Annotated in this window: 94 protein-coding genes and 1 pseudogene (2 of these 95 cut by a window edge); 32 read left to right on the top strand and 63 right to left on the bottom strand. The window is 64.5% G+C overall.

Annotation, left to right across the window (positions count from 1 at the left end):
- The 10 genes from F7R11_RS24175 to F7R11_RS24130 form a co-directional block, all read right to left on the bottom strand.
- Nucleotides 1-1,008, bottom strand: partial view of an acyl-CoA dehydrogenase family protein gene (locus F7R11_RS24175; RefSeq protein ID WP_064807162.1) — the 5' portion only. 183 nt of this gene lie to the left of the window's left edge; 1,008 of the gene's 1,191 nt are visible here — the first part of the coding sequence; it begins with the start codon at nt 1,006-1,008; its stop codon lies off the left edge, out of view.
- A gap of 12 nt (nt 1,009-1,020) precedes the next feature.
- Entirely contained in the window at nt 1,021-1,896 is an 876-nt protein-coding gene (locus F7R11_RS24170; RefSeq protein ID WP_021197688.1) for an SDR family oxidoreductase, read from the bottom strand.
- A 28-nt stretch (nt 1,897-1,924) separates the two neighbouring features.
- Nucleotides 1,925-3,076 (bottom strand): acetyl-CoA C-acetyltransferase, encoded by a 1,152-nt coding sequence (locus tag F7R11_RS24165; protein ID WP_064809036.1) that lies wholly within the window; start codon nt 3,074-3,076, stop codon nt 1,925-1,927.
- A gap of 23 nt (nt 3,077-3,099) precedes the next feature.
- Nucleotides 3,100-3,912 (bottom strand): enoyl-CoA hydratase family protein, encoded by an 813-nt coding sequence (locus F7R11_RS24160; RefSeq protein WP_021197690.1) that lies wholly within the window; start codon nt 3,910-3,912, stop codon nt 3,100-3,102.
- Nucleotides 3,913-3,935: 23 nt separating this feature from the next.
- Nucleotides 3,936-5,060, bottom strand: coding sequence for an NAD(P)H-dependent flavin oxidoreductase (locus F7R11_RS24155; protein WP_064807164.1), 1,125 nt, complete (start codon nt 5,058-5,060; stop codon nt 3,936-3,938).
- Complete coding sequence (locus F7R11_RS24150; RefSeq protein WP_064807166.1) at nt 5,057-5,965, bottom strand: enoyl-CoA hydratase; 909 nt, start codon at nt 5,963-5,965, stop codon at nt 5,057-5,059. Before F7R11_RS24150 ends, F7R11_RS24155 begins: the two co-directional genes overlap by 4 nt.
- A gap of 55 nt (nt 5,966-6,020) precedes the next feature.
- The gene (locus tag F7R11_RS24145) at nt 6,021-6,851 is read right to left on the bottom strand and encodes a CoA-transferase subunit beta (RefSeq protein WP_021197693.1); all 831 of its coding nucleotides are present in this window, start codon (nt 6,849-6,851) and stop codon (nt 6,021-6,023) included.
- A 32-nt stretch (nt 6,852-6,883) separates the two neighbouring features.
- Nucleotides 6,884-7,774: a CoA transferase subunit A gene (locus tag F7R11_RS24140; RefSeq protein WP_064807169.1), complete on the bottom strand. Its 891-nt coding sequence runs from the start codon at nt 7,772-7,774 to the stop codon at nt 6,884-6,886.
- Nucleotides 7,775-7,778: 4 nt separating this feature from the next.
- Nucleotides 7,779-8,672, bottom strand: a complete 894-nt coding sequence (locus F7R11_RS24135; RefSeq protein WP_021197695.1) for a VOC family protein — start codon at nt 8,670-8,672, stop codon at nt 7,779-7,781.
- A 244-nt stretch (nt 8,673-8,916) separates the two neighbouring features.
- Complete coding sequence (locus F7R11_RS24130) at nt 8,917-9,807, bottom strand: LysR family transcriptional regulator (protein ID WP_021197696.1); 891 nt, start codon at nt 9,805-9,807, stop codon at nt 8,917-8,919.
- 159 nt (nt 9,808-9,966) lie between these two features.
- Here F7R11_RS24130 and F7R11_RS24125 point away from each other — a divergent pair, with 159 nt between their 5' ends.
- Complete coding sequence (locus tag F7R11_RS24125) at nt 9,967-10,923, top strand: 3-ketosteroid-9-alpha-monooxygenase, oxygenase component (RefSeq protein ID WP_021197697.1); 957 nt, start codon at nt 9,967-9,969, stop codon at nt 10,921-10,923.
- Between the two features lie 76 nt (nt 10,924-10,999).
- Here the strand turns inward: F7R11_RS24125 and F7R11_RS24120 are convergent, their stop codons facing one another.
- The 8 genes from F7R11_RS24120 to F7R11_RS24085 form a co-directional block, all read right to left on the bottom strand.
- Nucleotides 11,000-11,581 carry an acyltransferase gene (locus tag F7R11_RS24120; RefSeq protein WP_021197698.1) on the bottom strand — a complete coding sequence of 194 codons (582 nt, stop codon included), beginning with the start codon at nt 11,579-11,581 and terminating at the stop codon, nt 11,000-11,002.
- Between the two features lie 26 nt (nt 11,582-11,607).
- Nucleotides 11,608-13,236, bottom strand: a complete 1,629-nt coding sequence (locus F7R11_RS24115; protein WP_064807172.1) for a FadD3 family acyl-CoA ligase — start codon at nt 13,234-13,236, stop codon at nt 11,608-11,610.
- A gap of 1 nt (nt 13,237) precedes the next feature.
- Nucleotides 13,238-14,293 (bottom strand): ferredoxin--NADP reductase, encoded by a 1,056-nt coding sequence (locus F7R11_RS24110; RefSeq protein WP_021197700.1) that lies wholly within the window; start codon nt 14,291-14,293, stop codon nt 13,238-13,240.
- 11 nt (nt 14,294-14,304) lie between these two features.
- The gene (locus F7R11_RS24105) at nt 14,305-15,072 is read right to left on the bottom strand and encodes a glucose 1-dehydrogenase (protein ID WP_021197701.1); all 768 of its coding nucleotides are present in this window, start codon (nt 15,070-15,072) and stop codon (nt 14,305-14,307) included.
- 38 nt (nt 15,073-15,110) lie between these two features.
- Nucleotides 15,111-15,629 (bottom strand): flavin reductase family protein, encoded by a 519-nt coding sequence (locus F7R11_RS24100; protein WP_021197702.1) that lies wholly within the window; start codon nt 15,627-15,629, stop codon nt 15,111-15,113.
- A gap of 68 nt (nt 15,630-15,697) precedes the next feature.
- A complete protein-coding gene (locus tag F7R11_RS24095) occupies nt 15,698-17,497 on the bottom strand; it encodes an FAD-dependent oxidoreductase (protein WP_021197703.1) in 1,800 nt (599 codons plus the stop codon).
- Between the two features lie 17 nt (nt 17,498-17,514).
- Complete coding sequence (locus F7R11_RS24090) at nt 17,515-18,708, bottom strand: flavin-dependent monooxygenase (protein WP_021197704.1); 1,194 nt, start codon at nt 18,706-18,708, stop codon at nt 17,515-17,517.
- Nucleotides 18,709-18,827: 119 nt separating this feature from the next.
- Nucleotides 18,828-19,976, bottom strand: coding sequence for an LLM class flavin-dependent oxidoreductase (locus F7R11_RS24085; protein WP_021197705.1), 1,149 nt, complete (start codon nt 19,974-19,976; stop codon nt 18,828-18,830).
- Nucleotides 19,977-20,348: 372 nt separating this feature from the next.
- Between F7R11_RS24085 and F7R11_RS24080 the strand changes: the two genes are divergently transcribed.
- Nucleotides 20,349-20,702: a VOC family protein gene (locus F7R11_RS24080; RefSeq protein WP_064807174.1), complete on the top strand. Its 354-nt coding sequence runs from the start codon at nt 20,349-20,351 to the stop codon at nt 20,700-20,702.
- 67 nt (nt 20,703-20,769) lie between these two features.
- On the opposite strand, the gene F7R11_RS24075 is transcribed toward F7R11_RS24080, so the two are convergent.
- On the bottom strand, nt 20,770-21,957 hold the full coding sequence (locus F7R11_RS24075; RefSeq protein ID WP_021197707.1) for a helix-turn-helix transcriptional regulator: 1,188 nt from the start codon (nt 21,955-21,957) through the stop codon (nt 20,770-20,772).
- Nucleotides 21,958-22,296: 339 nt separating this feature from the next.
- Between F7R11_RS24075 and F7R11_RS24070 the strand changes: the two genes are divergently transcribed.
- The 5 genes from F7R11_RS24070 to F7R11_RS24050 all read left to right on the top strand — a co-directional run bounded on the left by F7R11_RS24070 (nt 22,297) and on the right by F7R11_RS24050 (nt 27,766).
- Complete coding sequence (locus tag F7R11_RS24070; RefSeq protein WP_021197708.1) at nt 22,297-23,115, top strand: SDR family NAD(P)-dependent oxidoreductase; 819 nt, start codon at nt 22,297-22,299, stop codon at nt 23,113-23,115.
- A gap of 78 nt (nt 23,116-23,193) precedes the next feature.
- Nucleotides 23,194-24,141 carry an alpha/beta hydrolase gene (locus tag F7R11_RS24065; RefSeq protein ID WP_064807176.1) on the top strand — a complete coding sequence of 316 codons (948 nt, stop codon included), beginning with the start codon at nt 23,194-23,196 and terminating at the stop codon, nt 24,139-24,141.
- Entirely contained in the window at nt 24,138-25,295 is a 1,158-nt protein-coding gene (locus F7R11_RS24060) for a 3,4-dihydroxy-2-butanone-4-phosphate synthase (RefSeq protein ID WP_021197710.1), read from the top strand. Before F7R11_RS24065 ends, F7R11_RS24060 begins: the two co-directional genes overlap by 4 nt.
- Nucleotides 25,296-25,370: 75 nt before the next feature.
- A complete protein-coding gene (locus F7R11_RS24055; RefSeq protein ID WP_021197711.1) occupies nt 25,371-26,561 on the top strand; it encodes an acyl-CoA dehydrogenase family protein in 1,191 nt (396 codons plus the stop codon).
- A gap of 8 nt (nt 26,562-26,569) precedes the next feature.
- Complete coding sequence (locus F7R11_RS24050) at nt 26,570-27,766, top strand: acyl-CoA dehydrogenase family protein (RefSeq protein ID WP_021197712.1); 1,197 nt, start codon at nt 26,570-26,572, stop codon at nt 27,764-27,766.
- Between the two features lie 442 nt (nt 27,767-28,208).
- Here the strand turns inward: F7R11_RS24050 and F7R11_RS24045 are convergent, their stop codons facing one another.
- The 6 genes and pseudogenes from F7R11_RS24045 to F7R11_RS24025 form a co-directional block, all read right to left on the bottom strand.
- On the bottom strand, nt 28,209-28,742 hold the full coding sequence (locus F7R11_RS24045) for a winged helix-turn-helix transcriptional regulator (RefSeq protein WP_064807178.1): 534 nt from the start codon (nt 28,740-28,742) through the stop codon (nt 28,209-28,211).
- 60 nt (nt 28,743-28,802) lie between these two features.
- Nucleotides 28,803-29,828: a thiolase family protein gene (locus F7R11_RS24040; protein WP_231973393.1), complete on the bottom strand. Its 1,026-nt coding sequence runs from the start codon at nt 29,826-29,828 to the stop codon at nt 28,803-28,805.
- A gap of 3 nt (nt 29,829-29,831) precedes the next feature.
- Nucleotides 29,832-29,987 carry a thiolase family protein gene (locus F7R11_RS27365; protein ID WP_231973367.1) on the bottom strand — a complete coding sequence of 52 codons (156 nt, stop codon included), beginning with the start codon at nt 29,985-29,987 and terminating at the stop codon, nt 29,832-29,834.
- Between the two features lie 81 nt (nt 29,988-30,068).
- On the bottom strand, nt 30,069-30,347 hold the full coding sequence (locus tag F7R11_RS24035; RefSeq protein ID WP_064807180.1) for a hypothetical protein: 279 nt from the start codon (nt 30,345-30,347) through the stop codon (nt 30,069-30,071).
- A 238-nt stretch (nt 30,348-30,585) separates the two neighbouring features.
- The gene (locus tag F7R11_RS24030; protein WP_104577714.1) at nt 30,586-31,350 is read right to left on the bottom strand and encodes an LEM-3-like GIY-YIG domain-containing protein; all 765 of its coding nucleotides are present in this window, start codon (nt 31,348-31,350) and stop codon (nt 30,586-30,588) included.
- Nucleotides 31,351-31,830: 480 nt separating this feature from the next.
- Nucleotides 31,831-32,148, bottom strand: a pseudogene (locus tag F7R11_RS24025) (integrase core domain-containing protein); the annotation flags it as partial.
- 480 nt (nt 32,149-32,628) lie between these two features.
- On the opposite strand from F7R11_RS24025, the gene F7R11_RS24020 reads away from it, so the two are divergent.
- The 8 genes from F7R11_RS24020 to uvrA all read left to right on the top strand — a co-directional run bounded on the left by F7R11_RS24020 (nt 32,629) and on the right by uvrA (nt 47,332).
- A complete protein-coding gene (locus F7R11_RS24020; protein WP_082932919.1) occupies nt 32,629-33,162 on the top strand; it encodes a hypothetical protein in 534 nt (177 codons plus the stop codon).
- A gap of 419 nt (nt 33,163-33,581) precedes the next feature.
- Nucleotides 33,582-34,820, top strand: a complete 1,239-nt coding sequence (locus tag F7R11_RS24015; RefSeq protein ID WP_064807187.1) for a tyrosine-type recombinase/integrase — start codon at nt 33,582-33,584, stop codon at nt 34,818-34,820.
- Complete coding sequence (locus F7R11_RS24010) at nt 34,801-36,333, top strand: site-specific integrase (protein WP_231973369.1); 1,533 nt, start codon at nt 34,801-34,803, stop codon at nt 36,331-36,333. The genes F7R11_RS24015 and F7R11_RS24010 overlap by 20 nt, the downstream gene beginning before the upstream one ends.
- On the top strand, nt 36,330-38,645 hold the full coding sequence (locus F7R11_RS24005) for a hypothetical protein (RefSeq protein WP_064807188.1): 2,316 nt from the start codon (nt 36,330-36,332) through the stop codon (nt 38,643-38,645). Before F7R11_RS24010 ends, F7R11_RS24005 begins: the two co-directional genes overlap by 4 nt.
- The gene (locus F7R11_RS24000) at nt 38,638-39,126 is read left to right on the top strand and encodes a hypothetical protein (protein ID WP_021197734.1); all 489 of its coding nucleotides are present in this window, start codon (nt 38,638-38,640) and stop codon (nt 39,124-39,126) included. The genes F7R11_RS24005 and F7R11_RS24000 overlap by 8 nt, the downstream gene beginning before the upstream one ends.
- Before the next feature lie 238 nt (nt 39,127-39,364).
- Complete coding sequence (locus F7R11_RS23995; RefSeq protein WP_064807190.1) at nt 39,365-40,252, top strand: mechanosensitive ion channel family protein; 888 nt, start codon at nt 39,365-39,367, stop codon at nt 40,250-40,252.
- Between the two features lie 115 nt (nt 40,253-40,367).
- Nucleotides 40,368-41,252, top strand: coding sequence for a class II glutamine amidotransferase (locus F7R11_RS23990; protein WP_049286061.1), 885 nt, complete (start codon nt 40,368-40,370; stop codon nt 41,250-41,252).
- Nucleotides 41,253-41,473: 221 nt separating this feature from the next.
- Nucleotides 41,474-47,332: an excinuclease ABC subunit UvrA gene (uvrA, locus tag F7R11_RS23985; RefSeq protein ID WP_064807193.1), complete on the top strand. Its 5,859-nt coding sequence runs from the start codon at nt 41,474-41,476 to the stop codon at nt 47,330-47,332.
- A 35-nt stretch (nt 47,333-47,367) separates the two neighbouring features.
- Here the strand turns inward: uvrA and F7R11_RS23980 are convergent, their stop codons facing one another.
- From F7R11_RS23980 to F7R11_RS23955, 6 genes are all read right to left on the bottom strand, one after another.
- Entirely contained in the window at nt 47,368-48,924 is a 1,557-nt protein-coding gene (locus F7R11_RS23980; RefSeq protein WP_064807196.1) for a TolC family protein, read from the bottom strand.
- Nucleotides 48,911-50,899 (bottom strand): FUSC family protein, encoded by a 1,989-nt coding sequence (locus tag F7R11_RS23975; protein WP_064807200.1) that lies wholly within the window; start codon nt 50,897-50,899, stop codon nt 48,911-48,913. The genes F7R11_RS23980 and F7R11_RS23975 overlap by 14 nt, the downstream gene beginning before the upstream one ends.
- Complete coding sequence (gene mdtN, locus F7R11_RS23970) at nt 50,880-51,929, bottom strand: multidrug transporter subunit MdtN (RefSeq protein ID WP_064807203.1); 1,050 nt, start codon at nt 51,927-51,929, stop codon at nt 50,880-50,882. The genes F7R11_RS23975 and mdtN overlap by 20 nt, the downstream gene beginning before the upstream one ends.
- Nucleotides 51,926-52,228, bottom strand: coding sequence for a YtcA family lipoprotein (locus tag F7R11_RS23965; protein ID WP_064807206.1), 303 nt, complete (start codon nt 52,226-52,228; stop codon nt 51,926-51,928). The genes mdtN and F7R11_RS23965 overlap by 4 nt, the downstream gene beginning before the upstream one ends.
- Before the next feature lie 141 nt (nt 52,229-52,369).
- The gene (gene eutC, locus F7R11_RS23960) at nt 52,370-53,161 is read right to left on the bottom strand and encodes an ethanolamine ammonia-lyase subunit EutC (RefSeq protein WP_064807208.1); all 792 of its coding nucleotides are present in this window, start codon (nt 53,159-53,161) and stop codon (nt 52,370-52,372) included.
- Nucleotides 53,162-53,169: 8 nt separating this feature from the next.
- Nucleotides 53,170-54,552, bottom strand: a complete 1,383-nt coding sequence (locus F7R11_RS23955; RefSeq protein WP_064809037.1) for an ethanolamine ammonia-lyase subunit EutB — start codon at nt 54,550-54,552, stop codon at nt 53,170-53,172.
- Between the two features lie 276 nt (nt 54,553-54,828).
- Here F7R11_RS23955 and fliD point away from each other — a divergent pair, with 276 nt between their 5' ends.
- Complete coding sequence (fliD, locus tag F7R11_RS23950) at nt 54,829-56,859, top strand: flagellar filament capping protein FliD (RefSeq protein WP_064807209.1); 2,031 nt, start codon at nt 54,829-54,831, stop codon at nt 56,857-56,859.
- Nucleotides 56,860-56,867: 8 nt separating this feature from the next.
- Here the strand turns inward: fliD and F7R11_RS23945 are convergent, their stop codons facing one another.
- Complete coding sequence (locus F7R11_RS23945; protein ID WP_064807210.1) at nt 56,868-57,482, bottom strand: TetR/AcrR family transcriptional regulator; 615 nt, start codon at nt 57,480-57,482, stop codon at nt 56,868-56,870.
- Between the two features lie 162 nt (nt 57,483-57,644).
- On the opposite strand from F7R11_RS23945, the gene F7R11_RS23940 reads away from it, so the two are divergent.
- The 4 genes from F7R11_RS23940 (at nt 57,645) to sigJ (ending at nt 62,436) form a co-directional block, all read left to right on the top strand.
- The gene (locus tag F7R11_RS23940) at nt 57,645-58,946 is read left to right on the top strand and encodes an alkaline phosphatase family protein (RefSeq protein WP_064807214.1); all 1,302 of its coding nucleotides are present in this window, start codon (nt 57,645-57,647) and stop codon (nt 58,944-58,946) included.
- Between the two features lie 75 nt (nt 58,947-59,021).
- Nucleotides 59,022-60,272 (top strand): cytochrome-c peroxidase, encoded by a 1,251-nt coding sequence (locus F7R11_RS23935; RefSeq protein WP_082932920.1) that lies wholly within the window; start codon nt 59,022-59,024, stop codon nt 60,270-60,272.
- 185 nt (nt 60,273-60,457) lie between these two features.
- On the top strand, nt 60,458-61,495 hold the full coding sequence (locus F7R11_RS23930; protein ID WP_064807215.1) for an alpha/beta fold hydrolase: 1,038 nt from the start codon (nt 60,458-60,460) through the stop codon (nt 61,493-61,495).
- The gene (gene sigJ / locus F7R11_RS23925; protein ID WP_064807217.1) at nt 61,492-62,436 is read left to right on the top strand and encodes an RNA polymerase sigma factor SigJ; all 945 of its coding nucleotides are present in this window, start codon (nt 61,492-61,494) and stop codon (nt 62,434-62,436) included. Before F7R11_RS23930 ends, sigJ begins: the two co-directional genes overlap by 4 nt.
- A 28-nt stretch (nt 62,437-62,464) precedes the next feature.
- Here the strand turns inward: sigJ and F7R11_RS23920 are convergent, their stop codons facing one another.
- The 9 genes from F7R11_RS23920 to kdgD all read right to left on the bottom strand — a co-directional run bounded on the left by F7R11_RS23920 (nt 62,465) and on the right by kdgD (nt 74,651).
- Nucleotides 62,465-62,800 carry a cupin domain-containing protein gene (locus F7R11_RS23920; RefSeq protein WP_064807220.1) on the bottom strand — a complete coding sequence of 112 codons (336 nt, stop codon included), beginning with the start codon at nt 62,798-62,800 and terminating at the stop codon, nt 62,465-62,467.
- A 26-nt stretch (nt 62,801-62,826) separates the two neighbouring features.
- Entirely contained in the window at nt 62,827-65,607 is a 2,781-nt protein-coding gene (locus F7R11_RS23915; protein ID WP_064807222.1) for an FtsK/SpoIIIE family DNA translocase, read from the bottom strand.
- Between the two features lie 211 nt (nt 65,608-65,818).
- Nucleotides 65,819-66,700 (bottom strand): SMP-30/gluconolactonase/LRE family protein, encoded by an 882-nt coding sequence (locus F7R11_RS23910; protein ID WP_064807223.1) that lies wholly within the window; start codon nt 66,698-66,700, stop codon nt 65,819-65,821.
- A gap of 4 nt (nt 66,701-66,704) precedes the next feature.
- On the bottom strand, nt 66,705-67,559 hold the full coding sequence (locus F7R11_RS23905; protein ID WP_064807224.1) for an NAD-dependent epimerase/dehydratase family protein: 855 nt from the start codon (nt 67,557-67,559) through the stop codon (nt 66,705-66,707).
- A gap of 3 nt (nt 67,560-67,562) precedes the next feature.
- Nucleotides 67,563-69,164 (bottom strand): galactarate dehydratase, encoded by a 1,602-nt coding sequence (garD, locus tag F7R11_RS23900; RefSeq protein ID WP_064807226.1) that lies wholly within the window; start codon nt 69,162-69,164, stop codon nt 67,563-67,565.
- Nucleotides 69,165-69,209: 45 nt separating this feature from the next.
- On the bottom strand, nt 69,210-70,628 hold the full coding sequence (locus tag F7R11_RS23895; protein WP_064807232.1) for an enolase C-terminal domain-like protein: 1,419 nt from the start codon (nt 70,626-70,628) through the stop codon (nt 69,210-69,212).
- A 19-nt stretch (nt 70,629-70,647) separates the two neighbouring features.
- A complete protein-coding gene (locus F7R11_RS23890) occupies nt 70,648-72,000 on the bottom strand; it encodes an MFS transporter (RefSeq protein WP_064809039.1) in 1,353 nt (450 codons plus the stop codon).
- A 92-nt stretch (nt 72,001-72,092) separates the two neighbouring features.
- Nucleotides 72,093-73,664 carry an aldehyde dehydrogenase (NADP(+)) gene (locus F7R11_RS23885; RefSeq protein WP_064807235.1) on the bottom strand — a complete coding sequence of 524 codons (1,572 nt, stop codon included), beginning with the start codon at nt 73,662-73,664 and terminating at the stop codon, nt 72,093-72,095.
- Nucleotides 73,665-73,712: 48 nt separating this feature from the next.
- The gene (kdgD, locus tag F7R11_RS23880) at nt 73,713-74,651 is read right to left on the bottom strand and encodes a 5-dehydro-4-deoxyglucarate dehydratase (RefSeq protein ID WP_064807237.1); all 939 of its coding nucleotides are present in this window, start codon (nt 74,649-74,651) and stop codon (nt 73,713-73,715) included.
- A 339-nt stretch (nt 74,652-74,990) separates the two neighbouring features.
- Here kdgD and F7R11_RS23875 point away from each other — a divergent pair, with 339 nt between their 5' ends.
- Entirely contained in the window at nt 74,991-75,887 is an 897-nt protein-coding gene (locus F7R11_RS23875; protein ID WP_064807240.1) for a LysR family transcriptional regulator, read from the top strand.
- Between the two features lie 5 nt (nt 75,888-75,892).
- Here F7R11_RS23875 and F7R11_RS23870 read toward each other — a convergent pair whose 3' ends face one another.
- Both F7R11_RS23870 and F7R11_RS23865 read right to left on the bottom strand, forming a co-directional pair.
- On the bottom strand, nt 75,893-76,261 hold the full coding sequence (locus F7R11_RS23870; RefSeq protein ID WP_064807243.1) for a hypothetical protein: 369 nt from the start codon (nt 76,259-76,261) through the stop codon (nt 75,893-75,895).
- Nucleotides 76,262-76,267: 6 nt separating this feature from the next.
- Nucleotides 76,268-77,479: a M24 family metallopeptidase gene (locus F7R11_RS23865; protein WP_064807245.1), complete on the bottom strand. Its 1,212-nt coding sequence runs from the start codon at nt 77,477-77,479 to the stop codon at nt 76,268-76,270.
- Between the two features lie 212 nt (nt 77,480-77,691).
- Here F7R11_RS23865 and F7R11_RS23860 point away from each other — a divergent pair, with 212 nt between their 5' ends.
- The 3 genes from F7R11_RS23860 to F7R11_RS23850 are packed head-to-tail and all read left to right on the top strand — an operon-like array spanning nt 77,692 to nt 80,805.
- Nucleotides 77,692-78,885, top strand: coding sequence for a porin (locus F7R11_RS23860; RefSeq protein ID WP_064807247.1), 1,194 nt, complete (start codon nt 77,692-77,694; stop codon nt 78,883-78,885).
- 17 nt (nt 78,886-78,902) lie between these two features.
- Entirely contained in the window at nt 78,903-80,165 is a 1,263-nt protein-coding gene (locus F7R11_RS23855; protein ID WP_064807249.1) for an MFS transporter, read from the top strand.
- A gap of 34 nt (nt 80,166-80,199) precedes the next feature.
- Complete coding sequence (locus F7R11_RS23850; RefSeq protein ID WP_021197765.1) at nt 80,200-80,805, top strand: TetR family transcriptional regulator; 606 nt, start codon at nt 80,200-80,202, stop codon at nt 80,803-80,805.
- A gap of 4 nt (nt 80,806-80,809) precedes the next feature.
- On the opposite strand, the gene F7R11_RS23845 is transcribed toward F7R11_RS23850, so the two are convergent.
- The 7 genes from F7R11_RS23845 to F7R11_RS23815 form a co-directional block, all read right to left on the bottom strand.
- The gene (locus F7R11_RS23845) at nt 80,810-81,751 is read right to left on the bottom strand and encodes an ABC transporter substrate-binding protein (protein ID WP_064809040.1); all 942 of its coding nucleotides are present in this window, start codon (nt 81,749-81,751) and stop codon (nt 80,810-80,812) included.
- A gap of 5 nt (nt 81,752-81,756) precedes the next feature.
- A complete protein-coding gene (locus tag F7R11_RS23840) occupies nt 81,757-82,926 on the bottom strand; it encodes a c-type cytochrome (protein WP_104577715.1) in 1,170 nt (389 codons plus the stop codon).
- Between the two features lie 36 nt (nt 82,927-82,962).
- On the bottom strand, nt 82,963-83,781 hold the full coding sequence (locus F7R11_RS23835; RefSeq protein WP_064807253.1) for an ABC transporter ATP-binding protein: 819 nt from the start codon (nt 83,779-83,781) through the stop codon (nt 82,963-82,965).
- Nucleotides 83,775-84,818, bottom strand: coding sequence for an ABC transporter permease (locus F7R11_RS23830; RefSeq protein ID WP_064807255.1), 1,044 nt, complete (start codon nt 84,816-84,818; stop codon nt 83,775-83,777). Before F7R11_RS23830 ends, F7R11_RS23835 begins: the two co-directional genes overlap by 7 nt.
- Before the next feature lie 27 nt (nt 84,819-84,845).
- Complete coding sequence (locus F7R11_RS23825) at nt 84,846-85,853, bottom strand: ABC transporter substrate-binding protein (protein ID WP_064807257.1); 1,008 nt, start codon at nt 85,851-85,853, stop codon at nt 84,846-84,848.
- Between the two features lie 69 nt (nt 85,854-85,922).
- Nucleotides 85,923-86,762 (bottom strand): class II aldolase/adducin family protein, encoded by an 840-nt coding sequence (locus F7R11_RS23820; RefSeq protein WP_064807260.1) that lies wholly within the window; start codon nt 86,760-86,762, stop codon nt 85,923-85,925.
- Between the two features lie 9 nt (nt 86,763-86,771).
- Nucleotides 86,772-87,863 carry an LLM class flavin-dependent oxidoreductase gene (locus F7R11_RS23815; protein WP_064807262.1) on the bottom strand — a complete coding sequence of 364 codons (1,092 nt, stop codon included), beginning with the start codon at nt 87,861-87,863 and terminating at the stop codon, nt 86,772-86,774.
- Nucleotides 87,864-88,071: 208 nt separating this feature from the next.
- Here F7R11_RS23815 and F7R11_RS23810 point away from each other — a divergent pair, with 208 nt between their 5' ends.
- From F7R11_RS23810 to F7R11_RS23790, 5 genes are all read left to right on the top strand, one after another.
- The gene (locus tag F7R11_RS23810) at nt 88,072-89,259 is read left to right on the top strand and encodes an acyl-CoA dehydrogenase family protein (protein ID WP_064809041.1); all 1,188 of its coding nucleotides are present in this window, start codon (nt 88,072-88,074) and stop codon (nt 89,257-89,259) included.
- 61 nt (nt 89,260-89,320) lie between these two features.
- A complete protein-coding gene (locus tag F7R11_RS23805) occupies nt 89,321-89,965 on the top strand; it encodes a cysteine dioxygenase family protein (RefSeq protein ID WP_064807265.1) in 645 nt (214 codons plus the stop codon).
- A complete protein-coding gene (locus F7R11_RS23800; protein ID WP_064807267.1) occupies nt 89,962-91,611 on the top strand; it encodes a rhodanese-related sulfurtransferase in 1,650 nt (549 codons plus the stop codon). Before F7R11_RS23805 ends, F7R11_RS23800 begins: the two co-directional genes overlap by 4 nt.
- 289 nt (nt 91,612-91,900) lie before the next feature.
- Nucleotides 91,901-92,782, top strand: a complete 882-nt coding sequence (locus F7R11_RS23795; RefSeq protein WP_064807270.1) for an EamA family transporter — start codon at nt 91,901-91,903, stop codon at nt 92,780-92,782.
- A 101-nt stretch (nt 92,783-92,883) separates the two neighbouring features.
- A complete protein-coding gene (locus tag F7R11_RS23790) occupies nt 92,884-93,759 on the top strand; it encodes an EamA family transporter (RefSeq protein WP_064807273.1) in 876 nt (291 codons plus the stop codon).
- Nucleotides 93,760-93,762: 3 nt separating this feature from the next.
- Here the strand turns inward: F7R11_RS23790 and F7R11_RS23785 are convergent, their stop codons facing one another.
- The 4 genes from F7R11_RS23785 to F7R11_RS23770 form a co-directional block, all read right to left on the bottom strand.
- Nucleotides 93,763-95,775: a putative bifunctional diguanylate cyclase/phosphodiesterase gene (locus tag F7R11_RS23785; protein ID WP_064807275.1), complete on the bottom strand. Its 2,013-nt coding sequence runs from the start codon at nt 95,773-95,775 to the stop codon at nt 93,763-93,765.
- Nucleotides 95,772-96,335 (bottom strand): YfiR family protein, encoded by a 564-nt coding sequence (locus tag F7R11_RS23780; protein ID WP_064807278.1) that lies wholly within the window; start codon nt 96,333-96,335, stop codon nt 95,772-95,774. The genes F7R11_RS23785 and F7R11_RS23780 overlap by 4 nt, the downstream gene beginning before the upstream one ends.
- On the bottom strand, nt 96,332-98,302 hold the full coding sequence (locus tag F7R11_RS23775) for a TonB-dependent receptor plug domain-containing protein (protein ID WP_064809042.1): 1,971 nt from the start codon (nt 98,300-98,302) through the stop codon (nt 96,332-96,334). The genes F7R11_RS23780 and F7R11_RS23775 overlap by 4 nt, the downstream gene beginning before the upstream one ends.
- A gap of 326 nt (nt 98,303-98,628) precedes the next feature.
- Nucleotides 98,629-99,048 (bottom strand): F0F1 ATP synthase subunit epsilon, encoded by a 420-nt coding sequence (locus F7R11_RS23770; protein ID WP_021194052.1) that lies wholly within the window; start codon nt 99,046-99,048, stop codon nt 98,629-98,631.
- 211 nt (nt 99,049-99,259) lie between these two features.
- On the opposite strand from F7R11_RS23770, the gene F7R11_RS23765 reads away from it, so the two are divergent.
- Together F7R11_RS23765 and F7R11_RS23760 are read left to right on the top strand one after the other, a co-directional pair.
- Nucleotides 99,260-100,186, top strand: a complete 927-nt coding sequence (locus tag F7R11_RS23765) for a LysR substrate-binding domain-containing protein (protein ID WP_064807280.1) — start codon at nt 99,260-99,262, stop codon at nt 100,184-100,186.
- A 45-nt stretch (nt 100,187-100,231) separates the two neighbouring features.
- Nucleotides 100,232-100,915, top strand: a complete 684-nt coding sequence (locus tag F7R11_RS23760) for an HAD family hydrolase (RefSeq protein ID WP_064807282.1) — start codon at nt 100,232-100,234, stop codon at nt 100,913-100,915.
- Nucleotides 100,916-100,950: 35 nt separating this feature from the next.
- Here the strand turns inward: F7R11_RS23760 and F7R11_RS23755 are convergent, their stop codons facing one another.
- From F7R11_RS23755 to F7R11_RS23715, 9 genes are all read right to left on the bottom strand, one after another.
- Nucleotides 100,951-101,928 carry a protein kinase family protein gene (locus F7R11_RS23755; protein ID WP_151180569.1) on the bottom strand — a complete coding sequence of 326 codons (978 nt, stop codon included), beginning with the start codon at nt 101,926-101,928 and terminating at the stop codon, nt 100,951-100,953.
- On the bottom strand, nt 101,883-103,952 hold the full coding sequence (locus tag F7R11_RS23750; protein ID WP_064807287.1) for a zinc metalloprotease: 2,070 nt from the start codon (nt 103,950-103,952) through the stop codon (nt 101,883-101,885). Before F7R11_RS23750 ends, F7R11_RS23755 begins: the two co-directional genes overlap by 46 nt.
- 5 nt (nt 103,953-103,957) lie before the next feature.
- On the bottom strand, nt 103,958-106,546 hold the full coding sequence (locus tag F7R11_RS23745) for a type VI secretion system Vgr family protein (protein ID WP_064807290.1): 2,589 nt from the start codon (nt 106,544-106,546) through the stop codon (nt 103,958-103,960).
- Nucleotides 106,547-106,804: 258 nt separating this feature from the next.
- Nucleotides 106,805-108,037 (bottom strand): TIGR03364 family FAD-dependent oxidoreductase, encoded by a 1,233-nt coding sequence (locus F7R11_RS23740; protein WP_064807293.1) that lies wholly within the window; start codon nt 108,035-108,037, stop codon nt 106,805-106,807.
- The gene (locus F7R11_RS23735; RefSeq protein ID WP_021194048.1) at nt 108,038-109,054 is read right to left on the bottom strand and encodes a putative 2-aminoethylphosphonate ABC transporter substrate-binding protein; all 1,017 of its coding nucleotides are present in this window, start codon (nt 109,052-109,054) and stop codon (nt 108,038-108,040) included.
- A 64-nt stretch (nt 109,055-109,118) separates the two neighbouring features.
- Entirely contained in the window at nt 109,119-109,997 is an 879-nt protein-coding gene (gene phnX, locus F7R11_RS23730) for a phosphonoacetaldehyde hydrolase (protein ID WP_064809043.1), read from the bottom strand.
- 28 nt (nt 109,998-110,025) lie between these two features.
- Nucleotides 110,026-111,780 (bottom strand): putative 2-aminoethylphosphonate ABC transporter permease subunit, encoded by a 1,755-nt coding sequence (locus F7R11_RS23725; protein WP_064809044.1) that lies wholly within the window; start codon nt 111,778-111,780, stop codon nt 110,026-110,028.
- A 7-nt stretch (nt 111,781-111,787) separates the two neighbouring features.
- Nucleotides 111,788-112,891, bottom strand: a complete 1,104-nt coding sequence (locus tag F7R11_RS23720) for a putative 2-aminoethylphosphonate ABC transporter ATP-binding protein (protein WP_064807295.1) — start codon at nt 112,889-112,891, stop codon at nt 111,788-111,790.
- A gap of 129 nt (nt 112,892-113,020) precedes the next feature.
- Nucleotides 113,021-113,893, bottom strand: a complete 873-nt coding sequence (locus tag F7R11_RS23715) for a LysR family transcriptional regulator (RefSeq protein ID WP_021194044.1) — start codon at nt 113,891-113,893, stop codon at nt 113,021-113,023.
- A gap of 309 nt (nt 113,894-114,202) precedes the next feature.
- Here F7R11_RS23715 and F7R11_RS23710 point away from each other — a divergent pair, with 309 nt between their 5' ends.
- Nucleotides 114,203-115,343, top strand: the 5' portion of a protein-coding gene (locus F7R11_RS23710) for a M30 family zinc metallopeptidase (protein ID WP_064807298.1). It continues 599 nt past the right edge of the window; only the first 1,141 of its 1,740 coding nucleotides appear in the window; its start codon is at nt 114,203-114,205; the stop codon falls past the right edge of the window.

The following is a 115,343-nucleotide window of genomic DNA, read 5'->3' as shown; positions in this document are numbered from 1 at the left end:
TGCTGCGGCAATGTCCAGACGCGCCCCGTGCACGGCAGCCTCGTCGTCTGCAGCGATGGCGGCTTGCCATGCGTGCGCGGCGCCGTGAATGGCGGAGCGCGCAGCTTCGGTCATCACCATCATCTGTGCGCAGCGATGCTTGACCGCCTGGAAGGAGGCAATGGCCCGGCCGAACTGGATGCGCTCCGCCGCGTACGCCACTGTGAGATCCAGGCACTGCTGCGCGCCGCCAAGCTGCTCGGCCGCCAGCATCAGGGTGCCGTGCCACAGGGCCGCGCCAATACCACGCGCCACCTCGGGGCCGCGGGCCAGGCAGCCGCCTGCATCGACCGGCAGTGCGTCGAACACGACCGACGCCAGCGCACGGGTGCGATCCAGCGTCTGCAGCGGCTGTACGGAGACGTGCGGGTTGTTCGCCAGCGCTGTGGCGTCCAGCCAGAACAGCGCCAGACCGCCTGCGCCGTCGTCGATGCGTGCGGGCACCAGCAGCCAGTCGGCACCCACTGCATCAAAGACCTGATCGACACGGCCGTGCAGCACGAAACCACCCTCACCGGCTTCGGCCCACACAGACAGCGCCCGCTGCGCGAGTTGCCCTGCCGCATCCGGTGCTGTCCACGCAGGCAGCACCAGAGCGGCACGCGCGGTGCCCGGCGCCAGCGGCTCCAGCCAGGCTTGTGCCGCCGCCGGTGCCAGGCCGCCCTGCAGCGCAGGGGCGGCCAGACAGACGCTCGACCAGTACGGCACGCACGCCAGGCGCCGGCCCATCTGCTCCATCAGCAGCACCAGTTCGGGCGCGCCCAGCCCTGCGCCGCCGGCGTCTTCCGGCAAGGCGATACCGCACCAACCCAGTTCGGCAACCTCGCGCCAGAGTTCGGGGTCGTGTCCCGGAGCCAGCGCTTCGGCATCCACCACCCTGCGCACCGCGGCGGAATCGCTGCGCGCGTCGAGAAACTCACGCGCGGTGTCGCGAATCATTTCCTGCTCGAGCGAAAGCGAAAGTTCCATCGTCGTGCTCGCTCAGGTGCCGTAAACCTTCTGCGCCGGCTGGGCCTGAGCCAGCAACTTGCCGATCGCCGCGCCCAGTTCAGCCGGTTCCCAGCGCGCGCCCTTGTCTTGCTCGGGGCCCGTGCGCCAGCCGTCTGCGATCGAGATCTTGCCGCCAGCGGCCTCGAACATCTGGCCGGTCACGTGGCGCGACTCTGCGCTGCCCAGCCACACCACCAGCGGTGCGACGTTGGCCGGGTCGAAGGCGTCAAAGCCATCTTTGGGCGCCTTCATCATTTCGCCGAACACGCCTTCGGTCATGCCGGTGCGCGCGGCCGGTGCCAGCGCGTTGGCGGTGACGCCGTAGCGTGCCAGTTCGGCCGCCTGCACCAGCGTGAGGCTGGCAATGCCGCCCTTGGCGGCGGCGTAGTTGGACTGGCCCACCGAACCCTGCAGCCCGGCGCCGGAACTGGTGTTGATGATGCGTGCGTCCACCGCGGCACCCGCCTTGGAGGCATCGCGCCAGCGCTTGCCCAGCAGGTTGGCCAGGCAGAAGTGGCCGCGCAGGTGCACGCGCATCACCTCGTCCCAGTCCTCTTCCGACAGGCTGACGAACATGCGGTCGCGGCAGATGCCGGCGTTGTTCACCAGCACATGCACTTCACCAAACGCTTCCACGGCGGCATCGATGATGCGCTGTGCCGTGGCCAGCTTCGTGATGTCGTCGTCGTTGGCGATCGCCTTGCCGCCGGCCGCGCGAATCGCTTCGCTCACCGCCTCGGCAGCCTCGCGGCGAATATCGTTGACCACCACATTGGCACCCTCGGCACCGAAGGCCAGCGCATACGCGCGCCCCAGGCCGCCGCCTGCACCGGTGATGATGACGGTACGTCCGTCGCAGATTCCCATTGCTTGCTCCTGTTCTTGCGCGAGTGCCTTAGAGGCGCTCGATAATCGTCACGTTGGCGACACCGCCGCCTTCGCACATGGTCTGCAGCCCGTAGCGGCCGCCAGTACGCTCCAGTTCGTGCAGCAGTGTGGTCATCAGCCGCGCGCCGGTGGCGCCCAGCGGATGGCCCAGCGCGATGGCGCCGCCGTTCGGATTGGTCTTCTCTGCGGAGTAGCCCGTCTCAGCCAGCCAGGCCATGACGACCGAGGCGAAGGCTTCATTGATTTCCACCGCGTCGATTTGGTCCATACGCAAGCCGCTGCGCTCCAGCGCGCGCTTGGTGGCAGGAATCGGGGCCGTCAACATCCAGACCGGGTCGTCACCCATCACGCTCATGTGCACGATGCGGGCACGCGGCTTGAGGTTGTAGCGCTTGAGCGCGTCTTCCGAGACCACCAGCAGCGCGGCAGCGGCGTCGGCCGTCTGGCTCGACACGGCGGCGGTCAGCTTGCCGGCGGGCATCAGCGGCTCCAGCGTGGCCATCTTGGCCAGGGTGGTGTCCGGACGCGGCGTCTCGTCGCGCGAAACGCCCTGGAACGGCACGATCTCGCGCGTGAAGCGGCCTTCTTCGATGGCCACCACGGCGCGGCGGTGGCTCTCCAGCGCAAAGGCTTCCATTGCCTCGCGCGAGAGGTTCCAGTGGTCGGCAATCATCTGCGCGGCGTGGAACTGCGACACCGGTGCATTGCCAAAGCGCGCGCGCCAGCCTTCGCTGCCCGAGAACGGATCGGTGAAGCCCAGTGCCTGGCCGGCCAGCATGGCCGACGAGATGGGGATCTGCGTCATGGTCTGCACACCGCCGGCAATCACCACGTCCTGGTTGCCGCTCATTACGGCTTGCGCGGCAAAGTGCACGGCCTGCTGCGACGAACCGCACTGGCGATCCACCGTCACGCCGGGCACCTGCAGCGGCAGCCCTGCCGCCAGCCACGCGCTGCGGCCGATATTACCGGCCAGCGGGCCAATGGTGTCGCAGCAGCCGAACACCACGTCGTCGTAGTCTTCAGCGGGAATGGCATTGCGGCCAACCAGTTCCTTCAGCACGAAGGCACCCAGGTCGGCACCGTGCACGTGCGACAGTCCGCCCTTGCGGCGCCCGACTGGCGTGCGCAGCGCGTCGACGATATAGGCTTGTTTCATGTCGATGTCCTTGTTCTGAATGCTCAAGCGGCGGCTTTGGAATCGCCATCGAAGCGCGCCTCACGCCCTTGCACGAACGCGTCGCGCGCCTCGGTGGAATCGGCGGTCATGTAGGCCTGCAGGGTGAAGCCCTGCTCCCAGCGGTACTTGTCTTCGAGGTTGCCGTCTTCCACACCGTTGAGCGCTTCCTTGGCCAGACGCACCATGGCTGGGCTCTTCGCAGCGATCTTGCGGGCCATCTCCAGCGCGGCGTCACGCAGCTCGGCGCGCGTCACGACCTTTTCGACCGCGCCCAGGCGATAGGCTTCGGCCGCGTCGATCGGGTCACCCGTGAAGTACATGGTCCGCACCTTCTGCACACCGAACATGCGCTGCAGGTGTGCACCGCCGCCCATGGCGCCGCGGTCGATTTCGGGCACGCCGAAGGTGGCGCACTCCGAGGCAACGATGATGTCGGCCGCACCGCAGATGCCGATGCCACCACCCAGCACGAAGCCGTGCACAGCAGCGATGACCGGCACCGGGTTGCGGTGCACTGCACGGAACGTTTCGTAGTTGCCGGCGTTGACGTCCACGATGCGCTGCGGATAGGCGGCCAGTTCCTTGATGTCGACGCCCGCGCAAAAGCCGCGGCCTTCGCCGCGCAGCACGATCACGCGAACGTCTGGGTTTTGGCCAAGCTGCTCGATGGCCTTGGCCAGCGCATGCCAGCCGGCGCTGTTCAGCGCGTTGACGGGCGGGTGGTCGATCACCAGTTCGGCAATGCCGTCCTGCACGTCGATCTTGAAAGGCGCAGCAGCGGATGCGCGTGCGCTGTTGGTTTGAGGTGTCGTCATGGAAGCGGAAAAAGCGGGGCTCGTTAGAGAGTGGCGTCAGCGGCGGCCTGCGGCGCACGCGCCGCTGCTGGTGCCGTTGCATGCAATGCGTCGAGGCGCGCCTGTGCCTGGGCGGCGATGCGCGTGATGATCTGTTCGCAGGAGTCGAGCGCGCCGATGGCCGCAGCGGCCTGCCCGCTGGGCAGCACGCCTTCGTCCGGGTGGCCTTCCACCATTGCGCGCTGGATCAGCACGGGCGCATTGGCGGCCATCATGGCCTGCGCAGCGCTGTAGTCGTGCTGGCGCATCGCGCGCCAGCCGGTGGCGAGCATCTGGGAGGCCCGCATGCCGGTGCGCTGACGCCATTTGTGGGCTGCTGCCAGCGCCAGCCACGTGCGGCGCAGCGGGCCGGCCGCTTCCAGCTCCAACAGCAGCGGGTTGTCGATCATGCGTTGCGGCAGGCCGTCGATGGCGAGCGAGACGCGGATCTTGCCGGCGTCCTTGACAGCCACGTAGCGCTGCAGCGTGGCAGCCGGCACGGGCGAATCGCTCGACATCAGGAAACGCGTGCCCATGGCGATGCCGGCCGCGCCGTAAGCGAGCGCGGCCGCCAAGCCACGCCCATCGAAGAAGCCGCCCGCCGCCACCACGGGCACGCGCACGGAATCCAGCACTTGCGGCAACAGCAGCGTGGTCGGGGTGCCGCCGGTGTGGCCGCCGCCTTCCCCACCCTGCACGGTCACCACGTCGGCGCCCAGCTCGACCGCCTTGGCGGCATGCTTGGCCGCGCCCACGGTGGGCATGCAGACGATGCCGGCTTCCTTGAGCTTGCCGATCATGCGGGCGTCCGGGCCACGGCCGTAGCTGACGGCACGCAGGCGGTGGCGGATCGCCATCTCGACCACTTCGCCCGCGTTCGGCTGGAACATGTGGAAGTTGATCCCGAACGGTTGCCCGCTCAGCGCTTTGACGGCCAGAATCTCGCGTTCGACCTCACCAGGCAGCAGCGTGGCGCCGGCCAGGAAGCCGAAACCGCCGGCATTGCCCGTGGCCGCCACCAGGCGCGCATCGGCCACCCAGCCCATCGCCGTCTGGACGATCGGGTAACGGCAGCCTAGCAGATCGCACAGCACCGTGTGCAGAGCCGAGGTGTTCATTGCGGTGCTCATGCTGCACGCTCCTTGCCCTCACCGCCGTCACGACCATCGCGCTGCGATGCCGCCATGGCACGGGCGTCGTAGCCGCCCAGGCGGTCGCCGCTCGTCAGCTCGTTATGCGCATGGGCGAAGTGGTGCCACGCAAAGGCGGCGTCCATCGCGGCACGCTTGCCTTGCAGCTCTTCAACGTGGTTGATCGCCTGCTTGGTCAGCGTCAGGCCTAGGCGCGGCATGGTGGCCACCTTCTGCGCCAACGCCAGCGTGGTGCTCTCCAGCGCATCGCGCGTGGTCACGCGGTTCACCATGCCCATCTGGTAGGCGCGCGAGGCATCCATGCGGTCGCCCGTGAAGAGGAATTCCTTGGCGATGCGCGGGTTCAGCTCGTAGGCGTGCGCGAAATACTCCACGCCCGGAATGCCCATGCGCACTACCGGATCGGAGAAGAACGCATCGTCCGACGCCACGATCAGGTCGCACACCCACGCCAGCATCAGCCCGCCGGCAATGCATGCGCCGTGCACCATGGCGATGGTCGGTTTGGGCAGATCGCGCCAGCGGCGGCACATGCCCAGGTAGACCTCCTGTTCACGCGCATAGAGCAGTTCGCCGCCCGGCTTGTTGACGTGGTCGTACCAGAGCGATGCGCGCTCGAACGTCTCGTCGATGTCGCGGCCCGGCGTGCCGATGTCATGGCCGGCAGAGAAATGCTTGCCGGCGCCGCGCAGGATGATGACCTTCACGGCATCGTCAGACGACGCGCGGCGGAAGGCTTCATCCAGCGCATACGTCATCTTGGAGTTCTGCGCGTTGTGGTACTGCGGCCGGTTCATCGTAACCGTGGCGACACCGTCAGCGACTTGATACAGCACCTCGGCGTTCGGGCCGAGTTCTTCGGGGGTGATGGCTTCTGTTGACATGGTGTGTTCTCGTCGTTGCTGCCGGTGCGGCGTTGCTCGGTACCCGAATGTGGCGTTATGCGGCGGCGGTGGCCTCTTGCGCAGCAGCGCGGCGGCCCGGCGGGTTGTCACGCACGATGGTGGCGCGCTGGTTGTGCGGATCGAGCTTGGCAATCACGGCCAGTTCTTCCGCGCTCGGTGCGGGCGTCTCGGGCAGTGCCTCGTCAGCGGCGTTGGCCAGTGCGAAACCGGTGGCGGCGCGCACCTGCTCCAGGCTCACGCCCGGGTGCAGCGAACGCACGCGGATGGCGTGGTCCGGGCCGGTGAAATCCATCACGCACAGGTCGGTCACGATGATGCGCAGGTCAGCAAAGCTGCGCATGCCTTCGATATGGCGCGCGGGGTTGTAGCCCACGCTGCAGACCATGTCGACCTCGTCCTTCACAAACGTGCGCGTGCTGTGCGCAGACACGAAGAACGAGTTGGCGTGGTTAATGCTGTTGCCGGGGAAGCCGCGCGCGCCCAGCAGCTGCTTTTTCGGCTGCGCATGCGTGCCGCCCAGGCGAGAGATGTTGGCTTGGCCGAAGCGGTCGATCTGCGTGGGCATGACCATCGCGTGCCGGCGCCCGCCCCAAAGGCAGTCGAACACGCGCGAGTAGCCCATCCAGCCGCTGGCGCGCACCTTGAAGCCCGGCTCGCGCCGGCCCAGCGGCACGGGTTGTTCCACCAGATAGGCTTCGCCGTCGGTCATCATCAGACCCGGGTTGTGCAGCAGACGGGACACGCCCGCAGCAATGCGCGGGCCGGCGCCGATGCCGGTGGCCAGGACCTCGCCGTCGTCATTCCAGACGCGGGACGCAGCCGCGATCATCAGTTCGGCAAGAGTGAATTCGTGGTTGACGCTCACAGTGGCTCCTGAATGCGGGTCAAAGGTCGGTGTCAAAGGACGGGCAGCGGCAGGCCCAGCACGTGGCCGGTGCCGCCGATCTTGGCGAGGTAATCGACTTCGCTGTTCCCGATCACGTCCTGGCGATAGGCTGCGAAGCCTGCGTCCTGGTCTGCACTGGCGCAGTACGTTTTCAGGTGCGGCACATCAAAGCCGTATTGCGGCCCGCACGACGTCGGGTGCGCGCCGGCAGGTGCATGCACCACACCGGTCACCAGCGAGCGTTCGAACGGGTTGTTGCGGGCGCGGACGAGGTCTTCTTCCTCCAGCGATGGGGTCAGCGTTTCGCAGCTGACGTAGCACTGCTTGGCGGCCCGCGCGAACCATTCGTCGAAGAACGGGTCCGGGCCGTCGATGCGCGTGTTGCCCTTCACGTCGCTTTCGTTGACGTGCAGCAGCGCGACATCTAGCGGAATGGCCGGCATGGCCAGAAGCACCTCGCCATCGTCATACGGCGAGCGCACAGTCTTGAGGTGCGGGCTGTGCGTGAGCAGGTCGGTGCCCAAGCCGACGCGCGTCGGCAGGAACGGCAGGCGTGCGGCTGCGGCACGCAGGCCCAGTTGCAGCATGCCTTCATCGACTTCCCACACGTTAATCGCGCCGCTCTCGCGGGCATTGCGGAAATGCGGCTCCAGCGGAATCACGTCGAGCGACACGAAACCGTAGATCACCTTGCGCACCTTTCCGGCAGCACACAGCATGCCGACGTCCGGGCCACCGTAGGCCACGATGGTCAGGTCCTTCAGCGGCGAGCGCAGGATTTCGCGCACCAGTGCCATCGGCTTGCGGCGCGGGCCCCAGCCACCAATGCCGATCGTCATGCCATCGGTCAGCCGCGCCACAACGTCGGCGGGGCTCATGCTTTTGTCGAGTGTCTTGATCATGGAATTAGCGACGTCCAATGCTGAAATCGTGGCCCCACAGGCTGACCCGTGTGGCTTCGTAGGCGTTGTGTTGGTGCCAGTCGACCTCCAGGCCGCCAAAGCCGTATTCGAGGTCGAAGCCGCCCGGCGTGCGCATGTAGAACGAGATCATGCGGTCGTTGCAGTGCTGGCCGAGCGTGGCCGACATGGGTGTGCCGTGCTGCTGCGCACGATCGAGTGCGCGGCCCACTTCGGTCATGTCCGGCACTTCGGCCATGACGTGCACGCAGCCCGACGGAATTGCCATCTCGAAGATCGCGAGGCTGTGGTGGCGTGCGTTGCCGCAATGCAGGAAGTGGATGCGCTTCTCGGGTTCCGCCGGGTCCGGCGTGAAGCGCACCCGGTAGATATCGGACAGGCCGAAGCCCATCACATCGCGCAGGAAGGCGTTGGTCTCGTCAAAGGCCGCTGCAGGCAGCACGGCGTGGCCCAGGCCCATCGGGTCGGTAATGAAGCGCGGTACGCCCACCGGTGAGACAAAGCGCGCGAAATCTGCGCGCGGCCCCCAGTAGATTTCATGCCGGTTGCCGGACGGATCGCGAAACCATGCGGCCGCCTGCACGCGGCGCTGCGCCAGCTCTTCGGCGTTGGCCTGTACCACTTCGACCTTGGCTTCGCGCAGCGCTTGCAGCGCCTGCTGGAACGCGGCCTCGTCGGCCAGCTCCCAGCCCGATGCGCCGTAGCGGTCTTCCTTTCCGGGGACGATCAGATAGCGAAAATCGCGCTCGTCCATCTTGATGTAGAGCGCTTCGCCTGGCGCCTGGGTGCAGGCCATGCCGAGCACCTGCTCGGCATAACGGCGCCATTGTTCAATGTCAGTGGACTCGACGACGATATAGCCGAGCGCGCGAATATCCATCTTGCTGTCTCCTGGCAAAACTGGTTCTTCACCTGCCGCTTGCTGTACGTCACGCAATGCGGCTTCGATGGAGCCATTGTTCGGCTGGAGACGGCTTCCTACATCGTCTATTGGGACTACGCGAGCGCTCCGGGAAACGCCAGGAAAGCCGGTGCGCGCCGCCCCGGCCGGTTCACGCGTGACTGCGCTTGGCGCCGCCGCAGTCTCAAGACGATGCTCTGGCCGGCGTCACGCAGCACCTGAATCATTCCCCCAGGCAATCCGCGCCCGCCAGCTTGCTTCGAATCCGCTGCGCGAGAAACATCCACGCCGCCTGTTGCGCGGCATTGCGCTCGGTGCTTCGGTGGGAGGTCAGCCAGAGGGCGAGATAGTGCTTCTCGGCATGCGGAAACACACGCACCAGCTCCGGTTCGCGGTCCGCCAACATGCACCATAGCGGCGCGACACCGCCGCCTGATAGAACCGCGCGCTTGAGCGCATCCCAAGAATTGACCTTGGTGCTCACGTGCGCATCCAGGGGGGCGTATTCGATCATCCAGTCAGCAAACGCCTTGGGAATGTCCTCGCTCCACCCCACCCAGATGTCGGACGCACGCGGCTCGTTGTTGCTGGCGGAGTACACCGCGATCTCTGCGGTACCAAGCAGCATGCTGTTGAGGCGGTGCGGCGCCTCGTGCGATACACCAATGCCGAAGTCTGCTCGATGCTCGCTAACGGCGATCATTGGATCGCTGACCTGGTTCACCTCCATGATCACCAACGGGTGACGTTGGCGGAATGCCACGATGTCTTCGATGAACGCGTCTCCGAGCGAAGCCGATACCGCCAGCCGCACCGTCCCCGCGATACCGCCGTGAGTGGGTTGCCGTATTGCGGCGAGTACGCCGGTCACTTCCTCCATGCGGGCCGCGACGGCAAGCACGGAGCGGCCGGTTGCCGTGAGGTGGAAGCCGTGGTCGTTGGGAACCAAGAGTGCACACCCCATGGTGCGTTCCAGAACGCCCACCCGGCGGCTCACGGTTGTCCTGTCGACACCGAGCGCTCTACCGGCCGCCAGATACGAGCCCGTCTTCGCCACGGCGAGAAAGTAGCGAAGATCGTCCCATTTGATCGCGGCGCGTGTGCGTTTTTGCATGACCGATGTGCAAACAAACTCATTTTCTCCAGAGGAAGCGATTCCTACACTAGCCCCCGCTGCAGGTGAATCCGTCCTTGCCCCATGAGCGAGCACAGCATGGGCTTGGCTTCTTATGCATAGACGCGCACGGCTGTCCGAAGCGCACAGGAGGAACGTATGTCAGACGATGTTTTTGCAGGTCAATATCCGAGGGGATGGTTTGCAGTGCTCTTTTCCGACGAAATCAAGCAAGGCGAGGTCAAATCGCTCAGCTATTTCGGTCGCGAATTCGTCGCGTTCCGTGGCGAAAACGGCGAGGTTGCGATCCTGGATGCGTTCTGCCCGCATCTCGGCGCGCACCTGGGCGACGGTCGATGTCAGGGCAACACCATCGTCTGCCCCTTCCACGCGTGGGCGTTCTCTCAAACCGGCCAGTGTGTCGACGTTCCTTATGCCAGCCGCATTCCGATCAAGGCACGCGAAGGGGCACTGGCCACCCACATCGTTCGCGAGGTGAATGAGATCGTTCATATGTGGTTCGATCCGGCCGGCGGCCCGCCCAACTGGGAACTTCCCGTCGACGCGAGCATGAACGGCGCGCCTGGCTGGACGCGCTGGTATTTCAAACGCTGGCGTGTGCGCACGCAGGGCAAGGAAATCATCGAGAACCTTGTGGATACACCGCATTTCACCTATGTGCATGGAGCCCCCATCGAAGACATTACAGTGCATTTCGATGGCCATATCGCATCACAGCGCTCCACCATCGGCGGCCACCCGACGCTGGGCCACAAGCTCACCACCGAGGCCACCTACTATGGTCCGGCCGTGCAGCACGTCACGATGGAAGGCACCTATGCCAGCAAGCAAGTGAACATCCACACCCCGGTCGACACGGAGCATGTCGATGTTTGCTACGGCATCAAGATCAAGCGAGACCCAGCGCTGCCTGATACCGATGCCATTGCACAGGAATACGCCCACTCGGCGCACGAGGCCTTCGATCAGGACGTCGTCATCTGGCAACGCAAGATCTATCGGCCATCGCCGCTGCTCTGCGATGGCGATGGGCCGCTGTTCCAATTGCGCGACTGGTACCGTCAATTCTTTGAGGGCGGCAGACAATGCGCCTGACAACGCAACCCTAAGGCCCTCTGCCACCGCAGAGGGCTCGTGTAGCGGCCGCACCCGTGAACACGACGTCCGCCAATCAATCCTGCGCTTCGTCGTCGGCACCACGCTGGCGGGCCGACTCGCTGCGCAGCGGTTCGACAAGGCGCATGCCAGCCAGCGACCGGCGCGCAAGCTCCTGATACATGCGCGTGCCGGCCGACTTTCTTGCGATGTCTTCCGGGCTCAGTGTGCGGACCACGCGCGCAGGCATGCCTGCCACCAGCGTTCCTGGCGGAACGGCCATGCCGGCCTTGACGAACGCGCCGGCAGCGACCATGGCATCGGCACCCACCACGGCGCCGTCCATGATGATCGAGTTCATGCCGATCAGGGCATTGCGCCCCACGCGGCAACCGTGCAGGACAGCGCCGTGGCCGACGTGCCCGTCCTCTTCGACCAGGACTTCGACGCCCGGATACGAATGCGCGACACAGGTGTCCTGAATGTTCGCGCCACGCTCCAGCCGGATGCGGCCGAAATCGCCGCGCAAACACGCGCAGGGGCCGACATAGCAGTCCGGCCCCACGATCACATCACCGATCAGAACGGCATCCGGATGCACGAAAGCATCCGGATGCACGACGGGCGTGATCCCGTCGAGTGTATAGACTTTCACCATGGGCGGTCACGCCTCTCCGCGCGGGTTCAGGACTCGCGCAAGCGGTACTTGAGGATCTTGCCCGACGCGCTGATCGGCAGCGTCTGCACGAAGGCGATCTCGCGGGGCACCTTGTAGTTGGACATGCAGCGCCGCGCCCAGCCGATCAGGTCGTCCGCAGTGAGGCGGGCGCCATGGCGCAGGACGACATAGGCCTTGCCCACCTCGCCCAGCCGATCGTGCGGCATCCCGACCACGGCGCACTGCGCGATGGCCGGGTGCGAGGCCAGCAGCTTCTCGATCTCCGCCGGATAGCAGTTGAAGCCCCCGACGATGAACATGTCCTTGATGCGATCCGTAATGCGCAGATAGCCGCGGCTATCCAGCACGCCAATGTCGCCCGTATGCAGCCAGCCATCGGCATCGATGGTCGCGGCCGTGGCATCGGCCTGGTTGAAGTAGCTGCGCATGACGTTGTAGCCGCGCACCAGCACTTCGCCCGGCTCATCGGGCGGCACGGGTTGGCCTTGGGCATCTACGCAGCGCAGTTCGACGCCGGGCATGGCGCAGCCGGAGGTCAGCGCCACGGTTTCGGCGCTGTCGCCGGTGCGGGTGAGCGTGGCAAAGCCGCACGATTCCGTCAGGCCGTAGCCGGTGTGAATGTCACGCAAGCCCAGCTCGGTGCGCATGCGCTCGATCAGCACAGGCGGGATCGCCGATGCCCCGGTCACGGCCATGCGCAGTGACGACAGATCGAACTCGCGCAGGCGCGGGCTGTTCAGCAGCGATTGATACAGCGTCGGTGGCCCGGGCAGCACGGTCACGCGTTCGTTCTCGATGCGCGTCATCACCGCATCGGCGTCGAACACCAGGTGGGGCAGGATGGTAGCGCCGCGCGTGAGCGCCGCGAGCCAGCCGGCCTTGTAGCCGAATGTGTGGAAGAAGGGGTTGACGATCAGGTAGCGGTCGCCGGTCTCCAGGCCCGTGATATACGCCCAGCCATCAACCGCGCGCAGGTTCTGCGATTGCGATGTCATCACGCCCTTCGGGCGGCCGGTCGTGCCTGAGGTGAACATGATGTCCATCACGGTTTCACCGGTCACGCGCTGCTCGCAGGCGCGGAATTGTGCATCGTCCACCTTGCCGGCCAGCGCAAGGAAATCCGCCCACAGCAGTTCTCCGTCGACCGTGGGCCGCTCCGCACGCGGGCGCAGCACCACCACGTGCTCAAGGCTGGCCGGCTTGTGCGGCGCCAGGAGTTCCGGATAGGTCTCGCCGAGGAAGTGGTCGATGCAGAAAAGCACGCGGGCGCCGCTATCGGCCAGCGTGGCCGCCACCTCCAACCCCTTCATGCGGGTGTTGATCGGCACCAGCACCGCACCAATGCTTTGCGTGGCCAGCGTGGTCAGAATCCATTCGGACAGGTTCGGCGCCCACACGGCCACGCGGTCGCCGGGTTCGACCCCCAGCCCGAGCAACGCCTTTGCGACTTCGACACGCTGCACATTGAGCGCGGCGTAGGTGAGTCGCAAGCCATCCTCCTGGATGGCCACGCGTTGGTCGTACTGCTTGGCGGCACGGCAGAGCAGCTCGGGAATGGTGACCGCGGGCTGCGCGCGCTCCAGCTCGGAATCGCGCGTCGTGGCGGCGCTTTCGATGGTGTCGGAAGTGATCATGTCAGTCCGGGAATTTCAGGTGAACTTCATCGCCGACAGGCACGGCCTGGCAGGCCAGCGTCCAGCCGGCCTCCAGGTCGGCCGCATCCAGTACATGGTTTTCGCCCAGCCTGACGCTGCCGCCTTCGACGCGGCACATGCACGCCCCGCACAAACCGGTGCGGCACGAATTGGGGGCCGCAATATCGGCGCGCAGCAGGGCATCGAGCACGGTTTCACCGGCCTGGGCGGTGACGCGATGCGCGGTGCCGTCCAGCTCCACCGTCATCGGCACCGGCCCACACGGGGCCAAGGCTTCGGCCTCCGGCGCCGCCGTCGACGCACGTGGCGCTTCGGCTGGAGGCTGTGCGGGCGCGGCGCCAAACCGCTCCAGATGGATGTTGCCCGGCGGCACGCCAAGCGCCTGCAGCGCCGCCTGTGCGCAGTCCATGAACGGCGCGGGCCCGCAGATGAAGCAATCGGCCAGGCTCCACGGACGCACCAGCTCTTCCAGCTGACGCGACGAAGGCGGCCCCAGCACGCTGTCGAGCCAGTGGATCACGCGCAACCGCCCCGGGTGCTGCGCTGCCAATTCGCGCAGCGCATCGCGGAAGATGATGGCGTTCTCGTCGCGATTGGCGTACACGAGCGTGATGTTGCCGCGGCCATGGCGCAGCGCGGCTTTGGCGATGGACAGCACCGGCGTGATGCCGCTGCCGCCAGCCAGGAGCAGGAAGTCGCCATGCAGCGCGCGCGGCGTGAATACACCCGCCGGCGGCATGACCTCGATCGTGTCACCCGCGCCAAGGTGATCGCAGATCCAGTTCGAGACTTGTCCGCTACGCACGCGCTTGATGGTCACGCGCAGCGCATCGTCCACCTCGGGTGTGCTGGAAAGCGAATAGCAGCGCTGCTGCGCGGCACCGTTGACGGGCACCCTGAGCGTCAGAAACTGGCCCGGCCGGTAGGCGAATACGTCGCGCAGCGATTCGGGCAGATCGAACACCAGCGACCGTGCATCGTCGGTTTCGGCCACGACCTCGGCAATCTGCAGCCGATGAAATTGCGGTAGCACCATGATGACTCGCTTCAGGCCAAGCCCATGATGGTTTGCGCATTGTCGATGCGCAGTTCGGCGCCATTGATGAAGCGCGACTCGTCGGACGCCAGGAACAGCACGAGATTGGCAATGTCGCGCGGGTCCGCCATCCGTTGCAGGGCGGCTTGCCTGCGTGCGGAATCTTCCGCGCTTGCGCTGGCCGCCGGCGGCAGCAGTGCCTCCGTCATCGGCGTCAGGATGCCGTCCGGATGCACCGAGTTACAGCGGATCCTGTAGCCCTGCTGCTTGCAGTGGGCCGCCACGCTGCGCGTGAGTGCCGCCACCGCACCCTTGCTGGCGCTGTAGGCACAGAAATGCGCCATGCCACCCAGCGCTGCCACCGACGACATATTGATGATCGTGCCGCCGCCCGCCCTCATGGCCGCCACGCCGTATTTGCAGCCGAGGAAATAGCCATCGGCATTCACGCGCATGATGCGTTGCCACAGGTCGAGCGTGGTGTCTTCCACCGTGCCCAGGGCGAGGATGCCGGCGTTGTTGACCAGCACGTCCGGCGCACCGAAACGCGCTTGCGTCGTGGCCATCACGCGTTCCCAATCCGCCTCGCTGCTGATGTCGTGCTTCACGAAGACGGCGGCATCGCCAATCTCGCGTGCCACGGCATTTCCGCTGTCTTCATCGCGGTCGGTCAACACCACGCGTGCGCCGTGGCGCGCCAGCAGCAGCGCGTCTTCCTTGCCCACGCCGCTGGCGGCGCCAGTCACGATGGCAATCTTGCCTTCAACACGATGGCTCATAGTTTTACCCCTTCCTTCCTGCCAATTTCCTGCGGGCTTCAGACCGCGCACATGCCCATCAGCGGTGCCGACTTGGAATACTGGCCGTCCACATACACCAGCGGTGCCACTTCGCCCGACAGGCGCACTTCACGCAGCCGGCCGATGAAGACGGCATGCGTGCCGTAGTCGAAGCGCCCGTCCTGCTCGCAGATCAGGGCCGCCTGCGCATCGCGCAGATAAGGCACGTTCTGCGGATCGGCATCCCACTCGGCGGTCGTGAAGCGGTCTTCGCCCTTGAGGCGGCCGCTGCAATCCACCGCGATCTCGCGGTGGTCAACCGCCAGCAGGTTCACGCAGAAATCCACGCCCGCATCCAGCGGCGGATAGATCGACGAATTGCGGTTGATGCAGATCAGCAGCGAAGGCGGATCAGCCGACAGGGAATCGACTGCCGTCACCGACATCGAATAGCGCCGCTCGCTGTCGCGGCAACTCACAACCGCGACCGAACGGGCCATGCGCCGCATGGCCGACAACATGTCTTCGCGCAGCTTGGTGGAAATGTCTTGGCTCATGATGCGTCTCCATGTACAAGGGCGCCGCCACTGCGTGCCCCAAAAAAACGTGTCCTGCGTTCGTCTTCCTACGCCGCTGCCGTCGCTCGCTCAGGCTCTTGGCTGCGGACAGCAACTTCGCTGGCCAGCGTGTCCGCCGCGATGAAACCGAACGTCATGGCCGGCCCGATCGTCGAACCCGCGCCCGGATAGCTCGTCCCCATCACCGAAGCGCTGGTATTGCCGATGGCAAACAAGCCCTCGATGCACGAGCCGTCCTCGCGCAGCACGCGGGCACGCTCGTCCGTCAGCAAACCGCCCTTGGTGCCGATGTCGCCGGCGTCGATCCGCACGGCGTAGAACGGCGCGCGGTCGATCGGCGCGAGGCAGGGGTTGGGTTTCGTGCTCGGGTCGCCGTAGTAGGTGTCGAACACGTTGTCGCCCTTGCCAAACTCGGTATCCACGCCGGTTGCCGCATACTCGTTCATGCGGGCCGCGGTGGTAGCCAGGCCGGCACCGTCGATGCCCGTCTTGGCGGCGAGCGCTTCCAGGGTGTCGGCGCGCACCAGCAGGCTGCGGAACGCTGCGGGAATGCGGTGATCCGGCATGACCGAGCCCGGCAAGATCGGCCCGCACGCAAACTTGTGCCGAAAGGTCGCGTCGAACACCATCCAGGCCGGCACGCTGCAGCCGGTCCGTTCGTGATCCCGGTACATGGCCGGCACGAATTCGGAATACGGCGCGGCTTCGTTGACGAAGCGCCGCCCCTTGCCATTGACCACCATGCAGCCAGGTGCGGCACGCTCGATGAAGATCGCGCGCTGTTTCTCTTCGCCCACCACGTGCACGGTCGGCGCGCCCCACACGTGCGACATCAGATCGAGCGCAGCGCCAAGACGCTGTGCGGCGCGAATCGCGTCACCGGTGTTGTTGGGCGGCGTGGCACTCCATTCGGCCTGGGTCGGGCGCGGCAGATACTGCTCGCGCATGGCCTGATTGCGCTCGAAACCGCCTGCGGCAAGAATCACGCCGCGCCGGGCACGCACGCTCAGGGGACGCCCTTCGCGCGTGGCTTCCACGCCGGCAACACGCTGGCCCTTCGGGCCGTCTTCCACTATCAGATCGTTCAGCGCCGTGTCGAGCCAGAGCGGAATCTTGCGTTCGAGCATGGCGTGGCGCAGCCCGCCCGCGAGCGCGTTGCCCAGCGTCAGCCGCTTGTCGCGCGGCGTCTTGTGCCGCCAGCCCAGGTCGAGCCAGTAGCGCGCAAACTGCCGCACCGTCACGCCAAGCCAGCCGCGCGAACGCGTCCACATGGTATGGGCCTCGGCTGACGTCACCGCCACGCGGCCGCCAACCAGCGTGCCGGGCGATGGCGGCCGCAGGCGTTTGAACTCGTCACCCAGCGCGGCGCCGTCGAACGGCATCGGGTCCAGCGCGCGATAGCCCGGCATGGCGCCCGGCAGACGCTGGAAGTAGTCGGCATAGCGCGGCAGCGAGTAGTAACGCACGCGCGTGCGCTCTTCCAGATAGCGCAACATGCGCGGCGCCTGCTCAAGATAGGCGCGCAAACGTTGCGGTGACGACAGCCCCTGCGTGCAGGCCTCAAGGTAGGTGAGCGCCGCATCGTAGCTATCCTTACCGCCCGCCTCTTCAATGTGGTGGTTGAGCGGGATCCAGATGCCGCCGCCTGACACCGCAGTGGTGCCGCCGTATTGGCCGCTCTTCTCCAGCACCACCACCGACAGCCCTTGATCTGCCGCGCGGCACGCAGCCAGCATGCCACCCCCACCCGAGCCAACCACCACCACGTCGAACTCCACAATCTGGGCCGCCTGCGCCTGCCCAGAAGTCTGCCCGAATGCCTGTGCCCCGCTCTTGCTCTCGCTCATGCTCCGCTCCTTCCGCCTCAGATGAAGAAGTCGGTGTTGGTGCGACCCATCATCACGCCGCCAAAGTTCTGGCCGAAGCGATCGACATTGTTCGCGTAGTGCCCGCGTGCGGCGTGCAGGTCCAGGAAGCGGCGGACCAGCGGATTCGTGTTGTAGATACCGTTGCCGCCGGAATAGCGCAGCAGGCCGTTGGCCAGCCGGGCGCAGCGCTCCGCCACCTGCGAAGACTGGTAGCGGAAATGCAGCCGGCGCTCGAGCTCGATCTGCTTGCCGCTCTTGGCAGCTTCCATCAGTTCGTTGAAATTGCGCTGCAGGATGATGCGCATCTCGTCGATGCCCACGGCGGCTTCGGCACAGGCCAGTTGCGCGCCGCCATCATCGGCCGTCTTGCCGCCACTGTTGGCACTGACGCGCCCGTTCGCAAAGCCGAGGAAGTCTTCCAGCCCCCCCTCCAGCGCGCCGATGCAGGCCGTGCACACTGCGCGCACGAAAATCTGCGCGAACGGCAGGCGATACAGCGGCGAATCGTTCAACGCCAGCCCGGGGCTGGTACCCATGGCGCCATCGGTGGCGCGGTGCGTGCGGTAGTCGGGCACGAACACATCATCGACGATGATGTCGTGGCTGCCGGTGCCGCGCAGGCCCATCACGTCCCAGTTGCGGGCGATGGTGTAGTCCGCGCGCGGCAGCAGGAAGGTGCGGTACTCCGGCGGGTTACCCGGCGCAGACGGCGGCACCAGACCGCCGAGGAAGATCCAGTCGCACAGCTCGCTGCCGCTGGAGAACTTCCAATGCCCCGACACGCGGAAACCACCTTCGACCGTGGTGACCTTGGCCACCGGCATATAGGACGAGGCAATCAGCGTGGCGGGATCCTCGCCCCAGACTTCCTGCTGGGCACGCGCGTCAAACAGCGCCAGCTGCCAGTTGTGTACCCCGATCACGCCATACACCCAGGCGGTGGACATGCAGCCCTTGGCCAGGGCCATCTGGATGTCGAAGAAGGTCTGCGGGTCCAGCTCATAGCCGCCATAGCGGCGCGGCTGCAGGACCTTGAAGAAACCCGCGGCCTGCATGTCGGCCACGGTTTGCTCGGGAACGCGCGCGCCCTGCTCGGCTTGCTCCGCGCGTTGCGCCAGGGTAGGCGCCAGGGCGTGAGCGCGCGCGATCAGTTCTGCAGCCAGGGTCTGGGAATCGAAGTCTCGGTGCACCGCTTGTCTCCTCTTGCCGATGCCTGCGTCGGCATTTCGTATCGTGGCTTGATGCTCGCACTGCAACCGCCGGCTGCCATCGTCTGAGGGGACTAGGCAGCCGGCGGCCGGCAGGCATGTCAGGCAATGCGCAGCGCCTGGCCTTGCTTGCGGAAGTGCGGAATGACGTGCTCGCCGATGTTGCGGATCGTTTCGAGGATCACGTCGTGCGGGATGCCGCCCATCTGGAAAAGGAAGAGGATCTCGTCTGCGCCGGCGTCTAGCAGTCGCTGGACATAGCGGATGCAGTCTTCCGGCGTGCCGTAGGCATCCTGAGCGACGGTGTAGTTGCTGAGGTGCTCGTCGCCGATGGGGATGTGCTCTTCCGACAGGTAGGCCACGACCTTTTCCTTGTCCTTGGCCAGCAGCGCTTCCTGGTCTTCGGCCGAGAGATGCTCGTCGACCGTCGGTGCTGGGCCGCCCTGATACCAATAGGCGATCGACTCCGCGAAGAATCGCTGGCCGCGCAGACCGATCTTGCGTGCCTTCCCGCGATCGTCGAGCACCGTTGCCGCGCACAGGGCTGCAAGATGCTCGGTCGGACGGAAACCGACCTGATTCTCCGCTTTCCGGTTGCGGAAAGCCTCGCGGTAGATGGCGTTCTTCTTGGCGATCTCGTCCGGGCCCGAGAAGCCCAGCACCAGCGCGCCAATGCCGCTCTCGCCAGCCGTCACCAGCGTATGTTCGCGGGTGCAAGCCATGTAGAGCGGGGGATGCGGTTGCTGCAGCGGGCTCGGATGGATCGGGCGGCTCGGGATCTTGATGTACTTGCCGTCATGCTCGACGTGCCCGTCCTTCAGGATCTTCGGGATCAGGTGCATGCTTTCTTCGATCATCGGCTGCAGCTCGGCGAGGTCGTAGCCGAAGGTGCCTGCCTCCTGTTGCGTACCGCCCTTGCCCATGCCGAAATGCACGCGGCCGCCCGACAAGATGTCCAGCGTCGCAATCCGTTCCGCCACCTTGACCGGATGGTTCATTGCCGGCGGCAGGCACACCACGCCATGACCGATCCCGAGGCGGGTGGTCTTGCCGGCGAGGAAAGCGAGGAACGTCTCGGGCGCCGACATATGCGCATACTGCGTCAGCGCGGTGTGCTCCACCGCCCAGACATTGTCGAAGCCCACCTGCTCAGCAAGTAGCGACTGCTCGATGATCTCGTTGAAAACGCGCGCTTCGTTCTTGCGCGACGTGTCGACCATCTGAGCTTCGTAGATGATGGAGAATTTCATGTGGAATCATTCCAATTGGGCTGAATTGAACGGAATATCGCGGAATCAACCGCACGGGATACGCCGGTCGTCGTCTGTGGCGTCGCACCATGTGGCGCCAGCGGCGGCGTGGTGACTTTGGCCCGCGTGTATGCAGTGTCATCGGGCGACAGGCTCGCAACATCGTCTGATTGGATTATGCGAAGCGGCGTGCGGTCCCTAAGATGTGCCGTGGTGCGCCGACGCACGGGCCGCTCAGCGGTATAAGCCGTGCACGGCGCACCGCCTTCGCATACGCGTCATCACCCGGCCGCCACGCGCGCGGCATCGCGGGCAGGCGCGCGTGCCTCGTCATTGCGGCGCTCGTGCGCCTTATCCGTGGGGAAGACTCAAATGCAGTGCAAGCTTCTGCTGTATCCGGTTGACGGCGTCTCGGCCGCGTTGCCGTTCTTTGAGCAGGGCCTGGGGCTCGCCGTGAAGTTCAGGGACGGCGAACGCTATTGCGCGCTGGATGCCGGTCCGCTGACGATCGCGCTCGTGGCCGGCGGCGAGCGGCTGCATGCTCAGCCCGCGCCGGCCTTTGCGGTGGTGCCTGGTGAGGACATTCGCGAGGCGCTAGATCGCTTGCTCGCGCAAGGCGCGCAATTGGCCGAGCCGTTGACGCAGGGGCCGCACGAGTGGCGTGCTGTGGTGACCACACCGCAAGGTTTCCCGCTGGTGGTCAGCGCCAAGCTGGACAACAAGTAACGGCGCAAAGAAACAGGCCCTAGGCACGTCATGCCTGGGGCCCGTCGGGAAGGGTGAAGAAGGAACGCTAGCCCAGCGACACCACGCTGCTCAGCAGCATGCGCACCAGCGTCGCTTGCCGGGTCACGCCGGTCTTGGCGAAGATCGCCCGCAGATGAGCACGCGCCGTATTCTTGGCAATGCAAAGTTCATCGGCGGCCTCTTCGAGCGTGAGACCATCTGCCAGCTGCAGCGCGAGCTGCGTTTCGGCCGGCGTGAAATCGAACAGCTTGCGCACGACCTCTTGCGAGGCCTGCGACTTGCGCTCCGGATCGCGAATGAAGATCACGCAGGCCGGCCGGTGCTTGCTGTCCTCCGACCACTCGCCCAACGGAATCGAGCGGATCAGCACGCCAAAGCGCGCCTTGCCCGAAGGCCGCGTGATTGACATCGCCTCCACCACCGGCAGCGCGGTGCTGCAGTAGCCGGAGACGGCCTCGCGCAAAACGCGCTGGAAGCGCCGGTTCTCCTGAGCGTAGTTCACCTCAAGCGCACCCTTGACCAGGCTGATACCGTCCTTTTCGGCGAGGATTTCATCGGCCGCCGAGTTGGTGCGCATGATGGCACCGTTCTGGTCGAGGATCGCCATACCCACCAGCATGCGGTCGATGGCCGAGGCATAGAGCGTGCGCTCCGTCTCCACCACATCCATGCGCGAATGCAGATCCACGGCGCGCCGCAGATGCGGCACGATCATGCTGCAGAAGGCCTTGTCTTCGGCGCTGAAGTCGGGGCCGTCATGTCCGCGGCAGACGCGGAAGCGGCATTCTGCACCGTCGTCGGTCGTGATGTCGGCACCGAGGATGTAGCGCACGTCAGACGCCTTGAGGAACTGCTGGTAGAACTCGCTGTTGCACCAATGGCTTCCGCCAAGGTGCTCATCAATCGTGACTAGGCGATCCGTCGGCAATCCGATGAAGGGGTCGAGCGCGTAGTAGTAGCTGTTGTAAATCGCGTCGCCCTCCATCGTGGAAAAACCCTGGGGAGAAGCATGAACCGCCAGCGAGAGCCGATCGGCTCCCGGCGCACGCAGGATCAGCGATACAAAATTCGCGCACAGATGCGTGCGGATCAGCTCAAGGGCACGGCTCCATGGCACCGGGTCCATGGCCCCCTGATAGACCGAACCCAGCAATGCACCAAACTCCGTCAGGGATAACGGTACAGACTGGGCACGTACGTTCCCCCCTTCGGTCTGGGTGGCCTCCATCAACATACTTGTCGTCTCCAATGCTCGCGCCCTGCTGCGTGGCGAGGCGTCGTTTTTTCCGGGGCACACTCCCCATTTTTGGTCGGGCAATTATAGGAGTCGTACGGGTCTGAGCTAGTACCGGAAAGCTAGTGGTTTGCCCGAATCTTCACCACTCCAATACCCGAACTTTTCACCCTTGGAACGTATGCATGCTCGGGGTATGACCCGACCTTAATGTGGTCCAGCCCAGAGGCCCTCACCTCGTTCAAATGGACGATGTCCGGCATGTAGTCACCCGATAGAAAGAAGCCATGCGCGCCAGATGCGCAACTTCATGATCGGTACATCACAAAGGAGACCCACATGCCATCCAGCCAAGTCAACGCAGCCTATCGGACGGCGGTCATCACCGGCGCGGCAGGCGGGATTGGGCGTGCATTGGCGCATGCGCTCGCGAAACAAGGCCATGCACTGGTACTGGCCGACATTGACGCCGCAGCGCTCGCGCACGTGCAGACAGAGATCGAAGCCTATGGTCAGCCCGTGGCGAGCCTGCGCATCGATGTAGCGGATGCATCGCAGATCGAGCAGCTCTGCGCGTTCAGCTTCGGGCGGCTGGGGCACGTCGATCTGCTGGTAAACAACGCCGGCGTGCTGGCGACCGGCCCATGCTGGGAGCTGGAGACGCGCGTGTATGAACGGGTGCTCAACGTCAATTTGTGGAGCGTCATCCATGCGCTGCGTGCCTTTGTTCCACGCATGAGGCAACAAGGTCAGGGGCACATCGTCAATGTCGCGTCGATGGCGGGGCTCGCTGTCGGGCCCTGGCTGGCGCCTTACACGCTTTCCAAGCAGGGCGTCGTTGCCCTGAGCGAAGGGCTGGCGCTGGAACTGCAGGCGGCGGGCCTGCCGATCAAGGTCTCGGTGGTCTGCCCCGGCCCGGTGGCGACCGGCATTGCGCAGAACCTGTCGACCGAGGCGCCAGGCGGCGTAAGCCACATGAACCATGCCCTGCGCACGGGCATCGCCCAGGGCATGACGGCCGACGAGATGGCACAGCACATCGTCGCGGGCATTGCCGCCGGCGACTTCTGGATCATGCCGCACGACGAAGCGCGCGCCGCCGCCAAGGCACGCGCCGACCGCATCGTGCAAGGCGAAGCGCCGAGCTTCGCGATCTGACCTCCATCGACGACAGGCAAACCGGCCGTCTCGCCGGTGAAGGCCTGTTGCCGTCCTCACCTTCATCAGGAACCGAAGATGTCGCACGATCCGCAAGTCCGCGCGCTGCTCGACAACATGGCGCAGATGCCTCAACTCGACTTTGACATGCTGTCGCCCGAGGTCTACCGGGCCATGCTGGCACAGATGCCGCCGTTCGCACCCGGTGATGCCATGGCGCAAGAGCGCGCGCTGACCATACCCGGAGCCGCCGGCCCGCTGCCTGCGCATCTCTATGTTCCCCATGGCGATGGACCGTGGCCGCTGACGGTGTTCTTCCACGGCGGCGGCTTTGTCACCTGCGGCATCGAAACGCACCACAACCTCTGCCGCTCGCTCGCTCAGCGCGCCGGCACGATCGTGCTTTCGGTGGCGTACCGTCTGGCGCCCGAAGCGCCGTTTCCCGCGGCTGCCGACGATGCCTGCGCAGCGGTGCGCTGGGCTGCCAGCCATGCAGAAGAACTTGGGGCGCGCAGCGGCGCCCTGGCCGTTGCCGGCGACAGCGCAGGTGCCAACCTGGCGGCGGTGGCTGCCCAGCAATTGCGCGGCAAGGTCGCGTTGTGCCATCAGTTGCTGCTCTATCCGTACCTGGACTGCGCGGACGAATCCGGCAGCATGCAGACGTTTGCCCAAGGCAACTTCCTCACCATCGACATGCTGCGCTGGTACAGCCGGCACTACCTCAGCGACGCGCAACACGCCGGTGACGTCCGCGCGAGCCCGTTGCGCAGCGCAGACCTGGCCGGTATTGCATCGGCCACCATCATCACCGCGGAATACGACCCGCTGCGCGACCAGGGCGAGCTCTACGGCCAACGCCTACAGCAGGCCGGCGGGGCAGCGACGGTGCACCGCTGGCCGGGCCAGATCCACGGTTTCATGAGCATGCTGGGGCTGCTCGACGGTGCGGAAGCCGCCATCGATACCGCCGCGGCCGCCCTGCGCGATGCATTCGCCAGCCCCGTGCGTGCGCAGGTGTGCGCATGAAATCGGCACCGGCCGCACCCATCGAGGCGGTGCTGCACGCGCTGGGCACCGGCCAGCGCGTGGTCGTGATCGAAGACGACAGCGATGAGGCGACCGGCTGCGTCCTCGTGGCGGCAGACCACGTGTCGGAAGCCGATATCAACTTCATGGCCGCTCAGGCACGCGGGCTGGTGTGCCTGGCCATCACCGAAGAGCGCCGCAAGCAACTCAAGCTGCCATGGATGGCGAACGGCAGCCGCAAGCGCGAAGCCTATACCGTCTCCATTGAAGCAGTCGAGGGCGTCAGCACGGGCATCTCTGCCGCCGATCGCGCCCTGACCACGCGCGTGGCCAGTGCTCGACATTGCCGCCCGGAAGACCTGGTGCAGCCGGGCCACGTCTTCCCGGTGGTAGCACAGCCGGACGGCGTACTCAGGCGCGCAGGCTTTGCCGAAGCCTGCTCGGATTTGCCCAGGCTGGCCGGCCGCGAAGCCGCAGGCGCCTACGCCATGTTGCTCGACGATGCCGGCGAACTGCTGCGCGGCGAGCACCTGCTGGCGTTCGCGCACCAGCACGGGCTGCGTGTTGCCGCCATCAGCGACCTGATCCATCACCGCCTGCTGGCCGAAAGCACCTTGCAGCGCGCGCACAGCAGCGAGCTGCTCACGCCCCACGGGCGCTTCGCGCTCCACGCCTACTACGACGCGCCGCTGGATGCGATGCACCTGGCCCTCGTCATGGGCGACATCGATCCGGCCGAGCCCGTGCTGACGCGCGTGCAAGCGGTGGAGGTGCTGCGCGACGTGATCCTGGCCGGCAGCCACACAACAGACGCCACTGCCATGGGCCAGACGCCCAGTTGGAACCTGAGCCGCTCTCTGGCCCGCATTGGCGCGGAAGGCCGCGGCGTGGTCGTGCTGCTGGCAGAGCGCGAAACGCCCGCGCATGTGCTGAGCCAGCTCACGCGGCTGGAGACCGCGGCCCCGCCCGCCCCGCCGTCGTTTGCGCAGCGGGCGCTGGGCGTGGGCGCGCAGATCCTGCGCGATATCGGCGCACGCAAGCTGCGCCTGCTGAGCCAGCCGGTGGCCTATCGCAACATCGCCGGCTTCGATCTGGAGGTGGCCGAATTCCTACCGCCCGACGGAACGACAGCGCCTGCGGCCCCCACGGAATGATCCCGCCTGCTACCGACAACATGCCGGCAACGCGCCCGCACTCGCGTAGGTGGGCAGGCAGACAAGGACGAGACCATGCATTTTTCCCTGACTGAAGAACAGCAACTGCTGGAGAGCAGTGCCCTCGCCTTCCTGGCGAAGGAATACAACCCGCAAGCCCCGATGGCGGCGCCGGAACTCTGGCAACACTTTGCCGACATGGGCTGGCTCGCACTCCCGCTACCCGAAGCCGATGATGGCTTTGCTGGCGGCGCGGTGGACACGGGCGTGTTGATGCGCGCCTTCGGCCGCCATCAGGTCACGGCGCCCTACTACGGCTGCGTGCTGCTGGCCGCGCGCCTGCTGGCCGAGCTGGGCAGTGCAGACCAACGTGAAACATGGTTGGCCGCCGTGATGGCGGGCGAGAAGCGCATCGCACTTGCTCACGATGAACCGCATCGTCACGCACCGTGGGCACCGCGACAGACATGCGCCGTGCGCGACGGTGATGGCTGGCGCCTGACCGGCGTGAAGGTGCTGGCGGCAGGCGCCGATGGTGCCGATGGGCTGCTGGTCTCCGCCAGGCTGCCAGATACGCCGGCACACGCGGTGTTCCTGGTCTCGCCGCAAAGCCTTGGCCTCAGCCTGCACAACTGCCGCATCGCAGATGGCGGCACCGCTGCCGACCTCTACCTCGAAGGCGTGCACGTCAGCGACGATGCGCGGCTCGGCACCACCGACGACGCCACGCCCATCCTGCACCGGGTGCTGGCCGAAGGCCTGATTGCCCTGTGCTGGGAAGCCTGCGGCGCCATGCAGGCGGCGCTGGAGCAAACCGTGTCCTATACGAGCCAGCGCGAACAGTTCGGGCAATCCATCGCCAAGTTCCAGGTCGTGCAGCACCGCCTGGCGGAAATGGCGGTGTGCTGCGAAGAAGCGCTGGCCGCCAGCGAACTGGCCGCGCTGCGTGTAGACGGCGGCGCCGCGGACGTACTGGCGGCAGCCTCCATGGCGAAGTCCAAGGTGGGCCGTGCGGCACGCTATGTCGCGCAGGAAGCCGTGCAGCTGCATGGCGCCATGGGCGTTTCCGAAGAGATGCCGGTGGCTGGCCTGTTCCGCAAGCTGACTGCGTTCCAGCAGCAAGGCGGCGCCACCGCGTGGCACAGCGCGCAGCTCGGTCGCCGTCTGCTGGCAAGCGACGCGTGGCGCGAGAGCCAGACGCTCCTGTCTGGCTCTCGCCCAACGCCCGCCGCTTCCGATGCTTCTGCCTCCCTTGTCACTGCGTAAGGCTTGCCATGAATCTCGAACTCACGCCCGATCTGGTCGCCTTCCGCGACGAAGTCCGCGCCTTTCTGAACCAGCACCTGACGCCGGAATTGCGGCTTGGCCAGCGCCTGACCAGCTCCATGTATCCCGAGCCGGAAATCTCCGGCCCCTGGCAGCAGGCCCTGCAACAGCGCGGCTGGCTCGTCCCGCTCTGGTCGAAGGAATGGGGCGGCACGGGCTGGAGCCCGGTGCAGCGCTTCATCTTCGAAACGGAATGCGCACTGGCGGGCGCGCCGCTCGTGCACCCGATGGGCGTTCGCCTGGTCGGCCCCGTCATCCTGAAGTTCGGCACCGAAGCGCAGAAGCAGCAGCATCTGCCCCGCATCCTCTCGGGCGAGGACTACTGGTGCCAGGGCTTCTCGGAACCCGGCGCCGGCTCCGACCTCGCCTCGCTCAAGATGCGCGCCGTGGCCGATGGCGACGACTACGTGCTCAACGGCTCCAAGCTCTGGACCACGCACGCGCACCACGCCAACCGCATGTTCGCGCTGGTGCGCACCAGCACCGAGGGCAAGAAGCAGGACGGCATCAGCTTCCTGCTGATCGACATGAACAGCCCCGGCATCACGGTGCGGCCGATCGACACCATCGGCGGCGATCACGACGTCAATGAAGTCTTCTTCGATAACGTGCGGGTGCCCCAAGCCAACCGCATCGGCGCCGAAAACGCGGGCTGGAACTGCGCCAAATACCTGCTCGAATTCGAGCGCGGTGCGGGCATCTTCAGCCCCCGCCTGCGCGGGCAGTTGAAGCGCGTGGGGGATGCGATGGCCGCAGTGCGTGCGGATGGCGACACGCCGCTCGATCCGCATCTGGAAGCGCGCTTCGGCGAGGTCTGTGCCGACCTGGACGCCTTCGAGATGCTGGAGCTGAAGACCTTCGGCAGGCTGGAGCCCGGCCAGAGCCCCGGCCCCGTCTCGTCCATCCTCAAACTGCGCGCCAGCCGGCTCAAGCAGGCGGTGGCTGAACTCGGCGTGGATCTGTTGGGCCTGGAAGGCGTGCGCTGGCGCGACGAGGCCAGCGTCACGCCGTATGCCGACCATGCTGACGGCGCACTGGTCGGCATCCTGCTGCCCGAGTTCCTCAACAGCCGCGCCTATACGATTTTTGGCGGTGCGGCCGAAGTGCAACTGGGCATCATCGCCAAGACCGCTCTGGCGCTTTGACGACCCCGCCAGCCACGTGCGGCGATTGCCGAACTCCATGCGAGTGACGGCGCCCCGCACGATGGCCTGCGACGATAGCGACGTCTGCGAGATATCTATCGAAGCTCGTTGTTCAAATAACGCGGACGGCTGTGAAGCGATCAATTAGTTGCGGATACAGCGCTTGAGTAGTTCCGAATACAAGCTGCGACGGCGACCCGCAAAGCCTTATGGGGCAAGGCGTATCCGGAACTAATCGGCGGAGGGGAAAAAATGCGGGACCAAGCCCTTGCTGCAACACAGCATTTGAATGCCAACCTCCTTGCTGATCCCCCTCTCGAGACCAACTCAATCGGTTGCGGCTGAATCAATTGCTGGTACGGGAACCGGGGACGCACCCGCTCCGCTGCTTCACGTGGGCGGCGGACGATGGTTTTGGCGGCGACGGCGACGTGGGCTCACCTCAATGCTTTGCCGTTGCCGGCTCGCCATGCCCGCTCTGCGCCGCGATATGGTCTGCGGCGTCTTTCAAGCGCCGGCGCATGCCTTCAGGCGCCGCCGGGCCAGGCGCGATGACATAGCGCGCGAAGTCCAGCGGCTTGCCGCTCTTTGCATCCACCAGCAGGGGCTCGGCGCGTTTGCGCGTTTCACGATCCACGACCTGGGCACTGATGCCTTCGGGTGCAAAGTGCTTATTCCCCCAGGCCAGCAAGGACAGCAAAACGGGTAGGAAATCGCGTCCGCATTCGGTCAGCATGTATTCGAAACGCGGCGGTTTCTCCAAATACTGACGACGCTCCAGCAGGCCCTCTTCTACCAGCCCATTGAGGCGACGCGTCAGCATGTTGGGTGCAATATCCAGATTCTTCTGGAACGTATCGAAGCGCGTCGCCCCATAGAACGCTTCGCGCAGGATCAGGATGCTCCACCACTCTCCGACCCGCTCAAGGCCGCGCGCAATCGGGCATGGCATATCGCGAAAGGTCTTTCTTTGCATGGCATATCCTTGGTCGATGTCACTATCATTGTGCTAGCGGCACACGCACAATTCAAGTGATCAAAGGGTTTCAATCGCTAGCGCGATGCCTTGTCCGCCACCAATGCACAAGGTCACGATGCCGCGTTTGATGCCGTCTGCCCGCATCGAGTACAGAAGCCGAGTCGTCAGAACAGCGCCGGTCGCACCGATGGGGTGACCGTGTGCGATGGCCCCGCCGTCCACATTGATGATGTCGTGCGGCAACCCGAGTTCGGCAGCCACCGCCAATGGGACGGCCGCAAATGCCTCGTTGATTTCGATACGCTCGATATCGCCCAGCGCCCACTGCGCACGCTGCAGCGCTTGGCGTACGGCAGGCACGGGACCGATGCCAAACAAGCCCGGCTCAACCGCTCCGACACCATAGGCCACCAGCCTCGCCATTGGCACCAAACCATGGCGCTCGGCAAACGCGCGCTCTGCCACCAGCATGGCCGCTGCCCCGCTGTTGATACCCGGTGCATTGCCAGCCGTGATGGTGCCGTCCTGGCGGAATGCCGGCTTCAGGCGGCTGAGCGCTTCCAGCGTTGTATCGGGCCGGTTGGCCTCGTCAACGTTGAACGCGGCCGAGCCACTCTTGACTTTCACCGGCACGTCGACGATCTGCTCGACAAACCGGCCCTGTTGCTGCGCGCGGGCAAAACGGCTTTGCGAGCGCTCTGCCCAACGATCCTGGTCCTCCCGACTCAGCGTGTAACGGGTGACGAGGTCCTCCGTGTGCCAGCCGGAATGCGCCCCGGAGAAGGCATCCACCAGCCCGTCCAGCAGCATGCTGTCGTGGAGTGCAGCATCACCCATACGGTTGCCCCAACGGCCAGACGGCAGCAGATAGGGCGCGCGGTCCATGTTTTCCATGCCGCCGGCGATGGCCACGTCAGCGTAGCCGAGGCGGATTTCGTCAGCGGCTCTCGCGATGGCCTGGGCGCCGGACCCACACACCCGATTGACGGTCATGGCCGGCACCGATACCGGCAGCCCTGCCCCAATTGCCGCCTGACGCGCCGGGTTCATCTTGTTGCCGGCTTGAACGACGTTGCCAAAAATGACTCAGCCGATCAGACCGGCATCCACGCCTGAGCGGCACAACGATTCGGCAATCACCGCCGCCCCCAGATCGACCGCAGGCGTGGCTTTGAGCGAGCCGTTAAACGCGCCGATGGCGGTGCGGACCGGATGACACAACACTACGTCTCTCGTGCTCATGATTTCTGCCCTCCTAACGGGCGTCGTAACAACTGCGTTGAAATAGGCCCAGGGGCCATCCATCGCCAATGCATGAACGATTCATGAAGAAAGACCCTCCGCCTTCGAGGGGGCAGACGCTTCCTCCAGCAGATCAATCGCCCGTTCCATCAACCCGGCGAGGACCTTGATCCGCCGATCTCCCAAAGCCGTGGCGACCACTAGGCTAGGCCGCCAACGCCGCACATTCACTGTGGAAAGTCCAACAGGAACGACAACGCCGCCCTCTCCCAGCGCCTCGCTGATCAGCTTGCGATCCAGGACCTGATGGCACGTTAGATAACCCTCCAGCAGGCTGCGATGAAAAGAGACTGCTGCCATCAGGATTCAGGATCGCCAGGTTGTAGCTCCCCAGGGCGTTCTGGCTCGTTGTCAAATTGATCTTCTGGCCAGCCGTCCCACTGAAGGTCAGGCTGCCGTTCTGCCCCGGAGCTGTCGTAGTCAGTGTTACCGTAGGGCCGTCAATCGCGATTGCCCCCGTCACGTCTGGTAGTACGTTATATAGCGTGAAGATGAGGCTCGTTCGTAAGCGACCAGCGAGTCGAACCCTGCGTAGCAGTCAGTTGACGTAGCGATAGCCTTGCTGGGTCGCCGTTACCGCAGAGTCACCGTCGACAAGACGACGACCGACGAGCGGATGGTCTGGTAGTAACTGGCCGACAAACTCCCATCTGCCTTCCCCTCCAGCAAAGCCACGCGTCGACATGGTAGTCCCAGCTGGAAACCACTCCGCGATCGAATACGCGCGCACAACCACACCATCAGCGATTCCCAGGGCTGTTGAATATGGAGGAGTGCCAGACTCGTCGGGTGTGCGACGGCGGGCGCCCACGTTGGACCAGAACTGGCGCACACAGTCATAGATTTCGATTTCAGGCATCGTCGGCGAGTAAGTCCGGTTGATGAAGAAGAGCATCAACCGCTCACTAATATCTGCGACGTCGATCGGTTTAGAGCCATAAAGCCGCTCAACTTCCGCAGCAGTTTGGCGGCCGCGCTCGATGCCGTGACCTCGAACACTGTTCGTAAGGTTTTCGAGGCCAAGCGTATCAATAATGGCGGCTTCGACTTCGAAGCACGCCTCTTTTGTGTCGAGCCCGTACCGAAGGATATCAACCAGCGGTTCCGCGCCGGCTTCCCGGATCTCTTTGATGCGTCGGTTTTTTGAAGTCTCGCTCGTTTCCGATTTGAGGTGGTCATAAGCCCGATTGTTGCCGCTTGCTTTGCCCACGTAAAAAATCGCATCGTCGCGTGGATCGACAAGGGCATAGACGTAGTGACCAAGATGCCTTTTTGTCTGAGAAGAAAAGCGGATGCGAGTCATTTCCCAAAGAACGGAAGTTATGGAATTAGGATAGTACTCGCGTGAGTGCGGAGCGCCAGGTGGCTTTGTGTGATCGATCAATCCGACCATCACCCACCCACGTACCCGCTCATAGATCTCGAGCTCAGATCCATGGCGCGGCTTCCCACTCAAGAACCCACACGAACGCGGCACCTTTCTGCATGGCACGATCGGGTAAGGAGAGGACGAGCGATGGCCACTTTGAACACCGAAAGGGCCGCGCATCGATGCATACTGACCTGAAGGCCCGTGGCAGCAGCGACCGGTCAGATTGGCTTGGGCGGACTCAATATCAACAAGCGCATTCAGCGCTGAAATGGGAGGGGTATGGCAGAAAGAAGCTTCCAGGCGGAGCATTGGTTTCACCCAGTTGGCCAGGGACTGTTCAGTTCAGGGAACTTGGCTGAACTTGGTGAATGGTATCTCCCCGGCTTTCGCTGGGTTGACCTGCCCCTGGTTTTAGTACGAGTCGCACGTAGAGTCCGGGGTTAAAAACTCATTCTGCTCGTGCCCCTGCGCAAACCGCGCCGGGGTCAGATAGCCGAGCGAACTGTGAGGCCGCTCGGTGTTGTACTCGATACGCCATTCCTCAATCAGCTGCCTGGCGTGGCGCATTGAGACGAACCAGTGCTCGTTCAGGCATTCATCGCGGAAACGCCCGTTGAAGCTCTCGATGTAGGCGTTCTCCACTGGCTTGCCCGGCCGGATGAACGACAGCGTGACGCCCGCTTCGTAGGCCCATGCATCGAGCACCTTACCAGCGAACTCCGGACCGTTGTGGGATAGGTACCAATTGACAAGAAATGCGCCGTCTTGTAAGCATCGCCCACTACGTAGCGGGTGCCGCGGACAGTCCACGTTTTCTCTGTGGCATATAACCCATTTGCGCGCTGCGATTTTCGTCCGGCAATAGCCAAGTTGGTCCGTGGAGCGGCGGCCAAGATGACCTGGCATGGATAGCGTGTTGCGTTCAGGCTCAAACAGGCAACACATTCGACAAGGATATGCATTTATTCGCATTCTTCATGGAATGAAGTCAATAATCCATAAGATCGAGATGCGAAAAATCCTCCCTCGGCTGGGTGCAGCACCCTTCAGGGGTGATCAATCTTAATCGGCGAAGTCATTATCGGCCTCGTATGACTCAGCCTTGTTGCCGACCACTCAAATTCACCTAAGGTCACAGCCCCCCCTTTCCACAGAGGGATTGACAGTCCTTTGTTTTCGTCTATTTTCGCAACCTGGGGAGGAGTGGACATGAGAGCTGAATATCAAAAGCTGCGCCGGCGCCTCAATTTTTCTCGGTGCCTCCGCGCTCTATGTGTCACCGCAACCTTCTGGGTATTCGGCTATCAAGTCTGCTTCGCGCAAGTCTATGGTTGGAGCATTCAGTTGCCCACAGGTATCTCCAAGCAGGATGCTGCCATTGCTCTGAAGCTGACTGAACGCTTCGCCACTGCGACCACATACCCGCTGACAATAAATCGCGTTGATGGAGCGGCACCGCCAGCTGATCTCATCAGGCGTGTACAGCACGGAGATATTCAACTTGCGGTTGTTCCACTGGATGAGCTATCTGAGTCAAAGGCAGACTTTGGGGTCTTCAATTCGCTCTTTCTATTTAGAGATTTGGACGCTGTGGAGCGCTACCAGCGCAGCAGAGATGGTGCACATCTACTGAAGGAGTTGGAGCGAGGAGGCCTCGTTGGGCTGGCTACACAGTGCTGTTCTGGGGAAATCATCTGCGCACAGAATTGCTTCCGCGCACCGCCCATCTCGCGACAAAAGTGATTTGCCGGCAACTTTTATCGCGCCGGCTCAGTTTTTTTTGTAACTAAGCGAGCCTAGTTAATATACCGACTTGCAATTCTCTTTTGCCGTGTTATTACGTCAAGATATCGCGTGATCGAACGCGAAACATTCCGCATTCAATTTGATAGCGGAGTGCAGTCTTATTCCAATTTGCGGCGCCACTATTTAGTGAAAGGCGTAAATATTTATTTTTATTCAAATTCTGGAAATGCGAAATATTCGGCGTCTATATTTAAATAATATCGATAATATTCCCATGTAAAAAGCCAAGTCGATTGGGAATCCTGTAAGAAATTTGACTTAATAAATAGAAGGCATTTCAACGGCGGTAATTTTTTCTCGAGCAATAAAAAAGCGAAGCACTAAATCACATCCGTCTGTTCGCGTGGTAGGTCATCATGCCCCTTCAAGTGCAGCAACCGGAAATTCCGCAGCGTCTGCATGGTGCGATGCTGGTGGACCGCTGTGGGATGCCGCGGTACTGGGCCAGCGTCTGGGCTCAATTCGAGCTGGCGAATCTGGCCGAATTGACGTGCCTGGGCAAGCTGTACGCGGTTGAGCGCCTGTACTCGTATGCCGACAAGTTGTTTGGGGTTGGTGCCTTGGACGACGCGTTGTTCAGCTTGGACGAAGCGCGTTTGGGCTCCATCCTTGAGGGCTGGTTCGTGTCGATCCGTAATCAGCCTCAGATCACGGGTTCAGATCAGAAGCGCTGGCGTGCCGGGCTGGACTTCGTCGTGATGGTGTCGACCTGGCTGGGACATGCCACGCAGCATGAAAACCAGTTAGCGCGGCTCGATGCGCGTTGGCAGCGCCTGAACCTGCGGTACGGCCAACTGCAGGTTCAGCGCCAATTCCGTACCAACATTCTGCGTGCACTTCCGGCCGTGGTCGTCGAGGCGATGTATGCGCTTCTGGATCCTGAATCCGGCACGAACCCCTTTAAGGGCGTGCGCACGCGCTGGCGCGTCTTTACCGCGTTTGTGTTGATGTTGCACCAGGGGTTGCGCCGCGGCGAATTGCTGCTGTTGAACGCGAATGCCATCAAGTCCGGGTTGGATGCGCGACAGCAGCGCCGCCGCTACTGGATCAATGTCAGCGAACAAGGGCGTGTCGACACCGATACCCGCTACTCCCGGCCGGGTATCAAGACCGCCGATTCGATCCGGCAGGTCCCCGTCAGCGAACTGACCTCCAGCCTGGTGCAATGCTATGTCGACAATTACCGCGGACGGCCTGATCATCCCTATCTGCTGAACGCGCAGACCAATACCCCGCTGTCGACGGAATCCCTGACCACGCTCTTTGCGCGCATCTCCAGGGCCTTGCCTGCCGCTGCGCTGGCGGAGTTGGAGGACCGAACCGGAAAGACGAGCATTACGCCGCATGATCTGCGCCATACCTGTGCGGTGGTGCGGCTCAATCAATTGCTGAGCCAGGGCGACTCGATGGATGAGGCGCTGCAAAAAATGCGCACCTTTTTCGGTTGGTCTCGCACGTCCGACCAGCCCGCAAACTATGCGCGGGCCGTGTTCGAGGACCGCCTTGCGGCGGTCTGGAACAACGTCTTCGATGATCAGGTCGCGGTGCTGCGCGCCCTACCTGCCGGGGGGCGCGATGCCGGTTCAACCCGATGACCGACAACAATGGACAGTGAAGGACGCCGATGACTGGTTGGACCAGATCGTGCGGCAACTGCCTGATCTACCGCCCCTTCTGCGCTATTACGACGACTTCGATGACACGACGCGCGTAATCGAAGCACCGGCCAGCGCGACAGTCTTCCCCATTCATGCCAATGGCCGCATCGAGTATCTCGACTTCTCTGCCTATGGTAGTGGCTACGGGATGCTGCTGCGCCATCTGTTTGCGCATCTGTTGACCGAAAGCCTGCACGTATCGACGGTAGCCGATTACATCGGAGGGGCCCGGTACTTTAGCCACGCGGAGGTTATGGGCTTACTGGTGGTAGGGCCAGAAGGAAGCATCCCCAGATGGATGGCGTTACGGGCATTGGATAGGCCAGTCAGGGCCTACGGATTCGCCAAGGGGCTGCTGCGCATGCTCTGCCACTATCGTTTGTGCGGCTGGGCCCCGGGGTATCTCGAGTTCGTCAGCGTTGCCCTGCCCTGGCCGGCTAACGATAAATATGCTGGCGTGCGCACGGGCGAAGTCTTCCTGTCCGTCGAGGAGGAGGCGGTGATTATTCGTTACCTGGACGAGACCTCGCAGACTGTGCAAGCCGGCTCAGAAATAGACCTTGCGGATCTGTGCGACGCCGTGATGCTGCTGAGTGCCTATCAGTTTGGCATGCGACCGATCCAGATTGCGATGCTGACCTTGCGTGACGTGCGCGTCTGGCAGGATGCCAGCGATGTGTCTCCTTCTGTGCACTTGACGTTCCGCATGGCGAAGCAGCGGCGCAGTAGGGTGATCAAGCCCTTACCACGGCGTGTCAAGCGGGAGTGGGCGGCACTTCCTGCACAACTCGAGCAGGCGCATCGAGCCCAGCAGCATACTGGTGCCCAGCGTTTCTGCTGCGTGGGCTCAGCCTCGGACGCATCGACGCGGATTGCAGAACTGACGGAGCGCTTGCTCGGCGCGCGGGCCACGGCCACGGATCTGCGGCACACGGCAGCGCAACGGCTGGTGGACGCGGGGGCTAACCAGGAAGAGCTGGCCGCATTCCTGGGGCATGCCGACTTGGCGACGGGGCTGGTGTACTTCGACGGCTCACCCAACCAGGCCGAGCGTGTTAATCGCGCGATGGGGCTGTCGCCGGTCTATCAGCGGGTGGCCCGCATTGCGCATGCGCGCTTTGTCAGCTCGGAAGAATTGAGTTCGCTCAAGGGCGAACAGCAGATCGCCGGCGTGCCGCACGGGCTGCCGATTGCGGGCATTGGTGGCTGCACCAGCGGACAACCTGCGTGTCCGTTTAACCCGATTACATCGTGTTATGGCTGCCATCGGTTCATGCCGGTGCGTGACGCTAGCCTGCATCGCGAAGTGCTGGCAGGCCTGCGTGGCGTGGTGCGCCTCTTCCATGATGCCTCGCGAGGCGAGGCATCCTCTCCCGCCTACCTGCAATTACAGCATGCCATTGCTGGTGTGCAAGCAATCCTCGCTGAACTGGAGGGCGAGGCCAAATGAACGCGGGTTACCGTGCCTACGTGGACTTGGGCCACACGCTGGCGGAACAGCGGGGTCTGTGTTGGTTGCTGCCGCTTGAGCCGGACGGGCGCGTGACCGAGGGGCATGCCTGGAACCTCAACGAACTCGCCGGCGATGTACTACCACCCAAGTACTACCTGAGCCATCTCGGCCGCGACCCCCAGATGTTGCAAACGATGGCTTTGCAGTCGCCGGCGCTCTCGGCGGCCCCTCTGTCGGTGGCTTGGCAGGATCTGATCAAGGCGGCAACCTTGGAGCATTTGCTGGTCAAGCGCAACACCACGGGGTATATCGCTGGAAGCATCGTGCGCCCCTTGCGGGTGCTGGCTACATGCGTGTCGGACAAGGAGCCCTGGCAATTGACGGTCGAGGACGGCAGTCGTGCTATCCAGCTGGCAAGCGGCTTGCAGGCGAGCGGTAAGCTGGGCGCGTTGGTGGAAAGCGTTTTACGTAACCTGTTCGATGTGCACCAGCTCGCGGATGCGGGACCGGTGTATTGCGGCGTGCTTCAACCGCGCTCCCCTTTGACGCGCCGCCGCGCCGCCTTCCTGAAATCCCAGGACGAGTTGAGCGACAGTCTTGAGCAGCGCAAGCGCTCTGAACGCTTGCCGGAGCGGCGTGCCTTCTGGGAGTTGGTGCGGATCGTGATGACCGAGCCACCGCGCAGCTACATCGACACGCTACGCTTCCTGTGCCTGCGCATGATGATCGTGACGGGCCTGCGTATTGGGGAGGCCGTGCTGCTGCCGGCGGACTGGCAGCGCACCCGGGTTTACTACGACCGGCAAGGTCGGCCCGCTGGAGTACAGGGAGGCTATGCGGATGCCTTAATGCTGCGCCACTTCGCGGAAAAACAACAGACTAAAGAGAGTGACAGCCGGGTGCTGTTCGAAAAGGCCCAGTATGTACCTGAGATGTTTCGCGAGTTGCTCACGGAGACTCTGCAGCGCAGCTTGGATCTGACCGAGCCATTGCGCCGAACGCTGCGACTGCAAACTGAGATGGGGCGCTTACTGCCCTGGTATGCAGAGCATGAGGTCGTTCCCGCCACACAGTTGTATCCGCATCTGACGGGCAATCCATTCTGGGCCGCCATGGACAGCGATCGGCGAGCCGAATTGATGGAGCGCTATCGTGTCCGGTTCGATGCAGCCGTGTTCCGGGATATCCAGGAGCAGCAACGGGCTAGCTACGCACAGCGGGCCAGCCTGGATATGGCGGCATATGTGTACCTGAACCGCCTTGAGGAAACGATGCACCAGGGCAGCCATACGCTCTCGTTCAGGCTTCCGGACGGCAGCGTAGTCCCGCCAGGTCGCCGCATCGCGTGGGAACAAACTTACCTGCATGTGGGGGAGCTCGAGGCGTATCTGCGTGTTGCCGTACCGACCAAGCTCTCGGATACGGAAGCGTTGCCGCTGGCGACGGGCACGCTGCAGAGCTGGGAGTTGTTGTTCCTGACGCCAAAACGCTCGCTGGTGGAGGAGCGCGCCGATGGTCTCTGCGATGTGACGCGCGTAATGGCAGTGAACCGGCCGGATGGAAAGCTAGTGGCGAACGCGATTGGACAGCCCCCGACGTCGGCGTCCCTGTTCCGACGCTATGGGCAAAGCCCGGAAGACAAGCAGTTGAGTATCGAGTCGCACATGCTGCGGCACTTGCAGAACACCGAGTTGTTCCGGCTCGGAGTCGCCGACACGATCATCTCCAAGCGCTTTAATCGGCGTAGCGTGGCCCAGAGCTACGAGTATGACCATCGCAGCCTGGCCGAGCAGTTGGATCAGATTGAGCTGCCGCTAGAAGTGGAACTGTCGTTGGGGGAAAAAGCCTCCACGGTGGCCAAGATGATCTTGGGCGGCAAAGCCAGCGGCCCCATCGTCGCCTCGTTCCTGCGCATCCAAGCTGACGAGGGTGATGAGGCCGCCTTCGCTTATCTGCGTGCCGAAGCCGATGGCTTCCACGCGACACCCTATGGGCACTGCTTAAACAGCTTCACGGTCGACCCGTGCCCCAAGCATCTGGAATGCTTTGCAGGTTGTCGCCACCTGTCTGCCACCAACTTGCCGGAAAACCATGCGCATCTGATTCGGCTCGAGGGCAAGCTTGTAGCCGCACTTGAGCACGCGCAGGCGCGGCCTGCTACAACGCCAGGGCGTGACAACCAGATTTCTCATGCGCGGGTCAGATTGGACGGCGTGCGCAAGCTGCTGGCCACCGCCGACGGAGAGCGTCCGTTCCCTGATGGACCAGACCTGTCAGTGCCGTCGCCACGCGGTGTGCTCGATGACTGAAGCCGAGAGACAGAAACGGGCTCTTGACGATCCAGACCTGCAGCGCGTTCTGGAGGAACTGCTGGCCCGCGACGAGAACATTACCGCGCGAGCGGTGACCCGGCACCACCCTACCCTCAAGGCCGCGTCCTCGATCACCCGCAGCCCGGCACGCAGCGCGTTGCTTACGCAATACCAGCAACGCCAAGCCGAGTTTCGCCGCTGGCAACGCCGCCTATCACACCAGGCCGTCGCGAAAACTGCGGCAGCACTTGCGGACAAGGATCTGCGCATCACTACACTCGAGAACCAGGTGAAGCTGTTGGCGTCCTCTCATCTGGCCATGATCAAGGTGGTGGGGGAGCTCGGTGGCTTCAGCAAGTGGGCCGCCTTCTACGAGCACTACTCTGCCGCACGTAAACAACTCGAGGCCCTCGGCGCGCTCCAGGCAGCCAGCATCAAGCCCCTGCCTCCGAACTCACCGCCACCCGCCGAGCCATAGCCGCGAGGCACCTAGTTGCGCCTAGTGGTGTTGCGTGGATCGACACTGGAAAACGCAACAATGTGATCGGAAGCAGTTACGCAACAGAGCCTGTGGATAACTTGCCCTAAATGTAATGTAAGGCAGTGAAAGGCCCGCGCAACAGAAGTACCGACATACCAAGTCTGCGCATAATTCAGAGGGAACCAAGCGCTAAAGTCTGGTTCCCACCACAAGGTCATGTCATACGCATTCAACGATGGAAAACCTTCACGCTTACCTTGATCCCATCCTTTGGGGCACCTTCAGCCGCTTCGCAATCAGCCTGTGTACTGCGCTGCTGATTCTTCTCGGCGGCTGGTGGTTGTCAAAACTCACCGGCCGTTGGCTGAGCCGGCTGATGAACCGCCAGGCCAAGCTTGATGCCACGCTTGCGCCCATCCTCTGCGACATCAGCGTCTGGGGCATCCGCATTCTGGCCGTCATCGGAGCGCTGTCCCGGCTCGGTATTGAAACGACTAGCATTATTGCGGTGCTGGGCGCAGCGGGTCTTGCCATTGGCCTGGCCTTGCAAGGCACGCTTCAGAACATTGCCGCGGGCATCATGCTGCTGGCGCTGCGCCCGTTTCGGGTGGATGACTACATTGAAGGCGGTGGTGGCCAGGTGGCCGGTACTGTGGAAGAAGTCGGCCTGTTCATGACCCGTCTGGCCAAGCCGGATGGCATTTGCGAATACGTGCCAAACAGCGCGCTGTGGAGCAACTCGGTGCGCAATTACACGCGCAACCCGACTCGCCGGCTGGACCTGGAAACCGAGGTGTCGCTGCACGACGACATTGCAGGCGCGATCGAGGCGCTCAAGGCGCTGGCCGCCAGCGAGCCGCTGGTGCTGCCGGATCCCGCCCCCATGGCGATGGTCATGCGCTTTGACGACAGCGTGGCGGTGCTGAACTTGCGCGTCTGGGCCAAGACGGAGCACTTCTGGGACATGCGCTGGAAGCTGGCGCAGCAAGTTCGTACGACCCTGAAGGACGCGCGCTGCACCCTGCCCGTCCGCATGCGCGAGCTCCATATCGTGCATGACGCAACGCAAGACGCCGGCAAGACGCCCACCCCGCGCAACGGTGAGGCCTTGGCGCAGCGATAAGCCGCTGCGTCGCGGGAGTGCCCAGGGTGTGCCAACGCGCAACACTTTTCCTGTGCATTCCCAACCGCATTGCCTAGACTCATTTTCCAGATATTCCCTCTACGGGTAACGCATCATGTGTCGCTGGCTGGCCTACTCTGGCAACCCCATTCAGATGGAGACGGTGCTGTTTCGACCAACGCATTCGCTGATCGACCAAAGCCTGCGATCTCGTCTGGGACATACCACCACCAACGGTGACGGATTCGGCATTGGTTGGTACGGCGGCCATTCCGAGGTGCCGTTCCGGTATCGGTGCCTGCACCCTGCCTGGAACGACACAAACCTGCGCGAAGCTGCCCGCGCCATCCGGTCGCCGCTGTTCGTCGCCCATGTGCGCGCGGCCACGGACACCCCCACGCAGGAAACCAACTGTCACCCGTTCCGATACGGCCGATGGCTGTTTGCCCACAACGGCCTGATCCGCGACTACCCGACGCTGCGGCGCGACCTGATGATGGAAGTCGCGCCAGAGCTGTTTCGCTGGATCGAGGGGTCGACGGATTCCGAGGTCATGTTCTTCCTCGCGCTCACGTTCGGGCTGCAGCGGGAGCCGCGCAGCGCCCTGGAGCAGATGGTGGGACTGATCGAGCACGTCGGCCACCGGCACGGCATCGAGCACCCGCTGAACATGACCGTCTGCGTGACCGACGGTGAACAGATCATCGCAGCACGCTATTCCAGCGAGCGCGATTCGCGCTCCCTCTTCCACAGCACGTCCTTCCGGCATCTGCACGAGCTTTATCCGGACAACTCCCGGATCACGGACGCGGGCGACGATGCCGTACTTGTGCTGTCCGAACCTTTGGTCGACTTGGCCGACGCCTGGGAGGAAATTCCGGAAGAGACGCTTGTCTTCGTCAAGGGTGGTGTTGTGGAGCACCACCGGTTCACCCCCCGACTGCCCGTATCGGAAGTGTCGGGCAAGCAACAATCCTCCTACGGACTCGCTGCCGGCTGATCGGCCGCCCTCCTCCGCCCGCCATCCCTCCCTTTCCCACTGAAGGCTCCTGACAAAACGTTGTCAGGAGCCTTGCGTTACTCTCGCGCCCGCGTCTCGTAACGTAAATGAACCGATTTTTCAGAATCCGCTACAGTTTACGGCCCGCATTCTGATTGCCGACCGGCGCCCGTCTGGCTAGCCGTGCCGGCATTCCTCACGTTTTCCAAGGACCACCCCTCATGTCTTCCGGTGTCATTCGCCTGCGCGGAGCCCGTCAGCACAATCTCAAGAACCTCGATCTGGACCTGCGCACGGGCGAGATGACCGTGGTGACCGGCCCGTCTGGTTCTGGCAAGTCGAGCCTGGTATTCGACACCCTCTATGCCGAGGGCCAGCGCCGCTACGTTGAGACCTTCAGCGCCTACGCCCGCCAGTTCCTGGACCGCATGGACCGCCCCCAGGTCGATCATGTGGAGGGTGTGCCGCCGGCCATCGCTATCGACCAAACCAACCCGGTACGCAGCTCGCGCTCCACGGTCGGCACGATGACGGAGCTGAACGATCACCTCAAGCTGCTGTTTGCGCGCGCAGCGCAGTTGTTCGATCGCGATACCGCGCTGCCGGTGCGCCACGACACGCCGGAGACCATCTACAGCGAACTGCTGGCACGCACGCGCGAGGCCGATCCGCGCCTGGTGGTGACCTTTCCGGTGGAGCTGCCGGCCAATACGAGCGCGGAAGAAGTCGCGCAGTGGCTGTCTGTCAGCGGCTATACGCGGGTGCAGGCTGAGCGCGAGGTGATGACACCTTCGGGCGAGCGCAAGTTGCTCGACGTGGTGGCAGACCGCTTCCGCCTGCAGGGCACCGAGCGTGTCCGTGCGCTGGAGGCCATCGAGTCGTCGCTCAAGCGCGGCGGCGGTCGCGTCAATGTGTACGTGCTGCCCGCAGACGAGGCTGCCGAGCCTGAAATCTGGCGCTTCTCCACCGGCCTGCACTGCCCGGAGAGCGACCTGCGCTACGCCGACCCGCAACCGGCCCTCTTCTCGTTCAATTCCGCCTATGGCGCGTGCGATGCGTGCCGTGGCTTTGGCCGCGTGATCGGCGTCGACCTCGGCCTGGTGATTCCGGACGAGCGCAAGACACTGCGTGAAGGTGCCATCAAACCGATGCAAACCCCGGCCTGGAAGGAATGCCAGGACGACCTGATGCGCTATTCGGCGGCGGCCGGCATCCCGCGAGATACGCCTTGGGCAGAGATGACCGAAGCCCAGCGCGACTGGGTCGTCAACGGCGATCCGACGTTCAAGCGCGGCGGCTGGAACAAGCAGTGGTATGGCGTGCGCCGCTTCTTCGACTACCTGGAGTCGAAGGCGTACAAGATGCACATCCGCGTGTTGCTGTCGAAATACCGCAGCTATACGACGTGCGAGATCTGCGGCGGTGCGCGCCTGAAAACCGAATCCATGCAATGGCGCCTCGGCAGCAAGGAAAACGCCGACGCCGTGCTCGCACCCGAACACCGCTTCATGCCCCGTGGCGTGAAATGGAGCCGCGCCCAGCTTGAAGCCCTGCCCGGCCTGACCGTGCACGACGTGATGCTGCTGCCCATCGAGCGCATCCGCCGTTTCTTCGATGCACTGACGTTGCCTTCCTCGCTGCTCGACGATGCGCTCAAGCTGCTGCTGGACGAGGTGCGCACGCGCCTGGCCTACCTGTGCGACGTCGGCATCGGTTACCTGACGCTGGACCGCCAGAGCCGCACGCTGTCTGGCGGTGAGGTCCAGCGGATCAACCTGACGACCGCGCTGGGCACCTCGCTCGTCAACACGCTATTCGTGCTGGACGAGCCCAGCATCGGTTTGCACCCGCGCGATCTGGACCGCATTGTCGAAGCCATGCAACGCCTGCGCGATGCAGGCAACACGCTGGTTGTCGTGGAGCACGATCCGTCCGTCATGCTGGCTGCCGATCGCCTGATCGACATGGGCCCCGGCCCCGGCGAGCGTGGCGGCACCATCGTCTTCGACGGTACGCCCGCGGCCATCCGAAAAGCCGACACGCTTACAGGTGCCTATCTCTCCGGGCAGCGCCGCGTGGCCAATGCAACCGACTGGCAGGCGCGCCCTATCAACGGTGCGCCGCGTCTCGTGCTGGAAGGCGCGAGCCAGCACAACCTGCAGGACGTGACGATCGAAGTGCCGCTGCAACGCCTGGTGTGCGTAACGGGCGTATCCGGCTCCGGCAAGTCGACACTGATTCAGGACGTACTCCACCCTGCCCTGGCGCGCCATTTCGGCAAGGCGACGGAATCGCCCGGCGCGTTTCGTGCGTTGCGCGGTGCGGACCAGATCAGCGACGTGGTCTTTGTTGACCAATCGCCCATCGGCAAGACCGCGCGTTCGAATCCGGCCAGCTACGTGGGCGCGTTTGATGAGATCCGCAAGCTGTTTGCCAAGGTGCCGATGGCGCTGCAACGCGGCTACACGGCTGGCACATTCAGTTTCAACTCCGGCGATGGGCGCTGCCCGACCTGCGGCGGCTCGGGCTTCGAGCACGTCGAGATGCAGTTCCTCAGCGACATCTACCTGCGCTGTCCGGATTGCGACGGCACGCGCTATCGCGCGGAAATCCTCGAAGTGAAGCTGGAACGCGGCGCGCACAAGCTGTCGGTGGCCGATGTGCTGGAACTGACGGTGAGCGAAGCCGCCACCGTGTTTGCCAACGACGCCGACGTGTTGCGCGTGCTGCAACCCATCGTCGATGTGGGTCTGGAATACGTGAAGCTGGGCCAACCGGTGCCGACGTTGTCCGGTGGCGAAGCGCAGCGCCTGAAACTCGCGGGCTTCCTGGCCGAAGCTGCGCAAGCGGCTCAAGCCGCTGCACGCAAACGCGTCAAACAAGACGTGCCTGCCAACGCCGGCCGCCTGTTCATGTTCGACGAGCCGACCACCGGCCTGCACTTTGACGACATCGCCAAGTTGATGCGCGCGTTCGGCAAGCTGCTCGATGCCGGACATTCGCTGATCGTGATCGAGCACAACTTGGACGTGATCCGCGCCGCCGACTGGATCATCGACCTCGGCCCCGAGGGCGGCGATGCGGGCGGTCTGCTGGTCTGCGCCGGCACGACCGAGCAGGTGAAGGCATGCGCCGCCTCGCATACGGGCGCTGCGCTCAAGCAGTACGAGGCGAGCATTGGGCAACCCCAAGCCGCCGATGATGGCGTGCCGCTGCAAAGCGCGCTGGCCGCCCGCCGCGCACAGCGCGCCGCCGTGGCGGAAGTCCAGGGCGAGAACGTGGTGCGCATCGTCAACGCGCACGAGCACAACCTGAAAGCGATGAACGTCGATATCCCGCACGGCAAGTTCAACGTCGTGACGGGGGTGTCCGGTTCGGGCAAATCGACGCTGGCGTTCGACATCCTGTTCCACGAAGGGCAGCGCCGGTATCTCGAATCGCTCAACGCCTATGCGCGTTCGATCGTGCAACCGGCGGGCCGGCCGGAGGTGGATGCGGTGTATGGCATTCCGCCCACGGTGGCGATCGAGCAGCGCCTGTCGCGCGGAGGCCGCAAGAGCACGGTGGCGACCACGTCCGAGGTGTGGCACTTCCTGCGCCTGCTGTATGTGAAGCTGGGCGTGCAGCACTGCATTCACGATGGCACGCCTGTGTCGGCGCAGAGCCCCGAGGCCATCTTCGCCCAGCTCATGCGTGACCACCGTGGTGAGCACATCGGCCTGCTCGCCCCGCTGGTGGTGAACCGCAAGGGCGTGTACACCGACCTGGCCAAATGGGCCAAGGCGCGTGGCTATACGCACCTACGCGTCGATGGCGAATTCCTGACGGTCGACCCGTGGCCACGTCTGGACCGCTTCCGCGAGCACACGCTGGAGCTGCCGGTGGGCGACATCGTGGTCTCCCCGGAAAACGAAGCTGCGCTGCGCACGTTGATGGAACAGGCGCTGGAATACGGCAAGGGCATCATGCATGTGCTGGCCCCGCTCGATGGCCTGCAAAACGCCATGCACAGCGGTGGCACGGCACACGTGGGCAACGTGAAGGTGTTCTCCACCAAACGCGCATGCTCCACCTGCGGCACCAGCTACCCCGAGTTGGACCCACGCATGTTCTCGTACAACAGCAAGCACGGCTGGTGCCCGAGCTGTGTCGGTACGGGCCTGGCGCTCACGCGCGAGCAACGCGCTGCGTTTGACGACACGGTACTCGGCGGTGATGACCGCGGCCGCGAGCAGACGCTGCCTTCGGAGGAAGTCGATCCGGACGGCATGACCGATCTGCCCTGCCCCGACTGCCACGGCACGCGACTGAACCCGACGGCACGCGCGGTGACGTTCTCCGACAAGCCCATCGTCGACATTGCGCAATGGACCGTGAGCCAGACGCGCCGCTGGATCGAAGGGCTGGACCTTGTCGGCCGCGAAGCTGATATCGCGCGTGATGTGGTGGCCGAGATCCACAGCCGCCTGTCGTTCCTGGAAGAAGTCGGCCTGGGCTACCTGAGCCTGGACCGCGCCGCACCCAGCCTGTCAGGCGGTGAGGCACAGCGTATCCGGCTGGCCGCGCAGCTCGGCAGCAACCTGCAGGGCGTGTGCTACGTGCTGGATGAGCCGACCATCGGCCTACATCCGCGTGACAACCAGATCCTGCTCGACGCCCTGCGCAAGCTTGGCGACAAGGGCAATACGCTGGTGGTGGTGGAGCACGATGAAGATACCATCCGCCGCGCCGACCACATCATCGACATCGGCCCCGGCGCCGGTAAGCGTGGCGGCACGCTCGTCGCACAAGGCGGTGTGCAGGATCTGGCGTCTCAGCCGGATTCGCTGACGGGGCGTTTCCTGGCACAGCCGATCGAGCACCCGCTGCAGCCGCGCCGTGAAGTGGTGGCGCCAACGAATCGTGGATCGGGCACGCAGGCGGTGCCCGAGCAATGGCTGACGGTGCACGGCGCCAAGCTCCACAACCTGCGCAACGTCACGGCTACGATGCCGTTGTCGCGTCTGGTGGCGATTACGGGCGTCTCCGGTTCGGGCAAATCGACGCTGGCGCGCGACGTGCTCATGACCAATCTGCTGGATGCGGTGGGCCGTTCTGTGCTGTCTTCACCGGCTACGCGCCGTGCACGCAAGGCCGCGCAGGCAGAGGTGCCGGATGCGAAGGCACCGCGCAAGCTTGATGTCAAACACGACTGGCATGGCTGCGACGGCGTGACCGGCTGGGAAGCGATCGACCGCGTGCTGGAAGTCGACCAGACCCCGATCGGCAAGACCCCGCGCTCGTGCCCGGCCACCTACATCGGCGTGTGGGACACCATCCGCAAGCTCTTTGCCGACACGCTGGAAGCCCGCGCACGCGGCTACACTGCCTCGCGCTTCTCGTTCAACACCGGCGACGGCCGCTGCCCCGCCTGCGAGGGCCAGGGCGTGCGCACCATCGCCATGAGCTTCCTGCCCGATGTGAAGGTGGCCTGCGACGTGTGCCACGGCCAGCGCTTCAATCCCGAGACACTGGCCGTTACCTGGCGCGGCAAGAACATCGGCGAAGTGCTGACCATGGAGATCGACGAAGCGGTGGAGTTTTTCAGTGCGATGAACAGCATCGCCCACCCGCTGCAGTTGATGAAGGACGTCGGCCTGGGTTACCTCACGCTGGGGCAGCCCTCGCCCACGCTGTCGGGCGGCGAGGCGCAGCGCATCAAGCTCGTCACTGAACTCTCCAAGGTGCGCGACGACATTACGCGCCGCGGCCAGAAGGCACCGCACACGCTGTACGTGCTGGACGAGCCCACCGTGGGCCTGCACATGGCCGACGTGGCCAAGCTGATCCGCGTGCTGCATCGCCTGGCAGACGGCGGCCACAGCGTGATCGTGATTGAGCACGATCTTGACGTGATTGCCGAGGCCGACTGGATTCTCGATCTGGGCCCCGAAGGCGGCGATGAAGGCGGCACGATTGTTGCCGCATGCGGGCCGGAGGCGCTGGCGCAGGTCAAGGCCAGCCATACCGGGGCGGCGCTGGTGCCGGTGTTGGCGCGTGGCAAGCAGGTCGATCAGCGCAAGACGGGCGAGACGGTGTAACGCTGCGCGCGACGGTCTCCGTGCAATGGAGGCCGTCAGCGCGGCGCCGTGTCCTGCGTTGCGCCGATCGCCCCGGTGGCGAGCGCCAGCGTAGCCGCAGCAGTACGCGCACCGCTGTAGGTGTCGACGTAGGCGTTCTTGGCCAGCAGCAACTGGTTTTGTGCCAGCAGCACGTCCGTGATCGACCCGACGCCGTGGCGGTATGCCGCCAGCGCTGCGTCGTAGGTCGTCTGGGCGGCGGCCACCAGCGCCTGCGCCGCTTCATGCGAGGTCAGGCTGGTCTGCAGCGTGTTTTGTCCGGCAACGATCTGGCGCACGGCCTCCTGCGTCGTGCGCAAGCGCTTGGCGGATGCACTTTCGGCATCGTTGCGCGCTTGTGCCAACACGGCGGAGCGCAAACCACCGTCATACAGCGGAATGGTCACGCCCACAAAGGCCCCCACGCCATAACGCGTGCCGTTGAGGTTCACAGTTGGCGCCTGCTGGCCGACCGGCGGGATAGCCGTGACGGCCGCACGGCCCGAGTTGTACGACGTCGAGGCGGATACAAACACCTTGGGCATGAACTCCGATTCCGCTGCCTGAATGCGCGACTGGCTGGCCTTTTCAGCCGCATAGGCAGTCAGCACATCAGGACGCCGGGCGATGGCATCGGCAACGATCTGGTCGACCGGGGTGCGCAACGCCGGGTTCAGCGTGCGGATCGGCAGGTCGGCAATCTTCGGCTTCGACAGCGGCGAGATGCCCACCGCAGAAAGCAACGCCAGATACCGGTCGCTCTCTGCCCCCTGCGCCTGCACTTGCGCCAGGTTGGCCTGCGCACGGTTTTGCGTGGCCTGCGCGACTTCGACCACGGTGCCGATTCCCTGCTTGTAGCGTGCCTTGGCGGCCACCAGGATCGCCTCGGCGTTGCTCAGCCCTTGCGCAGCTGTCACGGTGCGGGCGCGTGCCGCTTCATAGGCGTAGAACGCAACCGTCACGTCATAGATCACTTGCTGATGCACCGCAGTGAAACCGATGTTGGCTACCACCGATAGCTGCTCGGCGGCATCCAAACGCGCGGCGCGACCGCCAAAGTCGAACAACAGCCATTGCAGCGACAGCACCGACACCGTTCCGTGCACCGTGGTATCGGTGCTGGCGGTACCCAGCGGTGTCGACGATGAGCCATGCCCCGTCTGATACCCAGCCATGGCCGTGGCAGAGAGATACGGCAGATAGGCGCTCTTTGCGATGCCTGCCAAAAGCGCGGCATTACGGGCATCGTTCCATGCAACGCGCGTCAACGGATTGTTCGATTCGGCAACGTCGATCAGCTCGGGCAGCGCGTAGGCGTGTGCGGGGTCGAATGTGGCTGCAGGTGGAATTACCGCCGCAGCGGTGTTGGCCGGCAATATGTAGCCGCCCCGTCCCTCGTTCGGTGACGTGGGCAGTGATCGCGCACCTGGGATGATCTCGCCAGTGTCAGTCGTGCGTGGCTGCCACGGGCGATCGGGGCGATCCGGCGCCATGTCCAGTGCGGACGTCGCACACCCGGCCGTGACGGTAACGGCCAGGCTGAGGAAAACAGCCAACAGATCAGGCTGGCGCATGCGTCAGCGACTCCTTCGGTACGGCATCGGGGATCTCCCGCGCGATTCTTGCGAGGCGCTCGTCGGCCAACGCCAACAGCGCATCACGCGTGGTATCGGGTGTGGTGAGGGCTCCAGTGTCGATCGCAAACCCGCTCACGCCGGCACGCTCGGCCACACCGCGCAATCGCGCTTGCGAGGGGGCATCATCGGGCGTGTGCTCGGCGATCAGGAACAACGGGCCTTCGAGCGCTTCCAATTCGACCAGCGCGCGGCGGCGCTGCGCAATCCATTCCGATTCGGGGCGCACCCAGGTCGGTTCATACCGCAGCAGCGCGACGTTTGCTTCCAGCGCGCCTTGTTGCGCCATGGCCTGTGCAGCCAGCATGCGCCTTGGTGCAGTGCGTGCGGTGCGCAGGACGGTCTCCCACTGGCGCAGCAGTGCCGCCAATGCAGCATCCACCTGTCCGGCAATGCTCACCGGCCAGACCCGCGTGAACATCAGGTACACGACCACATTGCCCAGCAGGACGCCGATGATGCGGTCCCGCGCGATGGTCAGGTCAAATGCCGGCGCCGCGCCCTGCAGCACGCACAACAGAAAGGCAAAAGCGATCTGGAAGCCCGCATACGCAATACGCGGCGAGCCCTGCGCGACCCACGCCGCCAGCCATATGCCGACAAAGATCAGCGCCATCAGCTCGGTGACGGACGTCATGGCCGGCAGCACCCACACGATCGTCGCAATCCCCAACGCCGCCCCCACCAGACAGCCGGCGATGCGCAGTGTCAGCTTCTCAACCGTCTCCGCTGCGCTGCTCAGCGACACCACGTAGCACGTGATGAAGCAGGTGTGGATGCCGGACCAGTCGAGCTGCATGTACAGCAGGTAGCAGAACATCGCTGCGGCGGTGGTCTTCAGGGCGTAGCGCAGGTGGGCCGGGTTGGTGCGTGCGTCTGGCAGGAGGAAGCCACCACGCGCTTTGGGCGGTGCCGGTTCTGCGGCGGGCTCGTTGTCCACGACTGCAAAGTGGACGATGGCGGATTGCAATTCCGTCGCCACCGCACTTGCCAGCGGCGGCAGCGCAACGCCAGCGGGCAGCCTCAGCTCGATATCGACCGGATAGCCGCCCTGCTCCAGCATGTGCGCCATGGCGTGCAGTGTTTCGATGATCGGCGTGGCAACTGATTCAGGCAAGCGTGCCTGCGGTTCGCTGGCTGCCAGGTCCACCGCCATCAAAATGGCCGTGGTGGATGCCACCGCCTGCTGCAGCGCCGCCAAGTCGGTCGCCGAGGTCGACCCCTCTACCTTCGACAGACGTAACCACGTGGCAATTTGCTGGCTGCCTTCGCGCAGGCACGCGGTGAGCTCGGCAGGATCGGTGCCCGCCTCGCCCAGCTGTTGCGCTGCCAGGCGCAAGCGCCGGGCCAACGCCTGGCAAGCCAGCTTGCGTGGTGAGGGCCCCATCAGCAGGTTCACAACAATCACCACCCCAACCGGAATCGCCACCATCAGCCACGCATAGAGCAGCGCCCGCGTTGCCAGTTCACCCACCGGCGCAATCCCAAGTTCGTCCAGCCCGTACCCGACAATCATGGCCAGGATGGCCCCGACCGGGCGGAGCTTGCTGGCCGACGTCAAAAACAGCAAACCGACCGACAGCACGACCATCCACACCACGCGCCACATCGGTTCATCGATACAGAAGATGGCGATGACGATGATCAGCCCGAGCACCACCGTCACCAGCAGCAACATGGCGATCGACAGCACGATGCTCGTCACGCGGTCGGGGCGGATCATGAAGAACACCACGTAGGCCGAGATGGCGGCAAAGGGCGTGCCGTACATGCTCGTGACCAGCGTCGTCAGCGCGCAGATCAGGGCGATGCGGGTGGTGGCTTCCAACCTGCCCGGCGCGGGCGCCAGCAGCCGCAGCACCTCGCCGGGGCGAGGCCACGGCCCGCGTGCGATGTCACCGGCAGGCTGCGCCATGCTTGATCTCGACAATCGCGCTGGCACCTACCCGGACCAGATGGTCGGCCGGTTCCTCCAGGCGGATGCGCACCGGGAAGCGCTGCGCCACCCGCACCCAGTTCACCGACGGCTGGACGATGGGTAGCGTGCGCGGCAGGTTCACCCGATCCGCACCGGAAATGCCGGCACCGATGCCGTCCACCTTGCCGTGGATGGCCTGGCTGCGGTCGATCATGGAATACACCGTGGCGCAGTCGCCCACCTGGATGGCGGAGAGCGTGGTCTCGCGGAAGTTGGCGACGGCAAACCACTCGCCGGAGTGGATGAGCGTGAAGATCGACTGGTTGGGCGCGACCGTCTCGCCTGCCAGCACGGATAGGCCGGTGACCCAGCCATCGTGCGGTGCGCGCACCACGGTGTCTTCCAGCGCGTGCTGGGCGCGGGCCAGCGCAGCTTCGCGGGCGTGCAGCATGGCGATGGCATCGGCCTCGTCGCCAATGGTCTGCGCGCTGGCGCGCTTCTGCTCGTTGGCCTGCTGCAGCGAAATGGCGGCGTCACGCTGCGCCACCTGCGCTTGGTCCAGTTGCTGGGTGGGGACGTATCCCTGGGCGGCCAGCGGGGCCAGCCGATTGACGGTGCGTGAGGCCAGCTCGTAGTTGTAGGCGGCGCGGCTGCTTTGGTCAGACGCAATGCTGGCTTTGGAGCGCTCGCCGATCAGCGACCGACGCCGCGTATCGAGCGAGGCCTGGGCCAGTTCCAGATCGGCTTGGGCCTGTGCAACCGTCAGGCGATACGGTACGGGGTCGATTTCAAACAGCAGGTCGCCCTTCTTGACGTGCTGGTTCTCGGTCACGGCCAGTTTGACGATGCGACCGCCCACCGGCGTGGCAACGTGCACGACATCGGCGTCGATGGTCGCGTCGTCGGTGGAGGGGTAGCGCGAGGTGTGGACGTAGGCATAGACCGCCACTGCCACGCCGATCAGGATGATCGCCAGCGCGATCAGGTAACCGCGCAGTGCGGGTTTGTGCAGGCCGGCCATTTTCATAGGAGATGCCCCGAGCCAGACAGCCAGACGATCACGGCAATCACAACCCCGATCGCCACGCAGACAGAGAGCTGGAGCGGTATCCAGCTTGCCCACCCGGTCATGACCAGAACCCGATGCGCAATCAGCGCCCCCGCGGCGCCAATCAACCCGCTCAACAGCCAGAGCGGAAAATACGCACCAAAGATTGGATACGAAGGCGCGCTATGCGCGCTGCAGCCTTGAAGCGCAAACCCCAGGCCCGCCAGGGCAGGAGCCAGCAAGACGCGCGTCGGAATGGGCAGGTTTCGGCGTGGCATCAATGTCTCGGCGCCGCCCGCCAGCACGGCGCTGACTGGCTCGACGATGGATCAGGGCCGAGTCACTTTATCAGCACACCTTGCGCTTGACCAGTCGTAACAAACCAGGCCGCTGCGCCTGGGGCCGGAAGCCGATTCGCCCTATTTCTGCAGTTGCGCAGTGGTTGGTGCGGCAATGGCATTGGCGACGGGGGTGTCGTCCTTCAGATCGATGCCACTACGGCCAAGCGCTTGGGCCCCTTTGAGCAGAAAGACGAGTTTGTCCGCGGCTTGGTCATAGCCAAGCCCTGCGGGGCGAACGTTCGAGATGCAGTTGCGTTCGGCATCCGTGCGGCCAACGCGTGGCGCATGCGTGAGGTAGATCCCGAGGCTGTCCGGTGAACTCAGCCCAGGGCGTTCGCCGATAAGCATGACCACCTGCCGTGCACCCAGCAGTTCGCCAATCTCATCACCCAGCGCCACGCGGGACTGTTCTGCGATGACGACGGGGCCAATCGACCAGTCTGCTGGCAAGCGCTCGCGCACGCTGCGCAGGAGCAGCACGCCGTGGCTCTGTGCGGCGAGTGCGGAGAGACCATCGGCAATCACGAAAGCGGTATCGAACGGTTTGGCTGGTCGCGCCGCAGCAAGGCTGGCGCGGCTGGCGTCGCTCAGCCGGCGGCCGAGATCGGGCCGGCGCAGATACTGGGCCCGGTCTACGGCTGCGCTATGCACGACCAGGCTGGCGAAGCCCGCTTGTGCAAGCGCAGCTGCCACGGCTGGGCTGTCGAGTGGCTGGTGCACGGCATCGCGGGCTTGCGCGTGTGCCAGGCCAAAGGCGAGCACGGCATCGGTGGTCTGGCTGTTGCCGACCCGGCCCAGCGCGATGCGCGCATCGGTCAACGCACGCAAGTGCGCCCAAGGGTTGAGCTGAACGAGATTTCGCGTCGACATGGCGGCATTTACAGCGTGTGAGCCAGCTGCAGCAGCGGCTGGCGTGCGGTGGCGTCTTGCAGGCGGCCGGCCATGTCGACAATGCCCATGCCTTGCAGCCAGGCCTCGAACTCCGGTGCGGGCCGCAAGCCCAGCGTATCGCGCAGGTAGAGCGCATCATGAAACGACGTGCTCTGGTAGTTCAGCATGATGTCGTCCGCGCCCGGTACGCCCATGATGAAATGAATGCCCGCCACGCCAAACAACGTCAGCAGCGTATCCATGTCGTCCTGGTCGGCTTCAGCGTGGTTGGTGTAGCAGACGTCGCAACCCATCGGCAGCCCCAACAGCTTGCCGCAGAAGTGGTCTTCCAGCCCGGCACGGATGATCTGCTTGCCGTCATATAGATACTCCGGGCCGATGAAGCCCACTACCGTATTGACCAACAGCGGCGAGAACGCCCGCGCCACCGCGTACGCCCGCGCCTCCATGGTCTGCTGGTCGACACCGTGGTGTGCGTTGGCCGACAGCGCGCTGCCCTGCCCGGTTTCGAAGTACATCACGTTGTTGCCGACGGTTCCGCGTGCCAGGCTCTGCGCAGCGTCGTGCGCCTCCGTCAGCAGCGTCAGGTTGATGCCAAACCCCGCGTTGGCCTGCTCGCTGCCTGCAATGGACTGGAACACCAGATCCACCGGTGCCCCCTGCGCGATGGCACGCATCGTATTGGTTACGTGGGTCAGCACACAGGATTGCGTGGGAATGGCATAGCGCCCGCGCAACTCATCGACCAGTTGCAGCAGGGAGATGATGGCCCCCAAGTTGTCGCTGGCTGGGTTGATGCCGATGGTGGCGTCGCCGCAGCCATAGAGCAGCCCATCGATGATCGATGCGGCAATCCCCTTGGGGTCATCCGTCGGGTGATTGGGCTGCAGCCGGACAGATAAGCGACCGGGCAAGCCAATGGTGTTGCGAAAGCGCGTGACCACACGGCACTTGCGGGCCACCGCAATCAGGTCCTGATTGCGCATCAGCTTGCTGACCGCCGCTGCCATCTCCGGCGTAATACCGGGTGCCACCTTTGCCAGGGCCGCACTGTCGGTCTCATGCAGGAGAAGCCAGTTGCGGAATTCCCCCACCGTGAGTGACGCGACGGGTTTGAAAGCCTGGAGGTTGTGGCTGTCCAGAATCAGGCGCGTGACCTCGTCATGCTCATAAGGCACGAGCGCTTCATTCAGGAAAGTCGACAGCGGCACGTCGGCCAGGGCCATGCGCGCGGCCATGCGTTCGGCCTCGCTGGTGGCGGCCAGGCCGGCAAGGTAATCGCCCGAGCGCGCCGGGCTGGCCTTGGCCAGCAGCGTCTTGAGATCGTCGAACACATGGCGCTGTGCGCCGACGGTGTGGGAAAAGTGCATGATGGGATACACGCTTGATCAGTGCAGCGTTGTAACGTCTACCGTCTCACTTTAAGCGCCGGCAGCCCTGATGCCTATTCACACTGCGGGGTTGGTTCGCCTAGTGTTTGGAACGGCCACACTCCCCTCCCGGCCGCCCTCCTCCCCGCATTCTTTCGGTTTCCTGACAAAACCCGCCTAAAAAAGCCTGCCTAGACAGGGTTGGCCCTAAAGAAGTGCGCTTGGCTGCCGTCACATTGTGAAGAAACAACCGTTTGCGCGCGCGCGTTCTCACCCATGGCGACGACCAGCAGCACTTATATCCCACCGATTTCCATCCCTGGCATCGGTACAAGCATCGACGTCAACACCCTGGTCACCAAGCTGATGCAGGCTGAAGGCAAGGGGATGACGGTTCGTCAGAACCAGCAGAAGGTCTTCCAGGCTCAGCTTTCCGCCGTGGGTTCGCTCAAGGGCGCACTGTCGACCTTTCAGACGGCGATGGCCAACCTGACCAACGCCGATACCTTCAGCGGCATGAAGGCCAGCGGGCACGACACGTCGATCCTGAACGTCAACGTTGGCAGCACGGCGCCGTCGGGCACGTACAACGTCAAGGTGACGCAGCTTGCGCAGGCGCAGGTGCTGAGCGCGCAGGGTCAGGCATCCAATAAGGTGCCTGTCGGCAGCGGCACGCCCACCACGATTTCGTTCTCGTTCGGCACGGTATCGGGCGGCACCTTCACCAACGGCAAGTACGCCGGCGCCACGTTCACGCAGAACGGCAATCTGGCGGGCGGCTCCATCAAGATCGATGCGTCCAACAACACGTTGTCGGGCATTCGAGACGCCATCAACTCGGCCAACCTGGGCGTGTCGGCCAGCATCGTCAATGACGGCAGCGGCAATCCGTACCGCCTGGTGCTGACCTCCACCGCCGGCGGCGCCAATTCGGAGATGAAGATTTCGGTGTCGGGCGATTCGACGCTGCAATCGCTGCTGTCACACGATCCGGCCGGCACGCAAAACATGACCGAAGTGGCGACGGGCCAGAACGCCCTGGCCAACGTCAACGGCATCAATGTGCAAAGCCCCACCAACACCCTTACGGATGTGGTGGATGGCACGTCGTTCACACTGTCCAAGACCGGCAGCACAACAGTGACGGTCGGCAACGATGCGGGTCAGGCCAGCCAGTCGGTGCTGAACTTCGTCAAGGCTTACAACGCGCTGCGTATCCAGCTCAACGCGCTGACCAAGTTTGATACCGCCAACGCCGCCAACAACGGCGCGCTGGCGGGGGATGTCAGCACCAAGGCGCTCATCAACCAGTTAACGGACGTGCTGGGCCAGGGGATCGGCAACGGCGCGTTCCAATCGCTGGGCAGCATTGGCGTGACGATGGACAAAGAGGGCACGCTGTCGATCGACGACAGCAAGCTCACCGCGGCCCTCAAAAAATCGCCCGGCCAAGTGGCCGCCCTGTTTGCGGGCACCGGCACGGCAACGGACTCGATGCTCAAGGTCGCGGCGTTCTCCAAGACCACGCAGGCGGGCAACTACGCCATCAACGTCACGCAACTGGCCACGCAGGGTTCGCTCCAGGGCTCGGCGCCGGCCAATACGACCATCCAGAGCGGCGTGAACGACAGCCTGTCGGTCACGCTCAGCGGCATCACCACCAGCATCAAGGTGCCGGCCGGCAGCTATACGCCGCAGAGCCTGGCTGCTCAGGTGCAGAGCCAGATCAACGCATCGCCTGACCTGCAGAGGGCCAAGGTGGATGTGTCGATTGCGGCGGATGCCAACGGCGTGCTGACCTTCACTGACCGGCAATACGGCTCGATTTCAACTGTGTCGGTGTCGGGTAATGGCGCGGCGTCGCTGTTGGGCGGCAGCCCGACTGCAACGGCTGGGCGCGACGTGCAAGGCACCATCAACGGCGTGGCTGCTGCCAGCTCTGGGCAGAACCTGTACGGCGCCAACGGCTCTGCAGCCGACGGCCTGACCGTGCAGGTAGTGGGTGGCGCGTTGGGCGACCGTGGCAGCGTGACGGTCCAGCGTGGTTACGCAGCACAACTGCACACCGTATCGACCAACCTGCTGGCCGACAAAGGCATGGTGCAGAACGCCACCGACGCCATCAACAGCTCGCTGACGTCGCTGTCCAACCAGATGACGCAGATGCAGCGCCAGTTGGACGCCAAGCAGGCGCTCTACTACGCGCAGTTCAACGCGCTGTCGAAAGTCGTTGCCGGCATGACGAACACCAGTAACTACCTGACGCAGCAATTGGCGATACTGCAGAAGCAGCGTACGGGCGGCTGACGCGTCAACTAAGCCGTGCGTTGCGCGGCGCCCGCATGACCGATGCGGGCCAGCACCACTTTCAGCTCCGGCGGTGGCGTGAGTTGGGCCAGCAGCCATTGCACAGCGTCGGCCAGCTCATCTCGGTTGTAATCAGCGGCAAAGCTGTGCAGCGTTGCGCCATGCAGGAACAGGCGCAGCGCCAGCAATTCGGGTTGCGGCGGGCCATTCGGGTCTTGCCCGAACAGCCGCTCCGGCACGGTCGCCAGCAGGGGCCCGACGGCCTGGGCCAGCCGCTCGTCGCCGCGCGACGCCATCCACACCTCCAGAATCGCCAGTGACGTATGCCGCTGGCGCCGCTGCACCAGCATGTGCAACATCAGGTGCATCCGCACACTGGCCGATAGCGGCCCCAGCGCCGCCAGCTGCGCCACCTCCCGATCCAGCAGCGATGCCACCATCGCAGGAAGCAAGTCGTATCGCCCTTCTGGAAATTGATGCCGCAGCGAACCACGGCTGATGCCGGCGAGTTCACACACCCGCGCCTCGCCAAAGGCTGCGTAGCCCTGCTCGATCAGCAATTGGGTGGAGGCATCGATCAGCGCCTGCCTCGTGGCGGTGGTGCGTTCTGCTTGGGTGGCCATGGGCGCAATTGTAAATAAGTCCGCGCGTGATACCGCTTATTACGGGGTGCACACGGCGTTTTTGTCACAAAACAAACATACAAGTTTGTTTATATCTGGCGCGCGCCGGCGTACCGAGCCAAAGCGCCGGCGCGCCATACCCACAAGATAAGGACAATCTCGATGTTCAAGCTTCCCCGAGCGGGCTGGCTGGTGGCCTCATGCGCGGCCGTTGCCACCGCACTCCTCGTTGCGGCATGCGGTACCGGCGATGGTGGCAACACCAGCACCACTGCCGCTGTCCCCGCGCCTACCCCGGCGGCGCCTGCCCCCAAGACCATCCAGTCGATCAAGCACGTGTTTGTGATCACGCTGGAAAACCAGAACTATGCGACCACGTTTGCCGCCAACTCCAAGGCGCCTTACCTGTCGCAAACGCTGGTGAGCCAGGGCGCGCACCTGCAGCAGTACTACGGCACCACGCACGTAAGCCTGGGCAACTACGTTGCCATGCTGAGCGGCCAGGCTGTTACGCCGGATACGCAGATGGACTGCCAGGTCTACAAGGACTTCGCCCTCTCGGGCATGGCTGACCATGGCCAGGCTATCGGCACGGGCTGCGTGTACCCCACCTCCATCAAGACCCTGCCTGATCAGCTCAAGGCCGTGGGCCTGACTTGGAAGGGCTACATGGAAGACATGGGCAACGACCCCACGCGTGAGTCCGCCACCTGCGGCCACCCGACGCTGAACACGCAGGACAAGACGCAGTCGGCACAGGCCGCGACGGCTGGCGGTACGCCGGCCGACATGTACGCCACGCGCCACAACCCGTTTGCGTACTTCCACTCGATCATCGACTCGCCGGACTGCGCGACCAATGTGGTCAACCTGAACGGCCTGGCGACGGATCTGCAGTCGATCAACACCACCGCCAACTTCACCTTCATCACGCCCAACCTGTGCAACGACGGCCACGATTCGCCATGCGTGACGGGTGCGCCGGGCGGGCTGGTGTCGGCCGATGCCTTCCTGCAGAAGTGGGTGCCGCTGATCATGGCTTCGCCGGCGTACCAGCAAGACGGTCTGCTCATCATCAACTTTGATGAAAGCGCCTATGCGTCGCAGACGATGGATACGACCACCACGCCGCCCACGCTCACCATGACCTTCACCGGCCAGACCTGCTGTAACCAGCAGCCGGGCCCGAACGTGACGTTCCCGATCACGCAGAGCTTCCCGGCATCGGTGTCGCACTACCCGTACAACATCAACCTGGTGACACAGAGCCACGGTGGCGACCGCACGGGTGCAGTACTGCTCTCGCCGTTCATCAAGCCGGGCACGGTGTCGACCACGCAATACAACCACTACGCATTGCTCAAGACGCTGGAAGACATCTTCCAGGTGGGCGGCTACCTCGGCTATGCGAGCCAGGAAGGCCTGCAGTCGATGGGCAGCGACGTGTTCACCAACCTTAACTAACCTTTGGTCTGCGGCGGTTTTGCCGCTACGCAGATATGACCGCCGGGGTTCGCGCTCCGGCGGTTTGTCGTTTCCATGACAGACTTCATTGCACGTTCCAAGCGCTTGGGCATGGTGGCCGGCGCCCTACTCCTGGCCCTGTTGGCTGGTTGCCAACAGAAAGATGCCCCCTCCGCCAACACTGCGCAGGCCGTCCGTATGCCGGATGCCGCCACGCTGGCGCAGTTGGGCAAAGCGATGTTCTTCGACCGCGCGCTGTCGGCGTCGGGCCGGCAATCCTGCGCAAGCTGCCACGACCCTGCCCACGGGTACGGGCCGCCCAATGCACTGGCGGTGCAGCTTGGCGGGCCGAACCTTGACCGCCAGGGCAAGCGCGCCACGCCCAACCTGACCTATACGCTCAACCAGACACCGATCTGGCACAAGGTGCAGGCCGCCAGCCTGACCGAGCGATTGACCGAAACCGACAGCCCGCCCACCGGCGGCCTGATGTGGGATGGCCGCTTCAATTCACTGCGCGATCAGGCCGCCGGCCCAATGCTCGACCCGGACGAGATGGCCAACGAGAGCCGTGCTGCCGTGGTGGAAAAGCTCAAGCGCGCACCCTACGCCGACGCATTCCGCGCAGCGTTCGGCGCCAGCGCATTCGACAACCCGGATCAAGCGTTCGACCACGCCATGCGTGCACTGGAACGCTTCGAACTGGACGACCCCAGCTTCCACCGCTACGACAGCAAGTTCGACGCATACCTGGATGGCAAGGGAACGCTGAGCGCCGCCGAGCAACGTGGCCTCCAGCTCTTCGCCAACCCCGACAAGGGCAACTGCGCGTCATGCCACCTGATCAGCAAGGGGGCTGATGGCTCGCATCCGCTGCTGACTGACTACCAGTTCGCCGTGCTTGCCGTGCCGCGCAACCCGGAGATTGGCGCCAATGCCGATCCGGCCTACTACGACCTCGGCCTGTGTGGCCCGAAGCGACAGGACCAGGCACATCAGACTGCTTACTGCGGCATGTTCAAGACACCCAGCCTGCGCAACACTGCCAAGCGCGGCGCGTGGTTCCACAACGGGCGGATGCACAGTCTGGAAGATGCGGTGCGCTTCTATGTGGAGCGCGACCTGAAACCCGCGAAGTGGTACAGCCGCGATGCCCGCGGCAAGACCGTCGCCTATGACGATCTGCCCCCCGCCCTGCGCGGCAACATCGACGATGTGGACCCGCCGTTCAACCGCCGTGCAGGGGAAAAACCTGCGTTGAACGACCAAGAGATCCGCGACGTGGTGGCTTTCCTGAAAACACTGAACGACGGTTATCCGCCATAACTGCGACGGGTTGAGGAGGTATTCGGGAGCATCGTCGCGCCTATCAGGTCAGTCGATGTCACATTCGTGATGGCCAATCCGTCATCAGGGTGTCGTGTCGCCAGTGGCACGGCAAGCGAAGATGCGGCCGGCCAGAGGCATGTGGTTGGTCGCATCACGTCAACCAACCTGATCCGCCTGTCCCGATGACCTTCTTCCTCGACTCTTCCTCCACGTCTGCGCGCCGGTGGTCAACCAGCCTGCGCATCGCCGTTGCCACGCTGGGCAGTCTGATCGCGCTTGCCGCAGGCGGCTGCGCTTGGCAGTACCAGCAGGAGGCCGCCACTGCGCGCACGGCCCCCGGCCAACGCGTGCTGATTGGTGACCGGCATCTGCATTTGTACTGCACCGGCCAGGGTGCACCGACGCTGGTGCTCGAAGCCGGCATGGCGGGTTGGTCACAGGATTGGGCCTGGGTGCAGGACGGCCTGGCAGCCGGCGGGCGAGTCTGCAGCTATGACCGTGCCGGCTATGGCTGGTCGGACGCAGCACCCGCACCGCGCCTCGGCATGCAGGCGGTCGACGATTTGCGGCGTGCGCTGCTTGCTGCGGGCGAAGCGCCACCCTGGCTGCTGGCGGGTCACTCGATGGGCGGTCTGTTGGTCGGCATGCACGCGCGCGCCTACCCGGCAGATGTAGCAGGCCTGGCCTTTATCGACGCGGTCGGGCGCGACTATGCCGCGCAGTTCCCTCCCGATCGTTACGCCCGCTTCCGGAAAGACCTCGGTCGCCTGCTTGCACTCAGCGATACGCTGGCGCCGCTGGGGGTACTGCGATTGGTTAACCAGCCGGCCTCGCTCATTGCCCAGCGCCTGCCGGATGCGCAGCGTGCCAGCGCGGTTGACTGGTCATTTTCTGCGCGCCACTACCGAACCCTGCGAGATGAGAATGCCGGCTTCGATGCCGTATTGGAGCAGGCACGTGCACTGCCGGCCCTGCCGCCGGTACCGACCGTGGTACTCAGCAGCGCGGTGATGCGCGACTTCCCGGCGGGCCTGGAAGACGAGACCATGCACGCCGCCTGGCAGGGCAACCAGCAGAGCATTGCGCGGGAGGCTGGCGTCTCGCCCGAGGTGTTGGCCGGCAGTGGCCATTACCTGCACGTCGACCAACCTGACCGTGTGGTAGCGTTGCTTTCGACTTGGCGCGAAACGGCGCGCCACCGATTGGAGACCACCCGATGAGCGGCTCCCAAGCCGATGCCAAGCCAGCCGAGGGCGCGCATCTGCGCATCTTCGAAGACCAGCGCCCACGCCTGCTGGCATTGGCGTGGCGCATGCTAGGCGCGCGCAGCGAGGCGCAGGACCTGGTGCAGGCGCTCTGGCTGCAATGGCAGGACACGCCCTTGGTCGGCCTGCACGAACCCGCAGCCTACCTGACCCGCATGGCCACCCATGCCTGTATCGATCAGCTACGAAGCGCGCAGCGCCAGCGCGAGCACTATGTCGGCATATGGCTGCCCGAGCCCGTGCTTGAGCAGAGCGGCATGGCGGCGGCGACTGAACATCGCGGTGCCGATCCGCTGGCCCACCTGTCCCATGCCGAGGATGTCTCCACGGCGTTCCTGCTTGCGCTTGAGCGCCTGACACCGCTCGAGCGCGCCGCCTTCCTGCTGCACGATGTGTTTGAGTTGCCCTTCGATGAGGTGGCGGCGCGTCTCGGCCGCGATACCGCTGCCTGCCGGCAACTGGCCGCGCGGGCCCGGGGGCATGTGCGGCGCGAATACGTACGTTGCGAGCTTGACCAGACCCAGGTCGATGCGCTGCTGCAGGCCTTTGAGACGTCACTGCAGGCGGGCGACCCGGACGCGCTGGCAGCGCTGCTGTGTGACGAGGCCACCTTGATGAGCGACGGTGGAGGTCGCGTGGCAGCCATTCCGCGTCCGGTGCGCGGCAATGCTGCGGTCGCCCGGGTGCTGTGCGGACTGGTCGAGAGTTGGCGCCGCCGCGAGCCGGGAGGCGACCTGCGGCGCGCCCGGATTAACGGCCAGCCTGGCTACTTGCTGTACGACACCAGCGGCCGCCTGGAGCTTGCCGCCACACTGCACTGGCAGGCAGATGGCCGTGTGGCCAGCATCCATCTGGTGCGCAATCCCGACAAGCTGGGCGCCAGCCTGCACGCTTGATGGAAGCGCGCAGGGAAGTCGTTTCCGTTCAGCCAGCGCCGTAGTGCACGGCCAGCCAGACGGTCGGTCGGCTGGTATCAGTCCACGCTACCCGGTGCCGGCAATGCGCGGGCAGGTGCAGCCAAGCACCCCGCCTTAACAAGCGCGGTTCCGTTTCGCCCTCAATCTGCACCGCCGCACTGCCCTCCAGCAGCAGTACCCATTCTTCCTGGGCACTGTCGTACCAGAAGCTGGGCGGGCTGGCCTGCCCATTGGAGACGATGCGCTCGATCTTCAGCCCGGGGCGCTCCAGCAGCGCGGTGAAGACCTCTTCGGGAGCACCGGTCGGTACATCAGTGAAGAGATTGCCCTGGTTCTCGCCCATCGCTTGTCTCCATGCGGTGGCGGCGCTTAATCGCCACCGCCCGGGGCCAGCACTTCGCGTTGACCGTTGCGACCCATCGGCGACACCAGCCCTGCGGCTTCCATCTGCTCGATGAGCCGCGCGGCGCGGTTGTAGCCGATGCGCAGCTGCCGCTGCACGGAAGAAATCGAAGCGCGACGCGTGTTCAGCACAAACGCAGCGGCTTCGTCGTAGAGCGGGTCAGCTTCCACGTCGCCGCTTTCGCCACCGAACAGGTCGCCGCTCGCGGCAGCTTCGCCCGGGTCGCCGGCCAGGATGGCTTCGTCGTACTCGGGCTCGCCGAACTGCTTCCAGTGCTCGACCACGCGGTGAACTTCTTCATCGGCGACAAACGCACCGTGCACGCGCTGCGGATAGCCGGTGCCCGGCGGCAGGAACAGCATGTCGCCCTGGCCGAGCAGCGATTCGGCGCCCATCTGGTCGAGAATCGTGCGCGAGTCGATCTTGGACGACACTTGGAACGCCACGCGCGTCGGGATATTGGCCTTGATCAGGCCGGTGATGACGTCCACCGACGGCCGCTGGGTTGCCAGAATCAGGTGGATGCCGGCCGCGCGCGCTTTTTGCGCCAGCCGCGCAATCAGCTCTTCGATCTTCTTGCCAGCCACCATCATCAGGTCAGCCAGCTCGTCGATCACCACCACGATCAACGGCAGCGTGGAGAGCGGCTCCGGCGCTTCAGGCGTCAGCGAGAACGGGTTCGGCACCTTGCGGCCGGCCTGCTCGGCGGCGCGGATCTTCTGGTTATAGCCGGCCAGGTTGCGCACGCCCAGCGCGGACATCAGGCGGTAGCGCTTCTCCATCTCGCCCACGCACCAGTTGAGCGCGTGCGCGGCCTGCTTCATGTCGGTCACGACCGGCGCCAGCAGATGCGGGATGCCCTCGTACACCGAAAGCTCCAGCATCTTCGGGTCGATCATGATCATGCGCACGTCGTCGGGCGTAGCCTTGTACAGCATCGACAGGATCATCGCGTTGACGGCCACCGACTTGCCCGAGCCCGTCGTGCCGGCCACCAGCAGGTGCGGCGCGCGTGCCAGGTCCGTCACCACCGGGTTGCCGGTGATGTCCTTGCCCATGGCCAGCACCAAGTGCGAGGCGTGCGACTGGAAATCCGCCGCGTTCACGACTTCCGACAGGCGGATCATTTCGCGGCGGGCGTTGGGCAGCTCCAGGCCCATGCAGGTCTTGCCGGGGATGGTTTCAACCACGCGGATGGAGGTCACGCCCAGCGCGCGCGCCAGATCCTTCATCAACCCCACCACCTGCGCACCGCGCACACCGATGGCCGGGTCGACCTCAAAACGCGTGATGACCGGGCCAGCCGAGGCACCGACCACGGTCACCGGCACCTTGAACTCGGCCAGGCGCTGGGTGATCAGGTTGCTGGTTTCGTCCAGGTGTTCGGGGGAGACGGCCTCGGTGTTGGCGGAAGCGGCCGTCAACAGAGCGACGCCCGGCAGCCGGTAGTCCACATGGCGCGGCACGACAGGGGCCGGCGCAGGCACGGGGGCAGCCACGGCAGCGGCCTGCGGCGCCGCGCGCGAGACCACGTTGCCCACCACAGCGGGCAGAACGATGCGCGGCTTGGTGGCCGGTGCTGCAACGGGCGATGGCTCCAGCTCTTCCAGCGATGGCTCGGGAACGGCGGCCTCAGGCATCGGCAACGCCTCGACAATCGGCTCCGGTTCGGTGGCTTCGATTTCGACTTCGGCGTCGACTCCAGCTTCGACAGCGATCGGTGCCAGCTCGGGCGTCGCAGGCGCAGGTGCAGGTGTGATCAGCTCGCGCAGTTCCGCCAGCAGTGCTTCGGCTTCCTGGCGCACCGCCTCCAGATCCACCGTCTGCACCTCGGGTGCCGCTTCCTGTGTCTCAACGGTCTCCACTTCCGGATGGTCTGTCATGACTGCTTCGACAACAGGTTCATCGGCGGCCTTGGGTGGCTCGGGAGGTGGTTCGACTTGCGCGGTGGCAGGCGCCGGTTGCATTTGCTGGCGCAGTCCCAGCTGAGGCTGATGGAACGGGCTACTGACGATCGTGGCACGCGGCTTGGGGCGAGCCGGGGCGGATGCAGGCGCAGGCGCCGGTGAAGGTGTCGCTAAAGGTGTCGAGGTCGCGGCCGCTTTTGTGTCGACGGCAGGATTGGCAGACGCAGCCTTCTGCGCATCGAGCAGCGGCCAGATCTCACCAGGCTGCGGCGGCGACGGACGCGTGCGAGGGGGTGGTTGCCACGTCGGCTGGCGGCGGGCAGAAACGGCTTCGATGCCACGGTGGCGTACGGTCGGCTGCGCAGGGCCGGCGTTGCCGGTCCAATGGGCTTGCGCAGCGCCGCCCAGGCCAAGCGCAGTCGGCTTCAGGCTCTCGTCGTGCGGTTCTTCATGATCCGGGGCGGGCTCGTCGAGTGCGTCTTCCTGCACGGCGCGGCTACGGTTGAACAGCTGCCGCCACGATCGTCCAAACACCATGGGTGCCACCCAGACCAGCACGCCGAGCATCAGCAGGAAGGCGCCAGTCCAGCCCAGCATGTGGGAGAACAGCGCCGACAGCGCGCGCCCTGCCGCTCCACCGGCCTTGTCCTGCGGATCGGCGCCCGAGGTGAGCGCTTCGAGCGTTGCGCTGGTGCACAGCGCCACAACCGTGACCAGCCAGAGCCGCACGGTGCCCCGGCCCTTGAGAAAGCCGCGCTCCCCCGCCAGTGCCCGCGTCGCATACCGCCACACCATCGGCAGCAGCCACACGGTAGAAATGCCAAACCAGCCAAGCCCCATTTCGAAATGCCATCTGCGAATCCAAGCCCGCGATTGTAGCGGGCGGGCGCGGGCAAAATGAAAACGCCCAGCCAAAAAATACATGGCTGGGCGCTTCGTGTGGCGGTGTCGACGTCAGCGCGTACCGCTGGGTGTGGCTGAGCGCATGCCAACTGCCCAGCGCACCTGCGGCAGAACACGGGGCGTTGCGCTGTGTGGGGCGGTACTGCGGTTAGCAGTGCATGGCAGGTTCCGGTAGTCCTGTCACGCCCGGGCGCACGGCAAACGTGGCGCCCGAGAGCGGGTCGTTGTCGATACGGATCGACGTGACGAACAGGGTGTCCAGCCCCGGCCCGCCAAAGGCACACATGGCGGGTTTGGCGGCGGGAATGGCAATGCTGCGATCGAGTCGGCCGTCCGGCGTAAAACGGTGGACGAGTCCGGCGTCGTTGCCGCAGATCCAGTAGCAACCGTCGGCATCCACGGCGGCGCCATCGGGGCGACCGGGGTGGGCGCGCATGTCGATGAAGACGCGGCGGTTATGCGGCGTGCCGGTGTCGATATCGTAGTCGAATGCCCAGACGGTCTGGCGGCTGGCGTGTGAATCCGACAGGTACATCGTGCCGCCATCGGGGCTGAAGGCCAGGCCGTTCGGGACAATCAGGTCATCGATGACGGCGTCCACACGGCGCGCGGCGGCATCGAAGCGATACAGCTTGCCGGCGGGCACACCCAACGCGGTGTCGAACACCATCGTGCCCGCCCAGAGGCGGCCTTGACGGTCGCATCGGCCATCGTTGAAGCGCATGTCGGGGCGCGCATGTTCCACCGTGGCGAGGCGCTCCAGCGGTGCAAGCGCAACGTCTGCTTTCGGCTGCTGCGCGCGGAAGATGCCGGTCTCCATGGCCAGGGCCCAGCCGCCGGAGGTCATGGCGATGCAGCCTGCCATTTCGGGCAACGTCCATGCGTCGCAATGGCCTGTGGATGCGCTCCAGCGCCACAGCGTGCGTCCGGGAATGTCTGTCCAATACAGCGCCTGCTCGCCGGCATGCCACACCGGGCTCTCGCCGACACCGCAGTGCATCGTGCCGATGCGTTCTACATTTGCATGCATCGGGTCAGTCTCCGAACGGGCCGGCTTTGACGAAAGCGCCGCCCTGATACAGCGCCGCCGGGTCGTCCGCGGGCAGCGGTGGTTGTGCCTCTACCTGTGCGCGGAAGATCTCGCTGGTCTCGGTGGGTACATAGCCGAGGTGGGCAGCGTTGCGATTGTCCCACCAGCGGTCTCGGTTGGCCGACATGCCGTAGACCACCGTAAAACCAACCTTTGGCACAAATACGGCGCGGCGGATCAGTTGCTCCAGATCGTCGTAGCCCAGCCACGTGACCAGCATGCGACGGTCCTGGGGCTCGGCAAACGACGAGCCAATACGGATGGCCACCGTCTCAATGCCATAGCGGTTGAAATAGAAGCTGGCGAGCTGTTCGCCAAAGACCTTGCTCAAACCGTAGTAGCCATCGGGCTTGGTCGGCACCGTGTTGTCGATGACCTCGCCCTGCTTGTAGAAGCCGATGGTGTGATTGGAGCTGGCGAACACGATGCGGCGCACACCGTGACGGCGTGCGGCCTCGTACAGGTTGTAGACGCCCTGGATGTTGGCCGGCAGGATCTCTTCAAATGGGCGCTCGACCGAGATGCCGCCCAGATGAACGATGGCATCCGTGCCTGCTACGAGTGCGTCAACTGCGTGCGGATCGGCCAGGTTGCAAGGGATGACCTCCTCGCCCTTGCGCGCGGCGCCCAGGTCTGAGATGTCGGAAATGCGCAGCACGTCAGCGTACTTCGGCAGGCGCTCGCGCAGCACCTTGCCCAGATTGCCGCCCGCGCCCGTCAGCAGCAGACGATGGCAGCGAGTGGTGATGCCTGCCAGCGGATCGGCTTGTACAGGCGTGTCGGTATGGGTCACAGTCATAGTTCAGGTTACGGGAGCGGGGTTGAACAGCGCGAGCGCATTATGCAAGCCAAGCTTGTCTGCGCAGACCTGCTTGCGGCCGCTGGCCACGTCGAGGATCAGGTGGAATAGCTCCCAGCCGATGTCGGCAATGCTGGCTTCACCCGTGGCGATGCGGCCTGCATCGAGGTCAATCAGGTCATGCCAGCGCTCAGACAGCGCCTTGCGCGTCGACACCTTGATGACGGGCGCCATGGCCAGGCCGTACGGCGTGCCGCGTCCGGTGGTGAACGCCTGCAGGTTCATGCCCGAGGCGAGCTGCAGCGTGCCGCACACAAAGTCGCTGGCCGGCGTGGCCGCAAAGATCAGGCCCTTGCGGCGTACTTTCTCGCCGGGGCCGAGTACGTCGACGATGGGCGTGCTGCCGGACTTGACGATCGAGCCCAGCGCCTTTTCCACCACGTTGGACAGGCCGCCCTTCTTGTTGCCCGGCGACGGGTTGGCGCTGCGATCGGTCTGGCCGCCGCTCAGGTAGTCGTCGTACCACGCCATTTCGCGCAGCAATGCGCGGCCGACGTCTTCGTTGATGGCGCGCGGCGTGAGCAGGTGGATGGCGTCCCGCACTTCGGTCACTTCCGAGAACATCACCGTACCGCCCGCGCGCACGATCAAGTCTGCCGCAAAGCCAACGGCCGGGTTGGCCGTCACACCGGAAAACGCATCGCTGCCACCGCATTGCACGCCCACCACCAGATCGGAGGCGGGACAGGTTTCGCGCCGGCGCTTGTTGAGGTGTTCCAGTCGGCGTTCTGCCATCTCCATGATGGCATCGGTCATGCCGATGAAGCCGTCGAATGCTTCGTCCTGCAGGCGCAGCACGGGGGAGTCTGCCGTGCCAGCAACCTCGGTGGGAATGCGCCCGCCGGGGGCGAGCTTTTCCGGCACGAGGCGCTCGGGCACGAGCTTCTCGCAGCCCAGGCCGATCACCATGATCTCGCCGCCAAAGTTCGGGTTGAGGGCAAGGTTTTGCAGCGTGCGGATCGGCACGATGGCTGTCGGCGCGTTGATGGCCACGCCGCAGCCGTACACATGGTTGAGCGCAACTACGTCATCGACGTTCGGGTAGCGCGGCAACAGTTCACGCTTGATGCGGCCGACCACGTAGTCCGTCACACCGGCCACGCACTGCACGCTGGTCATGATGCCGAGCACGTTCTTCGTGCCGACCGTGCCGTCTGCGTTCCGGTAACCCTCGAAGGTGTAGCCCTCGAGTTTTGCCAGTTTTGGATCGGGGCGTGCGGCCAGGGGCAGTTCATCGAGCGCCGGCGCGGACGGTAGTTTCACCGCATGCTCGTTGATCCAGCTGCCGCGCGGCAGCGGCTTGACGGCATAGCCGATGACCTCGCCGTAGCGGATGACGGCATCGCCTTCTGCAAGGTCGGCCAATGCCACCTTATGCCCTTGCGGTACGCCTTCGACCAGCACGGTGCCATCGGCCAGCGCTGTCCCTGCCGGCAAGCCGCGCGCGTTGACGACGATGGCGACGTTGTCACCGTCATGCACGCGGATCGTCAGCGCTTTCTCGGTTTCAGTGCCAGCCTCGGTGGCCAGCGTGGATTCGGACATCACAAGCTCCGGAATTGGGTGGTGCAACTCAAGCGGTCTCGCGGGTCAGCGCCCCAGGCTCGGGCGCTTGGGGTCATACGTCCAGCCTGGCACGAGGTATTGCATGGCCATCGCGTCGTCGCGTGCGCCTGGGCCCAGAGTCTTGTACAGCGCATGGGCCGCCATGACGCGGTCCATGTCGATCTCGATGCCCAGACCCGGGCGGTCCGGCACGGCCACGTGACCGCCCTCAATGCGCAGCGGCTCGCGTGTCAGGCGCTCTTCGGCTTCCTGCCAGATCCAGTGGGTATCGATGGCGGTGATGTTGCCCGGTGCGGCGGCGGCCACATGCGTGAACATCGCCAGCGAGACATCGAAATGGTTATTGGAATGCGAGCCCCACGTGAGGCCCCATTCATCACACAGTTGCGCAACGCGCACGGACCCCTGCATGGTCCAGAAGTGCGGATCAGCCAGTGGAATATCCACGGCGTGCAGCGGGATCGCGTGACCCATCTGGCGCCAGTCGGTGGCGATCATGTTGGTGGCGGTCGGGATGCCGGTGGCGCGCTTGAACTCGGCCATGATCTCGCGCCCCGAGTAGCCGGCTTCCGGGCCGCAGGGGTCTTCGGCATAGGCCAGCAGGTGGCCCTGTCCTTTGCACAGTGCGATGGCATCGTTCAGCGACCAGGCACCGTTCGGGTCCAGCGTGACACGTGCGTGTGGGAAGCGCGCCTTGATGGCGGCAATCGCCTCCATCTCTTCCGCGCCGCGCATCACACCGCCCTTGAGCTTGAAGTCAGCAAAGCCATAGCGCTCGGTGGCAGCTTCCGCCAGGCGGGCGATGGCCTCAGGGGTCATGGCGGCTTCGTGGCGCAAACGCAGCCAATCATCCGCACCGTTTTTCCCGTCCAGATACGGCAGATCCGTCTTGCGGCGGTCGCCCACGTAGAACAGGTAAGCAAGCATCGGGGCCGAGTCGCGCTGCTGTCCGGCGCCCAGCAGTTCCGCTACAGGCTCTTCCAGAAACTGGCCAAGCAGGTCCAGCAGCGCGGCTTCCACTGCCGTGATGACGTTGTCCATGCGCAGGTTGATCTCGTGCGGCTGCCGCAGCACAGCGGCTTCCGAGGCGGACGTCACCTGATGCACCGTTGCCTGATGTGCAGCGTTGCCACCGCCTGCCAGCGCGCGACGAATGCTGTTCAGCACGCCGTTGGTGCGGCCGATGGATTGCCCGACCACCAGCGGAATCACGCGCTCCAGCGCCTGGCGGATGCCCTCCCCGCCCGGCACCTCGCCCACGCCGGTGCGCCCGGCGTTGTCCTTCAGGATGACGAGGTTGCGGGTGAAGAATGGGGCATGCGCGCCACACAGGTTCAACAGCATGCTGTCTCGCCCTGCAACGGGAATCACCTGCATCTCCGTCACACGCGGCGTCTGCGTTGCAGCCGTGCGTGCGCCGGATTCGATCGATTGCAACGTCATAACGGCGTCTCCTGTCGGCTTACAGCGGCTTGAGTTCGACGCGTTTGATCTCGCCCACCATGACCAGGTAGCAGAGGATGGCCACGGCAGCATGGATACCCACGTACACCAACGCCCCGTTGAAAGAGCCCGTGGTATTGACGATGTAGCCGATGGCGATGGGTGTCGTGATGCTCGACAGGTTGCCGAAGGTATTCATCAGCGCGCCCGACAGCCCGGCAATCTGCTTGGGTGCTGTGTCGGAGTTGACGGCCCAGCCCAGCGCGCCCAGACCCTTGCCGAAGAACGACAGCGCCATCACCGCCACCACGATGGTCTGTGCATCGACGTAGTTGCAGATCACCATGCTCATCGAGAGCAGCATGCCCAGCACGATCGGCACCTTGCGCGCCACCGACAGCGATGCCCCCTTGCGCAGCAGCGCATCGGAAATGATCCCGCCCAGAATGCCGCCCAGGAAGCCGCACACCGCCGGAATCGACGCCACAAAGCCCGCCTTCAGGATCGACATGCCACGCGCCTGCACCAGGTACACCGGAAACCACGTGATGAAGAAGTACGTGAGCGCGTTGATGCAGTACTGCGCGATATACACACCCATCAGCATGCGGTTGCCAAGCAGTTGCTTGACGTAGCCGAGGTTCGGCCCTTCGGTCTTGGCCACGCCGGCGCGGTCCATGTTGACCAAACCACCGCCGGCTTCGATGTAGTCGATCTCGGCGCGGTTGATGCCGGGGTGGTCCTTCGGGTCGTGCACGAAGGTCTTCCACACGATCGCCATGGCAATGCCGATCACGCCCATCACGACAAACACGTGATGCCAGCCGAACTCGTGCACCAGCCATGCCATCAACGGGGCAAACACCACCGTGGCCGCGTACTGCGCCGAATTGAAGATGGCGGATGCCGTGCCCCGTTCATTGGCCGGGAACCATGCCGCGACGATGCGGCTGTTGGCTGGGAAGGACGGCGCCTCTGCTGCCCCCACCAGAAAGCGCAGGCAGAACACCATGGTGATGGCCGCCGCGCCCGTAAAGAAGCCGACCGCGCCCTGCGCCAGGGTGAACAGCGACCACAGCAGGATGCTGAACGTGTACACGCGCTTGGAACCGAAACGGTCGAGCAGCCAGCCGCCGGGGATTTGCGCAATCACATAGGCCCAGCCGAAGGCCGAGAAGATGTAGCCGAGCGACACAGCATCGATGCCGAGCTCCTTCTGCATGGCTGAGCCAGCAATGGAGATGGTCGCGCGATCGGCGTAGTTGATGGTCGTCACGATGAACAGCATCGCGAGGATCACAAAGCGCATGCGGGTCATGCGTTCTGTGCGCGGCACGCTCTGCGCTCCCACAGCTGGGGCTTTGATATCCATGGTCTCCTCCATCGTCCGGCGCCAGATGCGCCGGGGTTGAAGCTGCCGGGTCCTGTGCGGCCCGGCTTTTTATTTGCTTGCTGACTGCTTGGTTACTGCCACTGTCCGTCGACCAGACGGCGCAGCTTGAGCGGGTTCGCGTCTTGCAGCGCCTGCGGCAGCAGTTCTGCCGGCAGGTCCTGGTAGCACACCGGACGCAAGAAGCGCTCGATGGCTGCTGTGCCGACCGAGGTCGTGCGCGAATCCGTCGTGGCGGGCCACGGGCCGCCGTGCACCATGGCTTGGCACACCTCAACGCCGGTCGGCCAGCCATTGGCCAGGATGCGGCCCGCCTTGCGCTCCAGGATCGGCAGCAGCGAACGGGCGATCGCCGTATCGCCAGCATCCAGATGCAGCGTGGCGGTCAACTGGCCTTCCAGCGATTCAGCCAGCGCACACAGCTCTTCCGCATCGCGGCAACGTACGACCAGACCGGTCGCGCCGAAGACCTCGTCGTGCAGCGTCGGTTGTGCCTGGAAGCTCTTGGCATCCGTGGTGTAGAAGCCGGCCTGCCCGCGGTTGGGCTGGTCGCTGCCTTGCCCGCGTGCGACGCAACGCACGTTGGCCTCGCCGGCCAGCTTATCGACACCGCGCGTGTACGCAGCGTGAATACCGGCGGTGAGCATCGGTTGTGCAGCGGCCCCGGCCATGGCGGTAGCGGCAGCCGCTTCAAACGCGTCGAGGTCCGGCCCATCAATGGCCAGCAGCAAGCCCGGGTTCGTACAGAACTGGCCAGCGCCCATCGTGAGGGACGCCACGTACTGCTGCCCCAGCGCAGCGGCACGCTTGGCCAGCGCGTCCGGTAGCAGGAAGACGGGGTTGATGGCACTCAGTTCGCCATACACGGGAATCGGTTGCGGACGTGCCTGCGCAATGCGCAGCAGTGCCTGACCACCCGCGCGCGAACCGGTAAAGCCCACCGCCTGGATGCGCGGATCGGCCACCAGGGCACCTGCCACATCGTTGTCGGCCAGGATGAGCGAGAACACGCCTTCCGGCAGGCCGCACTGGGCAACCGCAGCCTGAATGGCGCGGCCCACCAGCTCGGACGTCCCCGGATGCGCCGGGTGTGCCTTCACGACGACCGGGCAACCGGCTGCCAGCGCCGATGCGGTATCACCGCCCGCCACCGAAAACGCCAGCGGGAAGTTGCTCGCGCCAAACACGGCCACCGGGCCCAGCGCGATACGGCGCAGGCGCAGGTCGGAACGCGGTAGCGGCTTACGTTCGGGTAGTGCCGAATCGAGGCGTGCGCCCACGGCATCGCCGGCTCGTACCACGTTTGCAAACAGGCGGAGTTGGCCGCAGGTGCGGCCGCGCTCGCCTTCCAGACGGGCACGCGGCAGTGCGGATTCGGCCATAGCACGCTCGATCAGCGCATCGCCCAGCGCTTCGATCTGGCTGGCGATGGCTTCGAGGAAGGCGGCGCGCGCTTCCGGCGCAGTCTCGCGGTAAACGTCAAAAGCCGCGGCGGCCAGTTCAGCGGCACGCGCGGCATCGGCCTTGGAGGCCAGGGTGAATTCGGGTTCGAGCCATTCCCCGGTGGCGGGGTTCATGGCGCGAACCGTGCCGGCACCGCCCGCAACGCGGGCAGCACCCAGCAGCAGTTCGCCGCTCAGAGTCATGTTGGGTTCCTTCGGAAGCGTTGTTCAGGTTGCGCTCGGGCAACCAATTCAAGCAGCCAGTTTTTCGACTTCGGCCACACGCGACACCAGAGCCGACAGTTCGGCCAGTTCTGCGTCCGTCAGGTCCGTCAGCGGCGCACGCACCGGGCCCGCGCTGCGGCCAACCACCTTCATGCCGGCCTTGACGATCGACACTGCGTAGCCACGCTTGCGATTGCGCAGCTGGATGTATGGCAGCACGAAGTCGTTGAGCATCTTGTAGACCTTGGCGTTGTCGTACGCACGCACGGCAGCGTAGAACTCCAGGGCGAACTTCGGCACGAAGTTGAAGATGGCCGACGAATACGTCGTCACGCCCATCGTCAGGTACGGCAGCGCGAAAGTCTCGGCGGTGGGCAGGCCACCGATGTACGTGAAGCGGTCGCCCAGGCGGGCATAGATGCGCGTCATCAGTTCCAGATCGCCCACGCCGTCCTTGAAGCCGACGAGGTTCGGGCAGCGGTCTGCCAGGCGCTCGAGGTGATCGGCGTCGAGGATCTGGTTGGCGCGGTTGTAGATGATCACGCCCAGCTTGGTCGACTTGCAAACCTGCTCCACGTGCGCGGCTACGCCATCGGCGGAAGCTTCGGTCAAGTACGGGGGCAGCAGCAGGATGCCGTCTGCGCCGGCGGCTTCCGCGGCCTTGCAGTACTCGATCGATTCAGCGGTGCCACGGCCTGCCGGGGCGATCACCGGAATCTTGCCGCCCGTCTCGGCCACGGCAGCGCGCACGACGCGGTCCGTTTCCGTAGCGGTGAGCGAGAAGAACTCACCCGTACCCCCTGCGGCAAACAGGCCGGCAGCCTCGTGGCTGAACAGCCAAGCCAGGTTCTTGCGGTAGGCCTCTTCGTCAAACGACAGGTCGGACGCCTTGAAGTGCGTAACCGGGAAGGACAGCAGACCGGAGCCGATCTGTTGGGCAAATTCTTTAGGGGTATATCGGGACATGTCTCGCTCTGCATGGAGACCACCGCGGGGCAGTGGTCACGTGTTGTTGGTGAGCGGATTCTTGCATCGGGAACGATTCAAGTCCAAAACAACTTCTGACTCGATTGATACACGGTTTGTATTGATACAGGGTGTTCCCTTGGTCGCCGGGCCGGATGCTGCAAATGCACATGAAGCGACCGCCACCTGGCGCCCAGACACACTATCGCGCCATGCAGGAAGGTGTTTGTGCCGCATGGTGGGCGCTGTCCGGGGACTGCCGAGCGGGCCAATTCTTGCGCTGCGCATCATTCCAATTCAAGATAGTCATGAACGTCAATCCATACCTGTCTTGAATCAATGTTCGAGCTGAGCCAACTCCGTTGTTTTGTCGCCGTGGCCGAAGCATTGCACTTCGGGCGTGCCGCTGAGCGCCTGCACATGACGCAGCCGCCGCTGTCGCGCCAGGTGCGTTTGCTGGAGCACCAAGTGGGCACTGAACTGCTTGAGCGCAACAGCCGCTCCGTCAGATTGACCGCTGCCGGGCGCAGCTTTTTGCCGGATGCCGCGCGCATCCTGCGGCTGGCCGATGAGGCGGCGGCCACGGCACGGCGCGTTGCCACGGGTGCCGCCGGTTCATTGGCGATCGGCTTTACGGCAACGGTCGGCTATGGGCAGTTGCCCGCATTGGTGAGTGCCGTGCGAGCGGCGTCCCCTGGGGTGCGGTTGACGTTGAAGGAGATGGTGAGCGGCGCACAGCTCGCTGCGCTCGATGCGCGCGAGATTGACGTTGGCCTGTTGCGCCCGCCCGTGGAACATGGCGAACTGATCGCCGTGCCGTGCTCGCAAGAGCCGCTCGTACTGGCGCTGCCCGAAGCGGTGGCCGACACCTGGCCGCAGCGCCCCAGCCTGCGCGATTGCGAGGGCAAACCGCTGCTCATGTATTCGCCTTATGAGGCGCGCTACTTCCACCAGTTGGTGAGTGTTCTGCTCGAACGTGCCGAGGTGTTGCCCGACATCGTCGAGTACGTCAGCCAGATTCACTCAATGCTGGCACTGGTGCGCGCGGGGATTGGCGTGGCGCTGATTCCCGCTGCGGCATCGATGTTGCATTTTGAAGGCGTGGTCTACCGCCCCGTGCGCACCACCCCCGCGAAGCCGGTGGAGCTATGGCTGGCCTATCGTAAGGACAACGACAACCCAGCGTTTCAGGTCTTGAAAGACACGTTGCGCCAGTCACTCACGAGTGGCCGCTGATGGCGTCAGAGGACAGCACGGGCGCCCAGCAGCGCGCCGGCCATATTCAGCACCACACCCATCCCATTGATAAGAATGGCGGCCACCCAGGCAACCGCTGACCGATAGGCCTGCGTCGGCCCGCGACGCAGATGGGCGAGCACGCCACCGGCGCCGAGCACCAGCACGAAGCACAGCATCGCCGCGCGGTACGCCGTATCGAACCCGGCATGCCCCGACCACAGCGTCAGCGCATACAGCGCGAACACGCCGGTGGCGGCAACGAGGTTGGTGGGCGCCAGCGGCTTGCTACCCGCCAGCGCCAGACCGGCGCTCAGCGCGTTGAAGCCCAGCGCGATACACAGGTACGCAATTTGCAGCAGCACAATCCGCATGGCCGTTCACAGGTTCAGCGCGTTGCGGATCAGGCGGCGCTGCAAGCGGTGGCGCAACCCGGGGCGTCCGAGCACAAGCTCATTCAGCCGTATTGGTGCCTTGGTCAAACAGCGGTAGCCATTGGCGGTGACGAGTACGGTATCGGAGTGACGGTATCCGCCCTCGCCCGCCAGGTAGATGCCGGGCTCGATGGAGATCACCATGTTCTCCTGCAGCACGTGTTCACTGCCTTCGGCAATCCACGGTGGTTCGTGATTGCCCAGGCCGAAGCCGTGTCCGCAGCGGTGCAATCGCACGCTGTCGCCGGCATAGCCGCAACCGGCCAGGAAGCGGTTGACCTGCCAGTCCAGCTCTGCGCAGTGCATGCCAGGCCGCACGAGTGAGAACGCCCGCTCGCGCGCTGCCTCCAGCAGGTGAAACAGTTCGCGCGCACGTGGGTCCGGGCGTGTGGTGAAGAACGTGCGCTCGCTCTCCGCCGCGTAGCCGTTGACGCGGGTCAGCACCATTGCCACATGTGGGCCTTCACCCAGCGTCATGTCCAGGCGCGGAATGGCGTGCGGCTCCGCGCTCAGCGGCGCCGGCCACGCCCCGCAGATGACGCGCGTGGCGACCGGGTCCCAATCGGGGGTCTCGCGGATGATCTTGCGCGAGAGCGCCTGCCCCGGCGTAAACGTTTCGGCCACCAGCGCACCCTCCGAGGCATTGCGCAGGATCTGCCGGACGCCCCAGTCCGCATAGTGTGCGGCGCGCTCGATGGCGGCAATCTCCCAGGCAGATTTGATGATGCGGATGCCTTCCATCAGCTCGTGCGGCTCGCCACCGGCATCCAGCAACACCCGCGCCATTGACATCGGCAGGCTGGGTTCAAACGCGAAACCCGGTTGCAACAGCCCTTTTCCAAGCAATGCGTCATGCCAGGTCTCTCCGGCCGGTGCCGGGTACTCGCGATAGGTCGAGACACGGTCTTGCGCGCCCCACGCCTTGCCCAGGTGGTCGAGTTCAAGCGCCGGCACCACCAGTTGCCGCCCGCCATCTGCATCAAGGATCAGGAAGAACGGCCGCTCCAGCGCATCGAAGGTGGCGCCGGTCAGGTAGAACAGGTTGTCAGTGTCGGTCAGCACCAGTTGCCGCAGGCCCGCCGCGCGCATGGCAGCACACACCGCATCGGCACGCCTCTGGAATTCCTGGCCCTGCTCAGGGGTAAACGCTGCTTTCATGGCGATCCTGCATCAGTTCAAAATTAAAACGTACCGAATGGTACACATGCAATCCGATCAGGACAACTAGGGAATCTCGCAGATATAAAAACCACGGCTTAGTCGCATGATGTACGTTGCACAGAGTCATTCAAAGGGCTCTTACGCACATGACGTACCAATTGGTACGCATTAAAGAGAAGCCAGAGAACAGAACCAGGAGGAAGACAGCGATGGGAATTGCAGGCGGCATCCGCGCGGCCGGCGTGATTGGCCTTTCCGTGATGGGCTCGGCGTATGCCCAGTCCAACGTCACGCTGTACGGCACGGTTGAGAATGCCTTGTCCTACACCACGCACGTCAACGCGGCGGGCGACAGCCTGTCGGGCATGTCGGCGGGCATTCTCACCACCAGCCGCTGGGGCATGCGCGGCCGGGAAGACCTTGGGCAAGGCTGGGGCGCCGTTTTCGACCTGGAGCAAGGGTTTTCTCCGGCCAACGGTGCCACGCAGCAACAGGCCTGGTCGCGCGAATCGTGGGTCGGGCTGGAAGGGCCGTATGGCCGCGTGACGCTGGGCCGGACCTACGCCCCCATTCTGGAAGCCGCCTATATGGCCGACCCGCTGCGCGAAGGTACCGGCACGGCTTCGGTGGTGGCGCTCGGGCAGTTGAGTGTGCTGGCGCCCGGCAACGGCTACCGGCTCGACAAGACGATCCGGTACACCACGCCGGCATCATGGGGGCCAATCTCGGGCAGCATGCTCTACGCGTTCGGCTCTCCGGGGAGCAATGTGCAGAAGAGCGACTTCGGTGCGCACCTCATGTACGGCTCGCCTTCGCTCACGCTGGTGGCCGGCTACAACCGCGAAGACAACCCGTGGGATGCCTCAGGCTCGATGATCAACGCCGTGGCAGCCGGCACACCGCGCCCGCCCATCGCCAGCCCTGCCTATCTGAACGACTGGAAGCGCGAGACCTGGATGCTCGGCGCCAACTACACCATCGACAAGCTCAACCTCTACGCCGGCTACTCGCACGACAGCGATCGCCCCTCTTCCGGCACCGCGCGGCGCGCCTACACCACGCACCTGTACTGGGCCGGCGCAGCCTACTGGCTGACCAGCAATGCGGACGTGCGCGTCGGCTTCTACAAGCTGCGGGTGGAAGACACCAACATCCACCCGTATCTGGTGGGCGCGCAGCTCGACTATTACCTGTCGAAGAACGTGGATGTGTATCTGCTTGGCGCGTTTGTCCATAACCAGGGCGGCGCGGGCACGAGCTATCCGGTGGTGGCGTTTGGTACGTCGGCGGCCGCGTCCGCCTATGGCGCCAATACGCTGGCGCAGTCGCTCGGCACCACCAGCAGCGTCACGCCGGGCACGAATCAGTTTCAGGCGGCGGTGGGCGTGCGTTACCGCTTCTAACCCCGGAGGCACACGACATGACAACCCTTCGCCACAACCTGGTCGGCGCGGCCGTCGGCAACTTCTTCGAATGGCTCGACTTCACCCTGTACGGCTACTTTGCGCTGGCCATTGCGCGCAACTTCTTTCCAGCAGGCAACGAGGTGCTTTCTACGCTGGCCGCCGTCACCGCGTTCGCCGCCGGCTTTGTCGTGCGTCCGTTCGGCGCCTGGTGCATCGGTCGCTACGCTGACCGGCGCGGTCGCAAGGCGGCGATGGTGGCAACCGTCCTGCTGATGGGCGCAGGCACGCTGCTGATTGCGATCGCCCCGCCCTATCAGACCGCCGGGTTTCTGGGGACCGCCATGGTGGTCATCGGCAGGTTGTTGTCCGGTTTTGCCGCTTCGGGCGAAAGCGGGGCCGCTGGCGCGCTGGTGATCGAGTCCTGCCCGCCACACCGGCGCGGCTGGTATGGCGCCGTGTTCAGTGCCTCCACCTACCTGGCGCTGGCAGCCGGGTCCGGATTGGCCCTGCTGGTGTTCGGCACACTGGGCGTGGAACGCACGCTGGACTGGGGCTGGCGCATCGGTTTTGTCGTGGGACTGTGCGTGATTCCAGTGGGGGCCTACCTGCGCCGGCATATGAACGAAAGCCTGCACCCCGGCGCCATGCAAGCCAGCGGCACGGAGGCACGCACGCTGCCCGCCCGTACGCTGGCCGCGCAGATCATCATGGTGTCGGCATTGACGGGTTTCGGCTCGGCGGTGGTCTACCTGGCCATTGTCTTCATGCCGGCATTTGCCACACAGGCGCTCAAGATCGGGCAGACCACCGGGGCCATCGGGTCAACGCTGGCGGCGCTCGCCATCATTGCCGGTTCGCTCATCGGCGGGCCCTGGTCGGACCGGCGTGGGCGCAGCGGCATCATGTTGTTCGGCATTGTGCTGGCGCTGGGCATCGGCACACCGCTCTATGAGCACCTGCTCGCCAGCCCCACGCCCGGGGCGCTGTTTGCTTTTCAGGGCGCCTGTGCGTTTGGGTTCGGCCTGTTCCTGGGCGGCAGCTTTCCGTTCTTTGCAGAGCGTTTTCCACCGGGACAGCGGGCGCTGGGCATTGGCCTTGGCTACAACATCGGTGTGATGCTGTTTGGCGCGGCGTCTCCCGTGGTGTCCACCTATGCGCTCTCGCAAGGCATCGTCCGGGCGCCGCTCTACTACCTGCTGGCAGCGGCAGTGGTGTCGGTGGTGGCCATCCTTTGCATGCGCAAGCCGCCGGTGTGGCAGCGCCCATTGATCGCGTAGACTGGCGGGCAGTCCAAGCATCGAGCTGTATCCCATGGCCACCACCGCAGCACCGCGCAAAAAGCGCACCGAAACACCGTTTACACCCAGCGAATCCGCCGTCAAGTCACTGGATGCGGCGGTGCGCTATGTGCTCGACAACGGTATCGGCGACATGTCGTTGCGGCGCGTGGCCGAGGCCATCGGCACGAGCCACCGCATGCTGATCTACCACTTCGGCTCCGCCGACGAGTTCTGGGAGATCGTGCTGCGCGAGATCCGCCACCGCGAGCAGCTCGCGCGCGTGCGCGTCCAGAACGACATCGCCGACCCCGTGGCCGCCATTGAAGCCGCGTGGGAGCGCTACGCGTCAGACGCCTACCTGCCCATCATCCGGCTGCTGTTTGAGCTGTACGCACGTGCCATTCGCGAGCCCGAGCGCTTTCATGATTTTCTCGGCGATGTGGTGGACAGCTGGCTAGCGCCCGTTGCCGCGCTGTTTGAAGCCCAGCTTGGCTTAGCGCCTGCAGAAGCCCGCGCCCGTGCCCGTATTCAGGTGGCGACGATGCGCGGCCTGCTGCTCGACCTCGTGACCACGGGCGATCGCAAAGGCACCACTGCCGCATTGAAGCGCTTTGCGCGGATGATCACCGCGCCCTGAGCGCTCAGGCCGTCAGCGGAAAGTTGGCATCGAAGGTCGATGCCACGTCCAGCCTTTGCCTGAGCAGGCCCGACTTCAGATAGAAATCCGCTGTGCGCTGCTGCTCGGCAATGAGTTGCGCGTCAATCGGCCGCCACACCGTCTGGCGCCGCGCGAACTGCAGCCGCGCCGCCTCGGGCGCAATGCCGATGATGCGCGCCAGCGTGGCCGAATAGCTGTCGACATGCTGGTAAGACCAGACCTGTGCACGCACCACACGCTGCAGGAAATCGCGCAGAACATCGTGCTTGGCAGCCAATGCTGCGTCCGTGGCGGCCAGGTAGCTCAGGCCCGACCACAGCCCGCGCCCGCTCACCAGCACGCGCGCATGCCCGGCGGTTTCGGCCATCGCCGTATAGGGTTCCCATGTCGACCATGCATCAATGGAGCCGTTGACCAGGGCGAGCTTGGCATCGGCCGGCGGCAGAAAGCGGAAGTTGGCATCCTGGGGCCCGAGCCCAGCAGACTCCAGCGCCTTGAGTGCCACCAGATGCCCAATCGAACCCCGGTTGGTGCCGATGGCTTTGCCCTTCAGGTCCGCCGCCGTCTTCAGCGGGGAATCCAGACGCACCAGCACTGCCGTGCCGTAGGGGTCGGACCGGTTCGCGCCGATCAGCTTGATACGTGTGCCGGCTGCCAGCGCGAAGATGGCTGGCGCATCGCCAATCGGCCCCAGATCCACCGCGCCCGCGTTGAGTGCCTCGGCCAGCGGCGCCGCAGCGGGAAACTCTGTCCACTGAATGTCGTAAGGCACGCCTTTGAGCGCGTCTGCTGCCTCCAGGAGCGCACGTAGCCCGCCCTTCTGGTCGCCGGCCTTGAGCACGGGGCGTGCCTGTGCAAAGGACAAGGCCGGCGCAGCCGCCAGCATCAGCGCAGATTGTGCAAAACGTCGTCGAGAGATCGTCATGGTGGTCAATGGATGAAGCCGCCCTTCACATAGCGCACCGGCTCGGTGTCCATGCGGGCGATAAGGGTGTCGAGCCCCGCGGCGCGCGGCGTTTCAGAGGCGCGTGAGGCGGAGGTGCAAAGAAAATCGGCGTCGGACCAGGTGGTTCCCGGTTCGCCACGTGCACGCAGCCAGCCATTGCGATCCGCCAGCAGTTGCGTGCCCGAGAACGTTTGTGGCGTGGTGCCGGCAAGCGCAGCAAAGATGGGCCAGGCATCGCGGCCCGACACCACGCAGCGCGCTCGCATGGGCAGTGTGGGAGACGGCAGCGTGCCGTCCGGCGTAACAAGCAGGGTCTGGAAGCGCGGGTCTTCAAAGGGCACCTGCTCTGCCGAGCCAGCATCGATGGCGACGACGCGCACGCGCTGCCTATCACGCCAGGCATTGAGCGGTTCGAGGGCGGCATCGCCGCAACGCACGGACAACGCTGGCAGCGCCACCGGCAACGGCCAGCCCCCCGCGCGCACGCCACCGCTGGCGGCCAGCACTTTCATGTAGTCGAGCACCGCCCAGATGTCGTTGTCGCTCAGCCGGTTGGCGAAGGCGGGCATGGTGGCCACGCCTTGCGCGTCCCGCATGCCGTGCGCGATGTGCCAGAACAGTTCGCCATCCGCATGGCGGCCAAGCAGCGGGCCGACAACGGTGGGCGGCCAGCGCGTGAGCGTGGCGGCCAGCGGGCCCTCGCCGCGGCCATCTGCGCCGTGGCAGCTTGCGCAGGCTGCGTTGTACACACGGCCCCCGTTGGCAATGGAGGCCAGGGAGAACGCAGTCGGGCTCGCATGAAAGCTGGTCGGCACGGCGGAGGACAGCACCACCGCCGACGGCCACGGCGCCACCACCAGCAAGCCCGCCGCCACACCCAGCGCCACCGCACGCCAACGACGCACCAGTATCGCCACCAGCACCGCCAGCACCGTCAACGCCACCGCGATGAGCGTGATGCCCAGTTGCCTTGCCTGCCCGAGATCGATCAGCAGCGTTTCACCGGCAATGCGTGTTCCCCAGGGCCATGCTGCCTGGCCGTGCACATCTCTCGTCAGGCCCAGCGTGTGCAACAACGTCAGCAAACCTTGCTGCGCCCATTGCAGGAAGCCGAGCAACGTATTGAGCCAGGCCGTCGGTGGAGGGCCGCTCATGACTGCACTTTCATCGTGGAATGTCCTGCGCGCGCCCTACCAGGTCTGGCCCAGGCCAAGGTGGCCAAGCGCCTCGTGCCGCAGGGCATTCAGGCGTGGGTCACCGCGATGGCGTGGATAAGGCAGGTCGACCGTCAACTCCGCTGCAATGCGCGCCGGGCGCGGGCTGAAGATGATCACGCGCTGGGCCAGGAACAATGCCTCTTCCACATCGTGCGTGACCAGCACCGTAGAGAAACGCGCACGCTGCCACAACGCCACCAGTTCACTCTGCATGGCCAGCCGCGTGAGGGAATCAAGCTTGCCCAGCGGTTCGTCCAGCACCAGCAGTTGCGGATCGTTGACCAGCGCACGCGCCAGCGCCACACGCTGCGCCATGCCGCCCGACAGCTCGTGCGGGAACGCGCGATGAAAGCCCTTGAGGCCGACACGCTCCAGCGCATCGTCTACGCGGTCGCGCTCCGCCTTGAGCACGCCGCGCGCCTGCAGGCCGAGAGCGACGTTGTCCCACACGCGGCGCCACGGATACAGCGTTGGGTCTTGAAACACGACAACGCGCGACGGATTGGGCTCGGTGATGGGCGCATCGTCCTGCAGAATGCGGCCGCGCGTGGGCGCTTCCAGCCCGGCAATCAGGCGCAGCAAGGTGGATTTCCCGCAGCCGCTGGGGCCTAGCAGTGCGACGAACTCGCCGGGCTGTATGGCCAGGTCAACGTTGTCGAGCACCTGCAGCGGGTTGGCGCGGCTGCCAAACCAGTGGCTCACGCCCTGCACGTCAATGCGCGCGCCCGTGGTGGCAGGCGTGACGGGTGCGGCCGCGTCAACCGGCGCTTCGCGTTCAAGCACGGCTACCATTTCAGCGTCCCCTTCTGCCAGACCAGCGCGCGGTCACGCACCTTGAACAGCAGCGTGATGATGCTGGAGAACAGTAGCGCCATCACGATCAGCGCCGCATACATGTTCACGTAGGAGGCCCAGCCCTGGGCCCACGTCAGATACCACCCGAGGCCCGATTTCACGCCCATCATCTCGGCCGTCACCAGCACCGTAAACGATGCGCCCAGCCCCATGAACAACCCGACGAATACCTGCGGCAATGCAGCCGGAATTGCCACACGCAGCACCAGGAAGGCGTTGGAGGCACCGAGCGTACGGGCCACGTCGTAGTAGCTCTTGTTCACGCCAGCCACACCGGACCACGTGAGCACCGCCACCGGAAAGCCCGACGCCAGCGCAATCAGAAAGGCCGCCGCCGAATAGCTCGACGGGAAGAAGTAGAAGGTGATCGGCAGCAGCGCCGTGGCGGGCAACGGGCCCAGAATGCGCAGCACCGGATGCACCCAGTACCCCACGGCACGCGACCAGCCGATCGACACGCCCACCAGGAAGCCCGTCAGCGCGCCAAAGAAGTAGCCCAGCCCCAGCAGCTTGAGCGTGTTGATGACGCTGCCGCCCAGGCGCGCCCAGTCTTCGGTGTAGACCTCGATCAACGCCTGCGGCGGCGCAAAGAACGGCGTCGGCAGGAAACCAGACTTGGCTGTTAGCACTTCCCATGCGCCCAGCACGACCGGCACGGCAATGAGCCACGGCCCAAGAGGCAGTAGCGTTTCCTGCACGGCACGCAGGGGTGCCACGTACGCACCCACCAGCGCCAGAATGAACAGCGCAACGCCCACCAGCAATGCCGCGATACCGAGTTCTGCTGTGAAGGCCCAATCGCTGAAGCCGATCACATGGTTGGGCCAGCGCCACGTCAGCAACCCGAAGGCGGCCCACGCCAGCCCGGCCACCGTGCCAGAGCGCCATACGCGCGCATTGGTAATCGCGCCGCCAAAGGGGTTGGACAGCGCGGCAGGCGCCTCCAGCGTTTGTGGGGCGGTAGTCGTAGTCATGTCGATGCTCTCCTCATGTCGCGTGCCCTACGCCAGCACGTTCACGTAGACGTGCTGCGCCAGGCGCTGCGGGTCGGTCGTCTTCTTGATGACGCCGATGCGGCGGAAGTCCTCCGCATAGAAGGCGATCTCGTCGCGCAGGTCGACACCCGTCGGGTGGTGCGTATAGGTGAGCGTGGCGTAGAGCTTGCGCAGATCGTCCACTGCCACCTTGGGCGAATACTTGGCAAACACCTTGGCGGCTTCGTTCGGGTTCTCGTTGACGAAGTCCGTCGCCTGCACAATGGCGCGTGCCAGGCCGGAGGCGGCCTGGCGGTCATTGCGCACGAGTTCGCCACGCGCGCCGATCACGCAGCAGACTTTGCGCGCGTACTCGCCAGTGAGGTTGGTCGCCAGTTCCACATAGGCGCCGTTGGTGCGCTTTTCCAGCAGGTAGAGGTTCGGGTCGCCGTCGGCAATGGCCTGGATCTCGCCCTTGTCCACCGCCACGCCCAGCAGGTCGGCCGGGTACTGGCGCCAGGTGATGTCGCGGTCGGGGTCGATACCGTGCTTGGCCAGCAGGATGGTGAAGAAGTGTTTGCCCGGCGCGGCCAGATCACTCACGCCCACCGTCTTGCCCTTGAGTGCGGCCAGATTGGTCACGCCCGCCGCTTTGGAGCCCACCAGCCGTACGCAGCCACCATGCGAACTGCCGATGATCTTCACATCAAAGCCGGCCTCCAGTGGCTTGAGCCAACGGTGGATCATCCCCACCGCGGCATCGGCTTTGCCGGTGGCGATGGATTCGAGCAGTTGGTCGGTCGATCCGCTGTAGTTGATCAGGTCGACCTGTAGACCGTTCTTCTCGAAAAAACCGCGCTCCTGCGCCACCACGATGGGCGTCAGGCAGAACGAATTCTGGTTCCACGCAAACGTCAGCTTGCGCTGCTGCGAATAGGCCTTGCGACCCAGGATCAGGGCCGGTGCGGCCAGCGCCGTGGCAGCCGCCGCGTGCAGTACCTTGCGGCGTGAGATACCCGAATTGTCTTGGCTCATGGAATGCTCCCCGTATGGTGTGCGTTGGATGTGTTCTGTGCTCTACGATCTGTTTGGTTCTGATTAAGCTCAGTCCAGCACGTCCGGCTCGGCGGCAATCAGGCCCGCGTACAGGCTCTCGAACGCATGCAGCGAGCCTTCTGGCCCACCCACCTGGCTATGCGTGTGGCGCGCGGTGGCGGCGTCAATCAGCTGCGGCGTGCCCGCCGCTTCAGCCAGAAGTTGCGTGTGCGCGGCGTTGTCCAGCGCGATGTACCACCACGCGGCGGCCTCCACGGTGGGGCCGGCGGTGAGGATGCCGTGGTTCTTCAGGATCACACCCTTGTGCGTGCCGCCGCCCGGTTTGGTCAGTGCGCGCGCAATGCGTTCGCCCTCGCTGGCGTCGACCACCATGCCGGTGAAGTCGTCAAACAGGGCATGGTCTTCATAGAACGAGCACGCATCCTGCGTGAGTGGATCGAGCGGCCGGCCCAGCGTCGACCACGCTTTGCCGTACGTCGAATGCGTATGCGCCGCCGCCACGATGTGCGGGTGCGCCTCGTGAATCGCCGCATGAATGGCGAACGCCGCCTTGTTGAGCGGCTGGTTGCCGATGACCGTCTCACCACGCGCGTTGACAAGCAGTAGGTCCGACACCTTGATGCGCGAGAAATGCACGCCCAGCGGGTTCACCCAGAAGTGGTCGAGCAGTTCTGGATCGCGTGCGGTGATATGCCCGGCCAGCCCAAGGTCAAAGCCATGCCGCGCAAAGATGCGGAAAGCTGCTGCCAGGCGCTCTTGCCGATGGCGCCGTTCTGCCTCAACGGACGTGCGCGCCGCCGGCGGATCGAACCAGAACTTCTGCTGTGGCTGCGGGTTGAGCCGGAGCGAGGTAGACGCCGGGCGCTCGATGGAGATGACTGCGCTCATGCCCGCCCCTCACGCTGCCTTGCGCTGTGCATCGCGCTGGGCCACCAGCTCACGCACACGCGGGATGAGTGTGCGGCCGTAGTCGACCACATCTTCCAGCGGATCGAAGCCGCGGATCAGGAAGGTCGTGACGCCCAGGTCGTAGTAGTCGAGCAGCGCATCGGCCACCTGCTCCGGCGTGCCGACCAGCGCGGTGGAATTGGAGCGCGCCCCGGTTTCCTTGGCGATGGCTGTCCACAAACGTTTGTCGACGCGCTCGCCCTGCTCGGCAGCGGCCAGCAGGCGACGTGCACCTTCGCTCTGCTGCGGGCCGCCACGGCTGTAGCCTTGCTCCAGGCGCAGCGCGCGGGTGCGTTCAAGAATGCGCTCGGCGCGGGCCCAGGCGGCCTCTTCCGTATCCGCCAGAATCGGCCGGAACGATACCGAGAAGCGGATGCTGCGGCCGTGCTTGGCGGCTTCTGCACGCACACGCGTGGTCAGTTCACGCACCTGGTCGAGCGACTCCCCCCACAGGGCGTATACATCGGCGTGCTTGCCCGCCACCTCTACCGCCACGTCCGACGCGCCGCCAAAGTAGATCGGCACATGCGGCTTCTGCGCGGGTTTCACCTCCGAGAAACCCTGCTCGAAACGGTAGAATTCGCCCTCGTGATCGAACGGTTTGGCCTCGGTCCAGATGCGGCGCAGGATGCTGAGGTATTCATCGGTGCGTGCGTAGCGCTGGTCGTGGTCGAGATAGTCGCCATCGCGGCGCTGCTCGCTGTCGGAGCCGCCCGAGATGAAGTGCACCCCCAGGCGCCCACCCGTGAACTGATCCAGCGTCGCAATCTGGCGTGCGGCCAGCGTCGGGTTGGTAAAGCCTGGGCGATGCGCCAGCATGAAGTGGATGCGTTCGGTCAGCGCCGCCGCATACGAGATCGTCAACGTGGCCGACGGGCCGGTCGAATGGTGCGGCACCAGAATGCGGTCGAAGCCGGCCTGCTCGTGGGCCTGCGCAAAGGCACGCACGTAGTCGCGGTCGATCACCGGTCCATTCGGATCAGGCGGATGGATTTCCGACTGCTTCTGGCTCTGGATCATGCCGATGAAATCGACGCTCATGATGGCTCGCTCCGCATATCGTTAGAAGATCGGCGAGGCTGTATTTGCTGCGCTGCACCTCGCCATGAATGCGAATGAAGTTACGTCACCACCAGCGTTGCACTAACGAATAAATTCAATGCTGCATATTCGGCATGGGTCGTTCGCTGTGCGCGGCAACACGGCTACGCTGTGCGGCAACATCACTTGCCTCGTGCGCCGCTTCGCCATGTCGTCCATCCCCCTGCATCGCCTGCCCACGGCACCCGAACGGCTTGCCGAGGTGCTGGCCGCCATCACGCCGCAACTGGCGGCTACCGCTGCGGAGCACGATGCGCACGGCACATTTGCGCACGAGAACTTTGCCCTGCTACATACTTCCGGATTGACCGCGCAAGTCATTCCGCACGCACATGGCGGCGGTGGCGCAAACCTGGCCACGGCGCGCCGCATCATCGCGTCGGTTGCGTATGGTGATGCCGCGACTGCACTCGTGCTGACGATGACGTATCTGCAGCATCGCGCGTTAGGCCGCGCAGATACGCGTTGGCCCGCGCACCTACGGCAGCAGGTGTTTTCCACGGCATTGAATGAAGGTGCCCTCATCAACGCATTGCGCGTGGAGCCAGACTTGGGCACACCGGCACGCGGCGGCCTGCCAGGCACGATCGCTACGCGCGTTGGCGACCACTGGCGCATTCACGGCCGCAAGCTCTACAGCACCGGCAGTCCGGCGCTGCGCTGGCTGGCGGTGTGGGCGCGCACCGATGAAGCGGAGCCGCGTGTCGGCATCTTCCTCGTCCCGCGCCCGCTGCCAGACACGCCCGGCATCCGCATCGAACCCACCTGGAACCACCTGGGCCTGCGCGCTTCCGGTAGCCACGACGTTGTGCTGGAAGACGTGGTCATTCCGCTCGACCACGCCGTTGACATCCGGCCTGCCGCTGAGTGGGCAGATAGCGGCGCGCATGTCGATCAGCAAGCCTGGATGGCCGTCCTGCTCGGCAGCCTGTACGACGCCGTGGCGCAGGCCGCGCGCGATTGGCTCGTGCAGTTCCTGAACACGCGTGCGCCTGCCAACCTCGGTGCGCCGCTGGCAACGCTGCCGCGCATGCAGGAGGCGGCCGGCGAAATTGCGGCCGCGCTGCGCACCAATCGCGTGCTGCTCGACCACGCTGCCGAGGCAGCCGATGCCGGCACACCGCTCTCCACGACCGATAGCGGGCTGCTCAAATACACCGTTACCGGCAATGCCATCCGCGCGGTGGAACTGGCGCTGCAGCTCTCGGGCAACCACGGCCTGTCGCGCCACAACCCGCTTGAGCGCCACTACCGCGATGTGCTCTGCAGCCGCATCCACACGCCGCAGAACGATTCGATCCTGCTGGCCGCCGGCCGCACTGCGCTTGGGGTTTAGCTGGACGCCAGAACCCGAGTCCAGCAAGATGAGCCGAAACCCCCACATCAGGAACCTGCCGATGAGCACGCCTGCCCTCGCTACCGCACCTGCACAAACGCAATCCCCGCAATCCATCGTGCCGCTGCGCGATTTCGTGACCGCACTGTCCCGCCTGCTTGATCAGCAGCCGACGGAGGCGGAGATCCTCTCGCGTGCCGGCGCGCTGCTCGGCGCACTCGTCGCGCAAGACAACTGGCTGCCTGCCGAATACGCCCAGCCGCACCCCGAGCACTTCCAGCAGTACCTGCTGCATGTCGATTCCGGCGAGCGCTTCTCCATCGTCAGCTTTGTCTGGGGCCCGGGCCAGCGCACGCCCATCCATGACCACACCACGTGGGGCCTGATCGGCATGTTGCGCGGCGCCGAGTATTCGCAGCCGTTCAAGCTTGCTGCCGATGGGCGCCCGCAGCCCGATGGTGCGGCCATCCGTCTGGAGCCGGGCCAGGTCGAGCGCGTCTCGCCGCGCGTGGGTGACATCCACCGCGTGCACAACGCGTTTGACGATCGCACGTCGATCAGCATCCACGTGTACGGCGGCAACATCGGCGGCATCCACCGCTCGGTCTATACGGAAGACGGCGAGCGCAAGCCGTTCATCTCCGGTTATTCGAATACCCACCTGCCCAATCTCTGGGACCGTTCCAAGGACACGTCTGCCTCATGAGTACCGTCATCGATACCCTCGAAGTCACCGACTCGCCGGTCGCCGCACCACTGGCCGAGACCCACGTTCCCACGCTCACTTATGCTGACGTGCGCGCCGCATTGCTGGCCCGCAAGGAAATCGCCCTGGTCGATGTGCGTGAGGAAGACCCCTACGCGCAGGCGCACCCGCTGTGGGCAGCCAACCTGCCGCTCTCGCGGCTGGAGCTGGAGGCGTGGTCGCGCATTCCGCGCCGGGATACGTTGATTGTTCTGTATGGCGTGCACGACGGTGCGGACCTTGCCCCGCGCGCTGCCGCCAAGTTGACCGAGCTCGGCTACACGCGTGTCTATCTGCTGGAAGGCGGTCTGGATGGCTGGCGCGCAGCCGGTGGCGAGGTCTTCCAGGACGTGAACGTCCCCAGCAAAGCCTTTGGCGAATACGTGGAGGCACAACGCCACACGCCCTCGTTCAGCGCGCAGGAAGTCAAGGCGCTGCTCGATGCCAAACGCGACGTCGTGATCGTCGATGCGCGCCGCTATGACGAATTCCAGACCATGAGCATCCCCACGGCGACCAGCGTGCCGGGGGCGGAGCTTGTGCTGCGCATCCGCGAACTGGCGCCGGACCCGACCACGCAGGTCATCGTCAACTGCGCAGGGCGCACGCGCAGCATCATCGGCACGCAATCGCTCGTGAATGCCGGCATTCCCAACCCGGTGGCGGCGCTGCGCAACGGCACCATCGGCTGGCTGCTGGCCGATCAGGTGCTGGACCACGGCATCAACCGCCGCCACCCGGAAGCCGTGTCCGCACAGACCCGTGCCCAGGCCCAGGCCGATGCCCGCGCCGTGGCGGAACGCGCCAATGTGCCCCGCATTGCCCTGGCCGACGTTGCCAAGCTGGAAACCCCGGACCGCACGCTCTACAAGCTGGACGTACGCACGCCCGAGGAATACGCCGCCGGCCACCTGCCCGGCTTTGCCAGCGCCCCGGGCGGGCAGCTCGTGCAGGAGACTGACCACACCGCCGCCGTGCGCGGTGCCCGCATTGTGCTGACCGACGACGACGGCGTACGTGCGGATATGACCGCCTCGTGGCTCGCGCAGATGGGCTGGGAGGTATACGTGACCGATCCGGTCGACGCCAGCGCGCGCAGCGCGACCGGCCCGTGGCACGCCCCCACCGCCGACACGCCCGCCGTGCGCACGGTCGATGCCCGCGCCCTGGCCGGTTGGCTGGAAGCCGGCGACACCGCCGTCATCGACGTCACCCGCAGCGCCAACTACGTGGCGCGGCACATTCCGGGCGCCTGGTTTGCCGTGCGTTCCGACCTGGCCGGCGCGCTCCAGCGCATCCCGCCGGCCCGCCGCTACGTGCTGACTTGCGGCTCCAGCCTGCTTGCCCGCTTTGCCGCTGTGGATCTGGCTAAGCTCACGCACGCCGAGGTCTGGGTGCTCGACGGCGGCACAGCCGCCTGGGTGGCCGCGGGTCTGCCGGTGGAATCCGGCGAAACGCACCTCGCCTCCGACCGGATCGACCGCTACCGCCGCCCGTACGAAGGCACCAACGCTCCGCGTGCGGCCATGCAAGGCTATCTGGACTGGGAGTTCGGTCTGGTCGCCCAACTCGGGCGCGATGGCACGCACGGCTTCCGGGTCATCTGATCGACCGGCTGAGGTTCTGATCTCCGCCCTTGAGGTTTTGACCGCCGCATCCGACGTTCTGAACCTCAGGGTGCCGGGTTCAGAACCCGCCCCTCCGGGTTCTGAACGCCCTCGTTGAAGTCCGGAACGCCAACGATGGCCTTTGGAGCGCGAAAGGCGGCGTTCCGAACGCGTCAGCCCCTCCAACTCACTTGCTTGCTAACGCCGCTAACAACGAGCGATAACAAAACTCGTTTTGCGCATAAGCCCACCTTGAGTAGCATCGGGACTTCCTCGCCGAGGTCTCGACATGTCTCCGTTCATCGCGGTCTGCCTGCTCATCACTTACGTGGTGTGGGGCACGACTTATCTGGCCATCCGTTTTGCGCTGACCGACCTGCCGCCCTTCCTGATGATGGGTTCGCGGTTTCTGGTGGCGGCAGCGCTGCTCGCCCCCCTGATCCTCCTGCGCCAGCGTGAGCGTGAGCGGCCGAGCTGGCGCCAGGTGCGCAATTGCGCGCTGATTGGCGGCTTCATGCTGGTGGGCGGCATGGGCATGACGGCAGTGGCCGAGCAGACCATCTCATCGGGCGCCACCACGGTGATGATCGCGTCGATGCCGCTGTTCTCCACCCTGTGGACGCTGCTGGCCGGCGGCCGTCTGCGGGCATATGAGATTGGCGCAATTGCGCTGGGCAGCATCGGCATTGCGGTGCTGTTTCACGGTGCGGAGTTCCAGGCCAGCACTGCCGGCGTGCTGGCACTGACCACGGCCATTGCGTCGTGGTCGTTCGGCTCGCAGCTCTCCAAGCGCATCGACATGCCCAAGGGCACGACGGCCTTTGTGCTGGAGATGGCCTTTGGCGGCGTGGCGCTGGTGTTGCTCAGCCTGATCGTGGGTGAAAAGTGGCCGCACAGCATCGGGTTGCACTCGGCGCTGGCGTGGGGCTATCTGGTGGTGTTCGGTTCGGCCATTGCGTTCACGGCTTACATGGCGCTGGTGGAGCGCGTGTCCACCGTCATGGCGACGAGCTATGTCTACGTGAACCCGCCCATCGCCCTGCTCATGGGCGCATGGCTGGCCGATGAGCAGGTCGCGCCGCAAACACTGAGCGCCACGGGCATCATCCTGGCGGCCGTGGTGGTGCTGACCGCAGGTGCCACGCGTGCCGCGCGGCGAGCGGCGGCCTGAGCATGCCTTCGTGCAACGCGCCACCTGCGCGATCACAAAATGCATCACGTACATCGCGTGACCTTGCGTAGCATCGAAGGCTTCCGCTTCGAGGCAGCACCATGTCCCCTTTTGTCGCGCTTTGCCTGCTCATCACCTACGTGGTGTGGGGCACCACCTATTTGGCTGCCCGCTTTGCGGTAGTCGATTTGCCGCCCTTCCTGATGATGGGTACGCGCTTTCTGGCGGCGGCCGCGCTGCTCAGCCCCTTGGCGATCTTGCGCCCGCGTGCACGCTTAAGTTGGCGTCAGGCGCGAAACTGCGCACTAATCAGTGTGTTCCTGCTGGTCGGCGGCATGGGGATGGCGGCGGTGGGCGCGCAAACCATTTCAGCCGGTGCGGGCACGGTCATGTTTGCCACAGTTCCGATGTTCGCGACGCTGTGGACCGTGTTGATGGGCGGACGATTGCGCAGCTATGAGGCCGGCGCCATCGCCTTGGGCAGTGTTGGCATTGCCGTACTGGTGCAAAGCGCGGAGTTCAGCACCAACCCCGGCGGGCTTTTGGCATTGGCCACGGCCATCACGTCATGGTCATTCGGCACGCAGCTCTCCAAGCGTATCGATTTGCCGCGCGGTCTGATGGGCTTCGTGCTGCAAATGGCCTTTGGCGGCGTGCTACTGATGCTGGTTAGCTTCGTGCTGGGCGAAGCCTGGCCACGCTATGTCGGCCTGCCCTCGGCGTTTGCCTGGGGTTATCTGGTTGTCTTCGGTTCAGCGATTGGCTTTTCGGCCTATTTGGCATTGGTCGAACGGGTTTCCAGCGTGATGGCAACCAGTTACGCCTACGTCAACCCACTCGTGGGGCTGCTGATGGGCTCCTGGCTGGCCAATGAACGGGTTGCGCCGCAAACGTTGTGGGCCACGGCGATCATCCTCGGAGCCGTGGTGGTGCTGACGGTCGGCGCCACGCTTGCCGCGCGGGGAGCGGCGGCCTGAACGTTATCCCGCAAGCGACGAGGGCAAGGAGCCGACGGGCTCGGCTTCTCTCTCCGGCGCATCGCTTGGCGTGCCGGCTTCACTGCCATCCAGCCGTTGGAGCCATGCCATCAACGGCTGGGCCTGTAGCGGGCGCGAGAACAAGTAGCCCTGTCCCAAGTCACAGCCCGCCTTGCGCAGCAGCGCGAGTTGCTCGGCGTCTTCCACCCCTTCAGCCACCACTTCCATCTTCAGGCTGTGCGCCATGGCGATGACCGCGCCGGCAATCGCCTCGCCATCGCCGGGCATGCGCTGCACAAAGCTGCGGTCAATCTTGAGCTTCTGGATGGGGAAGCGCTGCAGATACGCCAGCGATGAATAGCCCGTGCCGAAGTCATCAATCGACAGGCTGATACCCGCCAGGTGTAGTGCCTCAAGCAATGCGATGTTGGCTTCGATGTCTTCCATCAGCACGCTTTCGGTAATTTCCAGTTCCAGCATGTGCGGCGGCAGGCCCGTCTCGGCCAGCACGTTGAGCACGTTCTGCACGAGGGCCGGATCGCGCGCCTGCCGTCCAGAGAGATTGACCGACACGCGCAGTGCGACACCGTCTTCACGCATCCAGCGCGCGGCCTGTTTGCACGCGGTGCGCAGCACCCATAGGCCCAGCGGCACGATCAGGCCGGTTTCTTCCGCCACGGCAATGAACTCGCCGGGGCCGATCACGCCAATCTCCGGGTGGCGCCAGCGCACCAGGGCTTCCACGCCGTGCACGTGCGAGGTGGGAACCACTGCACCGTCCGTATCCAGCCCTTGCAGGTGGACCTGCGGCTGATACGCCAGCAGCAACTCTTCGCGGTCGAGCGCACGGCGCAGGTCGGCTTCCACGCGCAGGCGCCGGCGGGCCTGCTGGTCCATCTCGGAGGTGAAGCTGGCAGCGGCGTTCTTGCCGCGGTTCTTGGCGTAATACATCGCCGTATCGGCATTGCGCGTGAGCGCCTGCACGTCGCGGGCGTCATGCGGATACAGGCTCACCCCCACGCTGGCCGTTGCGTAAATCTGGTGCAAGTCCAGCGCAAACGGCGCGGCGAGCGCGGCGAGAATGCGCTTGGCCAGGCCATCGGCAAGCTCGGCAGCGTCCGACGGGGTGATCGATGCGCGCCCGGACAGTTCGGCAATGATGGCGAACTCGTCTCCGCCAATGCGGCACAGCACGGCGCGCAGGTTGGCTTGCTCAATCACCTCGTTCAGGCGGCGCGCCACCTGGCGCAGCAGGCGGTCGCCATTGTTGTGGCCCAAGGTGTCGTTGACCACCTTGAAGTTGTCGAGATCCAGCAGCAACAGGCCAACCGCCCCCGCCTGCCCCGCACGCTTGAGCGAGACCTGCAGCCGCTCGTTGAAGGCGTGCCGGTTCGGCAGCTCCGTCACCGAATCGATGTGGGCGAGATAGTCGAGGTGCGCTTCGGCCTGCAGCACCGCGTGGCGCATGCGGGCACACACCAGATAGGCGACGCCCATCGCGCCAATGCCCACCGACACCGTCAGCACGGCAAAGCCCAGCAACTGCATGTACAGGTCGGCCAGGCTGGAGCGGATCACCACGTAGCCGATCACGCGGCGCTCGGACTCCACCGGTTCCACCACCTCCAGCGTGGTCAGCGTGGAGACGTTTTCTTCGCGCAGCATGGCGGCATCGGGCGCTCGCACGGGGGCGGCCTCGCCATGCTGGTACAGCGCCAGCGGTTTGCGCAGCGCCGTGAAGATGCCCGCGGCGCGCAACGGCGGGGATGCACCCAGCGCGCCCAGCGTTTCTTCTGCCGCGTGGCGGTCGTTGAACAACAGCGCCGCCACACTGTTGGCGCCAATGATGCGCGCCTGCACGTGCACGTCACGCACCAGTGCCGCACGCAGGGCGATGAACTGGAACACGATCAGCAGGACGCCGGCGATGGTCAACGCTGCACCGGCACCAGCCATGTTTGCCCGCACCACGGTGTGCCCCAGACGGGGCCGTTGTGTCATCAGGGCCAGGTTCATTGCACGCTCCTCGCCAGACGCAGCAACTGCGAGCTGAGTTGCAAGCCGGCCTGCCGTGCCGCGCCCGCGTCGATGTCGAATACGACCCGCTTGTCCTGCAGCGCCAGCGCAATCATCGGCGCCAGCGCACTATTGCGGCCATCGCCCACCGTGAGCACGGGGGTGGCCGGGTTCAGGCGGACGCCGGCAGCCGATCGTGCATCCAGCACCAGCACATGGCAGCCGCCCACGGCGCCATCGTTGATCTTTCGGATTTCCAGCCGGTGTCCGCGCACGGGTTTTCCTGTCAGTTGTTCCAAGGCCGCTAGCAGAGGTTGCTCGGCGGCCACGCACAGCACCATGGGGGCGTCTGCCAGCATCGCGTCAGTCGGCCAGGTGGTGAACAGTGCAAAGTTGTAGATGAAGGCCGCCTTGATCTGGACTTCGCTGGCCTGCATCTGCGCATAGGTGGCCCGCATCCAAGCCACCGTTGCCAGCACCATGGCCAACACCGCGCACAGCCGACGCAGGCGCAGGCGCTGGCGCGTGGCACGACGGAGGTAGGCGCACAGTGCGTTCATCGGAAGGTGTAGGTGAGCTTCAGGCGAAACGTGCGGCCGTCCTGCCGGATGGCAGGCATCTCCACCTCTGGCCCGGCCGGATCGGCATAGCGCCGGTCGAACAGGTTGTAGAGGCTGGCCGACATCTCCAGATTGGGTGCCAGCCGCGTCGCCAGCAAGGTCAGGTTGGCAATCCAGTAGCCGCCCACGCTGCCCGATGTCGTCAAGCGGTTACTGATGTATTGCGCTTCCAGCCCGGCTCTCCAGTCGCTGCGCCACAGCGGCGTGCTGGCGTTGAGCTTGAGCATGTGGCGCGGGGAGTCGCTCAGTGTCTGGCCGGTGGCGCCGTCTTCTGAATGCTGGAAGCTGTAGCTCGCGCGCAGGCGGGTGCCACCAGGCCAGTTCTGCTGGTAGCCGAGTTCTGCGCCGCGTGTGCGCACACGCGACACGTTGCTGAAATACAGAAGCCCGGTGTTGGGGTCTTCACTCTGGCTGATCAGGTTGGAGACGTTGTTCTGAAACACCGACAGCGTGGCCTTGCCACCGGCGCTGACCTGCTGCTCCAGCACGGCTTCATACGTCCGGATGCGCTCGGCAACCAGGCCCGTGTTGACCTGCTGGCCACCCGGCGCGACGGTCTGGTAGTTCAGCTCGTAATCGTTGGGCGCACGGTAGGCCATTCCGTAGATCGCCTTGACGGTCGTGGTGGGCGCGGCGTGCCAGATCAGGCCCACGCGCGGGCTGAAGATGCCCGGCGAAAAGGTGGTGTGGTCGTACCGCAGGCCGGTGTCGAGCACCCAGTTCTGGCTGATGGCGAACTGGTCTTGCACGTAGATGCCCACGCGGGTGTTGTTGCGGTGGTCGTCCAGGTAGCTGAAGTACGGGGTGACATCAAAGTTGCGCATCGCGTCGCGGTAGTCGCGCTGCAGTTCGGTGCCGATCGCGAGCGTGTGCTGGTCAAGGCGCCGCGTGACGAGCTTAAACTCGGCGCCGTACCAGGCGGAGTCGTACCAGTCGTGGTTCTCGGTCACGGGTGGATAGTTGTAGACGTAGTGGCCCTGCGATACGTAGCGGCCCCAGTACAGCCGCGCCGAGACATCGGTGGCATCGTCCAGCGCGTGCTGCCACGTGCCATTGAGCATCTGGCGGGTATCAATGGTGCGCGAGCGCGGGTCATTGAAGAGCTGGTCGTACGGCGCGGTGGGTGTGCCCTTGGTGCGGTCTGCATAGCCGAAGGTCAGGCCAAACTCGCCGAAGCTGCCCTTGGCGAACAGGCGCTTGCCGCGGTCGAAATCCATGCCGCGCGCAACACCGTCGCTCACACCGGGCTGGTTGAACTGCGGGAAGTACTGGTCACGGCCGGGCGCGTCGTTCACGCTGGCCGAGAGCAGCCATTCGGCGCCGTTGTCTGCGCGGTTGCCCCAGGTCACCCGCCCATCACGCGCATTGGCGCTGCCGGTGGCACCGCTGACCTGCACACCGCCGATGTCCCGCCCGCGCTTGGTGATGATGTTGATCACCCCAAACAGCGCGTTCGAGCCGTACACGGCAGAGCCCGCTCCGGGCACGTATTCGATACGCTCGATCAGGTCCACATCGAGCATCGCATCGGTGCCGACTGCAGCTTCGTCAAAGACAGAGTCGTTGGTCCGGTAACCGTCGATCAGCAGCAGGAAGCGCGTGTCATAATCGCCCGGGCGCAGAAAACCACGAGCGCCCAGCGAGGCGTAATTACGGTCGTAGTTGGTATACAGCCCCAGCAGGCTGCCCAGGATGTCGGCCAAGGTGCGCCAGCCGTACGTCTTGATATCTTCGGCGGTGATCACCTGCACGTTGGCGGGTGCTTCATTGGCCGCCTCGGCGTACTTGGATGCCCCGGTCACCACCTGCACCAGCATCAATTGTTCGATGGGCAGTTCGGTCAGATCGTTCACGTCGGCTCCCGCATAGACGACGGCCGGCACCAGCAGAAATGCCAGCGCAAACATTTGCGCATTGCCAATCCGCCCGAAATTCCGCAAAAGCAGGTGCGGCAACAACCCAAACGGAACCATGGCACGCACGTGCTTTCGTGGGCCGTGGAAGACACGGCGTACGAGCGCACGCGCAATCACAACAAGGGGCGACATCGGCAGACCAGCAGAACCGATCACGTCTCTGAAGGACGTTCAACGGGATTTCAATCGTTCTGCTCTAAAACGGAGAGCGGAGGCGGTTCTTTACCCCTCCGTGGGCGGGACGACACAATGTCGCGCTTGTGGTGCGCGTTAGACGCGCGTTAGGTGCGCGCCAGGTGCGGTAAGCGGGGGAAACCTCAGCGGCGGCGCTTGCGCAGGCGCTCGATGGCAGCCAGTTGGGCCACGGCTTCTGTCAGTTCCGCCTGGGCACGGGCATAGTCGATCTTGCTGTGGCTGTTCTGCATGAGCTCTTCAGCGGCCTTGCGTGCTTGCTGGGCTTTGACCTCGTCCAGATCACGCGCGCGCACGGCGGTGTCGGCCAGCACGATCACCTGTTCGGGTTGCACATCGACAAAGCCGCCGGCCACGAACAGGATCACTTCTTCGTCGTTCTCGAGGGTGACGCGCACGGTGCCGGGGCGCAGGCGCGTGAGCAGGCGCTCGTGACCGGGCAGGATGCCCAGTTCGCCCTCGGTGCCGGGGATGACCACGAACTTGGCTGTGCCTTCGTACAACCGTTCTTCCGCCGTCACGACATCGACCTTCAGCACCGGCATGGCGTCTCCTGTTCCTGTGTTGCGCGCACTGGTTCACAAGGTAGCACGATGTGCGCCCAGCGCCCTACCCTCTATCACGCGGTGTTTGACTGGCACAGCCCACCGCCTTGCCCTGCCCCGCCGCTTCGTAAGGTTTCACAGTGTGAAGCGTCATAAAGGCACCCTACACTCTGTCGCCATCATCCGAATGAAATGCAGAGGAAACACAAGCATGCTGGGCGATCTGTTGATGTCGTTCTTCGAGGTGGCCCGCCAGGGCAGCGTGACGGGCGCGGCCAAGCGCCTGCGCCTGTCGCAGCCCACCGTGACGGGTCGCATCCGCCAGCTGGAAGAGATGTACGGCGTGGAGCTGTTCCACCGCCGCGGCAGCCGGCTCGACCTGTCTGACCTGGGCGTGAGCCTCATGCCCATTGTCGAGCGCCTGGCACAGCAGGAAGGCGACGTCGATTTTCTCCTGCGCAATGCGGGCGACTTGCGCACCGGCAATCTGCGCGTGGGCGCCACCGGCCCCTACTACATCCTGCCCAGCGTGGCCGCCTTCCGCGCCCGCTACCCGACCATCGAGATCACCATCGAGTTCGGCAACTCGCAGCAGATGCTGGAGGCGCTGTCCGAAGTCCGCATCGACCTGGCTGTTTCGTCGCATGCGGTGGACGACGAACGCCTGCATCGCATCACCCTGGCCGACGACACCATGGTGCTGGTGGTGCCGCTGGACAGCCCGCTGGCACGCTGCCCGCATGTGACGCTGGACGACATTGCCGGCTGCCAACTGCTGATGCGCGAGCCAGGCTCCGTCACCCGACGCGTGACCGAAGACGCCCTGGCCGCCGCCGGCATCGAGCCGGCCAGCATGAGCATCATCGGCAGCCGCGAGGCCATCTATGAGGCGATCAGCCTGGGGTTGGGCTGCAGCATCGTGCCCGCACGCGAGGCACCGCGCCGGCCCGACGTGCGTGTGCTGCCGTTTGCCGCCAATGCGCCGGTCATCCACGAATACCTGTATTTCCTGAAGGAGCGCAGGGATTCTCGGCTGGTGCGCAGCTTCCTGGATTGTCTGGACAAACACCACCCGAAGAAAAACGCCGATGCGTTCATCGCCAAAGTTATGGCGATGGACACAACCACGACGCGTTGAGGCAGTAACCTCGCGGTTTTTCCAACCGCCACTGCCACCTGTTGTATGCAATCGCTTGCCCTGTTCGACCTGGACCACACCCTGCTGCCCATCGACAGCGAATACGAATGGGGCCGCTTCCTGGTTGCCCAGGGCGCGGTGGACCGCGAGGCCTTTGAGCAAGCCAACGAGCGCTGGATGCGCGAGTACCGAGAGGGCACGCTCGACTTCGCACGCCATGCACGCTTCTCGCTCGGGCTGCTGGCGCAGCATCCGCGCACCCGGCTCGATGCGTGGCGCGCCAACTTCATGCGCGAAGTCATCCAACCGGCCATGCTCCCACGCGCGAAGAAACTGGTTGATGCGCACCTGCACGCAGGCGACCTGTGCTGCATTGTCACCGCCACGCACCGCTACCTGACCGAGCCGATTGCCGCCGCCTTCAACGTGCCGCACCTACTGGCCGTGGAAGGCGAGACGGTTGGCAACCAGGCTGACAGCAACTTCACGGGCAACCTGGTCGGCACCCCGAGCTTTGGCGCCGGCAAAATCGTGCGCGTGACCGAGTGGCTTGCGCAGCGCGGCCAACGCATGGCGGACTTCTCCCGCACGGTGTTCTACAGCGATTCACGCAACGATCTGCCACTGTTGGAAACCGTCTCCCACCCCATTGCCATCAGCCCCGATGCCACCTTGCGCGGCGTGGCTGAAGCGCGTGGCTGGCCGGTGGTTGAACTCTTCGTCGCTTAAGTTTGATTTTTCCTGGCGTTTCCGTTCAGTGCCACTTACTGTGCGTCCGTTACCGGATACGGCTCGTCCGTGACGGTATAGCCCAGGTCGCGCAGCTTCTGTTTGACCAGATCACGCTGCGCTTTGCTGTACGTCACGTTGTCTGCGATTTTGAACGGCACGTCCAGATTGAGCGTCTTGACGATGATGTTCAGGGCGTAGTCCCACGCGCGCACGTAGCGCAGCTCTTCGGGGGTCATGTATGACTCGCTGCCGTCTTCGTTGCGACGGCGTACGCCAATGTCTTTGAGCGGTAGCGGATCGTTCAGGACGGGGATCAGTACCGGCACGAACTTGGGGATGCGCCACGCACGGTACTCATAAAAAATCGTCAAGAAATCTTGCTTGCGCTGATAGCGGTCGGTGCCCAGTTCATGCGCCATGCGCTCAAGGCCGCCTGGCTCATCCAATAGCGCCAAGCCAAACAAAGCGCCGTACCGAGTTTCGTAGTAACTAGCTTCCAGATACGGCTTGATGTCTGCAATCCGTTGATTTTCGGGTACCGGCATCTGGGCCATAACGAGCAGGAGTTTTTTGTTTTTCTCCTCCCTTGGCGGAAGCAATTTGGCCTTGAGAATAGGATAGACCTCGGCACGAGGGTTTTCGATCAGGCCCAGCACGCTGTTACTTCGCCCCCCTTCCCCTAATCCTTGTGCCAGCAGCAAGGCGGAGTCCAGCGTGCGCACGCGGCGTAAATAACCGTACGCAATATCCCGTGTGGTGCTATCCGTCTTCGGATCATTCACGATGGCACGAATCTCCGGAATGATGCCGATGTTCTGCCGGTCAACGTAGGCCTGGGCAGCACTCCAATTGTCGTTTCGAATCATCTGTGCCAACGGCAACATGGTGGCGCTCTCCCGGGTAGTCTGCTCTTGCGTGACTGCATGCACCGTCGGCAGCGACGTGCAGAGAATACTGAATGCGATCAGGCAAACATGCCTTGATCGGTTTTTTGTTCGAATGGGTTCCATGAGGCTTGGGTGTCGGTTGAGGAGATTTTTCGGTTCTGCAGTGCAATCGCGCGCGCGGTCTCGATTTCGGACTTGTCAGCCGAAGACACAATCTTCGGTACCACCTGACAGCACAACATCTTGCCGCCCACATCCCAGCCGTTGCCCACATTGGACTGTCGACCAAGCTGCCGCGTGGTGGCCGCAAGTGGGCCATAGGTGGTGATCAGACTCGTGTAGCAATACATCAGCATGCGGCGGGACCAGTAGTCTTGCAGTGCGTGGTTTTCTGGAGGGCCTCCAGGAATCTTCGTCACCACGTCGTCGCCCTTGGCGTTGACCGTGGCTGGGTGCCACAAGCCCAGGAAGTGGCCAATCTCGTGCGCAAAGGTCTGCACCAACCGATCTCGCGTGGATGGCGTTTGGCCATGCATCTTGTCGGCCGCCACCAGTGCGGTGTTCTCGCTGCCCCAGCCGATACCGCCGCCCACCATGGAGTCCACCACGTACATGTTGAGGTGGTTGGGCAGGCGGTTCAGGCTCGTGATCGCGCCAAACTCGTGGATGGGCACGTCGTTGCCGGCGGCATCCTTGACCGTGGCAGCCGTCATGGCACCAGCCTGATGCAGATCAATGGTCTCGTTCAACCATCGGGTGACGCTAAAGCGGATGCCCGCGGCACGCCAGATGTGGTTGATGCCGTGCATGGCGGCCGTAGCGGGTATGGTGACGGCCGGGGTGCCATGGAAGATCTGTTGGATGGTGCTCTGACTCAGGGCAGGCGCGATGCGCGGTACATCCTGCTCCGACCGGCCCTTCTGGCCAATGCTCACGAAGTGCACGGCGACAGCGACTTCGATCGGTGCGTAGACCTGCACGTAGAGCTTGTGCAGCAGCAAACCATCAGAACTGCCATATCGCACTTCAATCACAGCTTGTTTTGGAGCAGCCTCGTCGCTCCCCTTGACACCGGTGAACTCATACAGCCCACCCGGCCGCCCAACCACCGACACCACCCCAGGGTCGCTACTGCTCACGCTCAGCGGCACACCATAGGCCATGTGCAATCGCTCCAACCGCAAGGTGACGGTGTGCCCCACCTCCAGGCTCAGGATCGGACCGTCGTGGGTGGTATAGCCTCGCTCGTCCAGCTCAGGGCTGTCCGGGTCATATTTGATCGCCGGGTTGTAGCGCGCAAAGCGCACGGGTATGAAGCGGTGGCCGTCATAGATCTCGCGCACCAGCGGGGCGACGGTTGGTATGCCGTTGCCCTTGGGCGCGGGGCCGGCGGGTACCTTGCACGGGACCATGGTGTCCGGGGGCGCGCTGCCTCCGCCCTGCGCGAGCTTGGCGACAAACTCTGGCTGGAAGCGCTTGAACTCCGAGTGGGCGGGGTCGGTATGAAACCCCAGGGCTTGGGCGGGGTCGATCTTGCCGTTGACCAGCAGGCGCCGCTCGATTTCTCCATTGGGCTCTAGTGCGTTGTCCACTTGGAAGCGCAGGATGGCGTCTTCAATCTCGGGGTTGCCGAGCTTGTCGTCGGGCTGTTGGCTATCTGTGGTGGGGCGCTCCCACGGGCGTAGCGATTCGGCCGCCGGCACGACGGGCCGGTACGGTTTGTCGTAGTAGCCCATCACCATCAGGCGCCGCTTGGCGCCTTGAATACTCATGGTGGTCTCGCCATCGGTGTGCTCGTCTTCGCTGTAATCGCGCGCACGCAAGTGCAGCGTAGTACCGAGGATGGTCAACTCCCCCGTGAGCCCAGGCTGCAGGCCGTTCAGCAGGATCTGGCCGCTCTCGGGGGTGCGGTCTTCCACGTCGGGCTGGTTGGGAATGCGCAGCGTGTACGGCAGGCCGCCCAGGCCGCGCTCCGCTTCCGTACGAGTGTTGCCGGGCATGCGCTGGAAATAGATGCGCAGCGGGCGCAGCGGCTGTTCGACCTTACACACCGCGCCGCCAGGCTTGAGTGTGAGATCGGGCAGCGAGGCGCCTTTCTTGGGCGCAGGCTTGGGATTCGGTTTGGGAGTCGGCTTCTTGGTGGCCATCGGTCTTACAGAATTTCAATCTTGAGGGTTTCGCTAAATTCAGCCAGCCGCAGGCCCGTTTCGCCTCGGGCGTTGGTAACGCCTTCGAACACGCTGCCGTCAGCCCGCGTAATGCGGTATGGCTGGTATGGGGCGATCTGGTCCGTGCCAGCCCAGTGCAACGTGTAGTGGCCTGAGTACCCCTGACCAAAGCTGGGCATGGCGATGCTGTTTGTCTTGGGGCCGGTGAGCGTTCGGCTGCCGGCGTATACGGACCAACCGCCGCTGGTGCCACTTTCAATGCCGTCAGGCGTCATGCGGTGGTACGTGCCGCCCACGTTGAAAACGATCTCTTTCGCGGCTGTAATTTCTACGCGGCCTTCTGTGCTGGCGATGCGCAACGCCTGCTGCGCAACCACTTCCATCGCGTTGCCCTGTGCCTCCACCGCAACCTTGCCTTTGCGGGCAACTAGCCTTACGTCTGCGTTATGGCCACACAGTGAGACGCCCTGCACAGCGCTGCCCACAATGCTGGCCCCGGCTGACATCGATAGATGTTGCCCCGTGGTCAATGCTGTGTGGTCGCCGCTATGTAGGTGCGTGGTCTTGGGTGTGGTGCTGGCAATGCCTGCTGGGCTGGCCAGCACCATCATCGGGGTCGATAGTTCACCCATTGCCTCGCCGCTGCCCCGAATGCTGGCGTTCTGCTCGGCAATCGCTTGGGCCACGTCCTTCTGCTCACTCGTTTGCGCCAGCGCGGCAACGCTGGCTTCCAAAACGTTTCTGGCTTCGGCCAATGCCTGCTCCAGCCGGCGTATGGTCTCTTGCATCGACAAGACATGGCCTTCAGCCTTGCGGCGCGCTTCGGTGGTAATCAACAGGCCTTGCGCACGAATCGAACCCCTGCCGTCCGTGCGCAACTCAAATCCTTCACCGCGCTTGTCTTTACGACCCACAGCATTGGGAACACGCACGTTGTGCCCGAGTGCCAGCAGACTGTGCTCATGATCGGATGCAAGCTGGACCTGTTGTTGACCTTGCGTGTCGTCAAATAGCAGGTGGTTGCGCCCTTCAGCGTAGTGCTCCTTGCTGGCATACCCCGAGAGTGCATGCTGGCTTGGCAAAGACCAAGGCGGTAGGTTGAGCCGGTTGTTGACCGGGCCAACGATATAGGGGCGATCCGGGTCACCCCCCACAAAGCCGATCGTGACCTCCTGGCCAATGCGCGGCACGAACTGCGCACCAAAGCTGTCACCTGACGCGAACTCTGTGGTGCGCAGGTAGCAGGAGCTGTTTTCGTTGTTCTGCCCCTCGCGGTCCCAGGGAAATTGCACCTTGACCCGGCCGATGTCATCACACCAGATCTCCTGGTTGTCAGGGCCGACCACACGCGCCATCAACGTACCGTGGATGTAAGGCTTCTCTACACGCTCGGGCCGCAGCAACGCATTGGTGGGCTGGGCCTCGAACTCCACCTCGCAGCGCCAGCTTTGCTCGGTGCCTGTGCGTTGACCAATATCTTCGATCAACAGGCGGGTTGCATGGACGAGGTACTCTCGGTTGGCATCGCGCTTCACAAAGCGCGCCAGTTTGAAGCTGCATCCGGGAATGAGCGCGCGCACGTTGCCTTTACCGCGCACACGCACACCGTGCTGGCGCACAGCCTCCATACGGATGCGGGCCAGCATGTCACCTTCGCTCCACGGGTCATTGCCGGCTTTCGGCTGCGCGTAGTCGCCGGGCCAATCGTAGATCTCCTGCCCTGCGTGACTGGTCTTGCGTGGGGCAGATGTGGAAACGGCCAAATCCGCCCGAGGCTTACCGTGGTCATAGTCCGTGTGCGTCCATCGGCCAGCAACCAAACGATCAACCACTTCGAACGCGTAGAGATGCTCTTCATCCGTCCGGTCCGAAGACGGGTACCACTTGATAGTGTGATAGGCCGGTGAAGCGGTATTGCGGAATGCTCCATTGCCATCCGTCAACACCAGACGATGATGGCATTCAGAGTGTTCGAAGAAGAACGATATGCCCCACTCGGCCAGCAGGCGGCGGACAAATTGATAATCTGATTCACCGTACTGGACTTGGTATTCCCGCACGGGATACTGTGGCCCGACTGCGCCAATCAGGCGGTTTTCTACTGGGAAGATGTATTCGGACAGTATGCTTTCGACAATTTCAACGACGTTTTTTTGTTGAAAGATCCGATAGTTTTTGTTCAATGACGCGAGCCACAACCAAGGCCGCAACGTGAGCCGGTACAGAATGGCATTTTCCACACAGAGCGGGCCGCGCACTTCAGTGACGATGCCGGTGATCTGGCGAGTGCTACGGCCAATGCTGCCGTCAAGGCCTGTACCATTTCCATCCAGCTCGATTTCGACCGTCAACTCTTTGCCCTGCATGGCCTCCGTATTCAGCTCAGCCGCTGGGCCGTGGAGCAGATTGCGTGCGTCCGGTGTCTTGAGCTCCAACGCATAGCAGAACAGGTCATTGACGTTTTCAATGCCTGACAGCCTTGCAAACACCAGTGCTGGTTGCCCAAGAATTTCTGGCATTCCCGGTCCGATAACGCGCACTGTGCGGAAATGGAACGGAAGACGATTGCCCATGGCGACACCCCTAAAGCCAGGAAATTAGGGGCAGCGCCAAACCTATGCCGCCCAAAGCGGCATAGGTTCAAAGAAATAGGCACTGAGATATATGAGACGAATCTGAATTTTGTGCTGGTATTTACCCGGAGCCCCCCCGTTTGCAGAACAATTTCTACAGACGCAGTAGCGTCGATTCAAATCGCGCACGCGTCGCTTGAATGGAAAAATGCCCGCACGGCGCAAACCGTACGGGCATTTCCTTCGAGCAGCGAGATGTCAGGCGACGGCCGAGGTCGGCAATGCCGCCGGTGGCGTCCACTGCGGCAATGCCGTGCCATCCACCAACGCATCGACATGGCGATGCGCCAGCGCAGGCCCCACGCTCATGCCAATACCGCTGTGCATGAGCGCGACGGTGGTGCGGTCATCCACGCGGGTGACCGAGAACGCGCCGCTGCCGGGCACATGGCACTTGGCGCCGTACACTCCTTGCCAGCGCTCCACCACGCGCAGCTTGCTGCCAAAGGTATCGCGCGCCAGGTCCAGCATGATGTTGTCGACCGACTCGGCGTTGAACGGGCGAGCGTCCTGGCTGTAGTCGTGCGAATCGCCAACGATCCAGTCGCCGTACGGCGTTGGGCTCACCAGCAGGTGAATGCCGTGGCGTTGCAGCTCGGGGCGTTGATGCTCAATCTGCATGGCCAGCGCCTGGGCGGTCGGCAGATCGGCAAACGCGCCGTAGTGCGTGCACGACAGACCCGTCAGCACAGCGTGTTCCAGCTGGAAGCCGTCTTCAGGCGTTACGCGCAGCATTTGCAGGCGGCAGACCTGCGGTTGCAGCGCACGCAATTGATCAGCGCACAGTGTCTGGTAGTCATGCCCGCTGCAGACGATCACGCGCTGCGCGTTGCACACGCCTGCCGTCGTATCCAGTCGGCCACCTTCCACATGGCGCACGAGCGTGCCGAAGTGGAAGCGCACGCCCTGTGTGGCAAGCCATGCCGCCAGTGCGGGAATCGCTTCGCGTGAATACAACTGCAAATCATCAAAGCCCTGCAGGGCTGACCGATGACGCGTGAAGCGGCCGCCGTACAGATTGGCCAGATCGGCGCCACGCAGCAGCTTGACGTTGTAATCAAACGCCGAGGCGCGGGTGGACATGAATTCGTCCAGTACGGCGTCTTCCGCCGCATTGCGGGCAAACAGCAACACGCCCTTGGCGCGTGCAAAGATGCCAGCCTTGTCAGCCCAGCCGAGATACAGTTCGCGGCTTTCACGCGCGAGATCGAGCATGATGCCCGGCGGCTGACCGGTCACGAGCATCTGCCCGAAATTGCGGATGGAGGCACCAACGGCAACCTCGCTGCGCTCGAACACCGTCACGCGCAGGCCGCGTTTGACGGCGGCAGCGGCGTGCGCCAAGCCCAAAATGCCAGCCCCGACGATGGCGACGTCGGTGCTGGCATCCAGGCCCCCTTGAGCAACAGAATTCAGGGGAGCTTCACTCACTTACTTTTTCTCCGACTTGCCGTCGTAGCGCTTGGTCCACTCGGCGAGGATGCGGTCACGGTTGGCGCTGGCCCACGTGAAGTCGTTCTTGATCAGGCGCTTCTCATAGTCGGCCGGCAGCAGCGGGTCCGGCTTGGAGAAGCCCGGCGTGGCCACCACGGCAAAGTTTTTCTCGTACAGCGCCATGGCAACCGGGCTTGCCGAGAAGTCAGCCAGCTTCTTGGCGGCGTCCAGGTTCTTGGTGCCCTTCATGATGCCGGTGGCTTCCACGTCCCAGCCCAGGCCTTCCGACGGCAGCACGATGTCGATCGGTGCGCCTTCCTTCTTCGACTTCACAGCACGGTATTCAAACGCGATACCGATCGGGAATTCACCCGAAGCCGCCATCTTGCAAGGCTTCGAGCCCGAGTGCGTGTACTGGCCGATGTTCTTGTGCAGGGCGTCCATGTAATCCCAGCCCTTCTGCTCGCCCAGCATCTGCAGCCATGCGCTCACGTCTAGGTAGCCCGTGCCCGACGAAGCCGGGTTCGGCATGACGATCTTGCCGGCGTACACCGGCTTGGTCAGGTCAGCCCACGACGTCGGCTTCGGCAGGTGCTGCTTTTCGGCTTCGACCGTGTTGAAGCAGATGGCGGCGCCCCAGGCGTCCATACCGACCCATGCCGGCGGGTTGGCCTTGTCACGGTACGTCGCGCCGATCTTTGCCAGATCAGTCGGTGCGTACGGCGTCAGCATGCCCTCCTTGTCCAGGATGGCCAGGCTCGAAGCGGCCAGGCCCCACACCACGTCAGCGCGCGGGTTGTTCTTCTCGGCCAGCAGCTTGGCGGTGACGACGCCGGTGGAGTCGCGCACCCACTTGATTTCGATGTCCGGATTGGCCTTCTCGAAGGCTTCCTGGTACGCCTTCACTTGGTCAGCTTCCAGCGCCGTGTACACGGTCAGCGTGGTCTTGGCGAAAGCCGACGTGGCAAAGGCCATCGTAGCGGCAACAGCCAGCAGGGAAAGACGTGCGGTCATGGTTTCCTCGGTATGGTGTGATGCAGGGGAAAGGACAACAAACAGGACAACAAACTCAGATGCGTCAAACGCATTGCGGCCGTTCACCGCGCGCGAGGCGGCGGTTGATGTCGGCCACAACTTCGGGCAGATCGGCAATCGTGTCGATCTCGTAATGCGGGCGGCAGGCGGCAAAGCCGGCCGAAATGGCGACGCGGTGGCGCGCACGCTCGTCTGCGGACAGTGCGGCGTATTGCTCGTACGGCAGGCCCAGCGCATTGCCCGACATCAGCAGTGCCACGGTCCACATGCCGGCGCGGCGGCCCTCTTCGATGCCTGGCACGGTGTCGTCGACCTTCACGCAGGCGGCCACATCGCCAATGGCAAGATCCACCACGCAACGCAGTGCCTGTGCAGGCCACGGGCGGGCGCGCGGCACCTCGTCGCAGGCGATCACGCAGTCGGGGCTGTAGCCCGCCTTGGCGGCCAGTTCAACCACGCGGTCCATCACCGCACGCGGGTAGCCCGAGCACGTACCGATCTTCAAGCCAGCTTCGCGCAGCGCGGCGATGGTTTCCAGTGCGCCGGGGATCATCGCCGAATGCGCACCCACCTTCTCGATCTGCAGCGGCATGAAGCGGTTGTAGATGGCGGTGACATCGTCATCGGTGGGCATGCGGCCGTGGGCGAGCGAGAAGCGCGCGGCAATCGCACCGTCATTGCACAGCGTGCGGATGTGGTCCCACTTGCCCAGGCCCATCGGGCCGCGCGCTTCGTCCAGCGTGATGGCCACGCCGAATTCGCCAAACGCTTCCACGAAGATTTGCGTGGGGGCAAACGAACCGAAATCGACTACGGTGCCGGCCCAGTCGAGCACAGCGGCTTCCAGGCGCAACGGCGTGGCGCCGGGGTTGATGCGGTCAGTACCCGCCTGGCGGGCCGTGATTGGGGATGCGTCACCCATGTTCATGTTTCCTTGACTTACAACGAATTCAATGTGAGGTGGTGCGCCAGGCCTGCGTGCGGCGCGTGACGCCGCGCGTGGCAAGTTCCAGCAGCAGCGAGACGACGATCGACGTGACCAGAATCAGTGTGGACATGGCCGCAGCGGGGCCGATGTCGCCGGCGTCGTCCATGTTCAGTACGGCCACGGAGGCCAGCACGGTGTCAGGGCTGTACAGGAAGATCACGGCTGACACGGTGGTCATGGCCGAGACGAACAGGTAGCGCGCGCAAGACAGCACGGCCGGCAGACACATCGGCAGCGTCACGCGCCAGTACGTGCGCAGCGCCGATACCTTGAGCGAGGCCGATACCGCTTCAAACACCGGGTCCAGTTGTCCCAGCGAAGCCACGGACGTGAGGTGCGCAGCCGTGGCGCAGTGCATGATCGTGCAGAGCACCATCAGCGCCATGCTGCCGTACAGGCCATTGAGCGGATTGGCCGGGTGGTTGAAGAAGAACACGTAGCCCAGGCCGAGCACGAGGCCGGGCACGGCCATCGGCAGCAGCACCGCAAAGCGGATGGCCGGATGCAGCCAGGCGGTGGCGCGGGTGGTGCGCGTCTTCTCGACCAGCCATGCGCCAGTAAAGATGAGTACGGTGCCAAACACGGTGGTGAGCGCGGCCAGCTTCAGACTGTTGCGATAGGCCAGCCAGCCGCCGCCATCCATGTTGTCGAAGTCGTAGTTGCGCAGCGACAGTTCAAGGTTGTACGGCCACAGCTTGACGAGCGACGCGCCCACCGCGGTGGCGAGCATCACCAGAATCCAGCCGACCACCAATGCGGTCAGCAGCAGATAGAGGCCATCGCGCATGCGATCCGGCTGCGGGTGATACGGCTGGGCGCGGCTGGCCAGCGCGGCGTGCTGGCGACGCTGCACGAGGCGTTCCACGGCAAAGGTGAGCAGCGCAGGCAACAACAGCATCAGGCCGATGACGGCGCCACGAGCAAACTGCTGCTGGCCCACCACCGCCTTGTAGGCTTCCACCGCCAGCACCTGGTAGCTGCCGCCCACCACGGTCGGCACGCCAAAGTCCGTGGCAACCAGCGTAAAGACCAGCGCAAAGGCACCAAACAGGCCATACCGCGCACCCGGCAGCGTGACGGTGCAGAACGTACGCCACGGGCCCGCGCCCATTGCCCGGGCGGCGTCATACAGGCGGCCATCGGCCAGCGTGAGCGTAGCCAGTAACAGCATCAGCGCATACGGGAAGGTGTAGAACGCCTCGCCCACCACGATGCCCCAGAAGCCGTAGATGTTGCTGCCGCCCAGCCAAGCTTTGAACAGCCCCTGGTTGCCGAACAGGTAGACCAGCGCAATACCCGGCAGCAGGGACGGTGCAAACAGCGGCAACATCGCCAGCGTGCGCATCGTGCCGCGCAACGGCATGCGCGTGCGCTGCACGGCGTAGGCAAAGGCAAAGGCCAGCGGCACGACGATGGCGGCCACGCTGCCCGACACGGCCAGGGTGCGCCCCACCATGGCCAGAAAGTTGGGGCCTTGTACGACATGGGCGACCAGCGCCAAGCCGTGCTCATCAGAGCTGCGTGCGCTGGCGACCAGGCCCGTGGCCTGTAGCAGCATCATGGCCGTGGGCAGCAGCAGACCGAGCGTCAGCAGGAGGAACCACCCCAGCTTCATGCCGGTCAGTACGGGCGCATCAGTACGCCAGAACGACGTGCGCGCGACTTGTTTCTGTGGGGTGACCGTTACCACGTTGGCCTCGGGCGGGAGCATTGACATCACCACCTCAGGCATAGACGCGCAGGCCATCACGCTCGAGCGCGATCCACAGCTTGCTGTCGCCAAGCGCGCCACGACCGCTGCGTAGCGCATTCGATGCCACTTCGGCCACCAGCGGCGCATTGGCCAGGCCATCGATGGCCAGCGTCACACGCGTGCGGCTGCCCAGGTAGATCTGGTCGACCACGCGGGCGAGATGTCGGTTGGGCGCATCATCGTCCGGATGCAGTGTCACGGCCTCGGGGCGGCAGAACAGGCGGCCAGTGCTGTACGCCGTATCGGCAAACGCCGGATCAAGCAGCAGCGGCTGGCCGGCCAGCGTGGGCGTGCCATCTTCGGTGCGCTCCAGCGGCAGCCAGTTGGCCTGACCGACGAACCCGGCAACGAAACCGGTCGCGGGGTGGGTATAGATTTCCGACGGCGAACCCGTCTGTTCGATCCGGCCGTTGGACATGACCGCAATGCGGTCCGCCATCGCCATGGCTTCGTCCTGATCGTGCGTCACCATCAGCGTGGTCACGTTCAGCTTGCGCTGCAGGCGTCGCAGCTCGATGCGCAGGTGTTCGCGCACCTGGGCGTCCAGCGCCGACATCGGCTCGTCCAGCAGCAGCAGCGAGGGCGCGGGCGCCAGCGCGCGGGCCAGTGCCACACGCTGCTGCTGGCCGCCCGAGAGCTGCGACGGGTACTTCGCCTCGCTGCCGGCCAGGCCCACCAGCGCCAGCATCTCGGACACCCGCGCCTGCATGCGGGTGCGGTTGCCGTTGGTAGTGTCCAGACCGTAGGCAACGTTCTGGGCAACCGTCAGGTTGGGAAACAGCGCATACGACTGGAAGACGATGCCGTAGTCGCGCTCGCGAGGGGGCAGGTTCGAAATATCGCGGCCACCGGCAACGATCTGGCCGGCGTCTTGCGCCTCCAGCCCTGCAATGATGCGCAGCAGCGTGGTCTTGCCACAGCCCGACGGGCCGAGCAGGCAGACGAACTCGCCCTGCGCCACGTCCAGCGAAACACCGTCAAGCGCGGTGAAGGCGCCAAAGCGGCGGGTAACTTGCCGCACGGAAAGGAACGGTGTGGCGTTACCCTGGGTCGGGTCGGAAGCAGGCTGGGGCATTGACGGGGCGGCTGAGGCAGTAGCAAAAACGGTCGCTACTGTAGCTAGCCGACATGTACCCCATGTGGCAGTTACCCCAAAAACGCCAATGCGCGCATTTCCAGATTTGTGTTCAGACGGATGACGAAGTTAAGGACGAGGCGAGCGCACTTCTGCCAGGAAGGCCGCAATCAGCCGCGCCTCGCGCCGGTCTTGCAGGCAGTAGAGGTATTCACTCAGCTCCGGTGCGCCGCCCTCGAAGGCCAGTACGCGCAAATCCGCGTGGTTGGGCACCTCCTGGCGGGCGATGACGCTCACGCCCAGGTTGCGCATGATGGCCTCGCGAATGGACTCCCGGCTACCGATTTCCACCGTGGATGCCGCGGTCACGCCAGCCTGGGCCATCATCGTTTCGGTCATCGCACGGGTGGTGGAGCCCACCTCGCGCACCAGCAGCCGGCATTGTGACAGTGCCGTGACCGGCACCGCCCCGCTGGTCTGCCCAGCCAGCGGGTGGCTGCGATGGACCACCAGCACCAGCGGGTCGCGGGCCAGCTCTATGCGCAGAAAGCGTGCGTCGTCCACCCGCTGCGACGACGATGCCACGTCCACCCGGTATTCCTGCAGCGCGTCAAGCATCTGCACTGAATTGCCGGCCTCGATGCTCACGTCGATGCCGGGGTGGCTCTGGCAGAAGCGGTCAACGATGTCGAGGATGTAGTACGGCGCCGTGGCGCCGATACGCAGGTGGCCGGAACCCATGTCGCCGGAGTTGCGCAGGAAGAAGTCGATCTCGGTTTCCTGCCGCACGAGCTGGTCGACCAGCGGCATCAGGCGCACGCCGGCGTCCGACAGCGCCAGCCGGCGCCCACCCCGGTAGAACAACTCGACGCCGTAGGCCTCCTCCAGCGCGCGGATCTGCGATGTCACGGTCGGCTGGGAAAGCCCGAGCTGCTTGGCGGCCAGCGTGATGCTGCCCAGGCGGGCGACCATGAAGAACGATTTGAGCTGCGCGACGAGCATGAATAGGTGATGTGTCCGGCGCCTGGAATGGCGCAATCGGCGGGAAGGCGACCCATTCTAGCGGACCACCCCGGCGCAAAAGTGCGGGTCGGCGCTCTCCCCCGTTTTCCGCTTCTACATCCTCGGGCTACGCCTTTCTCAACCTTTCCGACCAGGTGCGCGTGACGACACCCCCACATCGGGGGGAATTGGGCCTTGCTGACCCGTTATTTCCACGGATCGAATCCGTCACCTCCCCTTGAGAATCCGCCAGCGCGCCGCAGTCACGAGCCGACAGCGCGCCTGAATTCGGATTTTGGAGAGATGAGGATGGAAGGCAGCAAGGGCGGTAGCAGTACAAAGCAATGGACCATCGCGATGATGGTGGCAGCTGCAGGCACGCTGGCGGCCTGCGGTGGTGGCGGAGGCGGCGGAGGCGGTAGCTCAGGGGCCACGCCGGCCGCAACGCCAGCTACCCCGGCCAGCATCAATCTGGCGGCTGCCTGCAGCGGCTCCAACTGCGGCGCATTGGGCAATACCTACGCCGGTTCCGGCGTGGGCGTGTGGCAGGCCACCAATACGGGCGGTTCGGCCGGCACCGTGAATGTATCGATCGCCGGGCTTACGGGCCAAAACGTCACCCTCATCTACACCAACCAGGGGGCGGCCGCACAGCCAATGCCGTCGGTGTCGCTCTCCAATGCGGGTCTGCTTGGCCTGGGCGGTGGCACAGCCACCAGCAGCACGCCCACCAATGGCGCCTCCGGCAACCTGACCACGGCGTCCGTCAAGAACGACGCAATGAACGCAGCGTTCGACCGACAGATTTCCGATTTCAACGCGCACGCACTGGACAGCTACGCCACCGGTGCGGGCCCGCTCAAGACGCAAGGCGCTTCCAACGATACGGTCTTGCGCCCGCAGTCGGTTGCCGCCGTTGGCACGCAACGCACCTGGAATCACCAGCAGCCGGACGGCACCGCCACGGTGCGCACCGCTACGCTGAAGCAGCAAGCAACCGCCACCGACGGCCGTATCGTCAACCTGTGGGTGGAGAACACGGAGTACGGCAGCAGCAAGATCTCCGACAGCATTGTCAGCACGCTGATCACCAAGTTCGCCTCGGGCACGCAGTCGGTCTACACGCTGGCCACCTCGATCGTCGGTCAGCCGTGGGGCAGCTACTCCAGCTCGGCCAGCCTGATCGACCCGAACCAGGCGCTCGACATCGTGGTGCTGAACATCCAGCCTGACGGCCAGCCTTATGGCCGCGTGGGCTACTTCTGGGCGCGCAACAACTTCACGACCAGCTCGCAGCCGCTGTCGAACCAATCGCTGTCGCTCTATGTGGATTCGGAAACGATCTACCTTGGTGGCACCGACGGGCTGAACACGGTCATCTCCACGCTGGGCCACGAGTTCACGCACATGGCCAACTTCTACCAGCGCGGCGTGCTCAACGGCTCGCAGT

Origin of the sequence: Ralstonia insidiosa, assembly GCF_008801405.1 — a bacterium.
Classification (GTDB): domain Bacteria; phylum Pseudomonadota; class Gammaproteobacteria; order Burkholderiales; family Burkholderiaceae; genus Ralstonia; species Ralstonia insidiosa.
Note: the sequence above shows the minus strand (reverse complement) of the source record. Positions and strands in the feature narration are given on the sequence as shown.

Coding starts and splice junctions, on each gene's coding strand:
- F7R11_RS24170 (WP_021197688.1), bottom strand. CDS start 1,896: ATGGGAATCTGCGACGGACGTACCGTCATCATCACCGGTGCAGGCGGC.
- F7R11_RS24165 (WP_064809036.1), bottom strand. CDS start 3,076: ATGAAACAAGCCTATATCGTCGACGCGCTGCGCACGCCAGTCGGGCGC.
- F7R11_RS24160 (WP_021197690.1), bottom strand. CDS start 3,912: ATGACGACACCTCAAACCAACAGCGCACGCGCATCCGCTGCTGCGCCT.
- F7R11_RS24155 (WP_064807164.1), bottom strand. CDS start 5,060: ATGAGCACCGCAATGAACACCTCGGCTCTGCACACGGTGCTGTGCGAT.
- F7R11_RS24150 (WP_064807166.1), bottom strand. CDS start 5,965: ATGTCAACAGAAGCCATCACCCCCGAAGAACTCGGCCCGAACGCCGAG.
- F7R11_RS24140 (WP_064807169.1), bottom strand. CDS start 7,774: ATGATCAAGACACTCGACAAAAGCATGAGCCCCGCCGACGTTGTGGCG.
- F7R11_RS24135 (WP_021197695.1), bottom strand. CDS start 8,672: ATGGATATTCGCGCGCTCGGCTATATCGTCGTCGAGTCCACTGACATT.
- F7R11_RS24130 (WP_021197696.1), bottom strand. CDS start 9,807: ATGCAAAAACGCACACGCGCCGCGATCAAATGGGACGATCTTCGCTAC.
- F7R11_RS24125 (WP_021197697.1), top strand. CDS start 9,967: ATGTCAGACGATGTTTTTGCAGGTCAATATCCGAGGGGATGGTTTGCA.
- F7R11_RS24120 (WP_021197698.1), bottom strand. CDS start 11,581: ATGGTGAAAGTCTATACACTCGACGGGATCACGCCCGTCGTGCATCCG.
- F7R11_RS24115 (WP_064807172.1), bottom strand. CDS start 13,236: ATGATCACTTCCGACACCATCGAAAGCGCCGCCACGACGCGCGATTCC.
- F7R11_RS24110 (WP_021197700.1), bottom strand. CDS start 14,293: ATGGTGCTACCGCAATTTCATCGGCTGCAGATTGCCGAGGTCGTGGCC.
- F7R11_RS24105 (WP_021197701.1), bottom strand. CDS start 15,072: ATGAGCCATCGTGTTGAAGGCAAGATTGCCATCGTGACTGGCGCCGCC.
- F7R11_RS24100 (WP_021197702.1), bottom strand. CDS start 15,629: ATGAGCCAAGACATTTCCACCAAGCTGCGCGAAGACATGTTGTCGGCC.
- F7R11_RS24095 (WP_021197703.1), bottom strand. CDS start 17,497: ATGAGCGAGAGCAAGAGCGGGGCACAGGCATTCGGGCAGACTTCTGGG.
- F7R11_RS24085 (WP_021197705.1), bottom strand. CDS start 19,976: ATGAAATTCTCCATCATCTACGAAGCTCAGATGGTCGACACGTCGCGC.
- F7R11_RS24080 (WP_064807174.1), top strand. CDS start 20,349: ATGCAGTGCAAGCTTCTGCTGTATCCGGTTGACGGCGTCTCGGCCGCG.
- F7R11_RS24075 (WP_021197707.1), bottom strand. CDS start 21,957: ATGTTGATGGAGGCCACCCAGACCGAAGGGGGGAACGTACGTGCCCAG.
- F7R11_RS24070 (WP_021197708.1), top strand. CDS start 22,297: ATGCCATCCAGCCAAGTCAACGCAGCCTATCGGACGGCGGTCATCACC.
- F7R11_RS24065 (WP_064807176.1), top strand. CDS start 23,194: ATGTCGCACGATCCGCAAGTCCGCGCGCTGCTCGACAACATGGCGCAG.
- F7R11_RS24060 (WP_021197710.1), top strand. CDS start 24,138: ATGAAATCGGCACCGGCCGCACCCATCGAGGCGGTGCTGCACGCGCTG.
- F7R11_RS24055 (WP_021197711.1), top strand. CDS start 25,371: ATGCATTTTTCCCTGACTGAAGAACAGCAACTGCTGGAGAGCAGTGCC.
- F7R11_RS24050 (WP_021197712.1), top strand. CDS start 26,570: ATGAATCTCGAACTCACGCCCGATCTGGTCGCCTTCCGCGACGAAGTC.
- F7R11_RS24045 (WP_064807178.1), bottom strand. CDS start 28,742: ATGCAAAGAAAGACCTTTCGCGATATGCCATGCCCGATTGCGCGCGGC.
- F7R11_RS27365 (WP_231973367.1), bottom strand. CDS start 29,987: ATGAGCACGAGAGACGTAGTGTTGTGTCATCCGGTCCGCACCGCCATC.
- F7R11_RS24035 (WP_064807180.1), bottom strand. CDS start 30,347: ATGGCAGCAGTCTCTTTTCATCGCAGCCTGCTGGAGGGTTATCTAACG.
- F7R11_RS24030 (WP_104577714.1), bottom strand. CDS start 31,350: ATGACTCGCATCCGCTTTTCTTCTCAGACAAAAAGGCATCTTGGTCAC.
- F7R11_RS24020 (WP_082932919.1), top strand. CDS start 32,629: ATGAGAGCTGAATATCAAAAGCTGCGCCGGCGCCTCAATTTTTCTCGG.
- F7R11_RS24015 (WP_064807187.1), top strand. CDS start 33,582: ATGCCCCTTCAAGTGCAGCAACCGGAAATTCCGCAGCGTCTGCATGGT.
- F7R11_RS24010 (WP_231973369.1), top strand. CDS start 34,801: ATGCCGGTTCAACCCGATGACCGACAACAATGGACAGTGAAGGACGCC.
- F7R11_RS24005 (WP_064807188.1), top strand. CDS start 36,330: ATGAACGCGGGTTACCGTGCCTACGTGGACTTGGGCCACACGCTGGCG.
- F7R11_RS24000 (WP_021197734.1), top strand. CDS start 38,638: ATGACTGAAGCCGAGAGACAGAAACGGGCTCTTGACGATCCAGACCTG.
- F7R11_RS23995 (WP_064807190.1), top strand. CDS start 39,365: ATGGAAAACCTTCACGCTTACCTTGATCCCATCCTTTGGGGCACCTTC.
- F7R11_RS23990 (WP_049286061.1), top strand. CDS start 40,368: ATGTGTCGCTGGCTGGCCTACTCTGGCAACCCCATTCAGATGGAGACG.
- uvrA (WP_064807193.1), top strand. CDS start 41,474: ATGTCTTCCGGTGTCATTCGCCTGCGCGGAGCCCGTCAGCACAATCTC.
- F7R11_RS23980 (WP_064807196.1), bottom strand. CDS start 48,924: ATGCGCCAGCCTGATCTGTTGGCTGTTTTCCTCAGCCTGGCCGTTACC.
- F7R11_RS23975 (WP_064807200.1), bottom strand. CDS start 50,899: ATGGCGCAGCCTGCCGGTGACATCGCACGCGGGCCGTGGCCTCGCCCC.
- mdtN (WP_064807203.1), bottom strand. CDS start 51,929: ATGAAAATGGCCGGCCTGCACAAACCCGCACTGCGCGGTTACCTGATC.
- F7R11_RS23965 (WP_064807206.1), bottom strand. CDS start 52,228: ATGCCACGCCGAAACCTGCCCATTCCGACGCGCGTCTTGCTGGCTCCT.
- eutC (WP_064807208.1), bottom strand. CDS start 53,161: ATGTCGACGCGAAATCTCGTTCAGCTCAACCCTTGGGCGCACTTGCGT.
- F7R11_RS23955 (WP_064809037.1), bottom strand. CDS start 54,552: ATGCACTTTTCCCACACCGTCGGCGCACAGCGCCATGTGTTCGACGAT.
- fliD (WP_064807209.1), top strand. CDS start 54,829: ATGGCGACGACCAGCAGCACTTATATCCCACCGATTTCCATCCCTGGC.
- F7R11_RS23945 (WP_064807210.1), bottom strand. CDS start 57,482: ATGGCCACCCAAGCAGAACGCACCACCGCCACGAGGCAGGCGCTGATC.
- F7R11_RS23940 (WP_064807214.1), top strand. CDS start 57,645: ATGTTCAAGCTTCCCCGAGCGGGCTGGCTGGTGGCCTCATGCGCGGCC.
- F7R11_RS23935 (WP_082932920.1), top strand. CDS start 59,022: ATGACAGACTTCATTGCACGTTCCAAGCGCTTGGGCATGGTGGCCGGC.
- F7R11_RS23930 (WP_064807215.1), top strand. CDS start 60,458: ATGACCTTCTTCCTCGACTCTTCCTCCACGTCTGCGCGCCGGTGGTCA.
- sigJ (WP_064807217.1), top strand. CDS start 61,492: ATGAGCGGCTCCCAAGCCGATGCCAAGCCAGCCGAGGGCGCGCATCTG.
- F7R11_RS23920 (WP_064807220.1), bottom strand. CDS start 62,800: ATGGGCGAGAACCAGGGCAATCTCTTCACTGATGTACCGACCGGTGCT.
- F7R11_RS23915 (WP_064807222.1), bottom strand. CDS start 65,607: ATGGGGCTTGGCTGGTTTGGCATTTCTACCGTGTGGCTGCTGCCGATG.
- F7R11_RS23910 (WP_064807223.1), bottom strand. CDS start 66,700: ATGCATGCAAATGTAGAACGCATCGGCACGATGCACTGCGGTGTCGGC.
- F7R11_RS23905 (WP_064807224.1), bottom strand. CDS start 67,559: ATGACTGTGACCCATACCGACACGCCTGTACAAGCCGATCCGCTGGCA.
- garD (WP_064807226.1), bottom strand. CDS start 69,164: ATGTCCGAATCCACGCTGGCCACCGAGGCTGGCACTGAAACCGAGAAA.
- F7R11_RS23895 (WP_064807232.1), bottom strand. CDS start 70,628: ATGACGTTGCAATCGATCGAATCCGGCGCACGCACGGCTGCAACGCAG.
- F7R11_RS23890 (WP_064809039.1), bottom strand. CDS start 72,000: ATGGATATCAAAGCCCCAGCTGTGGGAGCGCAGAGCGTGCCGCGCACA.
- F7R11_RS23885 (WP_064807235.1), bottom strand. CDS start 73,664: ATGACTCTGAGCGGCGAACTGCTGCTGGGTGCTGCCCGCGTTGCGGGC.
- kdgD (WP_064807237.1), bottom strand. CDS start 74,651: ATGTCCCGATATACCCCTAAAGAATTTGCCCAACAGATCGGCTCCGGT.
- F7R11_RS23875 (WP_064807240.1), top strand. CDS start 74,991: ATGTTCGAGCTGAGCCAACTCCGTTGTTTTGTCGCCGTGGCCGAAGCA.
- F7R11_RS23870 (WP_064807243.1), bottom strand. CDS start 76,261: ATGCGGATTGTGCTGCTGCAAATTGCGTACCTGTGTATCGCGCTGGGC.
- F7R11_RS23865 (WP_064807245.1), bottom strand. CDS start 77,479: ATGAAAGCAGCGTTTACCCCTGAGCAGGGCCAGGAATTCCAGAGGCGT.
- F7R11_RS23860 (WP_064807247.1), top strand. CDS start 77,692: ATGGGAATTGCAGGCGGCATCCGCGCGGCCGGCGTGATTGGCCTTTCC.
- F7R11_RS23855 (WP_064807249.1), top strand. CDS start 78,903: ATGACAACCCTTCGCCACAACCTGGTCGGCGCGGCCGTCGGCAACTTC.
- F7R11_RS23850 (WP_021197765.1), top strand. CDS start 80,200: ATGGCCACCACCGCAGCACCGCGCAAAAAGCGCACCGAAACACCGTTT.
- F7R11_RS23845 (WP_064809040.1), bottom strand. CDS start 81,751: ATGACGATCTCTCGACGACGTTTTGCACAATCTGCGCTGATGCTGGCG.
- F7R11_RS23840 (WP_104577715.1), bottom strand. CDS start 82,926: ATGAGCGGCCCTCCACCGACGGCCTGGCTCAATACGTTGCTCGGCTTC.
- F7R11_RS23835 (WP_064807253.1), bottom strand. CDS start 83,781: ATGGTAGCCGTGCTTGAACGCGAAGCGCCGGTTGACGCGGCCGCACCC.
- F7R11_RS23830 (WP_064807255.1), bottom strand. CDS start 84,818: ATGACTACGACTACCGCCCCACAAACGCTGGAGGCGCCTGCCGCGCTG.
- F7R11_RS23825 (WP_064807257.1), bottom strand. CDS start 85,853: ATGAGCCAAGACAATTCGGGTATCTCACGCCGCAAGGTACTGCACGCG.
- F7R11_RS23820 (WP_064807260.1), bottom strand. CDS start 86,762: ATGAGCGCAGTCATCTCCATCGAGCGCCCGGCGTCTACCTCGCTCCGG.
- F7R11_RS23815 (WP_064807262.1), bottom strand. CDS start 87,863: ATGAGCGTCGATTTCATCGGCATGATCCAGAGCCAGAAGCAGTCGGAA.
- F7R11_RS23810 (WP_064809041.1), top strand. CDS start 88,072: ATGTCGTCCATCCCCCTGCATCGCCTGCCCACGGCACCCGAACGGCTT.
- F7R11_RS23805 (WP_064807265.1), top strand. CDS start 89,321: ATGAGCACGCCTGCCCTCGCTACCGCACCTGCACAAACGCAATCCCCG.
- F7R11_RS23800 (WP_064807267.1), top strand. CDS start 89,962: ATGAGTACCGTCATCGATACCCTCGAAGTCACCGACTCGCCGGTCGCC.
- F7R11_RS23795 (WP_064807270.1), top strand. CDS start 91,901: ATGTCTCCGTTCATCGCGGTCTGCCTGCTCATCACTTACGTGGTGTGG.
- F7R11_RS23790 (WP_064807273.1), top strand. CDS start 92,884: ATGTCCCCTTTTGTCGCGCTTTGCCTGCTCATCACCTACGTGGTGTGG.
- F7R11_RS23785 (WP_064807275.1), bottom strand. CDS start 95,775: ATGAACCTGGCCCTGATGACACAACGGCCCCGTCTGGGGCACACCGTG.
- F7R11_RS23780 (WP_064807278.1), bottom strand. CDS start 96,335: ATGAACGCACTGTGCGCCTACCTCCGTCGTGCCACGCGCCAGCGCCTG.
- F7R11_RS23775 (WP_064809042.1), bottom strand. CDS start 98,302: ATGTTTGCGCTGGCATTTCTGCTGGTGCCGGCCGTCGTCTATGCGGGA.
- F7R11_RS23770 (WP_021194052.1), bottom strand. CDS start 99,048: ATGCCGGTGCTGAAGGTCGATGTCGTGACGGCGGAAGAACGGTTGTAC.
- F7R11_RS23765 (WP_064807280.1), top strand. CDS start 99,260: ATGCTGGGCGATCTGTTGATGTCGTTCTTCGAGGTGGCCCGCCAGGGC.
- F7R11_RS23760 (WP_064807282.1), top strand. CDS start 100,232: ATGCAATCGCTTGCCCTGTTCGACCTGGACCACACCCTGCTGCCCATC.
- F7R11_RS23755 (WP_151180569.1), bottom strand. CDS start 101,928: ATGGAACCCATTCGAACAAAAAACCGATCAAGGCATGTTTGCCTGATC.
- F7R11_RS23750 (WP_064807287.1), bottom strand. CDS start 103,952: ATGGCCACCAAGAAGCCGACTCCCAAACCGAATCCCAAGCCTGCGCCC.
- F7R11_RS23745 (WP_064807290.1), bottom strand. CDS start 106,546: ATGGGCAATCGTCTTCCGTTCCATTTCCGCACAGTGCGCGTTATCGGA.
- F7R11_RS23735 (WP_021194048.1), bottom strand. CDS start 109,054: ATGACCGCACGTCTTTCCCTGCTGGCTGTTGCCGCTACGATGGCCTTT.
- phnX (WP_064809043.1), bottom strand. CDS start 109,997: ATGGGTGACGCATCCCCAATCACGGCCCGCCAGGCGGGTACTGACCGC.
- F7R11_RS23725 (WP_064809044.1), bottom strand. CDS start 111,780: ATGTCAATGCTCCCGCCCGAGGCCAACGTGGTAACGGTCACCCCACAG.
- F7R11_RS23720 (WP_064807295.1), bottom strand. CDS start 112,891: ATGCCCCAGCCTGCTTCCGACCCGACCCAGGGTAACGCCACACCGTTC.
- F7R11_RS23715 (WP_021194044.1), bottom strand. CDS start 113,893: ATGCTCGTCGCGCAGCTCAAATCGTTCTTCATGGTCGCCCGCCTGGGC.